The sequence below is a fragment of the Bifidobacterium thermacidophilum subsp. thermacidophilum DSM 15837 genome (assembly GCF_000426425.1).
Classification (GTDB): domain Bacteria; phylum Actinomycetota; class Actinomycetes; order Actinomycetales; family Bifidobacteriaceae; genus Bifidobacterium; species Bifidobacterium thermacidophilum.
Map to the genome: position 1 here is coordinate 227748 of NZ_AUFI01000008.1, position 115343 is coordinate 343090.

At 59.9% G+C, this 115343-nt stretch carries 87 protein-coding genes, 1 other RNA gene, 4 pseudogenes and 1 riboswitch (2 of these 93 cut by a window edge); of the genes and pseudogenes, 20 read left to right on the plus strand and 72 right to left on the minus strand.

Annotated features, from left to right (window positions below; translation table 11 throughout):
- Together K315_RS0105095 and K315_RS09975 are read right to left on the minus strand one after the other, a co-directional pair.
- Positions 1 to 622 carry the 5' end (the start) of an RNA polymerase sigma factor gene (locus K315_RS0105095; RefSeq protein ID WP_033520455.1) on the minus strand. Its footprint begins 914 nt before the window's first position, so only the first 622 of its 1536 coding nucleotides appear in the window; its start codon is at positions 620 to 622; its stop codon lies beyond the left edge, outside the window.
- A gap of 131 nt (positions 623 to 753) precedes the next feature.
- Positions 754 to 1578, minus strand: a complete 825-nt coding sequence (locus K315_RS09975) for a DUF4192 family protein (protein WP_029576481.1) — start codon at positions 1576 to 1578, stop codon at positions 754 to 756.
- Positions 1579 to 1885: 307 nt separating this feature from the next.
- Between K315_RS09975 and K315_RS0105105 the strand changes: the two genes are divergently transcribed.
- Together K315_RS0105105 and K315_RS0105110 are read left to right on the plus strand one after the other, a co-directional pair.
- Positions 1886 to 2962 (plus strand): polyprenyl synthetase family protein, encoded by a 1077-nt coding sequence (locus K315_RS0105105; RefSeq protein WP_029576482.1) that lies wholly within the window; start codon positions 1886 to 1888, stop codon positions 2960 to 2962.
- A gap of 92 nt (positions 2963 to 3054) precedes the next feature.
- Complete coding sequence (locus K315_RS0105110; RefSeq protein ID WP_029576483.1) at positions 3055 to 5337, plus strand: protein kinase domain-containing protein; 2283 nt, start codon at positions 3055 to 3057, stop codon at positions 5335 to 5337.
- Here the strand turns inward: K315_RS0105110 and K315_RS0105115 are convergent.
- Positions 5318 to 6037: a lysophospholipid acyltransferase family protein gene (locus K315_RS0105115; RefSeq protein WP_029576484.1), complete on the minus strand. Its 720-nt coding sequence runs from the start codon at positions 6035 to 6037 to the stop codon at positions 5318 to 5320. The two genes, K315_RS0105110 and K315_RS0105115, sit on opposite strands and share 20 nt — an antisense overlap.
- Positions 6038 to 6089: 52 nt before the next feature.
- Here K315_RS0105115 and K315_RS0105120 point away from each other — a divergent pair, with 52 nt between their 5' ends.
- On the plus strand, positions 6090 to 6662 hold the full coding sequence (locus K315_RS0105120; protein ID WP_029576485.1) for a hypothetical protein: 573 nt from the start codon (positions 6090 to 6092) through the stop codon (positions 6660 to 6662).
- Between the two features lie 327 nt (positions 6663 to 6989).
- On the opposite strand, the gene trpD is transcribed toward K315_RS0105120, so the two are convergent.
- The 4 genes and pseudogenes from trpD to hpf all read right to left on the minus strand — a co-directional run bounded on the left by trpD (position 6990) and on the right by hpf (position 12141).
- Positions 6990 to 8039 carry an anthranilate phosphoribosyltransferase gene (gene trpD, locus K315_RS0105125; protein WP_029576486.1) on the minus strand — a complete coding sequence of 350 codons (1050 nt, stop codon included), beginning with the start codon at positions 8037 to 8039 and terminating at the stop codon, positions 6990 to 6992.
- A gap of 324 nt (positions 8040 to 8363) precedes the next feature.
- Positions 8364 to 8552 (minus strand): annotated as a pseudogene (locus K315_RS10980) (SEC-C metal-binding domain-containing protein); the annotation flags it as partial.
- Positions 8553 to 8737: 185 nt separating this feature from the next.
- Positions 8738 to 11243 (minus strand): annotated as a pseudogene (gene secA / locus K315_RS0105130) (preprotein translocase subunit SecA); the annotation flags it as partial.
- Between the two features lie 223 nt (positions 11244 to 11466).
- Complete coding sequence (hpf, locus tag K315_RS0105135; protein WP_029576488.1) at positions 11467 to 12141, minus strand: ribosome hibernation-promoting factor, HPF/YfiA family; 675 nt, start codon at positions 12139 to 12141, stop codon at positions 11467 to 11469.
- 183 nt (positions 12142 to 12324) lie between these two features.
- Here hpf and rnpB point away from each other — a divergent pair.
- Positions 12325 to 12676, plus strand: an RNA gene (gene rnpB, locus K315_RS09990) — RNase P RNA component class A.
- Positions 12677 to 13394: 718 nt separating this feature from the next.
- Here rnpB and K315_RS10200 read toward each other — a convergent pair.
- The 9 genes from K315_RS10200 to miaB all read right to left on the minus strand — a co-directional run bounded on the left by K315_RS10200 (position 13395) and on the right by miaB (position 23510).
- Positions 13395 to 14123 carry a regulatory protein RecX gene (locus K315_RS10200; protein WP_029576489.1) on the minus strand — a complete coding sequence of 243 codons (729 nt, stop codon included), beginning with the start codon at positions 14121 to 14123 and terminating at the stop codon, positions 13395 to 13397.
- A 6-nt stretch (positions 14124 to 14129) separates the two neighbouring features.
- Positions 14130 to 15311: a recombinase RecA gene (gene recA / locus K315_RS0105145; RefSeq protein WP_029576490.1), complete on the minus strand. Its 1182-nt coding sequence runs from the start codon at positions 15309 to 15311 to the stop codon at positions 14130 to 14132.
- A 235-nt stretch (positions 15312 to 15546) separates the two neighbouring features.
- Positions 15547 to 15783, minus strand: a complete 237-nt coding sequence (locus tag K315_RS0105150) for a DUF3046 domain-containing protein (protein ID WP_015450250.1) — start codon at positions 15781 to 15783, stop codon at positions 15547 to 15549.
- A gap of 236 nt (positions 15784 to 16019) precedes the next feature.
- Positions 16020 to 16535 (minus strand): helix-turn-helix domain-containing protein, encoded by a 516-nt coding sequence (locus tag K315_RS0105155; RefSeq protein ID WP_029576491.1) that lies wholly within the window; start codon positions 16533 to 16535, stop codon positions 16020 to 16022.
- 66 nt (positions 16536 to 16601) lie between these two features.
- Entirely contained in the window at positions 16602 to 17150 is a 549-nt protein-coding gene (locus tag K315_RS0105160) for a CinA family protein (RefSeq protein ID WP_029576492.1), read from the minus strand.
- On the minus strand, positions 17151 to 17792 hold the full coding sequence (gene pgsA / locus K315_RS0105165) for a CDP-diacylglycerol--glycerol-3-phosphate 3-phosphatidyltransferase (protein ID WP_015450247.1): 642 nt from the start codon (positions 17790 to 17792) through the stop codon (positions 17151 to 17153).
- A 189-nt stretch (positions 17793 to 17981) separates the two neighbouring features.
- Positions 17982 to 20822 carry an FtsK/SpoIIIE family DNA translocase gene (locus tag K315_RS0105170; protein WP_029576493.1) on the minus strand — a complete coding sequence of 947 codons (2841 nt, stop codon included), beginning with the start codon at positions 20820 to 20822 and terminating at the stop codon, positions 17982 to 17984.
- Positions 20823 to 20881: 59 nt separating this feature from the next.
- Positions 20882 to 21967 carry a tRNA (adenosine(37)-N6)-dimethylallyltransferase MiaA gene (miaA, locus tag K315_RS0105175; protein WP_029576494.1) on the minus strand — a complete coding sequence of 362 codons (1086 nt, stop codon included), beginning with the start codon at positions 21965 to 21967 and terminating at the stop codon, positions 20882 to 20884.
- Positions 21968 to 22046: 79 nt separating this feature from the next.
- Positions 22047 to 23510, minus strand: a complete 1464-nt coding sequence (gene miaB / locus K315_RS0105180; RefSeq protein ID WP_029576495.1) for a tRNA (N6-isopentenyl adenosine(37)-C2)-methylthiotransferase MiaB — start codon at positions 23508 to 23510, stop codon at positions 22047 to 22049.
- Positions 23511 to 23657: 147 nt separating this feature from the next.
- On the opposite strand from miaB, the gene K315_RS0105185 reads away from it, so the two are divergent.
- Positions 23658 to 24341, plus strand: coding sequence for a GTP pyrophosphokinase (locus K315_RS0105185; RefSeq protein ID WP_044085814.1), 684 nt, complete (start codon positions 23658 to 23660; stop codon positions 24339 to 24341).
- Between the two features lie 149 nt (positions 24342 to 24490).
- On the opposite strand, the gene thiD is transcribed toward K315_RS0105185, so the two are convergent.
- Positions 24491 to 26128 (minus strand): bifunctional hydroxymethylpyrimidine kinase/phosphomethylpyrimidine kinase, encoded by a 1638-nt coding sequence (thiD, locus tag K315_RS10410; protein WP_029576497.1) that lies wholly within the window; start codon positions 26126 to 26128, stop codon positions 24491 to 24493.
- A riboswitch (TPP riboswitch) is annotated at positions 26120 to 26209 on the minus strand. (Overlaps the previous gene by 9 nt.)
- Positions 26210 to 26280: 71 nt before the next feature.
- On the opposite strand from thiD, the gene K315_RS0105195 reads away from it, so the two are divergent.
- Both K315_RS0105195 and K315_RS0105200 read left to right on the plus strand, forming a co-directional pair.
- Complete coding sequence (locus tag K315_RS0105195; protein WP_029576498.1) at positions 26281 to 27243, plus strand: DMT family transporter; 963 nt, start codon at positions 26281 to 26283, stop codon at positions 27241 to 27243.
- Positions 27244 to 27262: 19 nt separating this feature from the next.
- Positions 27263 to 28144, plus strand: a complete 882-nt coding sequence (locus K315_RS0105200) for a Bax inhibitor-1/YccA family protein (protein ID WP_029576499.1) — start codon at positions 27263 to 27265, stop codon at positions 28142 to 28144.
- A 111-nt stretch (positions 28145 to 28255) separates the two neighbouring features.
- On the opposite strand, the gene K315_RS0105205 is transcribed toward K315_RS0105200, so the two are convergent.
- The 12 genes from K315_RS0105205 to K315_RS0105260 all read right to left on the minus strand — a co-directional run bounded on the left by K315_RS0105205 (position 28256) and on the right by K315_RS0105260 (position 46329).
- Positions 28256 to 30328, minus strand: a complete 2073-nt coding sequence (locus tag K315_RS0105205; protein WP_029576500.1) for a hypothetical protein — start codon at positions 30326 to 30328, stop codon at positions 28256 to 28258.
- A 145-nt stretch (positions 30329 to 30473) separates the two neighbouring features.
- Positions 30474 to 32594, minus strand: a complete 2121-nt coding sequence (locus K315_RS0105210; RefSeq protein WP_029576501.1) for a GmrSD restriction endonuclease domain-containing protein — start codon at positions 32592 to 32594, stop codon at positions 30474 to 30476.
- A gap of 151 nt (positions 32595 to 32745) precedes the next feature.
- A complete protein-coding gene (gene acnA, locus K315_RS0105215; RefSeq protein WP_029576502.1) occupies positions 32746 to 35463 on the minus strand; it encodes an aconitate hydratase AcnA in 2718 nt (905 codons plus the stop codon).
- Positions 35464 to 35550: 87 nt separating this feature from the next.
- Positions 35551 to 38100, minus strand: coding sequence for an HAD-IC family P-type ATPase (locus tag K315_RS0105220; RefSeq protein WP_152571403.1), 2550 nt, complete (start codon positions 38098 to 38100; stop codon positions 35551 to 35553).
- Positions 38101 to 38196: 96 nt separating this feature from the next.
- Positions 38197 to 39057 carry a LysR family transcriptional regulator gene (locus K315_RS0105225; RefSeq protein WP_029576504.1) on the minus strand — a complete coding sequence of 287 codons (861 nt, stop codon included), beginning with the start codon at positions 39055 to 39057 and terminating at the stop codon, positions 38197 to 38199.
- 161 nt (positions 39058 to 39218) lie between these two features.
- Complete coding sequence (locus K315_RS0105230) at positions 39219 to 40997, minus strand: oleate hydratase (RefSeq protein WP_029576505.1); 1779 nt, start codon at positions 40995 to 40997, stop codon at positions 39219 to 39221.
- A 221-nt stretch (positions 40998 to 41218) separates the two neighbouring features.
- On the minus strand, positions 41219 to 42283 hold the full coding sequence (locus tag K315_RS0105235; protein WP_029576506.1) for a YeiH family protein: 1065 nt from the start codon (positions 42281 to 42283) through the stop codon (positions 41219 to 41221).
- Between the two features lie 146 nt (positions 42284 to 42429).
- Positions 42430 to 43032 (minus strand): hypothetical protein, encoded by a 603-nt coding sequence (locus tag K315_RS0105240; protein ID WP_029576507.1) that lies wholly within the window; start codon positions 43030 to 43032, stop codon positions 42430 to 42432.
- Positions 43033 to 43244: 212 nt separating this feature from the next.
- A complete protein-coding gene (locus K315_RS09475; RefSeq protein WP_244874294.1) occupies positions 43245 to 43553 on the minus strand; it encodes a VOC family protein in 309 nt (102 codons plus the stop codon).
- Between the two features lie 38 nt (positions 43554 to 43591).
- Positions 43592 to 44647, minus strand: coding sequence for an ACR3 family arsenite efflux transporter (gene arsB / locus K315_RS0105250; protein WP_029576508.1), 1056 nt, complete (start codon positions 44645 to 44647; stop codon positions 43592 to 43594).
- Positions 44648 to 44757: 110 nt separating this feature from the next.
- Positions 44758 to 45069: an ArsR/SmtB family transcription factor gene (locus K315_RS0105255; protein ID WP_029576509.1), complete on the minus strand. Its 312-nt coding sequence runs from the start codon at positions 45067 to 45069 to the stop codon at positions 44758 to 44760.
- Between the two features lie 87 nt (positions 45070 to 45156).
- Positions 45157 to 46329: an ADP-ribosylglycohydrolase family protein gene (locus K315_RS0105260; RefSeq protein ID WP_029576510.1), complete on the minus strand. Its 1173-nt coding sequence runs from the start codon at positions 46327 to 46329 to the stop codon at positions 45157 to 45159.
- Between the two features lie 1253 nt (positions 46330 to 47582).
- Between K315_RS0105260 and K315_RS10570 the strand changes: the two genes are divergently transcribed.
- Positions 47583 to 47900: a transposase gene (locus tag K315_RS10570; protein ID WP_202962321.1), complete on the plus strand. Its 318-nt coding sequence runs from the start codon at positions 47583 to 47585 to the stop codon at positions 47898 to 47900.
- 138 nt (positions 47901 to 48038) lie between these two features.
- On the opposite strand, the gene K315_RS0105275 is transcribed toward K315_RS10570, so the two are convergent.
- From K315_RS0105275 to K315_RS0105325, 11 genes are all read right to left on the minus strand, one after another.
- Positions 48039 to 49139, minus strand: a complete 1101-nt coding sequence (locus K315_RS0105275; RefSeq protein WP_029576512.1) for a hypothetical protein — start codon at positions 49137 to 49139, stop codon at positions 48039 to 48041.
- On the minus strand, positions 49136 to 50392 hold the full coding sequence (locus tag K315_RS09480; protein ID WP_202962322.1) for a hypothetical protein: 1257 nt from the start codon (positions 50390 to 50392) through the stop codon (positions 49136 to 49138). The genes K315_RS0105275 and K315_RS09480 overlap by 4 nt, the downstream gene beginning before the upstream one ends.
- Before the next feature lie 533 nt (positions 50393 to 50925).
- Complete coding sequence (locus K315_RS0105285; RefSeq protein WP_029576513.1) at positions 50926 to 52230, minus strand: class I SAM-dependent RNA methyltransferase; 1305 nt, start codon at positions 52228 to 52230, stop codon at positions 50926 to 50928.
- A gap of 259 nt (positions 52231 to 52489) precedes the next feature.
- On the minus strand, positions 52490 to 53221 hold the full coding sequence (locus K315_RS09485; protein ID WP_033520459.1) for a DUF3159 domain-containing protein: 732 nt from the start codon (positions 53219 to 53221) through the stop codon (positions 52490 to 52492).
- Positions 53222 to 53229: 8 nt separating this feature from the next.
- Complete coding sequence (locus K315_RS0105295) at positions 53230 to 54174, minus strand: DUF3710 domain-containing protein (protein ID WP_029576514.1); 945 nt, start codon at positions 54172 to 54174, stop codon at positions 53230 to 53232.
- Between the two features lie 130 nt (positions 54175 to 54304).
- Positions 54305 to 55165, minus strand: coding sequence for an exodeoxyribonuclease III (locus K315_RS0105300; protein WP_029576515.1), 861 nt, complete (start codon positions 55163 to 55165; stop codon positions 54305 to 54307).
- A gap of 337 nt (positions 55166 to 55502) precedes the next feature.
- A complete protein-coding gene (locus K315_RS0105305) occupies positions 55503 to 57536 on the minus strand; it encodes a dipeptide ABC transporter ATP-binding protein (protein WP_029576516.1) in 2034 nt (677 codons plus the stop codon).
- Positions 57537 to 57549: 13 nt separating this feature from the next.
- Complete coding sequence (locus K315_RS0105310) at positions 57550 to 58518, minus strand: ABC transporter permease (RefSeq protein WP_029576517.1); 969 nt, start codon at positions 58516 to 58518, stop codon at positions 57550 to 57552.
- A gap of 19 nt (positions 58519 to 58537) precedes the next feature.
- Positions 58538 to 59464: an ABC transporter permease gene (locus K315_RS0105315; protein ID WP_029576518.1), complete on the minus strand. Its 927-nt coding sequence runs from the start codon at positions 59462 to 59464 to the stop codon at positions 58538 to 58540.
- Positions 59465 to 59774: 310 nt separating this feature from the next.
- Positions 59775 to 61412, minus strand: coding sequence for a peptide ABC transporter substrate-binding protein (locus K315_RS0105320; protein WP_029576519.1), 1638 nt, complete (start codon positions 61410 to 61412; stop codon positions 59775 to 59777).
- A gap of 580 nt (positions 61413 to 61992) precedes the next feature.
- The gene (locus K315_RS0105325) at positions 61993 to 63033 is read right to left on the minus strand and encodes a tyrosine recombinase XerC (protein WP_029576520.1); all 1041 of its coding nucleotides are present in this window, start codon (positions 63031 to 63033) and stop codon (positions 61993 to 61995) included.
- Between the two features lie 410 nt (positions 63034 to 63443).
- On the opposite strand from K315_RS0105325, the gene K315_RS0105330 reads away from it, so the two are divergent.
- On the plus strand, positions 63444 to 63722 hold the full coding sequence (locus K315_RS0105330; protein WP_029576521.1) for a DUF6725 family protein: 279 nt from the start codon (positions 63444 to 63446) through the stop codon (positions 63720 to 63722).
- Between the two features lie 250 nt (positions 63723 to 63972).
- Here K315_RS0105330 and K315_RS0105335 read toward each other — a convergent pair whose 3' ends face one another.
- The 11 genes from K315_RS0105335 to infC all read right to left on the minus strand — a co-directional run bounded on the left by K315_RS0105335 (position 63973) and on the right by infC (position 74589).
- Positions 63973 to 65067, minus strand: a complete 1095-nt coding sequence (locus K315_RS0105335; RefSeq protein ID WP_081666410.1) for a prephenate dehydrogenase — start codon at positions 65065 to 65067, stop codon at positions 63973 to 63975.
- A 119-nt stretch (positions 65068 to 65186) separates the two neighbouring features.
- Positions 65187 to 66236, minus strand: coding sequence for a prephenate dehydratase (locus tag K315_RS0105340; RefSeq protein WP_029576523.1), 1050 nt, complete (start codon positions 66234 to 66236; stop codon positions 65187 to 65189).
- Positions 66233 to 66766, minus strand: coding sequence for a hypothetical protein (locus K315_RS0105345; RefSeq protein WP_029576524.1), 534 nt, complete (start codon positions 66764 to 66766; stop codon positions 66233 to 66235). Before K315_RS0105345 ends, K315_RS0105340 begins: the two co-directional genes overlap by 4 nt.
- Before the next feature lie 195 nt (positions 66767 to 66961).
- Positions 66962 to 68890 carry a translational GTPase TypA gene (typA, locus tag K315_RS0105350; RefSeq protein ID WP_015450206.1) on the minus strand — a complete coding sequence of 643 codons (1929 nt, stop codon included), beginning with the start codon at positions 68888 to 68890 and terminating at the stop codon, positions 66962 to 66964.
- 159 nt (positions 68891 to 69049) lie between these two features.
- The gene (gene scpB / locus K315_RS0105355) at positions 69050 to 69733 is read right to left on the minus strand and encodes an SMC-Scp complex subunit ScpB (RefSeq protein WP_033520462.1); all 684 of its coding nucleotides are present in this window, start codon (positions 69731 to 69733) and stop codon (positions 69050 to 69052) included.
- Positions 69730 to 70542 (minus strand): segregation and condensation protein A, encoded by an 813-nt coding sequence (locus tag K315_RS0105360; protein ID WP_033520516.1) that lies wholly within the window; start codon positions 70540 to 70542, stop codon positions 69730 to 69732. The genes scpB and K315_RS0105360 overlap by 4 nt, the downstream gene beginning before the upstream one ends.
- Before the next feature lie 98 nt (positions 70543 to 70640).
- Positions 70641 to 71480: a ParA family protein gene (locus K315_RS0105365; RefSeq protein ID WP_029576527.1), complete on the minus strand. Its 840-nt coding sequence runs from the start codon at positions 71478 to 71480 to the stop codon at positions 70641 to 70643.
- A 282-nt stretch (positions 71481 to 71762) separates the two neighbouring features.
- Positions 71763 to 72713: a site-specific tyrosine recombinase XerD gene (xerD, locus tag K315_RS0105370; RefSeq protein WP_029576528.1), complete on the minus strand. Its 951-nt coding sequence runs from the start codon at positions 72711 to 72713 to the stop codon at positions 71763 to 71765.
- A 462-nt stretch (positions 72714 to 73175) separates the two neighbouring features.
- Positions 73176 to 73559: a 50S ribosomal protein L20 gene (gene rplT, locus K315_RS0105375; protein WP_029576529.1), complete on the minus strand. Its 384-nt coding sequence runs from the start codon at positions 73557 to 73559 to the stop codon at positions 73176 to 73178.
- A 49-nt stretch (positions 73560 to 73608) separates the two neighbouring features.
- Positions 73609 to 73803, minus strand: a complete 195-nt coding sequence (gene rpmI / locus K315_RS0105380; protein ID WP_015450200.1) for a 50S ribosomal protein L35 — start codon at positions 73801 to 73803, stop codon at positions 73609 to 73611.
- A gap of 84 nt (positions 73804 to 73887) precedes the next feature.
- Complete coding sequence (gene infC, locus K315_RS0105385) at positions 73888 to 74589, minus strand: translation initiation factor IF-3 (protein WP_029576530.1); 702 nt, start codon at positions 74587 to 74589, stop codon at positions 73888 to 73890.
- A 351-nt stretch (positions 74590 to 74940) separates the two neighbouring features.
- On the opposite strand from infC, the gene K315_RS0105390 reads away from it, so the two are divergent.
- From K315_RS0105390 to ybaK, 3 genes are all read left to right on the plus strand, one after another.
- Positions 74941 to 75729: a thiamine diphosphokinase gene (locus tag K315_RS0105390; RefSeq protein ID WP_029576531.1), complete on the plus strand. Its 789-nt coding sequence runs from the start codon at positions 74941 to 74943 to the stop codon at positions 75727 to 75729.
- 289 nt (positions 75730 to 76018) lie between these two features.
- Positions 76019 to 77074 (plus strand): type I glyceraldehyde-3-phosphate dehydrogenase, encoded by a 1056-nt coding sequence (gap, locus tag K315_RS0105395; RefSeq protein ID WP_029576532.1) that lies wholly within the window; start codon positions 76019 to 76021, stop codon positions 77072 to 77074.
- Between the two features lie 97 nt (positions 77075 to 77171).
- Positions 77172 to 77681 (plus strand): Cys-tRNA(Pro) deacylase, encoded by a 510-nt coding sequence (gene ybaK, locus K315_RS0105400; RefSeq protein WP_029576533.1) that lies wholly within the window; start codon positions 77172 to 77174, stop codon positions 77679 to 77681.
- Between the two features lie 83 nt (positions 77682 to 77764).
- Here the strand turns inward: ybaK and K315_RS0105405 are convergent, their stop codons facing one another.
- Positions 77765 to 78745: a 4-hydroxy-3-methylbut-2-enyl diphosphate reductase gene (locus tag K315_RS0105405; RefSeq protein WP_033520520.1), complete on the minus strand. Its 981-nt coding sequence runs from the start codon at positions 78743 to 78745 to the stop codon at positions 77765 to 77767.
- A gap of 269 nt (positions 78746 to 79014) precedes the next feature.
- Here K315_RS0105405 and K315_RS0105410 point away from each other — a divergent pair, with 269 nt between their 5' ends.
- Together K315_RS0105410 and K315_RS10945 are read left to right on the plus strand one after the other, a co-directional pair.
- Complete coding sequence (locus tag K315_RS0105410; RefSeq protein WP_029576535.1) at positions 79015 to 79956, plus strand: aldose 1-epimerase family protein; 942 nt, start codon at positions 79015 to 79017, stop codon at positions 79954 to 79956.
- Positions 79957 to 80057: 101 nt separating this feature from the next.
- Complete coding sequence (locus tag K315_RS10945) at positions 80058 to 80132, plus strand: 50S ribosomal protein bL37 (protein WP_369803150.1); 75 nt, start codon at positions 80058 to 80060, stop codon at positions 80130 to 80132.
- Positions 80133 to 80888: 756 nt separating this feature from the next.
- Here the strand turns inward: K315_RS10945 and K315_RS09495 are convergent.
- Together K315_RS09495 and K315_RS0105420 are read right to left on the minus strand one after the other, a co-directional pair.
- A pseudogene (locus K315_RS09495) lies at positions 80889 to 81182 on the minus strand (hypothetical protein); the annotation flags it as partial.
- 48 nt (positions 81183 to 81230) lie between these two features.
- A complete protein-coding gene (locus K315_RS0105420; RefSeq protein ID WP_238556447.1) occupies positions 81231 to 81854 on the minus strand; it encodes a sigma-70 family RNA polymerase sigma factor in 624 nt (207 codons plus the stop codon).
- Between the two features lie 169 nt (positions 81855 to 82023).
- Between K315_RS0105420 and K315_RS0105425 the strand changes: the two genes are divergently transcribed.
- From K315_RS0105425 to K315_RS0105435, 3 genes are all read left to right on the plus strand, one after another.
- Positions 82024 to 82794 carry an exonuclease domain-containing protein gene (locus tag K315_RS0105425; RefSeq protein WP_029576538.1) on the plus strand — a complete coding sequence of 257 codons (771 nt, stop codon included), beginning with the start codon at positions 82024 to 82026 and terminating at the stop codon, positions 82792 to 82794.
- Between the two features lie 130 nt (positions 82795 to 82924).
- On the plus strand, positions 82925 to 84472 hold the full coding sequence (locus K315_RS0105430) for a UDP-N-acetylmuramoyl-L-alanyl-D-glutamate--2,6-diaminopimelate ligase (protein ID WP_029576539.1): 1548 nt from the start codon (positions 82925 to 82927) through the stop codon (positions 84470 to 84472).
- A 52-nt stretch (positions 84473 to 84524) separates the two neighbouring features.
- The gene (locus K315_RS0105435; RefSeq protein WP_029576540.1) at positions 84525 to 85769 is read left to right on the plus strand and encodes a carboxylate--amine ligase; all 1245 of its coding nucleotides are present in this window, start codon (positions 84525 to 84527) and stop codon (positions 85767 to 85769) included.
- Between the two features lie 64 nt (positions 85770 to 85833).
- On the opposite strand, the gene K315_RS09500 is transcribed toward K315_RS0105435, so the two are convergent.
- The 6 genes and pseudogenes from K315_RS09500 to K315_RS09505 all read right to left on the minus strand — a co-directional run bounded on the left by K315_RS09500 (position 85834) and on the right by K315_RS09505 (position 96722).
- Positions 85834 to 89535, minus strand: coding sequence for an AAA family ATPase (locus tag K315_RS09500; RefSeq protein WP_033520465.1), 3702 nt, complete (start codon positions 89533 to 89535; stop codon positions 85834 to 85836).
- Between the two features lie 23 nt (positions 89536 to 89558).
- Positions 89559 to 91181, minus strand: a complete 1623-nt coding sequence (locus K315_RS0105445; protein WP_029576541.1) for a bifunctional folylpolyglutamate synthase/dihydrofolate synthase — start codon at positions 91179 to 91181, stop codon at positions 89559 to 89561.
- Positions 91182 to 91342: 161 nt separating this feature from the next.
- Complete coding sequence (locus K315_RS0105450) at positions 91343 to 91855, minus strand: NUDIX hydrolase (RefSeq protein WP_029576542.1); 513 nt, start codon at positions 91853 to 91855, stop codon at positions 91343 to 91345.
- Positions 91856 to 92163: 308 nt separating this feature from the next.
- The gene (locus tag K315_RS0105455; RefSeq protein ID WP_029576543.1) at positions 92164 to 93762 is read right to left on the minus strand and encodes an aminopeptidase P family protein; all 1599 of its coding nucleotides are present in this window, start codon (positions 93760 to 93762) and stop codon (positions 92164 to 92166) included.
- Positions 93763 to 94575: 813 nt separating this feature from the next.
- Positions 94576 to 95187: a hypothetical protein gene (locus K315_RS0105460; RefSeq protein ID WP_044085820.1), complete on the minus strand. Its 612-nt coding sequence runs from the start codon at positions 95185 to 95187 to the stop codon at positions 94576 to 94578.
- A 392-nt stretch (positions 95188 to 95579) separates the two neighbouring features.
- Positions 95580 to 96722: pseudogene (locus tag K315_RS09505) on the minus strand (IS30 family transposase).
- A 1085-nt stretch (positions 96723 to 97807) separates the two neighbouring features.
- On the opposite strand from K315_RS09505, the gene K315_RS0105475 reads away from it, so the two are divergent.
- From K315_RS0105475 to K315_RS0105485, 3 genes are all read left to right on the plus strand, one after another.
- Complete coding sequence (locus tag K315_RS0105475) at positions 97808 to 99037, plus strand: ROK family transcriptional regulator (protein ID WP_029576546.1); 1230 nt, start codon at positions 97808 to 97810, stop codon at positions 99035 to 99037.
- A 136-nt stretch (positions 99038 to 99173) separates the two neighbouring features.
- Entirely contained in the window at positions 99174 to 100070 is an 897-nt protein-coding gene (locus K315_RS0105480; RefSeq protein WP_029576547.1) for a carbohydrate kinase family protein, read from the plus strand.
- A gap of 195 nt (positions 100071 to 100265) precedes the next feature.
- Positions 100266 to 101489 carry an MFS transporter gene (locus tag K315_RS0105485; protein ID WP_029576548.1) on the plus strand — a complete coding sequence of 408 codons (1224 nt, stop codon included), beginning with the start codon at positions 100266 to 100268 and terminating at the stop codon, positions 101487 to 101489.
- Positions 101490 to 102073: 584 nt separating this feature from the next.
- Here the strand turns inward: K315_RS0105485 and K315_RS0105490 are convergent.
- The 12 genes from K315_RS0105490 to K315_RS0105550 all read right to left on the minus strand — a co-directional run.
- On the minus strand, positions 102074 to 102367 hold the full coding sequence (locus K315_RS0105490; RefSeq protein WP_029576549.1) for a hypothetical protein: 294 nt from the start codon (positions 102365 to 102367) through the stop codon (positions 102074 to 102076).
- Positions 102368 to 102710: 343 nt separating this feature from the next.
- Positions 102711 to 104891 carry a cellulase family glycosylhydrolase gene (locus K315_RS09985; protein ID WP_081666401.1) on the minus strand — a complete coding sequence of 727 codons (2181 nt, stop codon included), beginning with the start codon at positions 104889 to 104891 and terminating at the stop codon, positions 102711 to 102713.
- Positions 104892 to 105137: 246 nt separating this feature from the next.
- The gene (locus tag K315_RS10415) at positions 105138 to 105317 is read right to left on the minus strand and encodes a hypothetical protein (RefSeq protein ID WP_152571406.1); all 180 of its coding nucleotides are present in this window, start codon (positions 105315 to 105317) and stop codon (positions 105138 to 105140) included.
- A gap of 34 nt (positions 105318 to 105351) precedes the next feature.
- A complete protein-coding gene (locus K315_RS0105510; RefSeq protein WP_152571407.1) occupies positions 105352 to 106245 on the minus strand; it encodes a class I SAM-dependent methyltransferase in 894 nt (297 codons plus the stop codon).
- Positions 106242 to 106790, minus strand: coding sequence for a cupin domain-containing protein (locus tag K315_RS09515; RefSeq protein ID WP_202962323.1), 549 nt, complete (start codon positions 106788 to 106790; stop codon positions 106242 to 106244). The genes K315_RS0105510 and K315_RS09515 overlap by 4 nt, the downstream gene beginning before the upstream one ends.
- Positions 106791 to 107579: 789 nt before the next feature.
- A complete protein-coding gene (gene cas2, locus K315_RS0105520) occupies positions 107580 to 107870 on the minus strand; it encodes a CRISPR-associated endonuclease Cas2 (protein WP_029576553.1) in 291 nt (96 codons plus the stop codon).
- Between the two features lie 126 nt (positions 107871 to 107996).
- Positions 107997 to 109028 carry a type I-C CRISPR-associated endonuclease Cas1c gene (cas1c, locus tag K315_RS0105525; protein ID WP_029576554.1) on the minus strand — a complete coding sequence of 344 codons (1032 nt, stop codon included), beginning with the start codon at positions 109026 to 109028 and terminating at the stop codon, positions 107997 to 107999.
- Positions 109029 to 109038: 10 nt separating this feature from the next.
- The gene (gene cas4, locus K315_RS0105530) at positions 109039 to 109707 is read right to left on the minus strand and encodes a CRISPR-associated protein Cas4 (protein ID WP_081666402.1); all 669 of its coding nucleotides are present in this window, start codon (positions 109705 to 109707) and stop codon (positions 109039 to 109041) included.
- Between the two features lie 167 nt (positions 109708 to 109874).
- Entirely contained in the window at positions 109875 to 110732 is an 858-nt protein-coding gene (cas7c, locus tag K315_RS0105535; protein WP_015450166.1) for a type I-C CRISPR-associated protein Cas7/Csd2, read from the minus strand.
- A 129-nt stretch (positions 110733 to 110861) separates the two neighbouring features.
- Positions 110862 to 112829 (minus strand): type I-C CRISPR-associated protein Cas8c/Csd1, encoded by a 1968-nt coding sequence (gene cas8c / locus K315_RS0105540; protein ID WP_029576556.1) that lies wholly within the window; start codon positions 112827 to 112829, stop codon positions 110862 to 110864.
- Complete coding sequence (gene cas5c, locus K315_RS0105545; protein ID WP_029576557.1) at positions 112826 to 113533, minus strand: type I-C CRISPR-associated protein Cas5c; 708 nt, start codon at positions 113531 to 113533, stop codon at positions 112826 to 112828. The genes cas8c and cas5c overlap by 4 nt, the downstream gene beginning before the upstream one ends.
- Before the next feature lie 80 nt (positions 113534 to 113613).
- On the minus strand, positions 113614 to 115343 hold the 3' portion of the coding sequence (locus K315_RS0105550; RefSeq protein WP_029576558.1) for a CRISPR-associated helicase/endonuclease Cas3. Its footprint extends 736 nt past the window's final position; 1730 of the gene's 2466 nt are visible here — the last part of the coding sequence; the start codon falls outside the window, past its right edge; its stop codon occupies positions 113614 to 113616.

Below are 115343 nucleotides of genomic sequence, written 5' to 3' on the forward strand. Positions count from 1 at the left end.
CCCCGGCCGCAATGACACGGCGCTTGGGATTGCCTGACGGGGTGAGGTTGTCGTCGTCATCGTCATCGCGCATGACGAACGCGCCCTTGGCCTTCGGCAGGACTTCGGGCTCGCGGTGCTTGGGTTTGTTCTCCTCGTCATCCTCGGAGTCGTCCTCGCCCTCATCGTCATCCTCGTCGCCAGAATCGATGTCGTCGTCAAGGTTGTCGGAATCGTCGCCTTCGTCGAGGTCGTCGAAGTTCTCGATGTCCTCGTCGTTGATGTCCTCGTCGTCATCGAGCTGCGTCTCGTCATGTTCGGCGGCGGCTGGCTCTGTGCGCTTGGCGGTACGCTTGCGCGGCGTCTTGGTAGCGGTTGCCGTGCGGGATGCCGTTTTCTTGGCCTTCGGCGCCACGCTCTCACCGCCCGACACCTTCGCCGCCTTCGATGTCTTCGCACTCTTCGCCGCCGCGGTCTTCTTGGCGGATGCCGACGTTGCGGACCTCTTGGTCGCCTTGGCCGGTGTCGCAGCCTTCTTCGCCGTGCTCTTGCGGGTGGATGTGGTCTTTTCGGTCTGATCAGCGTCCTTCTTGCTTGCCGTCGTTTCCTTGGCCAAACTTATCCTCCTGCGTGTTCCCGCCATACCGCAGCCAAACGAAGGGCGCAGTTATGGTAAGGGCAAATCGTCAACTATAGAAGTTAACCATCTTTCGTGGACGAATATTCCCGCGCGATTGCGACAGTGAGGCGAGATATCGCAGCCTGTACACGATGTCACAGGGAGCACCACTGCGGTTTCGTGCCGTTGTCCAGCGCGTCGATGACGATGCCGGCGAGCGTGCACGTGGGATCGAGACGCAGGGCGATTCGCGCGAAGATATCCGTTCGCTCATCGTCTCCCCACCACAACAGATAGGCCAGACACGCCGCGATATTCGACCGATAAGACACCGGTACGAGTTCAATCATGCGATCAAGCATCTTCGCGGAGGCGCGCAGACAACCAATACGCGGAACCGCCTTGGGCTCGTCGAACGCTTCGGTGAGCAGCCTGCCCATCGTCACTGCATTACTGGGACAGGACGGTTCCGCAGCGAACCGCAGCAGCGTCTCCTGATCAATCGGATCGATGCTGACCGACGAGACGATCAGAGCGTCACGAATGGCGATATTCTGCCGCATCCCCACCGCAAGCCTGATCAGAAGCTGGTCGTCGGCAGGCAGATGCGACCCTCCCTCACGCTGGTTGCGATGCCACATCTGCAATGCCTCGCCAACCCACAGCCGAGTGCCGATAACAACGCCTTCCTCATGACGCAATCGCCGGTATCGCGCATTTTGGAAGTCAACCCAGGCTTCAGGCAACAGCCCGGGTGATTTCCACGCCCTCCACGTCCCTTCCGGCTCGGGCAGCTCCTCCCACCGGCGCAACGGCAAGCGGCCCCCTTGCGAATACCAGTATCGGGGGAAAAGCCGCGAGGCATCCGCACCAGGCAGCGGCTCACCCTTTTCATATGTCCATTCCCAGTAGCGTGCCAACGCGTTGAATACCAACCGACTCATTTGTGGCTGTGTGCCGTCCTTGTTGTCGTCTTCCATGGTTCCCCCATCCCCCGGTCGATGCCGGGACTTCGTGCGGACACCCAGTGCATCCGCCCTTGTTCAGCTTGCAGTACGGCGATGGCGTCCGTCCAGCGTGGCAGGCGAATGTGGTCAAAGGATGCGAACCGCCCCAGGTATCGCTTCGCTGTCGCCTCGCCGCACCAGCCGCGTCCGCCTAAACATCCCGCTCGTCGGCGCTTGCCGCGTTCATTACCGACCGCAGGGTTGATTGCCGACCGTCCCCGTGCGACACGCCCCCTGTCACCCCCGGGAATGTCGCAACGCTGTGGATACCCTCGTAGATATGAGCATGCCGTCAGATCTGGAACGTATTGAACAACGCATCGATGACCTGGTCCGCGAACACCTCGCCGTGCCCGACGCCGAAATCGCCGCGTCGTGCCGAGATGTCCTTCACGAGGTCGCTACGCAAGCGGTCGTCTCAAGCCAAGGAGGCAAACGGCTCAGAGCCCGCTTAGCGCTCGCCGCGTTCGATGCCGCAGGCCTTCCGGTCACGTCGCAGGCACGGGATGCGATGACCGACCTCGCCTGTGCGATCGAGGTGTTCCAGACCGCCGCGCTTGTCCATGACGACATCATCGACGATTCGGACCTGCGCCGGGGCAAGCCGAGCGCCCATCGCGCGCTCGCACAGCAAACGCACAGCGAATCCATCGGCCGTGGCCTGGGGCTCATGCTCGGAGACATCCTCGCGACCGTAAGCATCTCGATCGCCAACGCCGCGGCATCGTCGCTGGGCAATCCCGACACGCTGCGTTCGGTGTTCCTGGGCATGCAACGCGATGTCAGCGTCGGCCAGGTGCTTGACCTCGCGGTCGAGCTCACCCCGTTGAGTGACCCGGCACGCCTCGCGGATGCCTCACTCAACGTTTTCCGTTGGAAAACCGCCAGTTATACGACTATGGCACCGCTGCAACTGGGATTGACGGCGGCGGGGACCGACCCGCAGGTCGCAGGGCCGCTCAGCGAACGCATCGGCAAGCCGCTCGGCGTCGCATTCCAGCTTGCAGACGACTTGCTTGATGTCATCGGGTATACGAAAAACACCGGAAAACCAGTCGGCGGCGATATTAAAGAAGGCAAACGCTCCGTGCTGCTCGCCGACGCACTCGCTTTGTCGAACGCCGATGACCGCAGCGAATTGACCGCCATGTACGAGGCCCCCTCACGCGACGCACGGCAAGTGCGCCGCGGCATCGAAATCTTCACCACGAGCGGGGCGGACGAACTCTCACGCGAACGGATCCGCAAGCTGTGGGCGCAAGCCGGCCAGGCCATTGCCGAAGCAGAACTGCCGCAGACCTCACGCGACATGCTCCTTGAGGCGTGCCGCACCTTCATCCCCGATTCCTGCCTGTGATCCGGCGGCAACGTTCGCAGGCCCCGGCAGCCGGCGAGTAGCCCGAGGCATGTAGACTAGTGTCATCACCATTGAGTAAAGGGCCTGCGAACATGACTGAAACTGCGAACGAAGGGCAGATCATCGACGACCGGTACCGTATCGTGCGCAAAATCGCCGACGGCGGCATGGCGACCGTGTATGAGGCGATTGATGTGCGTCTTGACCGGCATGTCGCCGTCAAAGTGATGCATGCACAGCTGGCGCAGGGGCCGCATCGCGAACAATTCGTGGAACGATTCCACCGTGAGGCTCGGTCCGCGGCGGCCATTGCGAACCCGCATATCGTCCAGGTCTACGACACCGGAGAGGTTGACGGCCGCAACTATCTGGTCATGGAATACGTCCATGGCGTCAATCTGCGCTATGAGATGAACCAGCAGGGGCCGTTCACCGTGCGCGAGACCCTGCGTATCGTCGCGGAGACGCTGGATGGGCTTGCGGCCGCGCATCACACAGGCGTCGTGCACCGGGACATCAAGCCGGAGAACATCTTGCTCAACGACCGCGGCCATGTCCAGATCACCGATTTCGGGCTGGCGAAGGCCGCGTCGCAGGCCACGCTGTCCACGACGGGTATGCTGTTGGGCACGGCAGCCTATCTGGCACCGGAGATGATCGAGAACAACCAGGCCACACCTCAGGGCGACCTGTATTCAGTGGGCATCATGGCCTGGGAGATGCTTGCCGGTGAGCCGCCATTCCAGTCGGATAACCCGGTGACGATGGTGTTCAAACATGTGCACGAGGACGTTCCCCCGGTGATTACCCGCTGCCCAGGCATCGAACCGTCCGTCTCCGAATTTATCGCGCAACTGACGGCACGTTCGGTTGAGGACAGGCCGGCGAACGCCATGGAAGCGCAACGACTCCTGCGCACAGTGATTTCCGGAATGCCGATGGAGGCTTGGCTGTACCGGCGGTCGGACGATCCTATGCGCGACGAATCCACTGGCGACGGCGAATCCCCCTTGGCGCCCAACGGCTTGGTCGCCTCGCGCGGCGAAGGCGGGCACGATGCCGCGGCACCAATAACGGCAGTGGCACAGTCGGATTACCCGCCGCAGCCGCCGGCACCGTCGTCACCGTCGTCATCCGCGGCGACGTCCGCGACGACGTCCGCGACGGCATCCGCCGACATGTCCCCCGACGCATCTGCCACAACGCCTTCGGACGGGCGTTCCGGCGCCGCTAACACGCCGGATACGCGTACCCGCATCCTTGCAGCCGACTCGAACGCCGCAAGGAAGCCGCGCAGCATCACCAGCCAGGACGCCTTCACCCAGGCAATCACCACAACCGACACATCGGATATCGAACCTTCCGGCGTCGCGGAGCATTCCCGTGGCGGGCGGCGGCGCAGCAAGGTTCCGATCATCGTCGCCGCCATCATGGCCGTCGTGCTCGCCGCCGGCGCAGGATGCGGCGCATGGTGGTATTATCTGGGCCCCGGCAGCTACTGGACCATGCCGAAACCCACTGACCTGACGTGCAAGACAGGCAAGACCTGCACCATCAAGAATGTCAGCTGGAGCTCGTTCCGCAGCACTCTCAACGTCGCCGGAATCCCCTATTCCGTCGCCCAGGAATACAGCGATACCGTCGAAGAGGGCAACATCATCTCAACCACGCCGTCCACGGTCGGTGCGCATATCAGCAAACGCAGCGCGGGCAATGTGAGAGTAACCGTGTCCAAAGGCGTGCGGCAGGCGACCATCCCCTCAGATATCACCGACCCATCGACCGACAACGGCAAGGACCCCCTGACCGCCCTCGAAAAGGCTGGCTTCACGAACATTTCGCATAATATCAACGATGACGAGTATTCGCTGACCGTTCCAAAGAACGCTCTGCTGAGCATCTCCCCCGACCCAGGCACCACGATGGAGCATAACGACAGCGTGGTGGTGAAACTCTCCTTGGGACCGATGCCGGTCAATATGCCGGATGTCGTCGGCAGAACCAAAGACGAGGCGCAGGCCTTGTTCGACAGCTTGCAGCTCAAGGCCACCTACAGCGAGGAATACAGCGATACCGTGCCAAACGGCAGCATCATCTCGGCATCACAGACGGTCGGCACCCAACTGCACTGGGGAGACACCGTCGACGTCGTGGTTTCCAAGGGCCCACAGATGGTGACGCTACCTGATGTAACCGGCAAAAGCACCAGCGATGCGACTGCGGCCTTGCAAGCGCTCGGTTTGGAGGTGAAGGTCAGCGCCCCGCTCGGCGATCTGACCCACACCGTGCGGTTGCAGTCGCCGTCCGCCGGTCAGCAAGTGCGTGTCCGGGACGCGAACGGCAACAAGACCGTGATCACACTGACTGTGGTGTGACCTCCGCGGATTGCGCCTCCCGTTCGGCCTGCATCCTTGCCTTGACGGTCTGCGCATACTCGTCGACATACTCCTGCCCGCTCATCTGCGCGATGGCGCGAACCACGCGATCAGTCAGCTCACGCAGCTCCTCATGCGTCACATCCTGCGGGTCCTTGCGCTCGACCGGAATCGGCGCACCATATATCACTTTCGATTCGCCTTTGTTTGGAATCACCTGACCGGGCTTTTGCAGGTCGCATGAGCCGATGATCGCCGTCGGAATAATCGGGCAACCGGTTTCGAACGCGAGACGAGCGGCACCAGTGTGCCCGCGATACAGCCTGCCATCGGGGCTGCGGGTGCCTTCGACATGGATGCCGAACAGGTGGCCGTCTTCAAGAATCTCCTTGGCGTGGTTCAACGCGCCCAAGGACTTCGACCCTCCCGAACGGTCCACCGGGAACACGCCCACGGACGTGAACCACCACTTCTTGAAGCGGCCCTTAATGCCTTTGCCTTCGAAGTATTCGGCCTTGCCCATGAAATGAATCATGCGCGGGCATGTCATCGGCAGCAGCGCGTCGTCAATGACCGCAAGATGGTTCGCCGCGATAATCGCCCCGCCCTTGCGCGGGATGTTTTCGAGCCCTTCGACAGTTGGATTGAACCGACGCCTTGCGATCGGACCCAAGGTCCGGACGAAAAACCAGTAGAGCACGAGGGCTCTCCCTCCCAGCGACTTGACTTGACGCTCGTTTACAGTGGTACCTATGACTGAGCACAACAATACCAATGCGTCAGGAGAGCGTCCAATACCCGGGCCCGGAGAAGGCTCACAAGGCGGCTCCTCCTCCGGCGAGCCGCTTGAAGAGGCATGGGAGGCGTTCGCTCACGATCACGCGCACGATCTCGAGGACGTGGAGCGGTCTCGAAATGCGAAACGATTCGAACGACACGCCCGCCGTGCTGAGAAGAAAGCGCTGCTTTCGATCGATGATCTCGATCAGGGCACCTTCACCGACGACGCCATCGGGGCCGGCCGCGGACCGCGAGACAATACGAGCTCAAGTTGGTTGGACACCGATGACGTGATGGACCGCTACGGCGACCGCTTCGTGCCGCCGACTTCCTTCGCGCCCACACCGCACAGCACCATCCTGTTCACCGCGTTGACAGTCATCGGTGTGTTGGGGATTATCGCCTCGGTGCTTGTGCCCAAATTCACGGGAATTATCGGGACGGTCTGCGCGATTTGCCTGCTGCTTGGCATTGCCGGATTGGCGGCGAGCCGACGGGGGCATGCCCATCACGACAATCCGTTCGATGATGGCGCCCGTGTCTGACTGAACGGGTGTAAGCAAGAACGCACGCACCCGGCTAGGGGAAACGCCTAGACTTGTGCGGAAATCCAGAGGGGCTGTCCGGAGGTTTCCCGGACAGCCCCTCTGATATGTATCCGAAGGTGATGTATTTTCGAAGATGATGTGCATCCGGAGGTCGGATACATACACGGACTAGCACTGCGGCTGTGCCAGCGTCAGGGTTGTCAACGAAAGGGTTGATGTCAATGCAACAGACCCATGCCGCCGTGGCAGGGGTGTGACGCTGGCTGTCGATTGTCTCGTTGCCGGCGCGTCACACGCCACGTCATAGCCGCACCACGGCGTGAATCATGCTCGCTTGGACTGCGCGAGCTTGACCCAACGCTCCAGCAGGTCCTTCGCCTTGCCGGAATCAACGGCTTCCTGAGCAAGTCCGTACGCCTGACGGAAGCGATCAGTAAGCGACCCATCGGCGATGAGATGACCATCTGCAACGATGGCGGAAGCGGCGTTAAGCAACGCGGTCGTCCGCGAAGCAACCGGCTTGCCATCAAGGAAGTCCCTGAAAATACTGGCATTGAGCTCAGGCTCGCCGCCGCGAAGTTGTTCAGGGGTCACCGGGTCAAGGCCAAGCTCGGTGACGGGATTGAATTCGGTGGCCGTGACCTTGCCATCTGCAATCAGCCACACGGAAACGGGGCCGGTCGGAGCCATCTCGTCAAGGCCTTCGCTCGAGGTATACACCATGCCGCTTTGGCCGCGGTTGGCGTACACTTGCGCCATCAGCGGGCTCAATGTGCGGTCTGCGCAACCGATGGCGACATGCTTCGGATTCGCCGGATTCGTCAGCGGCCCCAGCACGTTGAATACGCACGGGATTCCCAGTGCCGAGCGGACCGGGCCGACAAAGCGCATGGCTGGGTGGAAGGTCTTGGCGAAGGCGAAGGTGATGCCGATTTCATCGCCGATTTCCGCCACTGCTTCCGGAGCGAGATCAAGCGGAACACCCAAGGCTTCGATGACATCGCCTGAACCGCACTTCGACGATGCGGCACGATTGCCGTGCTTGACGATTTTGACTCCGGCCGCCGCGGCAACCACGGCGCCCATGGACGACAGGTTCACGGTTGCGGCTTTGTCGCCGCCCGTTCCGACGATATCGGTGGTTTCGCCCGAGACGTTGAGCGGCACGGCGTGAGAGACCATCGCCTTTGCTGCGCCTTCAATCTCGGTCGCGGTCAGGCCAAGCTGCTGCTGGGTTGCAAGGACGGCGCCGACGCATGCAGGATTGGCATTGCCGTTCATGAGATCGTTGACGAACCACCAGGACTCGTCCGCATTCAAATGATTGCCGTTGACGAGTTCTGCGAGAATCGATTTCCAAGTGATCTCGGTCATCATGCCCTCCTGTGCATCTGATGTTATGGTTTGTGGCTTATTGTATCGATTTCATGTGTTCTGCCACGTGAACGTCCACATTCTGAGGCTTCTACTGGAAATTCGTGCGATGTCAGGGCAATTGCGGCAGTCAAGCCGGGTTGACCGACACCGCTGACGCGGCGGATGATGTTCAAGGACGTGCAGATGTGCATCATTCGCATACATATCGTCCGAGTAAATACATATCGTCCGCATATGCAAACGAACGGCGGCGCCACCATGGGTTTCCATGATGACGCCACCGTCCGTGAATCAAATCACGCCGACCGCTATTCGAAGCAATCAGGCCTTCTCGTTATGGCCGTGGCACATCTTGTACTTGCGCCCCGAGCCGCACGGGCACGGCGCGTTCTTCGGCGTACCCGGGAAGGTGCGGCCGTCCGCCCACGGGCTCTTGAGCTCGTCGCTCTTGGGTCGCTTGCTGGCGGGCAGCTTGACATCCTCGTGGCTGATCGGTGCAGGGCCGACGACACCGGGCTCGCGATGCTCGGCCGCATCGTCCTCATCCGCCGTCTCGTTGGACTCGCTGGGATCTTCCGGAGCGGAGCTGACGGTCGTGGGCTCGTCCTCGGCGTCAGTCGAGGTGATACCGACCGCCGCTTCAGCCTTGTCCACAGCGACATCCTCATCATGCTCGCTCGAGATGTCCTCGTTCTGCGCGACTTCCTGAATGTCGACGTGGAAGAGCAGCTGAATGGTCTCTTCCTTGATCGCCTCGATCATCTGGTTGTACATCTGGTAGCCTTCGCGCTGATATTCGACCAGCGGGTCGCGCTGGCCCATACCGCGCAGGCCGATGCCGTCCTTGAGATAATCCATCTCGTAGAGGTGTTCGCGCCACTTGCGGTCGAGCACAGCGAGGACCACACGACGTTCCAGCTGGTGCAGTGCCTCTTCGCTAAGCTTCTCGCCCAGTTTCGCATAGGCTTCCTTGGCGGAATCGACGATGAGCTTGCGCAGAGCCTCGGAGGCCTTGTCGCCCTTGAGACCACTCACAGCCTTCTTGGCTTCGTCCTCATCGACCGTGATGGTCACGATCTGGGAGAGCGCCTTAAACAGGCCGTCCCAATCCCAATCCTCAGGCTTGGCGGAGCCGCGGTTTGCGCCGCGGATGTAGCTGGCGACGGTCTCGTCAATGAAGCGCAGGATGTCCTCGTGGATATCCTCGCCCTTGAGCACGGCCTGGCGCTCGGCGTAGATGACCTTGCGCTGCTTGTTCATCACGTCGTCATACTTGAGGACGTTCTTACGGATTTCGAAGTTGCGCGATTCGACGGCCTTCTGCGCGTTGCGCACGCCCTTGGACACGCTCTTCGATTCGATCGGCAGACCTTCCGGAAGACCGCGGGACATCACACGCGCAACAAGCTGGGTGTTGAACAGACGCATGAGGTCGTCCTCGAGGCTCAGGTAGAAACGGGATTCACCCGGATCGCCCTGACGACCGGAACGGCCGCGCAGCTGGTTGTCGATACGGCGAGACTCATGGCGTTCGGTGCCGAGCACGTACAGACCGCCCAGCTTGGCGACTTCGTCATGCTCGTCCTTGACCTGTGCCTTGACCTCGGCCAGCGTACCGGGCCAACGCTTCTCGTACTCCTCCGGGGTGTCCTCGGGCGAGTAGCCTTCCTTCTTGAGCTTGGCGTCGGCGAGGAACTCGACGTTGCCGCCGAGCATGATGTCGGTACCGCGGCCGGCCATGTTGGTGGCAACCGTGACTGCGCCCTTACGACCGGCGACCGCGACGACCGCGGCTTCCTTCGCGTGATGCTTCGCATTGAGCACCTGGTGAGGAATCTTCGCCACATCAAGCAATGAGGAGACGACTTCGGAGGATTCGACCGATGCAGTGCCCAGCAGAACCGGCTGACCCTTGGTATGGCGCTTGGCGACATCCTCGATAATCGCGTGCAGCTTTTCTTTCTTCGTGCGGAAGATCAGATCGTCCTGATCCTTGCGGATCATCGGCTTGTTGGTCGGAATCGGAATCACGCCAAGCTTATAGGTGCCCATGAATTCGGCGGCCTCGGTCTCGGCGGTACCGGTCATGCCGGCAAGCTTGTCATACATGCGGAAGTAGTTCTGCAAGGTGATGGTCGCGAAAGTCTGGTTCTCCGCCTTGACCTCGACGCCTTCCTTCGCCTCGATGGCCTGATGCAGGCCTTCGTTGTAGCGACGACCCGGCAGGATACGGCCGGTGTGCTCGTCGACGATGAGTACCTCGCCGTGGGTGACCACGTAGTCGCGGTCGCGAAGGAAAAGCTCCTTGGCCTTGATTGCGTTGTTCAGATAGCCGATCAACGCGGTATTGCTGGGCTCATAGAGATTGTCAATGCCGAGGTAATCCTCAACCTTGCTGATGCCCGGGTCAAGGATACCGACGGTCTTCTTCTTCTCGTCGACCTCGTAGTCCTCGTCTCGGGTGAGCTTGGGGACCAGACGCGCGAACTGGCGGTACCAACGGGTGACATCACCCTCGGCCGGGCCGGAGATAATCAACGGGGTACGGGCCTCATCGATCAGGATGGAGTCGACCTCATCGACGATGGCGTAATGGTGGCCGCGCTGCACAAGCTCGCTCTTGTCCCACGCCATGTTGTCGCGCAGATAATCGAAGCCGAACTCGTTGTTCGTGCCATACGTGATGTCGGCATTGTACTGTTTGCGGCGCTCCTGCGGCTTCTGGTCGGTGACGATGCAGCCGACACTCATACCGAGGAACCGGTAGACGCGGCCCATAAGCTCGCTCTGGTAGCTGGCGAGGTAGTCGTTGACGGTGACCACATGCACGCCCTTGCCTTCGAGCGCATTGAGGTAGCTCGGCAGGGTTGCGACCAAGGTCTTGCCTTCGCCGGTCTTCATTTCTGCGATATTGCCCCAATGCAATGCCGCACCGCCCATGAGCTGCACGTCAAAGTGACGCATGCCCAGTGTGCGCTTCGAAGCCTCACGTACGGTGGCGAACGCCTCCGGCATAATGTCGTCAAGGCTCTTGCCGTTGTCAAGCTCCTGCTTGAACTTGGCGGTCTGTCCTTTGAGTTCCTCGTCGGAGAGGGCCGATATCTCGTCCTCAAGCGCATTCACCGCTTTCGCGACGTTTTCCAGCTTCTTCAGCTGGTGGCCTTCACCCATGCGTAGGGCCTTGTCGACGATGTTTACCACGTTTCGCTCCCTAGTTCATTCAGCACGACGAGCGCGGCGGGCTACCCAGTCCGCACACAACTCATCCCATAGTACGCGACGGAGGGGATTTTACACTCCCCTGCTCCAATTGCGCCGACACGGGCGGGTCGTGCGCCCGGCCGGCATGACGGGAGCCCGCGTGCACTGCAACGCGGGCTCCCGTCGCTATATTTCTACGGAACCGCTATCGAGCGGCCGGTGTTCAGGCTTCCTTCTTGGCCTTGGCCACGTTTTCGGCGGTGTCGATCTCGAAGACGCCGTAGCTCCAACCGTGACGATGGTAGACCACCGACGGACGACCGGTTTCCTTGTTGACGAACAGGAAGAAGTCGTGGCCGATCAGCTCCATCTCATACAGGGCCTCGTCGATGCTCATCGGTTCAGCGATGTGCAGCTTGCGACGGATGACAATCGGCGTGTCGCCAACCTGGACCTCAACGGATTCACCCGGACCCAAATCGGATGCCACCGCAGCCTGCGGGCTGTTGTCCGGCTCCTCTTCCTTGGGCTCCTCCTCGTCCGGGGTCTCAACCGGTCCAAGATCGACCGGAACCGGGTTGACATAACCACGACGGTGATCCTTGCGGCGATCACGGGCACGACGCAGACGGAGCGTCAGCTTGTCCAGAGCCATGTCGAGAGCGCTATACTCATCGGAGCTCGACGCTTCGGCGCGGACTACGGTGCGTCCGGCCACCACGGTGATCTCAACGCGCTTGGCGGTATCTGCCTGACGCGGATTACCCTCGTGGGTCACGACAATCTGAGCGCGCTGGGCGTCCGGAGCGATTGCGGTCACACGATTCATCTTGCTTTCAACGACGTCACGGAATTTCTGACTGATCTGCGTGTGACGTCCGGTGATGACGATTTCCATGTGGACCTCCTAGCCTCAAGCGGTGTTACCCGCTGTGTGTGGGTTGTTCCGAACTGCGTCTTCGCCGTCCGGGTATGTCTTATTGTAGCCGAATACTTCGCAAAGTGAAGACAATTCGCTCTCGGGTGTCAGAATTTTCCTCGTCATCGTGCTGTATCGGGCGTGTGCTTATAATGGTGATTCTGAGACCCCATGATGGCCGCGGTCAATATGACTGAGGAACTTCCGGGCTCCACAGAGCACGATGGCGGATAACATCCGCCCAGGGTGACCTGAGAGATAGCGCAACAGAGAACAGACCGCCCGGCTTCGGCCGAGTAAGGGTGAAACGGCGGTGCAAGAGACCACCGGGCCACTGGTGACAGCGGCCGCATGGCAAGCCTCATCGGGAGCAAGGCCAAGCAGAAGACGTCAAGGGTTGCTCGCCCATGTCTTCGGGTAGGCTGCTAGAGCCTGGCGGCAACGTCAGGTCGAGATGGATGGCCATCCGTGTGGAGACACACGACAGAACCCGGGGTATGTGGGGTCTCGTTTACTTCCAGGACCCGCCACTTAGGCGGGTCTTGTTGTATCCGGCGGCAGTTTGCATGCCAGTGTATCAAGTATCGGTGTATCGGGCATCGGGGCGTATAGGCCAACACGCGTTCCGACGCCGGCGCTTTTGCAGCTCGCAAACCGTGTATCACACCTTCTGCCGACACCCACAAGCCACCCAGCGTCGGCACAACCTTCCACTGACACCCACGACTCCCTCAGCGTCGGCACAACCTTCTACCGACACCCATGACTCCCTCAGCGTCGGCACAACCTTCTACCGACACCCATGACTCCCTCAGCGTCGGCAGAAGCAGAGGGATTTCGGTGAGACGGCGCATGCTGACAATGCCGACCTGTATGCCCTCGATGCGGGTACAACTGGAGAATCGCGGCAGCCAGCGAAATCCGACAGTCCTCGCAAACCATCCTCGTGCGCGACCCACTTCGCATGCGACGGTCTTCGTACGCGACCGTCCTCGTGCGCAACCGTCCTCACACTCGACGGCCCTCACTCGCATGCATCCGTCATCAGTCGCAAATAGAAAGACGAGACGAGCACGCCGACAGCCGCGATGCACCCCGCCACGCGCACCAACTCGACCACGTCAAGAAACATGACGAGACGTGGTCGCCGAGAGCCGCGATGCCCGGACACGCCGTTAGCTGGCGCATCCGGGCATCGCGGTTGCGATTCCACAAGAATCAGGTATGCCTCATCAGGCATCCTTGTCGAACAGGCTGTGCGATATGTCCCGCAGGATGTCAGGACTATGACCTTTGCGCCCGCCGGCAGCCCAGAACCGCCTCCGCCTGACTTGCAAATCAAGCCCCGCTGTACGAGCAGCGACGCTACGCCCGAGCTCCCAAGCCGCATCGACGAATACGCCGGCTTCACGGGCTTCGCTGACCACCTGTTGAGACAGTGCTCGGTCAACGCGTTTGCGCGACAGCTCAAGCAGTGTACCGCGCTCCCCCAGCATGCGCCCGGCGCAATACCTGACCACTGATCTTGCGTATTCCTCGTCGTTGACGAGACCGACTTCACGCAATCTCGCTACGACAGCGTCGGCGACGGTTTCGTCGTACCCCTTGAGGACAAGACGCTCCAGCAGCGCCGCGCTCGAACGATCCGCACAGTCCAGCAGACGCAATGCCGCTTCCCGGCAAGCATCCTCATCACATGGGTCGCTCGGCCCTTCCTTAGATGCGGCAACGCCTTTGGCCCCGGCGCCCCGGGCCCACGACCTTCCGGCCCGTTTGGCTTTTCCGCGCGCCCAACTCCGCGCATGTGACCTAGCATCGTGTTGATTATGGTCTTCCGGATGCCCGTCGTTCGCATCTTCGAGGGCATCCGACCGAGGCGCGCCCATCGCCACGTCTGATACGGCATCATGCGCGGCGATGGGAGTACCGTGTTGCGCGATAAACGCTTCGGCGTCGATCATCGGATGTCAGGCTTTTTTCGATGCCGCCGCAGAATCGGCAGCAGCCGCTTTGCCAGCCTGGCCACTTGTCGGCGCGGCAGCCACTGCCGCCTCATCGCCGTCAGCGAATTGGTCAGTCGGCTCAATCAGGCCGAACGCCTCCTTGACCTTGGTCTCAATCTCGTCGGACAGCTCGGGATTGTCTTTGAGATATTTGCGCACGTTCTCACGGCCTTGACCCAACTGGTCGCCGTTGTAGGTGAACCAGGAGCCCGACTTCTTGATGACATTGCTCTGCAACGCCATATCGATGATCGAGCCTTCCTTGGAAATGCCTTCGCCGTAGAGCACGTCGAACTCGGCGGACTTGAACGGCGGCGCCATCTTGTTCTTGACGACCTTGACCCTGGTACGGCTGCCGACGGCTTCGTCCCCGTTCTTCAGGGTTTGAATACGTCGAATGTCAAGACGCACCGACGAATAGAACTTCAACGCCTTGCCGCCGGTGGTAGTTTCCGGATTGCCGAAGAACACACCGATCTTCTCGCGCAACTGATTGATGAAAATCGCCGTGGTGTTGGCTTGTGCAAGGGCGCCGGTCATCTTGCGCAACGCCTGGCTCATCAAACGCGCCTGAAGACCGACATGGCTGTCGCCCATATCGCCTTCGATCTCAGCCTTAGGCACCAGCGCGGCCACAGAATCGATGACGATCACGTCAAGCGCACCAGACCTGATGAGCATATCCGCGATTTCCAATGCCTGCTCGCCGTTGTCTGGCTGAGATACGATCAGTGAATCGGTATCCACCCCCAAATGGCGTGCATACACCGGATCCAATGCATGTTCGGCGTCGATGAACGCGGCGACACCGCCCGCCTTCTGCGCGTTGGCGACAACATGCAGTGCAAGCGTGGTCTTGCCGGAAGATTCCGGTCCGAAAATCTCCACGATACGGCCGCGCGGCAATCCGCCGATGCCGAGGGCCATGTCAAGCGCAAGTGAACCAGTGGGGATTACTTCAACATTCTGCTCCGGACGATCACCCAGACGCATTGCCGAGCCTTTTCCGAAGCTCTTCTCCACCTGCGCAAGCGCAGTGTCCAATGCGGCTTTACGCCGGGGATCGATCTCGTGAGCCCCGGATTCCTGGGCGGCCCCGCCAGCTTTGGCGCCCGCCGCTTTGGCCGATTTTGTCTGCTGTGCCATGTGTTCTCCTTATCTTCACGATTTCAGCGACGATTTCCACGCTACGTGAACCACGCCGATGGTTCCACCCCACACCGGCAATGTGGTCAAAGGTTGCATTGCCTTCTGCGCCAAGGCCTCAGGGCATCCCGTCACGGAATCGTGTCGTGCTGTTACCACTATACCGCATCATGCGAACAAATGTTCGAATACCACCCGCCGGGCAGCGCAAGCCGAATGTCCATCACCTGCCGTCTCACCGACCGGCGGGCAACGGCGGCGCGTTGTGGTCCTTCCCCCAACGCCTGGAATCGGGGATATCCATCTGGTCGCACAGCACATTCCACACGACGCGGGGCTCCTCCCCCGCGGCAAGTGCTTCGACCACCGTCATATCACCCAATTTGGGCAGCCGTTGATCCTTGGACAGGCTCCGACCATACACACGGCCGAACACCTCCTCCAACAGTTGCCAAAATTCACGTTCACGCACGCAGCAAGTCTCGCACAACCGGGCTACAAGCCCACCAACGACCGCCCGCTTTCTACTTGCCTGCCTCCAATTGCACACCTGCCACCACGCATCCGCCTGTGCCGGGGAACATCCGCGCCGCCGAAGCCGCACACACAAAACGGGCGCCTCCAGCCGTAATCGGTAGGAAGCGCCCGCGTTTTCCAACAAACCGTCAACCGGCGATTCTTCGCCGACGTCCGGCTAACGCCCATCAATCAGGCATGCACCGAATCGAGATAATCAGCCACCATACGCAACATCTGCGCGGTGCTCAAGCCGAGTGAAGCTGCAATCGAGCTGAGCAGCTCCGAGCTCGCTTCTTTCTGGCCACGCTCCACCTCGGAAAGATAGCCAAGGGAAACTCCCGCCTTCTCGCTGACCTCACGCAAAGTCTTATGGTCACGGGTGCGCAAATCGCGCAACACATGGCCAATGGCCTCACGCAGGGAGACATCCTTCAGTTGCGAGGCCTCCTCATGCCTGCGAATCGTGGCATGCGGCTTGGTGTGCTCGGCGTCTTCCTCTTGCCACATGCGAGACAGCGCCGACTGACGCTCGTCCTTCGCCTTCTTCGCAGCACGCGCACGCAACACCTGCTGCTGCGCGAACATCACAGCACGACGCTGGGCCGGCGTCAAATCACGCATACGCGCCGCCTGCCCCGCACGAATCTGGGAATTCTGAACTGCCTTGGTTTCCGTCATCTGATTGGTCTGGGTCATCGTTTCCATCTGCGCAACCCCTTTCGGCTTCGTGTCGTTTTTTCTACACCATGAACAACCGGGAGTGCGGCGAAATTATTCCTGTAGCCCAACTGTGAGCTGCCTCACATTGTTCAATACGTGCCATACCGTCTGTTCGCGCACCCGCCCGCGATCGCCGTGCAAATGCAGTTCCACCGCGGATTCGGTGCGCTCCCCACCCGTCAACACGGCCGGAAGGGAACAGCCGATATACACAAGACCAGCGGGCTTGTCCCCGTCAGGCCCGGGACCGGCGACCCCGGTTGTGGACAGGCCAATCACACGGCCTCCGTACTCCGGCTGATCATACAGGCGGGCGGTCGCGGCGGCCATCTGACGGGCGACCTCAGGATGCACCGCACCTTCACGCGCCAACAACGAGGCATCGACGCCGAGAATCTTCGCCTTCGCGCGGATGTCATAGGTGACGGCAGACCCGAGGAATACCTCGGACGCGCCCGGAATACGTACGAACGCGTCCGCAAGCAGGCCGCCCGTCAGCGATTCTGCGGCGGCGATTTTCACGCCGTGCCGCTTGCAATACTCCAGCACCTGCGTGGCGAGCCCGTCACGCTGCGCCAAACCATACCCCGTGACCGGCATTCAGCGCTCCGTGGCCTGCGCGGCACCCCGACGCGCCTTGACGACGCGGTACACGTACAGCGCCCCTGAATACAGGCACAGGAACAGGGCCACGTAGATCAGGAAGTTCGTGATGAAAGTGTAGACGTTCAGCGCGGTGGCATTCGTGATGAACGTGTACGCCGGAACCAGCAGCATGCCCAGGCCGATGCACTGGCACAACGTCTTGTACTTGCCGGCCTTGTCCGCCGCGATTACCTTGCCGCCGGTGTCGATGACGAAGAAGCGCATCACGGTGATACCGATCTCACGGATGAGGAACAGGATGGTCACCCACCAGAAGACCTCGCCGAATGCGGAGGCAACGATCAGTGTTGAGCAGGTGAGCAACTTGTCGGCGATCGGGTCCATGAGTTTGCCCAGCTCGGTGACCTGGTTGTATTTTCTGGCCATCCACCCGTCGAGTTTGTCGGTCGAAGCGGCGATGATGAACAGAATCGCGGCCGTCCACCGCAGGCCGTGACTATGCGAACCCCACGGGCCGGCGGCGATATCGATGCCAAGAAAGACCAGCACCAACACGATTCGCGTATAAGTGACGATGTTCGGAGGGCTGTTCCAGCCGTCCAGAAGCGATACCTTGTGTTCTTGTTCAGTCTGCATACCGTTCACCTTACCTCTACTGCACTACCGGACGATGACAACAAGCTTTGAATTCACTAGCGGCTTGGCGCGTCCGGCCAGGGTATCCGCGCGCGTGCCTGAAGTGTCTGCGCGATGTCGAAGACACCTCCATAGTGCCACCGACATCGCACAAATCCCGCCGCCGTGTCTTCAAATCCTCTCGGGCGATTACGCCTCGCCATCCGCCCCGCCATCGGAAGCTCCGCCCGAAACAATCGAATCGGTTTTGCCTTCAATGAACGCAAGCACCTGCGGCAAATCCTGCGGCTGGACCAACACTTCCCTGGCCTTGGACCCCTCGGACGGACCGACAACCCCACGCGATTCAAGCAAATCCATCAGACGCCCGGCCTTGGCGAAGCCGACACGCAGCTTGCGCTGGAGCATGGACGTCGAACCGAACTGGGTGGTGACCACCAGCTGGGCGGCTTGCAGAAGTACATCCATATCGTCACAGATGTCTTCGGTCGGGTCGACCGTATGCTTGTCCGCCTCCTTGGCCATCTGCTCGATGTCCTCGCGATAATGCGGTTTGCGTTGGGTGCGTACGAATTCGACCGCTTTGCGAATCTCGGATTCCCCGACCCACGAGCCTTGCACACGAATGGGACGCGCCTGTCCCATCGGCAGGAACAGCGCATCGCCCTGTCCGATCAGGGTCTCGGCGCCTGTGGTATCGAGGATCACGCGCGAATCCGTCGCCGACGAGGTCGCGAATGCCAAGCGAGACGGGATATTCGCCTTAATCAGGCCGGTAACCACATCGACCGACGGACGCTGGGTGGCGAGCACCAGATGTACGCCGGCGGCGCGAGCCAGCTGGGTGATGCGCTGGATCGAGCTTTCGACATCGTTCTTCGCGACCATCATGAGGTCAGCCATCTCGTCGACAACCACCAGCAGGTACGGGTATGGGGCAACCTTGCGTTTCGAGCCGGCCGGGGCATGCACTTTGCCTTCCATCACGGCCTTGTTGAAGTCCTTCATGTTGCGGAAGCCGAAGAACTGGAGGTCGTCGTAGCGGGCGTCCATCTCCTTGACCACCCATTCCAGCGCCTGAGCGGCATGCTTCGGATCCGTGATGATCGGCGTGAGCAAATGCGGGATGCCGGCGTACGCGGACAATTCAACGCGCTTGGGGTCGACGAGGATCAAGCGCACCTGCTCCGGCGTGGCGCGCATGATAATCGACATGAGCATCGAGTTGATAAAGCTGGACTTACCTGAACCGGTCGCGCCGGCGACCAGCAGATGCGGCATTTTCGTCAGATCGGCGGTGACGAAATGACCTTCGACATCCTTGCCGACACCGGCGAGCATCGGATTGGGGTCGTTGCGTGCCTTGTCCGAACGAAGCACGTCGCCCAAATGCACGATTTCGCGATCAATATTCGGAATCTCGATGCCGATTGCCGATTTGCCGGGAATCGGCGAGAGAATACGCACGTCGGAACTCGCCACCGCATAGGCGATATTGCGCTGGAGATTGGTGACCTTCTCGACCTTGACACCCGGTCCGAGCTCGACCTCGTACTGGGTGACGGACGGCCCGCGCAGGAAGCCAACGACTTTCGCGTCGACCTTGAATTGCTGGAACGTGTCGGTCAGCGTGCGGATGACATTGTCGTTCGCCGGGGTGCGCATCGCATGAGGCTTGCCTTTGACGAGCATGCCGAGATCTGGCAGCTGATAGGGCCGGCTCTCATCGGGCTCGGCGGGCGTCTGGCCGCCCGTCTGCCCGGCGCCCTCGTCAGTCTGTCCTTCGGACGTCCCGTATGCCCCGGTTCCTTCCGGATCGGTGGCACCAGCGGTTTGCGTGCCGTCGCCTTGTGCATCGCTCTGCGCGATAGCGGCCCACGGGTCGTTACCCACCGACACACGCGAGGTGGGCACGATGGCCGGAGCTACCGGCATATGGGCATGGTCGTCGACCGCTTGTGAGATGCCGGTGCCGTCCGGGGCCATCGAGGAGACGCCCGAAGACACCGTGCGCGGGGTGCCCAGACGGGTTTCAGCAGCTTCGCCATGCTGCTTGGCCGCATGGGAGAAGGCCTCGTCACCAGCGTATTCGTCAAGGCGATCGTCGCTGTCCTGCTTGGGTTTGCGACGAAACAGCCTGGCGAAGAATCCCGGCTTGCGCTCCGGCTGCGCCTCAGCGTCATCATCGGAACCGTCATGGGCGGGCACGCCTTCGGCCATCTGCATGACGCCATCGCCGACCCGAACTTCGTTCGGGAACTGCTCGTCATCGTCCTCATCCTGATCGTCGTCACGATCCGCACCGCCGCCAAGACGATCAGCCAACGCGTGGAAGTGTTCGGGAAGATCCTGAACGTGGGTGCGTGTAATCAACAGCAGCGAGAACAGGGCGACAATCACGAATACGATGACCGCGAACACCTTCGACAGCCCCCATGCGAGCGGCGACCCCAGCAGGAAGCCGAACACACCGCCTGCATTCTCTAGGACCGACAGATCGAAACCGTGGGTGTCGGACGCCACAACGGCATCGATGATCGAGCAAATCGACCACAGCAGCAACACCCAGCCCGTCACCACACGCGGATTGTCGGAATCCTTGCCGGCATTGCGCATCAGACGAAACGCCACAATCGCGAGGAACACCGGAAGCACAACGCTCATCACGCCGAATGTGCCGGCGGCGAGCGTATGCAGGAAACGTCCCAAGGCCCCGTTGACCCGGAACCATTCGGAAGCGCAGAACAGCACCGAAAGAATCACCATTACAAAGCACAGGCCGTCACGCCGGTACATCGGGTCATACTCGCCGACGCCGGTGAGCGCCCTGACCGCAGCGCCGAAACCGCGCGGAATGGCGAGCAGCAGCTTCTTCCACAGCGGCTCCTCGCCGACGAGACGCTCGTCGTCAGACAATACGCGGGTGCGTGCCGTATCTTCCGTACCGGTACGTTTCGATGACCCGCTCGACCTGCGGCGGGTTGATGTCTTGTGCTCTTGTGAAGAGGATGAGGACGTGGTTCGTGCCATAGCGACTCTGATTCTAGCGTCCGGCGGTCACATCGTTGAAACGGGACAGCTTCGGCCTCTTACGCCTGGATGTCACCGAGATGGTGCTGGACGTATTCGTCGGCATGCGCGTCAATCGCGTCATACTCCCCCGCGTCCGCGTGATCGATAATCGCCATCGCGTTATCCAGCAGCTGAGGATTCAGCGCCTCAAGCCAATGGATGCGCGGGTCGCGGCCGAACCATCCCATCTGTTTGCGGGCAAGCCTGCGGGTTTTCTGCGCGATATCGAAGAACGCGTCATCCTCATCCCAGATGCCGTCCAGATAGTCGATGATCTGCTGGTAGCCCAGCGCCCGCCCGGCGGTGAAGCCCAGATGCGGGCGCAAGCGGCGTACTTCGTCCACGAATCCATGTTCACGCATCGACTGGGTGCGTTGCATGATCCGGTCGTCAAGCTCGCGCCGCGGCAAATCAAGCCCGATCTGCACGCTGGGAATCACGTAACGATAGCGGGGCAAGCTCGCCGAATACGGGCGTCCGGTTACTTCGATGACTTCAAGCGCACGGACAGTCCGCCGCGGGTTATGCGGGTCCATACGAGCCGCGGCCTCGGGATCCTTGGCCTTGAGCTCTTCGAACAGCGCGGCGGCGCCTTCCTCGCGCTCCCGCTGTTCCAAACGCTTGCGCACCTCGGGATCGGTGCCGGGGAAGGAGATGTCGTCAATCGCAGCGCGTGCGTACAGGCCTGAACCGCCGACCAGAATCGGCCTGATGCCTTGCGATTGCAGATCGTTGATACACTCGCGGGCAAGCGTCTGGAACCGGGCGACACTCATCGTGTCATCCGGGTCGATGATGTCAAGCAAATGATGCGGGACCTCGGCTTGTTCCTCAGGGGTAGGTTTCGCCGTGCCGATATCCATGCCCCGGTACATCTGGTAGGCGTCCGCGTTCACGATTTCCGCGCGCTCGCCGCGTTCCGTGAGAGCTTTCGCTATGGCGATGCCCAATCCGGTCTTGCCTGACGCCGTCGGACCGACAATCGAAACGGCACGCGGGGCCGAAGCCCCTGCGGATACAGTTGGCGACTGCTCGCAGCGGTCCAACAATCCGGAATCCTTCAGTTCTCCCATCGGTTCACTCTCGCCGTCCGCCTGCAGCATATACGCCTCCATGTCTGTCGTTTCTCTCCACCACTGTACTCAACCCACCCAGACGCCGTGGGACGCCCGGCACCGGTGTTCAGCCGCGACGGACCCGATAGGTTTGTCCCGCCTGCGGATCGGGGTCGGCAATCAGATTATGCTCACCGGCGTGGGTGACGGTCGCCGTCACAAAATCACCGACCTGCGGCTGCGGGCAGCCTTCAGGCACGCCGATATGCACCAACGCCCCGGTCCGCTCACGGCCGGTGACCCGATGCGTCTCATCGTCCTTCTTGCCATGGGTTCCGGTGACCATGACCTCCACATCTCGCCCTTCGAACTTGTCAAGCTCCTCTTGCGTGATCCGTTGCTGAAGAGCGAGCAGACGGTCGAAACGCTCCTGGACAACCTGCTTGGGAATCTGTTCCATCGCGGCGGCCGGGGTGCCCGGACGAGGCGAATATTCGAAAGTGAAGGCGGTCGAGAACCGCGCCTGTTCGACCACGTCGAGCGTACGCTGGAAATCCTCCTCGGTCTCCCCGGGGAATCCGACGATGATGTCGGTGGAGATGCGGGCGTCAGGCATCGCCTCCCTTACTTTGGACAGGATGGTCAAGAACCGTTCCGTACGGTACGAACGCCGCATGGCGCGCAGTACACGATCGGAGCCCGATTGCAACGGCATGTGCAGCTGGTGCATGACGTTCGGCGTCTGGGCCATCGCGTCGATGACATCGTCGGTGAATGCGGCGGGGTGCGGCGAGGTGAACCGGACGCGCTCCAGCCCCTCGACCTGTCCGCAGGCACGCAACAGCTTGGAAAACGCATACCGGTCCCCCATCCCGTAGCCGTACGAGTTGACGTTCTGCCCCAACAGTGTCACCTCTTTGGCGCCGTTGGCCACGCACTCGCGCACCTCGGCGAGCACATCGCCCGGGCGCCGGTCATGCTCGCGGCCGCGGGTGGTCGGCACGATGCAGAAGGTGCACGTGTTGTTGCACCCCACCGAAATCGACACCCACGAGGAGATACGCGAGGAACGGGCAGCCGGCAACTGGCTTGGGAAATAAGTCAGGTCGTTGGCGACATCGATCTGCGGCTCGCCGGTCGCGCGCGCTTGGTCAAGCAGACGCGGAAGTGAGGCAATGCTTTTCGTACCGAACACCGCATCGACCCACGGGGTCCGTTTGGCGATGCGCTCGCGGTCCAGCTGGGCCATGCACCCGCCGATTGCGATCTGCACGCACGGATTCGCATGCTTGTAGCGCGCCCAGCGTCCGATGGTGCCGTACATGCGTTCGGCGGCGTTCTCCCGCACCGCGCAGGTGTTCATGACCACAAGATCGAAATCATGCTGTGCGATCTGACGTTCACTCGCCGGCACGTACCCGTCCTGCTCCAGCACGCCTGCGATACGCTCGGAATCGTGCACATTCATCTGACAGCCGAGCGTATGAATATAGAACACACCCTTGCCGCGGCCGTCCGGCCGAACATTCCCCGACTGCCCGGCAGCCGGTCTCGAGGCGCGCTCCGCCTCGGTCATCATCGCTTCATCCATAACCGCCGATTGTATCGTCCGGTCGGCACACCGCCGGCGTGCCCGAACACCCGGCATGTCGCCGTGGAATCCGACACGTCCGGGGACCTCACGCTATCATGGTCAATCGTGATACTTGACCGACATAACCGCATCAATATTGGAGAGATGAAAGCGCGGCTGGGCGATTTGAAACTCGGCGAACAGTTTCCCGCGGAGGAGATTACCGAATTCATCGACCTCATGCAGGTCTATGAAGGCGCGATGTACGAAATCAGCACCAAGCTGGAAATCCTTGACAGCGAATTCCAAGTGCGATTCGCCCACAATCCGATCCATCATATAGAACGGCGATTGAAATCGGTGGATTCCATCCTCGGCAAACTGCAACGCAAATCACTGCCAATCAATACCCGGTCAATCAAAGACAACCTGTTCGATGTCGCCGGTATCCGCGTGATTTGCAACTACCGCGATGACGTGTACTCGGTTTCGAACTACCTGTCGGCACAATCGGATATCCAGGTGCTGCGCGTCAAGGATTACATCAAGAACCCCAAGCAGAATGGCTATCGCAGTCTCCATGTGATTTACGCCGTGCCGGTATTCCTGTCCGCGGGGGCGCATTACACGCCGGTCGAAGTGCAGTTCCGCACCATCGCGATGGATTACTGGGCGAGCCTTGAACACCAGTTGCGTTATAAATCCGACCTGCCCGACGCCAAACTCGCCGAACATTCGCAAACCCTGCTCGATTGCGCGCGTAGTCTGCAGAACATCGAAGCGCAAATGCAGGGCATTCACCGCGATATCACCGGGGCCCCGCGTGTTGAGGAGGCTCCGCAGGCCTGACGTCTCGCGTCTTGCGCAGAATCCCGAAACATCTGGTGCGTCCCGCTTGCCGACAAGGCGCACCAGATGTTCTTCCCGGCGCAGAATGTCAATACCATCGTGGGGGCGCCGGACCCCTGGGTCTCAAGGCCTTGAGACCCCAAAATACCCTAGAATCCCAGCGCAGGTCTGGTCAGTCCTTGTTCAAAGAAGCGGAACTCATGCTCCGACGAAACGAGCGCCGCATGCATCATATGCTCATATTCGTCAATCGATGCTTCGGCGGCCAGCCGATCACAGATCTGCACCTCGCGCAGCGTGCTCTCGGTGAATTCCGGGTCGGAGTACATGCGGATCCACTCGCCGAAGGGATGTGTGTCGACATCAATATGCTTGTTGCGCACCTGCTCGCGCATTTCCTTGCCCATGGCGGCGTACATCCAGAAACACGGCATGACCACGGCGGCAAGCCGGGCATACGAGCCGGAATCGGCGACCCGATGCTCGTGGCCGATATAGGCCGCGGTCACCTCGGAGCGGGAAGTGCCAGACGGGTCGAATCCATGCTTGACGTACCAGTTGTGGTGGAACATTACCTCGGAATCCACACCTCCGGAAGCCGCCTGTGCGAAGAACACCCGCTCGTCCAGGCGGTCGGCACGCGAGGAGGCGAGCGCCAGCAGCGACGTGTAATCGGTCAGATAGATGTCGTCTTGATGCAGGTAGAACGCGAAATCCTCCAATGACAGCGTGGCATCCACCATGCTGGTGATGAAGCGCATGCCGTGAATCCGTTCGCGGATGGGCCGCACACGGTTCCAGTAGTCGGCGCTGAAGCGCAATCCGGTCGGCGCGTGCTGCCATGTGAAATCGACTGGCCCGTGCCCTTTGCCCACGTGCAAACGGTCGGCGACGGCGATCGCCCCGTTCATCCACGTTTTCGCACGGCGTGCGGCCTGCTCCCATGTGTCGCATTGCGGACGCAGCGCGGCGAGCGTGCTGGACAGGGTGTCCCCCGTACCGTGGACGTTGTGGGTGCGCACCGCACGGCCTTCGATACGCGTGGTGCGCACCTCGCCCTGCCCGTCGGACGGTTCGGCGAGGACGTCGGTGCTTGACGCGCCGCCGGCGAGCGCGAGCGCACCGCCTTTGGCGTATACGGCGACGCCATAGCGCTTGCATACCTCGCGTGCCATGGATTCCAGCGTGTCGATATCCGCGGCTGGCTGGTCGGCGTCGGCGAGTGCAGCGAGTTCCGGCACATTCGGCGTGATGATGTCAGCCATGGGGATGATGTTGCGCAGGGCCTGTTCGGCTTGCGTGGTGAGCAGGGCGTCACCGGATTTCGCGTACATGACCGGGTCGAGGACGACTACCGGTTTGGCGATGCCCTCGTCACGGTAATGCTGCTCCAATGCGGTCAGCCACCCTTTGACCGCTTCGACGAGTTCGGGGGTGCCGAGCATACCGATTTTCATCGAGTCGATGATTGCGTCGTCGCTGACCGCATTGAGTTGCGCGACAAGGAAGTCCGGCTCCATGTTGACGATGCTGGTCACGCCCTGGGTGTTCTGTGCGAGGACGCTGGTCATGGCCGCATACCCGAACACTCCTTGTGCAGTGAACGCTTTCATGTCCGCCATGGTGCCGGCGCCGCCGATCGGGTCTGAACCTTCGATGGACAGGACTCTCAGCCGGGATGGCGCGTCTGCCGCACGCTCCCCCGCGGCCTCCAATTGTGCGAGCGCCGCCATGGCGCCGGTGACGCTCGGGGTTTCATTTGATTGCTGGTATTGCGGCTCACTCATGCCGGACATCCCTTCGCTAGTGCTGACTAGATCAGGTTCAACGGGTGTGTTCTCAGCCTGTCGGCACCCCGTGTCACCGGCAATCCACCATAGCCGACCCCACGGTCAATGCCGCCCTGCACACGTCCGCTCGGTTCGGATATGCTGGAATCATGCGAGAGAATGAGAAACGACGCCGTATCGTCGGCAGTGCGTTGTTGCTGCTGACATCCCTGATCTGGGGATTCGCCTTCGTCAGCCAAGTGCAGGGCATGCAATCGGTTTCCCCGATGTTCTTCAATGCGATCCGATTCACCTTGGGCGCCGTGTCACTGATGCCCGTGCTTGTCGTGATGTCAAGGATTCAGGCGGGGCGCGCGGCAACGCGGCAGTCCCCGAAAGCCAGCCGCGGCACTGTGGCGGTATGGTCCGCGGTGTGCGGGCTGATTTTGTGGGCCGGCGCCACCTCGCAGCAATACGGGGTCCAATTGAGCATGTCCGCCGGGCATTCCGGATTCGTGACCGCCTTGTATATCGTGCTGGTTCCGGTGCTCGGTCTCCTGTTCCTGCATCGGCGGATCCACATGCTCACCGTACTGGCGATTATTGTGTCGATAGTCGGGTTCTATCTGCTGTGCGTCACCGACTCCATCCGCACCATCAGTGTGGGCGATCTGGTGCTGCTGGCGAGCGCGGTATTGTATGCCACGCATATTCTCGTCATTGATCGGGTGGGCGGCAGGCTCAATCCGATTGCATTGTCGCTTGGCCAGTATCTGGTGGTCTCGCTGCTCAGCTGGGTGTCGACATTGGTGTTACACCAGGTGGATTGGCAGGGTGCGTTGGCCTGTGCGGGCGCGCTCGCGTACGCGGGCATCATGTCGGTGGGCGTCGCATACACGCTGCAGGTGGTCGGGCAGCGGGTTGTTCCACCATCGCAGGCCTCGATGATTATGTCGTTGGAATCGTTCTTCTCAGCTGTCGGCGGAGCGCTGATCTTGCATGAGACGATGTCGGGACGCGGATATGTGGGCTGTGCCATGATTTTCCTCGGCACGATTCTCGCCCAAATCGATCCAGAACATCTCATCAGACGATTTTCTCCAGATGATTCCCAGCAAAAGACCATAGAATAATCGCAAGAAAGGAACAATCATGACCTACGATCAGCAGCCCCAGAATCCCTCACCTCAACACATCCAATACCAGGCCGACGGACAGGGACAGCCACAGTACGGCCAACCCCAGTATGGCCAGCCGACCGCGCAGCCACAGGCCGTTTACTATCAGTCCCCTGCCGGCGCCGGCACGAGCGCAGGATATGCAGCCCCAGCTTCGGCCATTCCCGCCCAGGTCGCGTCAGTCACCGAACATGCGGAACGGACCTCAATGATCCGCGCCTACGCCGAAATGACTGCCGGTCTCGCGGTAACAGCCGTAGTGGCGGTGCTCACCCAGACCTTCGGACTGCTCAACAGCTTCCTGGCGGCCACCGGCAGCCTAGGGTGGATTGGTCTGATGCTCGTGCAGATTGTCATGGCCATCGCCATCGGCAATCGTGCGATGAATCTCAAGGCGGGAGCCGCACGCGTCCTGTTCTACCTATATGCCGCGTTGATGGGCTTCACGTTGAGCTCGATTTTCATGATTTACGACCTTGGCTCAATCGGAACGGTTCTTGCGCTGTGCACCGGGTTCTTCTTCGTGCTGACCATGCTGTCGCTGACCATGCGTTCCAGTCTGTTGAAAGCCGGCCCCATTCTTCTGGCCGCGCTCATCACTTTGATTGTCGGCGAATTCGTCATCATGCTCGTCGCTCCGGGTTCGACCGGAATCATGGTGATCTCCGCGATCGGCGTGCTCATCTTCGCCGGGCTGACCATGTACGACGCGCAGAAAACCCGTGTCCTGTTCGCGCAGTACGCCGGACAGCCTGAAGCAATCAAGAGCCTGTCAATCGTATGCGCGTTGAATCTGTATCTTGATTTCGTGAATATGTTCCTGTATCTGCTGCGTCTGTTCGGCAGCCGCGACTAAGGATCACACGTGCTGCGCGGTGCATACGTCGCACAGCACGTGTGATGATCGCAATCGGGCCCGGTCCCCTCATCAGGGACCGGGCCCGAATCATAGTCACGTGTGCATGCATCAGCGCGTCGAAACGAAGGTCGGGAACACCTCGTCGATCACCGCCGACCCCTTCTCCTGAGCGGACTGCGCATAATCGAAACGCAACGTGAGAATCGACTGCTGGGTGACGATCTCCTTCACGTATGTGATGGTGCCGTTCTCCGCATAACTGCACACCATGATGTCGCCGGACAGCAGATGGTAGGACACACTGCGCCCGGAAGCGCAGGCGGAGTATTCGCTCGAAACCGTAGCACCAGTCGTATTCGATGCGCCGGAGACCTTGATGGTCATGCCGATTGAATCGTCGGTGAAGGTTCGTGTCGCGCCGTTATCGGTTTCCTCATGCCAGACGTAGCCGTCGGGGATGGACACCCGGTACCCCATCGCATCATTCGTGTACACACCCGCCGGAGACGGTGTGGCAGCTGCGGATGGTGACGACGAAGAAGCCGATGTCGATGCGTCAGCCGACGGAGATGCAGGCGCTGAGGCGCTGGCTGTGGCGTTCGCAGACGGTTGGGTCGCCGATGTGCCATGATGGCGTGTCAGTGCGAACACAATACCCGCGCACACCAACAGCGCGACAACAACCACGATGATAATCGTGGCGCGCACCGGGGTCGCGGTTTTGCCTGCTGCTGGCGATTCCTCCGGACGTGCGGCCTTGACGCGGCTGCTTGCCGCATTCCGGTTTGTCTGCGGTGCTTCGCCGTTGGGCCGGTAGGCGGGCTGATTCGCGTCGGCGGGGATGGCGACGGTCGCTTCATTGTCGCCGGTGGGCTCCTCGGCGACAGGAAGCTGCCCGGTGGTGTCGGCTTCGTCAGACGGCAACGGCTCTTCCGCGCGCGCCTCTCCCTCGCCGGATTGCTCGAATGCAAACGGGAACTCGTTCGTAGACTCGTAGATCGCCGCGGTGCGTTCCGTCATTTCAGCCGGCGGGATATTGTACGGCAACGGGCCGGTTTCCGTACCGATGGCATCGCGGTCGATGACCTGGGTCAGTTCGTCGCTGCCAGACTCCTGTGTGTCGGGCGCCTGCGTATCGGAGTATGGGACATCAGACGACGCGTCGAATGACGGTGCGTCGGATGGGGTTTCAATCCGCTCATCCGATGTCAGGGCATCATCCGGTTGCGCGGGTTGCGCTGCTGACACCTGTTCGATTGACGGGTATTGCGCCGAGACGGGCGAAGAGGATTCCTCATCGTCTGGCGTATGACCGCTGTCCGGGGAGATCTTCCGATTCTCCGCGGTTTGCGGGTTCGTGTCCGCACTGTCCTGTGCAGCCGGCTCCTCCTCGCCTTCCGTATCGTCATCGTTCAAGTCCTGAACGGTATTCGGAGTATCACCCGTGCCGGGTATGTCGTTGCTGCCGGAAGCATCGGCTTCATCGGTGTGATTGGTGTGCTCGGCATCTGATACATCGTCGGCCGCGTTGTCAGCCTCGTCTGGGAATTGCGCAACCGGCTGATGGTCGGATTGCTGTTGCGACGACGTTGCGGATTGCCCTTCGGCATTGTCGGTGTTCAGACTCCAGATTCCTTCCGGCAGCGACGGGATTCCCCACGTGTCCGACGCCCAATCGAGCGCGAAATGGTAGTCCTTCTTCGCGGTTTCGGTCTGTGCAGGCTCGGTGGCCGATGTACCGGTCTCCCCTGAGACGGACCGTCCCTGCCCTGTGCGGGCGGACGATTGGCCGCTTTCGTGTGCGCCTTCCTGAGTGTTCCCCGAAGCGACGTCCGAATGCACTCCATCAACCGTTCCGATTGCACTCTGTGCAGCACCCGGACGCGTTTTGGCGTGTGGAATGACCGAATGGGCGGACGCGGCGAGCGCGGCGAGATCAGCCGACCCGTTGATGGCTGCCATCTGCGCCTGCTGGATGTATTCGCGCCGAGATATCGGGCGCGTGGGCTGTTCCTGGGCATCATACGACGACGCAGGCTGCATGCGGCGCGGAATCGCCTGCGTCGGTGTGTCGGATCCATGAGGGTCCGGACCTTCGAGCGTACCACCGCAATTCATGCAGATATCCCCGTCGTAAAAGACCTCAGAACCGCAATGCGGGCAATATCGTATGACGCTCATCTGCTCAATGTCCCTCCGCAACCATCATCATCAATCGCTTCCAACCCTAGCCCATGCCGTGCCTTTGGACGCCACGGAATCTGAAGTCGGCACAGATTCGCCGAACACCGCCGCGGGCGACCTGGCGAAAACGGGATTCGGGGGCTCAGCCACGCATACGGTATTGCTTCCAGATATCGGCCAAGCTGGTGCCGTCACTACGTTTCCACACGTTGAGCCCTTGGCTGCCGCCGCCTACCGCGCGGGCGGCCGCGGTCGGCGTGGTGTACTCCTCGCCGTTTTCCAAACGCATTGTGCCTTGCGGAGTGATTTCCGCTTTCCACAGTTCGCCTTTGCGCGGCCGTTTCCATTCCAGCTGTTCGCCTGCGGTCAGCAGCCCGGCGCGCAATACCGCGGCGATGGTCACCCGGCGTGAAGTCCTCACTCGCGGTTCGTCAGGCTCATCGGCCACATGCTGATTGGGCTGTGTGGACGCCGGCAGGATTTCCTGATGGTCATACGGGATCCCCCAGTACTGGGCGATGAGCTCGACTGTCTCCTGCTGCCGACCGGCAAGCGTCTGCGGCGTGCAGGTGACGATGTCTTCCAGTTGGCGGGTCAGTGGGAAACGTTTGGACGCGCTCATGGTGAGCATCCGGTCGCGGCGTTCGCGGAAGGATGTCACATGTTCCAATTTCGTGTTGTTCGTTTGGCTCAGCGCCATATTGCCCAGACGGTCCGACCAGTACTCCAAGTCGGCTTGGGTCCATCCGTCCTCCAACCGGTCTTTGCCCGTCGGCTCGGGCATGATCCGCACGGCTTGCAGGCTGCGCGGGCGGACGATGGCGAAACCGTTACTCTGCTCGTTCGCACGGATAAGCAGCAGGCGCGGCAACGATGGGTCGTTGGGCATTTCGCCGCGCAAGCGGATCAACGCGCGGCGGGCAGAAGACTGGTCGATGGTCAGGCCGGGCACGGTGGTCGGCGCCATGCCTTTGTCCAGATCGCGGACGGTTGTCGCGGCACGGCGACGACGGTCGAGTGATGTGGCCCGATTGAGGCAGTCCACTCCCCAGGCGCGTTCGGTCGCCCGCAGTATCTGCAGCAGACGGTCCACGTCGTGCAGTTCGGGCGCGGTCTCGTTGTCGGCACCGCCACGAGGCTTCGCATGTGCTGACGATGGGCGGAACACGACGGCGTCGCTGTCGCCCAGATTGCGAATGGAATGAACCAATGCCCACATCGCGATTGGTTTCCAGTCATCATTCGGATAATCACGCAACGCGACAATCGCTGCAATGACATCTGCGGGCAGCAGCGTATCCGTCGGCCGTTCCAGCACACGCCATGCGCGCACGTACGGCGACAGGATGCCATCGATGAAACCGGGAACCGACGTGTTACCTTTGTCGCCGCCGTTGATGCATGGGTCAAGCACGTCTTGTAGGAACTGGTCGATCAGACGTGAGCATTCCACTTTCCGGGAGACAATCAGATGGAGATCCCTGAAGAAACTCTCGCAGGATACCGGGTCGTCTCCGAGCGGGTCCATAATGTCGTCCCAACGCGCGGCGTACAGATCGCGTCGTGGCTCGTCAATCGCGGCGACGGCCTTGGCTTTGAACACGTCGGACACCGTCAGCGGCATGCCGCGCATGTTCATCACGTCGAATACGCGATGGGCGCCTTGCAGATCATCCGTGGAGACGATGACCAGCGTCACCATGTTGACCATGTAGGAGGCCAGCGTACGCCGCTCTTCAGGTTTCATACCGGCTAACGCGTCATAGGCGGCTTGCGCATTGTCGTGGATGTTGCGCTGCGCGTTCGTTTCCATATCCATATCGCGCAGGTCGAACAGGGATTCGAGATTGCCTTCCTGCACGTAGGATGCGAAGAATGAGGCGTCCCGTTCGCGCAGTGTGAGTCTGGGGGCAGTGTCGATATGCCGTAGCCGGTCGCCCGGATCGATGATGAGATTCGTCAGATCACTCGAAAGAGCCGGGTCGTCTTCGAGTTCGCGCATGGCGGCGATGATGATGATCAGGGAGACCAGGCGCTGCTGGCCGTCGATTACCTCGTATGCGTTGCCCTCGTCGTGGACGAGGATGAGCGAACCAAGGAAGTATGGGGTGTTCGGGGTCTGGGATGCTGAACGGATATCGTCGAGCAGCTGAAGCACGTTGCCCGGGCGCCAGGAATATGCCCGTTGGAATGATGGGATGGACAGACGATAATCCGATGTGAATACTCTGCCCAGCGGCTCTTCCGACGCGCTGATTGCCATGGTGCCTCCCCCTTGCCGCGCTTGTGCGGCGTTGTCTCTTGTTGCGATTCTACGCCATCCCTCAGGTGGCGGAAAACCGGTGAAAGCGTGACGGGCCGCGGCCAGCCGCCATGAGGCGGCAAGGTCGCGGCCCGTCTGGAATCCGTGCGACTCAGGCCCGCTTGCCGGCCATGAGGTTACGCAACACGTATTGCAGGATGCCACCGTTGCGGTAGTAATCCGCCTCACCGGGGGTGTCGATGCGTACGGTCGCGTCGAACTCAATCTTGGTGCCGTCGCCCTTGGTGGCGGTCACGTGGACGGTGTGCGGGATTTCACCGGTGTTGAGCTGGTCGATGCCTTCGATGTCGAAGGTTTCTGTGCCGTTCAAGCCCAGTGATTCCGCGGATTCGCCTTCAGGGAACTGCAGCGGAAGCACACCCATGCCGATCAGGTTGGAGCGGTGGATGCGCTCGAAGCTGCGGGTGATGACCGCACGTACACCGAGCATGACCGTGCCCTTGGCAGCCCAGTCGCGGGACGAACCGGTGCCGTATTCCTTGCCGGCGAGCACGACGAGCGGCACGCCCGCCTTGCGGTAGTCGAGCGAGGCGTCGAAGATCGTGGACGGCTTGCCGGTCAGGAAATCATACGTGTATCCGCCGGGGGTGACCTCTTCGCCAACGGAGGCGAGCAGCTGGTTGCGCAGACGGATGTTACCGAAGGTGCCGCGCACCATGACCTCATGATTGCCGCGGCGGGAACCGTAGGAGTTGAAGTTCTTCGATTCGACGCCGTGCTCGACCAGGTATTTGCCTGCCGGGCTGGACGCCTTGAACGCACCTGCCGGGGAGATGTGGTCGGTGGTCACCGAATCGCCGAGCAACGCCAGCACGCGGGCGCCGTGGATATCCTCCACCGGGGCAGGCGTGGCGCCCATGCCGTCGAAGAAGGTCTGCCGACGCACATAGGTGGAATCAGGATCCCAGGAGAACAGTTCGCCCTTCGGCACGTCGAGACCCTGCCAGCGGGAATCGCCGTCGAAGACGCTCGCATAATCCTTGACGAACATCTCACGGGAGACGGTCTCGTCGACCACGCGCTGGACGTCCTCGTTGCTCGGCCAGATGTCGCGCAGGAACACGTCGTTGCCGTCCGCGTCCTGGCCCAGCGGCTGGGTTTCGAAGTCGAAGTCCATGGTGCCGGCGAGCGCGTAGGCAATTACCAGCGGCGGGGAGGCGAGGTAGTTCATCTTGACGTCCGGGCTGATGCGGCCTTCGAAGTTGCGGTTGCCGGACAGCACGGCGGTGACGGTCAGGTCGTTGTCGTTGATGGCCTTGGAGATTTCGGGCAGCAGAGGACCGGAGTTGCCGATGCAGGTGGCGCAACCGAAGCCGACGAGCTGGTAGCCCAGAGCGTCGAGGTCGTCCTGGAGGCCGGCTTTCTTGAGGTAGTCGGCCACGACTTGGGAGCCTGGGGCGAGGGAGGTCTTGACCCACGGCTTGGGCTTGAGGCCTTTGGCGTGGGCATTGCGTGCTATCAGGCCGGCGGCGATCATGACCGACGGGTTCGATGTGTTGGTGCAGCTGGTGATGGAGGCGATGGCGACATCGCCGTTCTTCACGTCGAAATCGCCACGGAAGTCGGTGCTCACCGGGATCGGTTGCTGCGCGGTCTTGTCGGTTTCGTACGCGGGCAGCGTGTCTTCGAAGGTCTTCTTCGCGGTGGCGAGGGTGATGCGGTCTTGCGGGCGCTTCGGGCCGGCGATGCTCGGCACAACGGAACCGAGGTCGAGTTCCATGTATTCCGAATACTGCGGTTCGACATACTGCGGGTCCTTGGTGTCGCCCCACAGGCGGTTCGCCTTCGCGTAGGCTTTGACGAGTTCGACCTGTTCCTCGCTGCGACCGGTCAGGCGCAGATAGTCGAGCGTCACGTCGTCAATCGGGAAGATACCGCAGGTGGAGCCGAATTCAGGGCTCATATTGCCGATGGTCGCACGGTTGGCGAGCGGAACGGAGGCGACGCCCTCACCGTAGAATTCAACGAACTTGCCGACCACGCCGTGCTTGCGGAGCATGTCGGTGATGGTGAGCACCACGTCGGTCGCGGTGACGCCTTCGGGGATGGAGCCGGTGAGCTTGAACCCGACCACGCGCGGCACGAGCATGGAGATGGGCTGGCCGAGCATCGCGGCTTCGGCTTCGATGCCGCCGACACCCCAGCCGAGCACGCCGAGGCCGTTGACGGTGGTGGTGTGCGAATCCGTGCCTACGCAGGAGTCGAGATAGGCGAGCTTGCGGCCGTCGCCAAGACCGGAATCCTTGCTCATGACGACTTTGGCGAGGTATTCGATGTTCACCTGGTGGATGATGCCGGTCCCCGGCGGCACCACGCGGAAGTTCCTGAACGCCTGCTGGCCCCAGCGCAGGAACTGGTAGCGTTCCCCGTTGCGCTGGTATTCGATATCCATGTTCTGCTGCAGCGCGTCGGCAACGCCGTACTTGTCAATCTGCACGGAGTGGTCGATGATCATGTCGGCGGGCACCTGCGGGTTGATGACCTCGGGGTCGCCGCCCAGCTCCTTGACCGCGTCACGCATGGTGGCCAGATCGACGATGCAGGGCACACCGGTGAAATCCTGCATGACGACACGCGACGGGGTGAACTGGATTTCATGGCTCGGCTCAGCCTGCGGATCCCAGTCGAGCAACGCCTTGACGTGCTCGTCGGTGATGTTCTTACCGTCGATGTTGCGCACGAGGTTCTCGACAAGCACCTTGAGCGAGTATGGCAGATGCTCGATACCGGGCAAATCCGCGATGTTGACGTAGTCGAATGTGGTGTCGCCCACGGTCAGCGTGGACAGTTGACTGTCTTTGAATGACATGCTACCTCCGAGCCGGCGAATGCCAGATGGTTGAATTCGGTATGGATGCCGATTGATGTTATTCCTGTATTGTATCGTGATGCTGTTTCAGCTCTGGCATGTCTGCCTATTATGTGAGACAATGCGCGCGAGCAGACGGCTTGCCAGCTGGCAGAGCACGAATATCGCAGCCGATGCGACCAGCGCGACGAGAAGCACAACCAGCGCGCTCCCCTGCGGCAGATGCAGCGCAAAGAAGTCGGCGACCGGCGGGATGCACAGGCCGATGACCCCTGCGGCCGCGAAGACCGCGACAAGAACCCCTCGCCAGGACGCCAGTGGCCTTGCCACAAGGGCGAGCACCAGCACTCCGAGCGTGAAGACGATCATCGCGCAGCAGGAACGTTGCAATGCGAGGTCCGCCGGTACAGACAGGTTCCATCCAAGCACGCCCGGCATCGCAGCTTCGGCAATCAGCACGGACAACCCCACCGCGATGCCGCCGGGCAACGCGAAACGCACGACACGCCCCAAAAATCCGGGGATGTAACGTCTCGTATTGGGGGCGAGCGCAAGGATGAACGCAGGCATGCCGATGGTCAGGGCGCCGATATAGGAGATGTGCCGCGGCAGGTACGGGAAAGGCATCGCCAGCAGGACGACGCCGAGGGAAATGAGCGCGGAGTAGACGGTTTTGGTCAGGAACAGGCTCGCGACCCGCTCCATATTGGCCATGACCTGGCGGCCACGTGCCACGACGTCAGGCAAATGGGAGAATTTCGAGTCGACCAGCACGAGTTCGGCGACCGCCTTCGTGGCGGGCGCGGCATTGCCCATCGCGACCCCGAGATCGGCTTCTTTGAGCGCCAACGTGTCGTTGACGCCGTCGCCGGTCATCGCGACCACATGCCGTGAGGCGTGCAGCGCCTTGACGATGGCCTGCTTTTGTTCAGGCAGCACGCGACCGACCACGTCAATGCCTTCCAGCGCGCGAGACAGTTCGTCGATATCTTGGGGCAGGTCGTGGGCGTCAACGGCTACCGGCTCACGCTCACCGGTCAGTTTCACCTTCGCGGCAATCGCACGCACGGTAGTCGGGTTGTCGCCGGAGATGACGCGGCAACGCACCCCTTGGTCGCGGAACCAGCGCAGGGTCGCCTCGGCGTCTTGTCTGATTCGTTCGCTGCACAGCAGCAGGGCGGCGGGCCGGGCATCAGACGGTAGAACTGGGTCGTCCACGAAAACGGATGGGGTCTGGCCTGGCACTTGACGGGCCCGGGCGATCAGGAGTACACGATAGCCTTGCGCCGCTTTGGATTGGACGCGTTGAAGCACCGGGGCGAACAATGCCTGCGTTGCTGACGCATCCCGCCCCACCTGCCGTGCGGCATCAACGAACCCGCGCGCGAGAACTTCCGGCGCACCCATAAGCCATACGCTGCCGTCGTCGCGCACGATAGCGCTCCACTTGCGGGCGGACGAGAAGGGTACGCGCGCGGCGACCGTCCCCTGGTGCACGCCTTGTGCGGCGAACAGCTCCATGGCCGCCCGGCCGGTGGCGTTCGGATTCTCCTCGTTGCACAGGTCGTAGGTGGCTTGCATGGCTTCGTCATGGCCCAGCCCTGCATGCCCCCAATCGTCGGATGTTGCGGGAATCAGTGCGTCAGCCTCGATGCCACCGTCGGTAATGGTCCCGGTCTTGTCCAGATTCAGGCAATCCACACGGGCAAGCGTTTCCACGGATTCGAGATCCTGTACGAGCGTGTTGTGCCGTGCCAGACGCATGGCTGCGATGGCGAAGTTGAGCGAAGTGAGCAATACCAAGCCTTCGGGAATCATGCCAACGACGCCGGCCACCGCCGAGACGACCGCCTGCCGCCATGCCCCGGTCGCGATCGCGTTGCCGAGCCCGCCGACCGTATGCAACTGGGACCAGATCAGCAGGATGCACAACGGCACCACCACGAAGGACATGACCCGCAGAATCGTATTGATACCGCGGCTCAGATCGGACAGATTGCGTTTGTAGACTTTCGCCTGCGCGGTGAGCCCCGCCGCATAGCTATGTTCCCCGACCGCCTCCACTTGGGCGAGCGCCATGCCGGAGACCGCGGTGGACCCGGAATAGATAGCATCGCCTTCTTTCTTGCGTACCGTCCGGGATTCGCCGGTGAGCATGGACTCGTCAAGCTCAAGCCCCCACGTGTGCAGAATCTTGGCATCGGCTGGCACCTGCTCCCCCGCGCGAATCCACACCAAGTCCCCCAGCACAATATCCACGGGAGCGACCTCGATATCCTTGCCGCCGCGGCGCACCAGCACCGGCGAGGCGACCAGGATCGACAGGCGGTCGAGCGTCACCTTCGCCCGCAATTCGGTGACGATGCCGATGCCGGTGTTGATGATAATGACCAGCCCGAACACCGCGTCCTTCCACGACCCGGTGAGCAGCACGACCACCATCGCGGTGAGGATAATCGCGTTGAACAGGGTGAACACGTTCGCGCGGATGATCGAGCCCACCGAGCGGGACGTACTCTCGTCCGTACGGTTGGTCTGGCCTTGTTCCACACGGGTCTGCACGGCGTCATCGTCAAGACCGTGCTCGTCCACATGCGGCATGCCCGCGCCGGCTATCTTCCCCTGGGTCACCGCCATACCGGCCTCCTTCGTTTCCGCCGGGCGCGCATCCCACGCCTCGGAACCACCGCGTTCATCCCACGATAGCAGCGCGACACGCCGCACATCACCAGTTCAGCTTCCGGAATGGGGCTCCACCGCAAACAGCGAGGCGATCACCTTGCACATCCCCCGCTGCGCACCGGTCAGCCCGGAACGCGGCGTCACACCCGAGAATCGTCTGGAAAAATCCATGCCGAGCTCCGCAGTCGGCACGCCAGCCGGCACCACGCCTTGCGAAACCAGCGACGTGCCGACCCCTGCGGCAAGACACGCGCAAATCGACGCATTACCGACGATCTCGACACGATGCGCCGGCTGGATTGCACGCTGAGAAAAGAACAAATCCGTGTAGTAACGCACACCCGACCTATGCTCACGCAGCAACCACACCGTCGCCGGGTTCTCAGGATCATGCGCATGCTCCCCCGCCAACACCAGCCGGTCATCACACAACGCGGCACGGATAATCCCTTCCGCAGACACCGGCTTCTCCACAATCCCCATCTGCGCCCGATGCAATTCCACCGCTTCGACAATCTCGTCGGAATTCGCGGTCATCACACGCATATCCACACGTTCCAGCGTGCCCTGCGCTCGCAACTCTTCGAGGATCCTCGGCAGCAGCGCCACCGCCGCGGTGTTCGACATCATGAGCAGGAACGGATCGCGCGCCTGCCCCGCCCGGCCGACATCCTCCTGCGTCTGCCGCCATTGCGCAAGAAGCTCCACAGCAGAACGGTAGAGCGTCTCCCCCGCGCGTGTCGCGGTCACATCGGCACGCGCATGCCGCTCGAACAGCGATGTCCCCAACCGTTGCTCCAGCTGCGCAATCCGCGCCGACACCGTCGACTGCGAGACACGCAGCTCATCAGCCGCAATCGAGAACTGCCCGGTCTCATACACCGCCACAAACGTCTCAAGCAAAGGGAACACACAGGTATTATCCCACTGAGCGCTACCCCATTGAATACTATCCCGTTGGATAAAGGAGCCGCATCCCGGAAAATCCGGAACACGGCTCCATCTCAATCAATGACGTCAATCAATGACGTCTAATTCGCACCATCGGCAGGCAAACACATCCTGCCGATGGATCACAACGCCCCGCACGCCTTGAGCAGCTTCTCGACCTCGGTGCCATGCACCTTCTTGAGCAGTTCACGCAGGGCGAGACGGTCCTTGAGCGGCAGGTCCATTTCGGTGAGTTTCTTGCCGTCGGCGAGTTTGACCGTCGCGGTCAGCAGGTCGCGCACGTCGAAGACGCTGCCCCATACTTCCGGCACGCCACGGTCGACATTGCACAGCGTGTACACCGCTTCCATGCCGGTGCGGATCGAATACTCCGTGGTGAACACGGTGTCGCGCGGCGTTTCGGCGTACTGGCCGACGAAAGCGAGATTCACGGAGCCGTCGGGCACGACCTTCGGCCGGTCCCCGTCGCGGCGCGGTTCGAAGAAGCTCGTCACATACGGCATCATCGCGGCGGTCGTATTGCATGCCTCGCTCGCCAACTGCTTGATTCTGTCCTGCGGGATGCCGATATGGTACAGCCATTCCTCACACAGCTCCTCGCCGGTGCATTGCGCCATCGGCTTCTTGACGAAATCGCCGTTGTCATGCCAGCAGTTGAGGCCGTACACCCAGATCAGGCAGTGGTCGGACGGCTGGTCGGGGAACTGGCCTTGCCGGTTGATGGTCCACGACAGCAGCCAGCTCGAATCCCTGGCGGTCACGATACCACCGGTCACGATCTTGCCGGACAGCGGGTCGCGGTGGCAGATCGCCTCGATTGCGTCGAGCACCTCCTTGTTGGACGTGTCGACCGTCCACGACTCCCAGCTGGTTTCCTCGATGTCCTTGAAGAACTTCTCAGGGTGCCCGAAATCCGGGGATTGGGCGGCGATCCTCTTCCACAGTTCGACCGACGGCCCTTCGCCGTTCTTGATGGACACGACCGGCGCATGCGTCTGGTCGCCGTACGCAGTGCAATCGCCCTGCGAGCCGTTGGTGACGAACACGAGGTCGTTGTCGGTCAGGTCGATGCTCTTGGCCTCGCCGCCCTGCGTGTATTCGATGCGGCGGGCCGCTTTGCGGCTGCGCGTCACCTCGCACACCACGTTGGTCACATTCGTGTCGTACAGCACCTTCGCCCCGGCATCCGTGATGTACTTGACCATCGGGCGGATCATGGAATCATACTGGTTGTAGCGGGTGAAACGCAGTGCGGACAAATCGGGCAATCCGTCGATGTGATGGATGTAACGCTGCATATAGCGCTTCATCTCGATGGCGCTGTGCCATTTCTCGAACGCGAACATCGTCTGCCAGTACACCCAGAAATTCGTCTTGTAGAAATCGTCGTCGAACACGTCATCGATGGTCTTGTCGGCGAGCTCTTCGTCCGTGGCCATGAACAGGTGCAGCAGCTCCTGCGTCGCCTTCGGGTTCATCCCGTACTTCTTGTCGGTGTGCGCGTCCTGACCTTGCTTCTCGGTGACGCGGCACAGGGAGAAGTTCGGGTCGTGCTTGTTGAGCTTGTAGTATTCGGAGAAAATCGTCTCTCCGGGGTTCTGGATGGACGGAATGGAACGGAACAGGTCCCACATGACCTCGAAATGGTTGTCCATCTCACGGCCGCCGCGCATGATGTAGCCGCGTGTCGCATCGTAGATGCCGTCACAGGAGCCACCGGCCACCGGCAGGGATTCGAAGACCGTGATATGGTCGCCGGGCATCTGGGCGTCGCGGATCAGGTAGCATGCCGCCGACAGACCGGCAAGACCGGACCCGACGATATACGCGTACTTGTCGTCGATGCCTTCAGGCTTCTCCGGGGTCGCGAAGGCTTCATAGTTTCCAGCCGAGTAGTACATGATGACTCCTTTGCCGTTATTTCGTCCGCCGGTCTCACAGCAGGCTTGGAGCCTTTGCAAAACCGGGCCTCAACGTCGAGGCGAACACCATTATAGGATCGGTTCGAGGGAAAAACCATCGACAATCGGCGGAAACATGTCCAATTGCATGGCCCCTTAGGACAGCACGTCACATAGGAATCGCGCGGGAATGCGTGTGCCACACATCCCGCGCTTCTCAATCAGAACAGCAGCTTCGCCGCAAAGAACGCGCCACCCGTCAGCAGAATCGAGGCGAGGAAGCTGGCGAGCACCGCCATACGGCCGCGGCTCGCAATCGCCTTGAAATCGACATTCATACCGAGGGCCGCCATCGCCATGCCAAGCACCAGATAGGCGGCTTTAACCAACACATCCGTGAACTGCGCGACAAACGGCAGGTGCGTGCCGGCGACCGATGCGATGAGGAAGCCGAGCATGAACCACGGAATCGGCACCTTGCGCGGGCCGTCACCAGGCTGGGCATGCCTGCGGGCCCACCATGCGCCGATGATCAGGGCCGCCGGGGCGAGCATTAGCACCCGGGAGAGTTTCATGATGATTGCCGCGTTCATGCCGGTGTCGCCCGCCGAACCGCCGACCGCGACCGCGTGTGCAATCTCATGGAGCGATGCGCCGCCCATCGTGCCGAATTGCGCGTCGGTCAACCCGAGGACCGGACGCAACGCGATTTCCATAAGCGCGAACACCGTGCCCATGATGGCGACGGTCGCCACCGCCATGACCTCGTCATCCCGTCCGCGCTGCTCCTCGCCCTTCGGCATGGTGATGGATCCGGACAGGCCCATGACCGCAGCGGCACCGCAAATGCCGGTCCCGCCTGCTGTGAGGATCGCGAGATGCTCGTCGACACCGAGTTTTCTGGCGATAACATACGTGACGGTGATGGTGAGCGTGACAATAATCGCCGCGATGACGATGGTTTTGACGCCGGTTGCGAACAGCACGTCGAGATTGAGTTTGAAGCCGAGCAGGATGATGCCCAGCCGCAGCAGCTTGTTGGCGATGAGCCCCGCTGCGCCGCCGATGCCTTGCGCATGCCGGGCGCCGGCCCCAGCGAACCATGCGCGCATCGGGATTTGCAGAAGCATGCCGATGATCAGTGCGATGATGAGTGCACCGAACAGGCTGAACGCCGGCAGACCGGCCAGCAAGGACCCGACGACGGATGCCGCGCAGGTCACGAGCGCGACAAGCAGCATATCGGTAGTGCAGATGGCTTTGAGGAATGTCTTGATTCTTGTCATGAAGCTATCTTGTCTGACAGCGACGTATCAATCAAATGCGTGTCTTCAATGTCTGGTATCGGATTTTCCGATACTATTGTGCGAGCCACACACCTCGCGACACTCAGACAGCGCTCCCCGCGCCCGCACCGTGCCACCGGTGCGAATCAGCTGATACGCATGGCGACGGGATGAGGATTGTCATTGATGATCAGCGACAGCGCGGCATCCAGCTTATACGTCGACAGACCGACATTGCGGTCACTATCTGCCGGATCAGTGCCCATACGCAGCACCGCCGCGTACAACGTGGTGTCCTGTGGCGGATTCTCTGGGTCAAGCAGGGCGACGGGCACTCCGGCATCGCGCGCAGAGCCCAAGGCATCAACCCAGGATTGCGAGGTCGCATCCGTCACATCGAGCGCATTGATGACAATCGCCGAAACCCGCTGCGACGCCCAATCCCGGACCGCCTGCTGCGCCGCCTGTGTCGCGTCGGCATTATCGGTCGTGGAAGCGAAGAACGCGCGTAATCCCGCCTTGTCAAGATTGTTCATGACCGTGGCATCGGACACCGGCGGATTGCCCAATGCACCGACCACACCGACCGTGACATCCTGCCGATCAATGCTGTCGTGCGCCACATTCTGCGTGTCGTCATGCGACGCTCCCACGGCGACGCCTTTCGGTGTGCAGCCTGCGAGCGCGACGCCCATCGCCATCGCGCAGATAGCGGCCATGCACGCCGCAGCGACCCTGTTCTTAGCCATACGGCCCATCCTAGCCGTTAGCCAGCAACGGAGGGGCGCAATTTATCGTTCTCGTTGATTTCACGCAGCACACAGATTCCGCCCGATATCCGCCGCACGGTCGTCAGCGCACGCTCCGACGCGACTCGCCCGATGTCACAGGCGGTCCCGGTAGCTGCACAGCTCGACCAGATTGCCATCTGGATCGCGCAGATACACACTCTCCATGTCACCTAGCGCGCCGTGACGAACAACAGGTCCCTCCTCGATGGGATACCTTTCCCTTCGATTTCGCGTTTCACGGAGCCGATATCACCGTCGACCACAAGGCACAATTCGAGGCTCCCGTAAGTCGGATGAGCAGCGACCGGCAGGAACTCCGCCTTCTTTGTATGGATGTTGAATTTCTGGTTCCCAAAACGTACGGCATACCTGCCGTTGCTCCGATCGCATGCCATACCAAGGATATCGACATAGAAATGAAGGCAGGAATCAAGGTTCCGCGTCGTAATGACCAGATGGTCAAGATTCTTGATGTGCATGGCTGACAACCTCCGAGCTTTGATATATCACATCGGTCTCACGCCAGGTGTTCATCGGCGAACCACCCACGTGTCCTGTTTGCGATCCTCACCAACGTGAGCATCACCGGAACCTCGGTCAGCACTCCCACCGTCGTCGCCAAAGCGGCCGGGCTGGTCGTCCCGAACAGCGCAACGGCAACCGCGACAGCGAGTTCGAAGAAGTTGGACGCGCCAATCATCCCGGCAGGCGCCGCCACATCGAACGGCAACTGGATGAGCTTGCCCTCCCCATAGGCGACGAAGAAAATCACGAATGTCTGGATGATCAACGGCACGGCAATCAGCACGATATGCAGCGGATTGCTCATGATGACCTTCGCCTGCGAGCTGAAGATAATCACCAGCGTCAGCAGCAGGCCAATCGTCGTGGCGTTGTCGAACTTATGGACGAACACCTGTTCCAGGTATTCCTTGCCGTTCTTTTTAGTGACCACGATACGGGTGATCACCCCCGCGGCGAGAGGAATCACCACGAACAGGAACACGCTGACGAACAGCGTGCTGTACGGAACGGACACGCTGGAGACGCCCAGCAGGAACTTCACAATCGGCACGAAGGCGAGCAGAATGATCAGATCATTCGTCGCCACCTGTACCACGGTATATGCGGGATTGCCGTTGACCAGCTTGCTCCAGACAAACACCATCGCCGTGCAAGGCGCCGCACCCAGAAGCACTGCCCCGGCGAGGTACTGCGTGGCGAGATCAGGCGCGATAATCCGGCGGAAAACCACGAACAGGAAGAACCACGCGAAGCCGTACATCGTGAACGGCTTGATCAGCCAGTTGACGATCCACGTGAGAAACAGACCCTTGGGGTTCTTTCCGACTTCCTTCACGCTTTGGAAATCCACTTTGATCATCATCGGATAGATCATGATCCAAATCAGAATCGCGATCGGGATGGAGATGCCGGAGATCTCCAACTTGCCAAGCGCATGCGGAACCGTCGGGATGAACGTGCCGATCAGGATGCCCGCAACCATGCACAGCAGCACCCAAATCGTCAAATACCGTTGGAAGAAGCTAATGTCGGTTTTCTTCTCTGCCATTGTCTTTCCTTTCCGAAGTCCCACTTCCCGTGAAACAGTTTCCAATGAAGCTGCCCGAAACACGGTGCCCGGCGGCTCACAGCCGAATACCCGGTTCCGGCAGACCGCGGTTATCGGCAGCCGCACGCTGCGCCGTCGCATCGATGGTCGCCGCCACAATCCAATGATTCGATGAAATCAGTAAACGCTTCGAGGGTCCTGCGATTGAGCGAGTAATAGCTCCACTTCCCATCTTTGCGGACACTGACCAGCCCGCAATCGCACAGGATTTTCATATGATGCGACAGGGTGGGCTGGGTGATGTTGAATTTTTCGAGCATCACGCAAGCGCATTGCTCACGGCCAGACAGCATCTGTACGATTTTCAGACGATTGGGTTCCCCTAGGGCTTTGCACAGCGAAGAAATCTGATCCGCGTCCATACCCGCCACCTAACATTGATGTTCATCTATATATGAGAGTACCACTCACATAGATAGGTGTCAATATGTCGTTTCCCCAGCTGGATATCACTGACGGAACTGCGGATGCAACGTATTGCCGAAATACTTCGTTTCCCACCAGACGGCTTGCTTATCGGTCATCGGTTCGTATTGCGACTTGACCAATGCTTCCGGGCAGTCGTGGTACAGGTCATCCGCCACCGTGAGAATCACCTGTCTCAGCTCCAAATCATCGACAAATGTGCGAGGAATTCCAGAAAAACCCACGGACGCCCCGACGATACTTCCCGTGACAGCACCGGTCGCATTGCTGTTTCCACTGTGGTTGACCGCCGCGTGAACGGCTTTCTGGAAATCATCCGGGTACCGCAGCGCACAATACACTGCAATGGCGAGCGTCTCCTCCGCGACCCAGCCTGAACCTAGCGTATGAATAGCGGCAAGGTCGTCTTCGTCTGCGTGATGCGCTGCCGCCAACGCCACTGCCCGCGACATGATTGCCCGAAACTCCCCCATATGCCGGCACTCCGGGAACAACTCCGGAATCGCCGTTATGGCATCGTCGACCGCCTGACCGATCCCCATTCCTTCATGCGTGATCTTGTCAATGATATGAACGAATGCCGCGGCAGGTATGCAACCCAGTTCATGCCCATGGGTCAATTCCGCGGTCTTCGCGCCAATCGTGTCAAGCAGGACATCACTGCGTAAGGATGCCTCCCGATACAGGCCTATCGGCGCTATCGGCAGCATTCCGCCACACCCCTTGCTGGTATTAATTGCGGGCTGCAAGGACCCAGGCTGCGAATCAATCAGTGCGCAAACGCATGTCTTTCCGGGCGATCTGACATTGAACATCTCCGGGACATCGATGAGCCACGAATAGTGGTACTGCCCATCCTGCAGCTGTGCAAAGGCAAGAATCTGAGTCTTCAGCCAATCCTGATAGCAACAGCGGGTATAGCCCTCATACGCTCCTTGGATTCCACAGATGATCCCGCGGGTGGCGCCATTCAGCAAACCTGTCGCAGTAAAGAGCATCATCTGCGTGCTGGCGGAAATTTGTGCAACCCCGCCCTTGAAATGGTACCGGGTGATTCCATGCGCCCCGTACACACGCGAAATCTGCGCTTCGGTCATGGTCTCAACGGGATATCCAAGGGCATCACCGGCAGCAAAGCCAATAAGACACCCGCGGTATTGGTTGATGTCCTTGAGAAAATCCCTGTTTGTTGCCATTTTCGCCATCACCCATCTCACCAGATTTCCGGAATGAAGCCTCTCTCACACCATACCCGGAATCGACTCGACCGTCGACTTGACTCGCGCCCAAAACGCTTGTCTCCATTGATAAGCGACTGGGACATTCATTCCGGTCAAGGGGACGACCGTGTTGATATGTATGGCGTTTTCACCTTTTACGAACAGTCACGGCGTTCAAATCTGAATGGTTTGAGCGGCGGATCCGCGGGACGGTTAGGGCAGGAGGATGGGATGTTTACGGACGACCGGTCCTCACCACACCGACTCGGGGAACGCCATACGGAATAGGAATCAGTTCTTGACAACAACGGGCATCAACGGGCCGAGCCGGGCTGCCGTCCATGGCAACATTGCAAAACCGTGGAATTCCAAGGATTCCCACTTCCTCGAAAGCCAGCGCCCCGCACCTCGAAGACCTGACATCGGCGCACCGACCACTCATCCGCTCAGATTCACGGACTGAACCGGAAATCACGCAACGAAATCACAACCAGTCCACGCCCGCACCCGCCGACGCCGAACCGTCAGCCGCGGAATCACCTCGAACCCCCGGAATTTCAATGGTCAAGGCACATCATCGCAATCCGCTGCCGTCAGACCTGTGGCTCCGGACACCAGAATCACGGCCCAAATCGGAAGACGAAACCCGAAAACCGATCCAGTCCGCATCAACACCGGTCGTGGTGCATCCCGCAACTCCAATCACACAACAAACCCGCGGAATACCAACAATCCGCCAACGCCTCGAAGGCTGGTCACCGACACACCAGCCACTCATCCGCTCAGATCCACCGACTGAGCTGGAAACCGCACAACGAAACCGGAATCAGTCCACCTCTACTTAGCAGCGCACACATGGAGTTCGAATCCGTCATGACGATCGACGTCGCCACGGGCGGGCGTTCCCTGCAGACCTCCCGTCCGTGCCATCGCCAAACTGGAACTTATCGACCCGGCTTCAACAACGAGTTCATACTCATTCGCACAGACCTTGATTATTCAAGTCCACACCTCGCATGGCGTATTCACACGGCACCCCGAAATCCCGAATGACTGGGAAACGCCCTGAAGTCAAGGGCATTCACCGTACGGATCTCACTCCCGCGTGAACAACACCTCCGTTTCCACATGGCTCGATTTCTTCTGATTGATGTCGGATTGGAGTGATACCATAAAAATACAGGGGGCAAACACACAAAAAGTGTCAGAGAAGGACAGGATGGTGTGTTATGCGGAAATATGATAAGGAATTCAAAGAAGAAGCGGTCAAGCTCACAGATGAAGTTGGAATCAAGCAGGCAGCCGCACAACTTGGTGTAGTCTATTATACGTTGTCAGAATGGCGTCAGAAACGCAAGGCGTACGGCGATCACACTTTTGTCGCCGACGAGATTTACCGCCTGCGCGAGGAAAAGCAAAAAGCACAGCTTGATAACGTCGGGCGGGATGAACTGAAAAAAACGCATCACCGATATGGGCGACTTCCTGCAGAAACAGCCAACTGCCATTACGGAATACGACGAGCTGCTTGTCCGGCGGCTGATTGAAAAAGTCACCATCTACGAGGATAAATTCATTGTGGAATTCAAATCCGATGTGACGGTTGATGTTAAAGAATAAGTAAAAAATAAAGCAAGGTACTCTACGAAAATTCAACGTAGGGTGCCTTGCTTGTTCTAATCATATCAACCTTTCTCTGAACGATACTTATGCTTAAGAGCATCAGTTACCGTTTCAATAATTGAAAATTCGAAATCTTTCTTTGACATTCCAATCGAAGACAAGAACTTCTTGTTTCCTTTGAAAGACTTCCATAATAGTGTCTTATCTTTTTCATCAAGATCTATCTTATACAAGAGATTGGAGAGAGAAACCATCAAAGATTTCTGCTTATCATCAATCTTCTTTTTACTGAAAGCTATGTATTCCTTCAGATCATCTTTGTCATATTTTGGCTGCAATCCAGTTATCGGATTAACCAGCAATTGAGTAGATGAATTCATCAGATTCACATAAGAACCCAATTCATATTGCTGTGCCTCCGGCATTAAGTTGTAGTCCAAGCCAAATGCTCTTGTTTTTTCGGTTGCACAATTGAGTTTTTGGCTTTCATCTTGAATGCGGTTTATACGTTCATTTATTTCTACAATAGCAAGTTCGTATGATTTAACATCACGCTTGCTGATGAGGGTAAAAATATCCTCAAGACGGTTCTGATCGCTTTTCCCTTTCCATAGCAGAAGACCGCTGCCCACAAGTGCAACTCCTGCAATCGCCCAACCGACAGGTCCGGCAAGAGCCAGCAATGCATTTCCGGTAGCCATTCCTCCACCACCGGCCGCAAGCGCACCTCCGCCCAACCAAGCTAATGCCGCATTGGTAGCTGCCGCGCCACTCAATGTAGATATAGCCGTTCCCGTTGAAGCAACACCGAACGTTGTCGCAATTCCCATTGCGGCAGTAGGGCCAAGGGCCGCAACTGCGACTCCGGCGCCTACACCAGCAGCACCTTTCCCAGCTTTTATTGCGGCGGCATTTTTGTAATCTGATTCGATCTTTTCTGCCTGCTGCTTCCAGTTCAGACGGATTTTTTTCAGTTTTTCATACTCTAATTGCTTCTCGCTTGGAACATTCCTAATATCGTCAAAGAGTTCTTGTATGGTGTTCAGTTCATCACAAAGCTGGCTTGAGTATGTACCCAACTCGCCAATTTTTTCATTCGTTTTCTTGATAGACGATTCTGTCTGCTCTTGGGCAAGTTTTAACCTCGATTTTTTCTTGCTCATTGTCTGTTGCCTCCAAAATATGAATCTATATCGGATTTTGTCCTAAGTATATTATTATCAGGGACCTTTCTGAGCTCTGCCAACCGGGCAGATTTCTGGAACGCCTGAACATACATATCACTGTTCTTAAAGTCATCAACAAAATCTACAAGATCCTTATCATTGTATAACTCAGATAATAATGAGAGTCCGCTCAGATAGTTTTCTACGATGGTCATTTCTCTTCTTGCAAACTGAGCTTCGGACTCAGCTTTTCGTATTACAATGGCCCGCTTTGCTTCGCCATACAATGAAATCGTGAAACGTCCCACTCCCACTATGTTAAGCTGAAGGAAAAATTCAGTCGCATTGAAGGTACCGCCTCCGGTTATGAACGCCCGTATGGTTGCATCGCCGAGATCCATCATGCAGAAGGTACCGTGCGCTACTGTAAGCATTCTTTTTACTGTGTGATTTGAGAACGGCTCACAAGCTTTCCACATAGCGGATGCCGAACGTTCTTCTTTCTCTGTTGTTACGAAATATTTTACCAATCGCCTTATCGCATATACCAACCTGACAATGATTTCATTGATAAAGACTGGAATGACCTGGGTCGTTTGAAAGCGGATGTCGTATCCTTCTTTGTATATGCTCAGAGCCAGCTCATTGATTGTGTTGTCAAACTGTGAAACGGGAATGTTCAGTTTTCTCTTTATTGCAATAATATCGTTCGTCCATGCCCAAAACGGAGAAGGTATTCCCATACCTCGACCTTTACTGCCGGATGATCCGGACATATCGGAAATCAAATGTCCAAACCAGTTGACGAACCCACAAAACAATTTTGCTGGAACACTATTGCCGCGAAGTTCAAATTTTCCATCAGCATCCTGTAAAGATATCAATTCTCCGCCGGAAACAAAGTGCGATTGATTTGTAAACTGATCTAATATCGAAAAGAACAAACCAAGCAAAGTAGGATTATGTCCAAGTGATTTGAAATGATGATTTGTAGGATTCAAGTCAAATATGCTACTGGCAGCATCACCGGCTCCGCGCTGATCATATGGGATTTTAAATTTCTTCTCAAGAAATCCAATTGCTGATGACAGTGGATCATCCCCTTTGCCATCCCATCCACACAGTTTAGCGAAATCAGTTGTCCGATTTGCAAACCACTTATCAGTAACATCGCCAAGCGGTGACTCTCCGGGTTTTCCAACCAGAAAAATATCGATGATACCACACAGAACTCCTGAACTTGCGGCCAACGCATAATCCAACTTATCGCAGTTCGGTCTGAGACTCTCAACTGACTTGATTGTCTCTTCCAGGCTCTGTATTTCAGTTCCCGCAGATATTAATGCAGTTTCGATGGAAGATGTAAGCTGAACCCATCGTCAGCAACACTCATTCCAAGAACGAATCGGTCTGTTCCTTCTGCGTGATTCATGCTGTTATACTCCCTCCTTTTCTTTTAGTTTGCGTTATATCCGAATGTCTGGTTGAACCTTATTTTTAGGTTATCAATCTCCTTGAGGGTAAAGCTGAGGAGGTCAATGGACCCGGCTTCTATCCTGTTCACACAACCCTATCAAATCCGAAAAACATCTAAATCGACCGCACACGAACCACTGACATCTAAACTGACCACACGCCAAACTATGACATCTAAATCGCTCTGTCGCGTTCAAAATCATGCCTTTGGACTTATTTCCACGGAGCAATAGTTTTGCGTTTTTCACGCATCACATTTTTGCTATCAAACCTCGAAAATCCCTTATATCAAGCCTTTTCCGTACACTCAGTCTTTTACCCTCGACATCAATACCACTGTCTCCACATGGTGGGTCATCGGGTAGATGTCGTAGGCGTGGATATCGGCGAGACGATAGCCGAGTTCGCCCACCATCGTCGCGGTATCACGGGCGAGGCTTGTCGGGTCGCACGCGATGTAGATAACCGATTTCGCGCCGCTTTCGGCGATTTGACGGCACACCGCGGCTCTTGCCCCCGCACGCGGCGGGTCCAGCACGACCACATCCGGCTGAGCCAGGTCACTGGGGACGTGCTGCAGCGTGCGGCGGACATCGCCCACCCGGGCGTCCACGGAACTGATTTGGCAGTGCCTCAAGTTGTATTGGGCGTTACGCACAGCGGTACGCCCGCCCTCAACGCTGAGCATGCGCGTACGCTCCGCGGCAAGCATGCTCAACGGCAGCGTGAACAGGCCCGAGCCTGAGTACAAGTCCCATAACACGGCCTGCTTGCGGCCGTCAAGCGCCTTGCGGACCAAATCCATCACATGGTTGGCAAGCATCACCGGAGCCATGCGGTGTACCTGCCAGAAACCGTTGGCATCCACGCGATAGTCGAAGGTTCCGCCGGCAACGCTTACGGATTCGCGCAGATGCTTGGAACCGGAACGCAACTCGCCATTAACCAGTACCGCGTAATTGTTGCCGACCGCCTTGAGCAACGCCTGCGAATCGGCATGCGTGGTATCTATGCCACGCGGTTCGGGCACTGACAGTCTGATTTGCGAACCAGGTTCAAAACCGCCGTCCCACACGTGTTCCTCGTTCGCGACCGCGAGCAATGCCCGCGAAGCGAGCGGCATGGTATCAATCGGAACCCGCACGTGCGAGCCACGCCGACGCATGGACGGCATGCCAACCTCGTCTGCGATCATCTCGATGCGCGTGCGCCAGTGCAACCCGCCAAGTTCCGCATCATCGTCGGCGCGCTCGACCGGCACCGGATCGCACTCCACATGGCCCATCCGGTGCATCTGGTCGGTGATGACCGCGGACTTCCACGCGAGCTGGCCGGGCAGACTCACATGCACCAAATCCGCTCCCCCGACACCACCGCCCTGCGCCAGCGGCCCGGCCAATGGCCACACGGGTTCGACACGGTCCGGGCTGGCCTCAATCACCTCCACGACCTCGCCCGTCCAGAACCGGTCGTCACGGTCGTACGGCTCGTCAAGCTCGATGCGCACGAGCTCACCGGGGAGCGCAAACCTGACGAAGACCACACGACCATCAATATGGCCGACGCAGCGTCCCTGATCGGCATACCGTTCGATGCGCACTTGTACCTGCATATTCCGTCACTTTCCTGCCTGCCAACGACCGGATGCTCACGCTCGCCGGCCCGTCAAGCGGCCCGGGCATCTGCATGCCGGCCGCAACTCACTGGTGCAACAAGGTAGCACAACCCGTTGCCCGGACAACGACAATGGCGGATGATGCGCACTGTCTGCACACCATCCGCCATGCGGAGTGTCTGTCCGGCAAGTCTTGCCCGGCGATACCGTCCATACGATGCGGGCACCGGCGTCATCAGCAATCAGCCACGTCCTTCTACCGGGAACCCCCATCTGCGGTATCCTGTTGCGCCGCACGTTCCAGCTCGCGATGCCGGTGCATCGGTGTGGCGACAATCAAATACGAGACCCAAATCGCCAACGCCCAAAACGGGATGCCCATGAGCAGACGGGCGGTACCAAGCCACGCCACCTGGTCGGACAGATACAGCGGAACCTGCACGAGCAGACGGAGCGCGAACACACCCACCCACAGTGCGGTTATCGTCATATACGCGCGTTTGAGCAGTCTGTCGTCCATCCAACCGCGGAACCAATCATGGAAATGTTCGGTCGGCAACGACCGGATGAATTCGACCACGAGCCCGAGTCCCGGCACCCGTGCAATCAACGAGATGCCCAACAGCACGATATACACGGCATTCGTGATGAAGCCGAACATATAGTAATTGCGCGCCTCATGACTGTGCCACGCCCACACCAAGCAGATTGCGACCGACACCAATCCGCTCAACGCCCCCATGACCGACTGGCGTTGGACAAGCCTGGCCAGCACTTGCACCACGGCGAGCATCGCGGATACCATCACCGTCAGGCGCAAATCGGACGTGACAACGAACATCACGACGAAAACGAAGCCTGGCAGCATCGATTCCACGACGCCACGCGGGCCGCCAATCGCCTCGATGACGGAGAAATCGCCGTCCCCCGCTTGAGTGAGGGCGGCGACACCGGTACGCGGTTTGCGGTTCTGGGCCGAATCCGGCATCGCGCCACTCAACGCACTTCGGAGAACATCGGGCCACGGGACAAGGTGGTCTTCTGCTCTACTTGCTGATCGGAGTCGAACGGACCCTTCGGACGCTGCGGAATCTCGGCGTTCGTCTGCTGCGCTTGCTCTGCCGCGGCCTTACGCTCGCCCGGAGTGACCGGCGCATGCATCGGGATCAGGTCGCGCGGAGCGAGCGGCTCTTCTCCACGTTCCACAACGATTTGCGAGAAGAAGCGGTTCAGCGCCTGTGTTTCCTCGTCATCCGGATCGGTCGCGGCCTTGCCGGAGAAAATGCCACGCAACATCCAACGCGGGCCGTCCACACCCACGATGCGGGTGGTCGCCATCTTGCCTTCCTTGATCGGGACCGGCAGAATGAGCTCCATGCCAAATACGCCCGGCACTTCCTTGGCGACATCACTCTTGGAATCCAGCAGGTCGGCGCGCACGTCGTCCCACAATCCCAGCGTCTTCGGCGCGGCAAACGCCTCGACTTCCAGGCTAGACGTGCCGTACGTAATGGTGGCGCCCAGAACCGCCTTATTCGCGCGGGCGGCTTTGATGCGCAGCTCGATGCCCTTCATGAACGGGATGTAGTAGGCACCAAGGTCGAGGTACTCATCATAGTCGGGGACGTATTCGTCGCGCACATCCCACGGACCCCAGTCCTCACCGCGGCCTTCATACTCTTCGCTCGCCTCGGTGGGATAGTCCGCTTGCTCCTCGGCAGCCTCAGGCTGATCGGGTGCTGTAGTCGCCTCGTCACCCTGGGATACGTTCTGTTCCTTGGCTTGCGCGGCTACTTCCGACTGTTTCGCTTCGTTGTCGTCAGCCGCGGCTGCCTTGCTGTCGTTGGCATCAACCGCGTTCTGGCGTGCCTTCTTCGCGTCCTTGTCGCGCGCGGCATCATCGTCATGATGCTTCTTCTTGCCGAATCCGAACAATCCCATAGCTCCTCGTTTCTACGGATATGACAGTCCCAAGAATAACACCGCAGATGAAAGCCAGCTGTGAACGCGATGTCGTGCGTTCGCGCGGCTGAAGCCGGTATCGGCGGGTCTCAGGGACGACAACTGCTGTTCACACGTCGTACGTGATGCTCAGCGGCGCGTGGTCGGACCAACGGGCGTCGTAAGTGGGCGCCTTGTCGATGGTGAATCCGCGTGCGGTCTGCGCGAGCTCTGGCGTGGCGAACTGGTAGTCCAGGCGCCAACCGGTGTTATTGTCGAACGCCCTGCCGCGCTGGCTCCACCACGTGTACGGCCCTTGGATATCACCGGCAAGCTCGCGCATCACATCGACGAACTCGTACTCGCCGAGCCATTTGTCGATATACGCGCGCTCCTCGGGCAAGAAGCCGGAGTGGGTCACATTCGCCTTCGCGTTCTTGATGTCGAGCGGGGTGTGCGCGATGTTGAAATCGCCGCACAGCACCGCCTGCTTGCCGCCGTGCGCCGCCTCGTCGCGCAGCTGCCCCATGCGGGTGAGCATGGTGTCAAGGAAACGGAATTTCTGGTGCATCTTATTCGGATCGTCAACATCGCCGGAATGCACGTACACGCATACGACCGTAATCTCGTAGCCTTGCGGGGAGCGGACATCCGCCTCAATCCAGCGTCCGGAATCCACGTCTTCCTCAAGCCCGGGTAACCCATACCGGGTGGCGACCACCGGCAGCGTCGACAGCAGCCCGACGCCGGCGCGACCTTTGATACGGCAGACTTCGTCCATGGTGTGAAAATCGGCAGGATTGGCGACTTTTCCGGAGTCCACGTAGGTATCGGCAATCTTGTTGAAAATCGGGTCGATTTCCTTCTGGGGTGCGCGGACCTCCTGCATGCACCAGACGTCAGGCGTATGCTCTTGCACCCAATGCATGATGCCCTTGCGGTTCGCCGCACGTAGGCCGTTGACATTCGATGTCGTGATCACAATGCTCATGGCTCCGAGCCTAGCAGCGCTCCCCTACGAGCCGTCACGCGCTCTTGAGCGTCCGTTACCTTCGTTTCTGCACCGGTTATGCCTTCATCCGCGTGTCCACCTGTACCGCCCATCCGTACAAACTGGCTACGCTTACGGCCATCCCAGCGTAACCAGTTTGTGAGAAAGATCAGCCGCAAGAGAGGCAGACTCTGAGACGGAAGCCCCACAACCCTCTACCGACACTCAGCACGGTCCCAGCGTCGGCAGAAATACAAAACCGTCTACCGATGTTGAGGGGGTTCCTAGCGTCGGTAGACGGTTATGGGATGGCTCTACTAAGGCAACAGACTGCGAATCAGTCGAGACCGAGCTTGAGCTTGCCTCCCGGAATCGCGTCGAGCAGGTCGCGCGTGTACTGCTGCTGCGGGTGGTCGAATACCTCGTCGGTTGTCGCATGTTCGACCAGCTTGCCGTGCTGCATCACTACCACCTCATCGGCGATCTGACGGACCACCGCGAGATCATGCGTGATGAACAGGTAGCTCAGCCCGCGTTCCGCCTGCAAATCATTGAGCAGATGAAGCACCTGGTCCTGCACCAGCACGTCGAGCGCGGATACCGCCTCGTCGCAGATGATGACATCCGGATCGAGCGCCATGGCACGTGCGATCGCGATGCGCTGACGCTGACCGCCGGACAGCTCGTTCGGATACCGGGTCATCACGGATTCAGGCAGTTCGACCATGTCAAGCAGCTCGCGCACACGCTTCGCACGGCTCTTCTTGTCTCCGATATGGTGGATACGCAACGGCTCCTCGATGGACCGGTAGATCGAGTACATCGGGTCGAGCGAACCATACGGGTTCTGGAAGACCGGCTGGACATGCCGACGGAAGTCCAGCAGCTCGGCCTTGCCGAAGTCCGAAATGTTCTTGCCTTCGTAGAAAACCTTGCCCGACGTGGGCTCAAGCAGCCGCAACACCATGTTCGCGACGGTCGACTTGCCAGAGCCGGATTCTCCCACGATGGCGAGCGTCGTACCGCGCTTGACGGAGAAGGACACGTCATCCACCGCCTTGAACATCTCTTTCTTGCGCGGAAGCTTGAATTCCTTCGTCAGATGCTCGACAGTGATAATGTGCTCGCTCTTCTCCAGCGTCTGCTCGCCCTTGACCTGGTGCTCGAGCAACGCATCCGCATTCTGACCGCGTTCTTTCGCGGAGATGATGCGCTGCGAGGCGAGCGACGGAGCCGCCGCGACCAGCCGCTTGGTGTACGGGTGCATCGGGTGCTGCAACACTTCGAGCGATGGGCCGGATTCGACAACCTGTCCCTTGTACATCACGACAATATGCTGCGCGCGTTCCGCCGCCAGACCCAGATCATGCGTGATGAACAGCACTGCAGTGCCCAGCGAATCGGTGAGCGTCTGCAAATGGTCAAGGATGCGCTTCTGGACGGTCACGTCGAGCGCGGACGTCGGTTCGTCGGCAATCAACAGGTCAGGACGGCATGCCAGACCGATGGCGATCAGCGCGCGTTGGCGCATACCGCCGGAGAACTCGTGCGGATACTGACGCGCACGCGTCGCAGCGTCCGGCAGGCCGGCTTCGTCAAGCAGGCCGGCGATGCGGTCGTTCATATTCGAACCGGTGACATGCTCCTTGGCGATCTGCCAGGCCTTGTCATCGTTCACACCGGCCTTGATGAGGTCGTCGGCCACGCGCCAACGGGTCTCGGAGCCAGGCGTCCATTCTTCAGTGAAGAACTCCATCGCATTGTCAAGCTTCTTACCGCTCATGCCGATCTCGGTGAGCGCCTGCTTAGCGGCGTCAAGCAACGCGGGAAGCTCAGCCGAGCCGATGAAGGTCTCGTCGTCTTCACTTTTTACGTTGACTTCATCGCCTGCAAGCGCTTTCGCAAGCTTGGACCGCTTCTCATGCGAGATGTCCATATGGTTGGCGACAAGCGCTTCCTTGACCTGGGTGCCGATACGCCACACCGGGTTGAGGTTGCTCATCGGGTCCTGCGGGACCAGGCCCATCTTGCTGCCGCGCAGCTGGTCATACTCCTTGCCCTTGAGACCGGAAATCTCCTGACCTTCGAGCTTGATGGAGCCACCGACCACGTGTCCGGTGCCCGGAAGCAGGCCCAAGACCGCCATAGCGGACGTTGATTTGCCGGAACCGGATTCACCCACAATCGCCACCCACTGTCCGGGATAGACGTTGAACGAGGCGTCGCGCACGGCATGGACGTCATGCCCGTTGTCGTCAGTGAAATCGACCTTCAGATGCTGTACTTCCAGCAGCGGGCCCTGCTCGCGCTGCATCGCCTCGAGCCGCTGTGCGGCCTCGTCCTTCGCATTGGTATTGGTGTTCTCAGTCATCACATACTCCTTGTCAGGCCGTACGGCTCTTCGGATCGAGCGCGTCCTTGACGGCGTCACCCATCATGATGAAGGCCAGCACGGTAATTGCCAGCGCGGCCGACGGATAGAACAGGACGGAGGGGTTGGTCCGCAGCACGGATTGCGCGCTGGAGATGTCGCCGCCCCAGCTGACCGTGGTGGTCGGCAGGCCGACACCGAGGAAGCTCAACGTCGCCTCAAGCACAATGTAGGAGCCGAGGGACGTGGTGCCGATGACGATGATCGGGGCCAGCGAATTGGGGATGATATGCCGAATCAGATTGCGCCATGGCGTCGAACCCAAGGCAGTGGAGGCGGTGTTGAATTCGAGGTTCTTCGCTTCCATGACCGCGCCTCGGGCGATACGCGCAGTGGACACCCAGCCGAAGAGCGTGATGACGAGCACCAGCTTCCAGATCGAGGTGCTGGTCTTGAACATCTGCAGCACGACGATGGCGCCGAGCAGAATCGGCAGCGCGAGGAAGATATCAGTCAGACGGCTGAGCACCGCGTCAACCCAGCCTCCGAAGAAACCGGCGAGCGCGCCGATGAACGCACCAATCACCACCACGAAGATCGTGGACAACAGACCGACGCTCAGCGAGGTGCGGGTCCCGTAGATGGTGCGGGTATACACGTCGCAGCCTTGCAGGTCGAAGCCGAAGGGATGGCCTGCTTTGGCAGGCTCGAGGGAGTTGTCGAGGTTGCAGTAGTTCGGGTTCTGCTTGGTGAGCGTGCCCGGGAAGAGGGCGACGAACACGACGAAGATGATGAGAATCGCGGAAATGATGAACATCGGGTTGCGACGCAGCGTACGCCACCCGTCAGCCCACATGCTGGCCGCCGGCGCGGATTCGTCGATTGAGTCGACCGCCTGGAGCGGGGTTTCGTCGATCGGTGCGACGAATCGTTCCTGTCCGGGCAATACGCGGGCGGTGTCATTGCGTGATGGTTCTGCCATGATTATCTCTTCCTTCCTCTCACGCGTACCGGATGCGCGGGTCAAGCGCCGCGTACAGCAGGTCGACGATGAGGTTGGCGACGACGAAGATCAGGGTCAGCAGAGTGACGATGGAAACGACCATATTGCTTTCGCCCTTGAGGATGCTCTGATAGGTGAGGTATCCGATGCCGTGCACGTTGAAGATGGTTTCGGAGATCATCGCGCCGCCCATGAGCGCTCCGAGATCCTGGCCGAGATAGGTGACCACGGGGATCAGCGAGTTGCGCAGGACGTGGCGCATGAACACCTGGCGGCGACCCATGCCCTTGGCACGGGCGGTACGCACGTAGTCCTCGTTCATGTTGGATGAGATCTCACCGCGGGTGAGCCTGATGATATAAGCCATGGACACCGAGCCGAGCACGATGGCCGGCATGATCAGGTCGACGAAGCCCGGATCGTTGCCGGCGGTGACAGGCAGCAGCCTCCACTTGACGCCGACGAGATACTGCATGATGAAGCCGGTGACGAAGGTCGGCACGGAGATGAGCAGCAGGGAGATGATCAGAATCACCGTGTCACCCCAACGTCCCTTGTTGAGGCCGGAGATGATACCGAAGATGATGCCGAAAACCGCTTCAAACACGAAGGCCATCAACGCGAGCCTGATGGTCACGGGGAAGGCGCGGCCGATTTCGTCGATGACCGGCTGGCCGGCGAAGGTGTTGCCGAAATCAAGGGTCAGCGCGTTCTTGAGGAACAGCAGGTACTGAATGATGAACGGCTTGTCAAGGTTGTATTCGGCGCGGATCTGGGCCGCGACCGCCTGGTTGACCGGCTTGTCCCCGAACATGGCTTTCACCGGGTCGCCCGGCAGCGCGAAGACAAGAGCATAAACCAGGAGAGTCGTGCCAAGGACCACGGGAATCATCTGCAGAATGCGTCGCAGAAGATATTTGCCCATTGGGTTGCTCCTTATTGCTCTTCGGCCGTTCGCACCGGGCCCTGTCGGGCATGGCGGCACTGCGGCCATAAAATACTTACGATAGTCTACCCCACCTCTGCCCCTGCGTCACCTGTACAAGGCCTGAAACCGCGCTCGCCCTGTGTTGTAGGGCATTCGGGGCGTCATGGTGACTGTTTCCGTATACCGGACGTTAACAGCGTAGAAACATTGCTTTTTCGGATAATGATGGGTTTGACACGACGAGGGCGCATGACATGAATGCATGTCATGCGCCCTCGTGGAATATCAGACGCCTATCGGCGTGCCGTCACTTGGACAGCTCCGAATAGACCGGCTGGTTCTGCCAGTTCATCGTGAAGTTCTTCACGCCCTTGGCAGCCACGCCGTACGCGTTGCCGTAGTACAGCGGGATGGCCGGCAGATCGTTGAGCAGGATTTCCTGGGCCTGCTGGTAGATCTTGTTCGCGGCTTCGGTGCTGGTCGCGGCGTACGCCTGGTCCATGAGCTTGTCGAAGGCCGGGTTCTTGTAGTCGCCGTCGTTGGAGCCCTGGTTGTCGGCCGCAGCGGAGTCGTACAGCTGGTACAGGTAGTTCTCCGGGGACGGGTAATCAGGCTGCCAGCCGGTACGGAACGCGCCCTTGATGGTGCGGTTGGACACGTCGGTGCGGAACTCCTGGAAGGTCGGGACCGGGTTGGTGGCGGCCTTGATGCCCAGGTTGTTCTTCAGCTGGTTGACCACAGCGTCGTAGATCGGCTTGGCGCCGCCGTCGGCGTTGTAGGAGAAGGTGAGGGTGCCGTCATACTTGGAGATGGCATCGGCCTTGGCCCACAGTTCCTTGGCCTTCTTCGGGTTGTACTCCAGGTTGCTTTCGCCCTTGAGGGAGTCCGAATAGCCCGGGGTCATCGGGGAGGTGAATTCCTTGGCCGGGGTGCCGACGCCGCCGAGCACCTTGTCGACGATGGTCTTGCGGTTGATGGCCATGGAGATAGCCTGGCGACGCAGGACGCCTTCCTCGGTGTTGGACTTGAAGTGATCGAGATCGGACGGGATGGTGAAAGTCTGGCTCGCGGAACCGGCCTTGTTGTAAGCCTCGACGTTGGGATCGGACTGGAAGGTCTTGGTCGCGGTCGCCGGGACGGAATCCATGACGTCGAGGTTGCCGGACTGCACGTCGGCGTAGGCGGAATCGGTGGAGGTGTAGATCTTGAAGGTCACGCCGTCATTGTTGACCTTGACGTTGCCCTTGTAGTCGGGGTTCTTGACCAGCACGATCTGCTTGTTGTGATCCCAGCTGGAGAACTTGTACGGGCCGTTGCCGACCGGCTTCTCGCCGAAGGCCTTCGGGTCCTTGTAGAAGGATTCCGGCAGCGGGGAGAAGCCCTCGTAACCGACCTTGACCGGGAAGGTGGCGTCAGGCTGGTTCATAGTGACGGTGAAGGTATAGTCGTCGACGACCTTGAGGCCGGAGAGCTGCTCATCGCCCTTCAGGCCGTCCTTCTGCAGGTCGTCATAGCCCTTGATGGTGGAGAAGAAGGACGCGCACTTCTGGGCGTTCTTCGCGTTCGCGGTGTAGCTCCAGGCCTTGGTGAAGGATTCGGCGGTCACCGGGGTGCCGTCCGTGAACTTCCAGCCCTTCTTGAGGGTGATGGTGTATTCGCTGGAGTCGGCATTCGGCTTGATGGACTGGGCGACCTCGTTCTTCGCGTTGCCCTTGTTGTCAAAGCTCACCAGGCGGGCGAACATCAGTTCGACCGGGCGGCCGCCGCCAGTTTCGGTGGTGTTGCCCGGGACGAGCGGGTTCTGCGGCTCGGAGCCGAAGGCGGTGATGATGACCTTGCCGCCGTTGGACGAACCGGAAGTCGAAGATGACGACGAGCCGCAGCCGCCGAGCGCCATCGCGAGCGAGCACGCCGCCGCGATCAGCGCAATAGCTTTCTTCTTCATATTGTTTTTCTCCTGTGTGTGTTTGATTTTGGGACGAATCCCAAAAAAACAACGAGGCTCGGGCTCCCGCCCCAACCTCGTTGCTGAACATCGTCAATTCTTACCCCTCTGTGGGACAAGATGCAAGATGCATGTTTTCGCTGCCATCCGCAACGCCTCGCGCATCAGGCGTTCAATCGCGACGTCGTCCAAGGCCTTGCATGACAAAAATTCCCAAGTGTTCCAAGCAATTGCCGGATACTTGCCACTCGACGTGGCCCGCCGATGTTTTCGCAACCATTGTTACGAGTCGGTAAATTTTCTTCTCGTTCCGCGCACAACGCGCGACAAGCCTGCGGGCGCGCAGGGACATGCGGATTAGATGTTCCGCGTGTGGTTTGTTGTTTGCCGATATAGATTTGACGGAGGAAAAACAGCGTTCGCTCGTCGTTGCAATATGCTCCCGGACCGGTCGCACCGGGTCGCAACTGGGATGACGGCGAGCGCTCTTGCGAACCGAATCGGTTGTCGGCATGCGTTCTCCGGTTCGGTAGCGGATTATCCAGCCGAGGCATGTCGGGCCGCCGCAGCAACGCCGTGTTCAGGCGCGTGGGAAAGCCTGCCGGTAGCGTTGCTTGAGCTGCTCCATCGAAACGTGGGTGTACCGCTGGGTGGTGCGCAGCGAGGCGTGCCCAAGCATCTCCTGCACTTCACGCAGATCGGCGCCGCCGTCGAGCATATGGGTCGCGGCACTGTGCCGCAAGGCGTGCGGACTGATGTCCGGAACACCCGCCTTGCGAGCTTCGCCATGTACGACCTGCCGGACAATCCGCTGGTCGACCCGGCCGCCCCGGCGACCAAGGAACAACGCCTCCCCAGAGCGATCGCCTGCAAGCGCGGGGCGCCCGGCTTGCAGCCACTGGTCCAACGCACACGCCGCCGGCGCTCCGAACGGAACGACACGCTGCTTATCCCCTTTGCCGGTGACGCGGACGGTGCGCTGGGCGAAATCGATGTCGGCAATGTCGATGCCGACAAGTTCCCCGACGCGGATGCCCGTCGCATAGAGCAGCTCCATCATTGCGGCGTCGCGGACGGCGATTGCATGGTCCGCAGGCGAACCGCCGATCTGGTGCCGTTGGCATTCCGGTTGTTGCCCACCGCGCTCCGATCGACGCTGTCCTTGCTGAGGTCCTTGCTGGTGTCCCCCTCGCGCCGTCCCTGCACTCCCCCGCGCTGTGTACGCATCCGCATCATCCATCAGGGTTTTCGCCTGTGCTTCGGTCAATACCGCCGGAAGCACGGAAGGGATTTTCGGGGTCATGAGCAGGGCAGCGGGGTCGCTGTCAATCAGCCCTTGATCCTGCGCCCAACGGAAGAAGCCACGGACCGCCACGGTCCTGCGCGCCATGCTGGAACGCGCGTATCCGCGGGCGCTTTCACTGGACATCCACGCCCGCAAATCGTCCACATTGACCCGATCGAGCGCTTCGAGGCCATCGATATTCATGGTGACGAGGCAGTCCAGCACATCGATGCGATACGCTTTCAGCGTATTGTCGCTGGCGGCGCGATTGACGCGAAGATCATGGAGGAACTCGTCGATAACCGCCTCGATTTGGGCGCCGACGAGCTGCTCCATCTGTGACGAGGATTCCTTCTTGTCACAAGCCCGTCCGTCCGCTGCGCCACCTGACCGGCGAGCGCCCGGTTTGCGTCGTTCCCGTTCCATCTGTGTATACCTTCCGTCTGCCCGTATCTACTCGTTCGCACTCGTCCGCTTATCCTTGTTCGCCCATGATAGTTGCCATAGTACGCAGCCGCGGTCTACGCCGATGCACGAACGGCCATAAGATGGGCACGGCGGCATATCCGCATATCCGCATATCCGTGGCGATTGGCCGCATGCCCGTCTGCAGCGGAACCCCAGCAAGCGAGGAGACCATGTTCATTGTTCCACAACCAGAACCGCACAACACCGCGGGGAACACCGACGTCCCGCCCGCGAAGCGAGAGCCGCGCGACTTGTCCGACGCCATCGGCGGGAGCGGGGTGCCGAGGCTTCCACGCGAGATTCCATCTGGTGCTCGCATCGTCGTCCGCACGAAGGCAGGTGCGGACCCGAACACCGGCAGAATGACGTATCGGGATTTTGTCGGGCATGTGCAGCAGTGGAACGGAACCACCCTGAAGATGATCCGCGACGCCGCCGCCAACGGGTCTCGCCCCGAACAGCAGGTCAGCATTGAGGCCGATAGCATCGTGCGGCTCAAGCCGGTTCCGGAACGCCCCGGCACAGCGGCACGTCGAAAGGCATCCGACAAGGCTTAGGAACGACCGCGCGCAAATCGGGAATTCAGATGCGAATCGCGCAATCAGACGACTTCTCCCAATATCCAACACCCGGTGTGGGCGTGTCCGGCCAACTCAACCATCGAGGCGGTCGAAACCGGGACACGAAACCGATGACGTGAAACTACAGGCAACCGGAACCAAAAACACGAAACCGGACACACACAACAACACGCCACTGAAACCGCAGACCGTCCCGCAGATGTTCGCATATTCAGGCAGGCAGATGTCACGCGCGCACTAGCGCAGCGGACACCACCGCCGGGCGGCGCTCGACCACCGCGACGGCATCCGAACGCCACCCCGTCACCTGCTCGCCGCGACGTGCCGATTCCAACAGTTGGTCACGCCACGTGGCGGGATTGAGCGGCATGTCCATCGTCACCGGCGTTTCCGCCTGAGTATTCGCGCGCACGCACGCCGCCTTGTAGTCGCGGAATGGTTGGCCGTGGGCGAAGAACTCTCCGATCTGCCGGTCGTCCCCGTCGTGCAACGCGTCAGCGACTGCGACAAGACGATCGGCCATATGTCGCAACAGCGTTTCGACATTCTCGGCATCCTCATCGACCATGGCACGGGTTCGCTGCGGATCAGTCAGCGCCACTCGGGTCATGTCACGCCACGACCCTGCGGCGAGGGCTGCGGCGATATTGCGGTCGGGATTGTCCGTCAGCTCATTGATCAACGCCGTGGCGACCACATGCGGCATGTGGGAGATCAGCGCCGCCGCACGATCATGCGTGCCGTCGTCGATGACGATGCACCGGTTGGCGCACCCCTCGGTGATCATGCGCGCTACCACAAGGAAACGCCGGTAATCTGTCGATTCGTCCACGGTGATCGCCCACAAGGCATGGTCGAACAGGCTTGGATCGGAAGCCTCGAAGCCGGAACGCTCGGTTCCAGTCATCGGATGGGCGCCCACATAGCAGTCCCCCAGACCCGCGGCGACGACCTGCTGCCGCACCAAGGCTTTCACACTGCCGACATCGGTCAGGGTGGTCGCTGTGCGGTCGATGACCGGGGCAAGCCGGGAGAGCATCTGCGGCATGGCTTTCAGCGGATTGCACAATACGATGAGATCGGGGCGTGCACCGGGATGCCCCGCGAGCTCCTCGAGCGAGTCCACGCATACGATGCCGTCCCGTCTGGCCTGTTCATACGGGTGCGGGCGGTGGTTCCACGCAATCACCCGATACCCGTTGGCCGCCAGATGGCGTGCCAGGGAGCCACCGATCAGGCCCAATCCGACAATGCCGATTGTTATGCCTGTCTTGTCTGCCATCGTATCCGTCTCCCTTCCTCGTTCTGCCGTGTGCACCATACTTGTCGAGTCTGTCGCGTTCGTCGAGCCTGCAGTATTCGCCGTATCGGTCGCGGCGATCGCCGAGCCTGTAACGCCACCTGCATGGCCGCATGCGAACCGTCGCCCGGAATCATCACTCACCACAGCAACTCCCTTGCAGCGTCGACACTGCTATCCCACGCCTCTGGGATGGATTGGGGTTCGAAGCATACTCCCCCTTGCGGCAACATCCACTCGTTGACCGGCGGATTCGGCCGCTCCCTGCGCGGGTAGACCGCCAGAGTCTTCACCCAGTCGCCATGTTCTACGACCTCAGTCAGCACACTGCGGAAATGCGGTTGCCATGGGGCTGCATCCACGGCAGCGACGAAACTGTAAGTCCCCGCATGCCCCTTGATCGGGCAGGAGATGAAGCTGGTCATATTCAGTCCGGCGTCGCGTAACACGTCCAGGAGATTCGCCAGTACGCCGGGCCCTGTGCTCAACGGGATGAACGCGATGATTGTTTCGAACTCGCTGTTGCCGTCCGCCTTGGCTTGCGCCATCAGCGAGGGCACATCATCCCGGCGGGCGAGAACAAGGAACTCGGTTCGAGCGCCGTGATAATCCTGCACATGGTGTTCAAGCGTGTCCAAATGGTATAATTCGCCGCAAATCGATGGGCCGAGCGCCACTTGGCCGTCACGCACGTCCCGGCAGGCGGCCGCGTTCGACGTGGCAGGCATGAGCGTGAGATGATGCCGGGCGATAAACCGCTGGCATTGTGCCAATCCGTGCGGGTGTGCAGTCGCTTCGCGGAGCGCGACGCCCCGTTTCGCGCTCCCCTGTGGCACAAACGCGTCGAACACGACATCGACGCCGACATGGGCAAAGCCGACAACGTCATCCGCGTCGATCATCATATCGAGGTTCGGGACCACATACCCTTCGACATTGTTTTCCCACGCGATGACACCCCATCCCTCGCCGTCGCGCACATGCGCCATGACCTTGGGAATGGTGCTTTCCGGCATCGGGGTGATGTCCTCCGATAGCGGTGCGAGCATCCGGCTTGCGCACACCGCCGCCTGATGAGTGAAAGAGCCTTGCGGGCCCAGATAATACAACGGGAGCGACTGGCGTCGACTTGCAGCCTCAAATGCGCGATTGCCATCGCAAACAGTGTTGTCGGTGATGTCTTGGCTCATTGGACTTCCTTGTCTTGCGCGGTGTTGTCGGTGTCTGTGCCATCGGCGGTGTCGCTTGCAGTCGCCGCGTGTGCCGCCGGCCGGATGTCGTCATCCGCGGTGATACGGAACCATCGTTTCGGCAGGAACAGCAGGATGACTTGCACCACAATCATGCCGTACAGCCATATCATGCCGACATGCTCGCTCCAGAACGGTACCGCCGAGGGGTCCCCGAATCCCACCGGCGCCAATGCGCCCGAACCGCGGGGAGCCACCGCAAGCCCCCACGCGATAATCGAGGACGCCGCCACATGGACTCCCAGCCCCAGCGCGCCGGCGCGTGACCGCGCGCACCACGCCGACAGCGCGATAACAAGCAATGCGAGGACCAGGCCGTACGGAATATTCGCGGACGCGCCCAGCCGATGCGCAAGCGTGCCGATCATGCCGACCGCGGCGCCGGCGAGCAGCGAAATGGTCATCCGTGTCGGATACGACTGGCGATGCGACCACGGCAGGTCGCGCCCCGAAGCTGGTGAAGAAGTCATATGTCCAGTATGCCTTCCCGCCGCGAAAAACGCCCCGCTTCTTCCACACCGGCGAATCCCTCGCGCTTGTACCGACACCGCGAAACAACATCGCGAAAACGACGACGCCGTCTGTACCCAGACCATGCCGAGTGCAGACGGCGTCAGACCGTCAATCGTCTTCGCGCATCAGGAGCGCGATGACGGTGTCATGCCTTACTTGGCTGCCGCGTTGTTCTGGCGACGCTGCTTGGCGCGCCACTTGTACCATTCGTCGCGGCTGAGGATGATCTTACGCACGCGGATGGCTTCCGGCGTCACCTCGACGCATTCGTCCTCGTTCGCGAAATCAAGCGATTCCTCGAGGCTCATCTTGATTGGCGGGGTGAGCGTTTCAAGCACGTCGGCGGTGGAGGAACGCATATTGGTCATATGCTTGGCCAGCGTAATGTTGACATCGAGCTCGTCAGGCTTGTTGTTGATGCCGACGACCTGGCCTTCGTAGACCGGGGACTGCGGCTCGACGAAGAACTGGCCGCGGGCCTGCAGACGCTGCATGGCGTACGGGGTGGCGACACCGGCGCGATCGGAGACCATGGAGCCGTTCTGGCGGGTCACGATCTCACCTGCCCACGGGGCGTAGCCAGCGGAGATGGAGCTCGCGATGCCGGTGCCGCGCGTGGCGGACAACAGTGCGGTGCGGAAGCCGATCAGACCACGGGACGGCACGGTGAATTCCAGGCGCACCCAGCCGGAACCGTGGTTGGTCATCGAATCCATACGGCCCTTGCGATCGGCCAGCAGCTGCGTGACCGTACCCATGTACTCCTCGGGCACGTCGATGGTGGTGTTCTCCATCGGCTCGTTGATCTTGCCGTCGATCATCTTGGTGACCACCTGCGGGCGGCCGACAGTCAGCTCGTAACCTTCGCGGCGCATCTCCTCAGCGAGGACAGCCAGCGCGAGTTCGCCACGGCCCTGGACCTCCCACGCGTCAGGACGGTCAGTCGGCAGCACCTTGATGGACACGTTGCCGATGAGCTCGCGGTCGAGACGATCCTTGATCATACGGGCGGTAAGCTTGTGATCCTTGCCTTCACGGCCAGCCAGCGGGGAATCGTTGACACCGAAAGTCATGGAGATCGCCGGGTCGTCGACATGGATAAGCGGCAGCGGACGCGGGTCGTTCGGGTCGACGATGGTTTCGCCGATCATGATGTCGCTCACACCGGCGACGGCGACGATGTCGCCGGGGCCTGCGGATTCCACCGGGATGCGGTCCAGACCCTGCGTGCGCAGCAGTTCGGAGACGCGGAAGTTCTCAATCGAGCCGTCCACACGGGACAGGCCGTAGGTCTTGCCCTTCTCGAGCAAGCCGTTGTACACGCGCACGAGGCCGAGACGTCCAAGGAAGTCGGAGGAGTCGATATTTGCGACATGGGCCTGTAGCGGTGCGCCCTCCTCGTACTGCGGGGCGGGGATGTTGGCGATAATCGATTCGAACAGCGGTTCGAGGTTGTCGTTGTCCGGCAGTGCGCCGTCGGCGGGCTGGTCGGCGGAAGCGTAGCCGACCTTCGCGGCGCAGTAGATGACCGGCAGGTCGAGCAGGGAGTCGAGATCAAGGTCGACACCCTCTTCCATGACGTCCTGAGCCAGGCCGAGCAGCAGATCAGTGGATTCGCTGACGACTTCGGAGATGCGGGCGTCCGGGCGGTCGGTCTTGTTAATGCACAGGATAACCGGCAGCTTCGCCTCGAGCGCCTTGCGCAGCACGAAACGGGTCTGCGGCAGCGGGCCTTCGGACGCGTCGACGAGCAGCACCACGCCGTCGACCATGGAAATACCGCGCTCGACCTCGCCGCCGAAATCGGCGTGGCCGGGGGTATCGATCACGTTGATGGTGATGCCGTCGGGCTCACCGTACTTCGCGGCAAGCGGGCCGGTGTACTTGACCGCCGTGTTCTTGGCGAGGATGGTGATGCCCTTCTCGCGTTCCAGATCGTTGGAATCCATGACGCGGTCCGGGACTTCCTCACGTTCGTTGAAGACGTGGGACTGCTGGAGCATGGCGTTGACCAAGGTGGTCTTGCCGTGATCGACGTGCGCTACGATTGCCACATTACGGATATCACCGCGAACTGCCATCAATTACCTCTCTTAATTGCATGATTTGTCTACGTATCACTCTCGGATGCGGGAATCACCCACCTACCGCTTACACATAAACCGTCACAAGATTACCGGCGGACCACGACAGGTTGAATCGGCTGTCCGCGAAGCGCACAGGCCGGCCGCGGCGACGGTCTACAACGCGCCAAGCTGCTCCCCCGCCGCCTCGCGGACCACTTGTCCTGCGTCGGTCGGAAGGAACGGGGCCAACGACGGCAAGTCATCCAATGAATCGAGGCCCATGTATTCGAGGAACAACCCAGTCGTTTCCAGCAACGCGGCGTGCGTCTGGGGGTCCGCGCCATGTTCCTGCACCAGTCCGCGCACGGTCAGCGATCGGATCACACCGTCGGAATTGACCCCTCTGATCGAAGCGACCTGGGCGCGAGTCATCGGCTGCTTGTACGCGATGATGGCGAGCGCCTCGAGCGCCGCCTGCGACAGGCGCGAAGTTTGCCCGTCAGTAACGAACGCTCCGACAACCGGTTCAAACTCGCTGCGGCTGACATATTGCCATCCGCGAGCACTGCTGCGCAAGGCGAAACCTCGCGGGACGATACCGTGTTCGAGATCCCCGTCGTATTCGCGTTGGAGCGATTCGAGCGCGTCGCGGACATCCTTGGGATCGCAATGCAACGCGCGCGCCAGGTCCCGCTCCTGTTGGGGCCCGTCCGCGACCATCAGCACCGCTTCCAGGCACGCCGGCAAGCCGCCGGGAAAATCATCCACTTGCCATGCCTGCTGTAGCTTGTCCAAGCCACCCGGAGCCGCCGTTCCGTCCGGAGAGGCCATCTCACGCTTCGTATCGTCTTCGATCATGACATATCCTTCTCGCCAACCAATTCGGCGCTCTGACGGCCCGGCATCCACCTGACGAACAACGGTTCGAACGGCCCAGACTGGCGGTATTGCACGGCTCCCTGTTTGAAAAACACGAGAATGGCGAAGAACCGCGCGACCACCTCAAGCGTGCCATGCGCATCCTCGCAGAGCTTGGAGAACGCCATGCCCTCTCCGGCGGGCAAGGCGCGCAGACGATCGCGGACCAACGCGGATTGCTCCCGCAAATCAACCAACGGCACATGCAATTGATGAGTCGCAACATGTTCCAGCGGCGCGTTCGTCAATGCCGCCGCGGCGATTCCCGCAAGTTCCTGCGGGGTGAGCGTCCACACCAGTTGCGGCAGCATCGCGGCGAAAGCAGGGTCAGCGCTGCCAGGGTGGGCGTGGCGTGCGTTGTCGTCCATCCGAACACGGAAATCGGACGCCGCCTGTTTGAACGCATGATATTGCAGCAGTCTAGCGAACAGGAGATCACGTTCCCGTAACGCCTCCAAGCTGCGTTCGTCCTGGGTGCCGTCTTCGTCATGCGGCAACAAGGCAGCGCTTTTCGCTTCGATGAGCACGGATGCCACATCGAGGAACGCACTCGCCTCATCCATATTGCGCTCAGTGTCGAGCGTGCGCACGTATGCAAGAAATTCTTCCGTGATGGCGGACAGGGACACTTCAGTCAGTTCGAGGCGTCTGTTGGCGATCATGCCCAACAGCATGTCGAACGGGCCAGCGTAGTTGTCCAGATTGACGGAGAAACCGTCCGCAGCCGGCATGTCCGCCATTGCCGTCATGGCCAGCGTACCGGTTTCATCACTTTGGACACCGTCCGACGCCTGCACCGACCCCTGCACGGATGGCGACTGCCCACTCACGGCGTATCCGCCAACGTTCAGGCGACGACTCCGCGCGCGACCATTTCGCGGGCGACTTCACGATATTCCTGTGCGGTTTTGTGGTTCGGCGCGTATATCGTAATCGGCGCGGCGGCGACTGTCGCATCGGGCAGTTTGATGGATCGGGAGATCACCGTATGGAACACCTTGTCGCCGAACGCCTCATAGATGCGCTGCAGCACTTCCTCGGAATGCAGGGTGCGTGTGTACATGGTGACCAGCACCCCGTCGATTTCAAGGGAAGGGTTGATGCGCGACTGGACTTTCTCGATGGATTGCATGAGCAGCGCCACGCCACGCAACGCGAAGAACTCAGCGGCAACCGGAATCATCACGCCGTCCGCCGCAGTCAGCGCGTTGACGGTGAGCAGGCCGAGGGACGGCTGGCAGTCGATGATGATGAGATCGTATTCATCACGTACTTTGCGCAGTACGCTAGCGAGAATCTGCTCGCGACCCACTTCGGTGACCAATTGGACTTCCGCCGCAGACAAATCGATATTCGCGGGCATGACGTCAAGGTTCTTGAAATCCGTATGTTGGATGATGTCGTGCGGGTCGACGGACGGGTCGAACAGGGCGGTGTACACGGTGTTGTCCACTGTGTTCGCGTTGATGCCGAGGCCGACCGTAGCCGCGCCCTGCGGATCGAAATCGACAATCAGCACACGACGGCCGTACTGGCTGAGCGCGCCGGCGATATTGATGGAGCTGGTGGTCTTGCCGACGCCGCCTTTCTGATTGCACATCGCGATGACGCGCGCAGGCCCGTGCTCGTGGCGCGGCTGTGGCGCAGGAAACGTCTCATATTCTCGTCCCAGTAAATCCGTTGGCATACCGTTCACTGTACCAAGCGGCGTGTCCACGTCCGGCTGCGCCTCGCCCTCGGCATCCAACTCATCATCATCGGATGCATGAATTGATTGCGTTGCACCGGTATTCGTGCCCATGATCGACAATAATCCCTGACGGGTGTCGCGCATCGGGGTCATCGTGTCATCCACGCCTGCTCCTTCCCGCGTATCCGCCGCGGATACGCCTGACGTGCGACCGCGTCGCCGCACACCGAACACCATCGTATCGCCCGCACGTCCCAGCGGCTGTATTATGCCGGACGGTCATCTCGCCCGTGGATGAGCGGTCATATACGTTTCCATCAATGTTTCCGGTGCGATATGCGTGTAGATTTGCGTGGTCGTGACCGACGCATGTCCCAGCAGTTCCTGCACGGTGCGCACATCGGCGCCACCTTGGATCAAATGCGTGGCGAAGGAATGGCGCAAGGTATGTGGGTGCAACGGACGGGCCAGATGCGCCCGCTCCCCCGCAATGCGTACGGCGTCCCAAGCGCTTTGCCGTGACAGTCGCTGGCCGCGGCGGTTGAGGAACACCGCCCGCAGCTCGGGTTGCTTGGCTTTGTTCGCAAGCGCAGGCCGGCCAATGCTTCGATACCGTTCCAACGCGTCACATGCGTAGCTGCCGACCGGCACCAGCCGCTGCTTTGACCCCTTGCCGGTGAGCCTGACCAGTCGGTCATCGAAGTCAATATCAGCGAAATCCACGCCCACGGCCTCGGAAATACGGGCGCCGGTGGCGTACAGGAATTCGAGCAACGCCTTGTCCCGTAAAACCACGGGGTCTTGGCTGCCGTGCATCGCCGCGGCGTCCAATAATGTCGAGACCTCGTCGATTGTCAAAACATCCGGCAGATGGGATCCGCCTTTGGGGGCGCGTACTTTCGCGGAGGCATCGTCGCTGACAGCACCACGAGATAATGCGAATCGGTGAAATTCGTGGATACTGGCGAGATGGCGCCGGCGGCTTGCCACGCTCTGGCCTTGCCCGGCAAGCGATTGCGCATAGGCTTGCACATCCTGCTGCCGAATTCCGTCCAGTGAATGAATGCCGCGATCTTCCATCCAGGTGATATAGCGATCGAGATCCGACCGGTAGGCGTCGACGGTCGCGTCCGCGAGGCCGCGTTCCACGGCGATATGCCCGATGAACGCCGACAGCTGGTCGTGCAGCGATGACGACAGTGTCGTCGACGGATTCAATCGCTCAGCCATCGTCCCATCATCTCCCGTGCCGGTGTTGTGCCGGTGTACCTACATGTTCTGTGCTGTTGCATATGGTACAGGCACGGCAACACGACGACGGTTGTCCGTTCCTACGTTCACCGAGCAAGTTCCCCTGATCGAGCACCACGCCTCGGTTCCTAATGGGCGTCGGATACAACGTGCCGCCAATACAACGGGCGGCTGACACTGCGGGTTGCTAATACAACGCATTACTGATACAAACTGTCTACACTGAGACCGGTCTTGGCGTAGACAGTTTGTGTAGGTGGGCGACGGCACCCGATTCGTGACAGGACACCATCGCATCCGTCTCCGTCGGGCACACGTGCCGACCAACGGGCAGGATATACGACAATGCCCCGGCTCCTTAGAGAAGTCGGGGCATTGCGAGACATTACAACGGTCAGCGGGGTTCAGACCTCCGCATGGCCGCTATGCTCACGGATGTGCTCAGGCAGCGACCGGGGCGTTCACATCAGCCGGCAGCGCAGCCTTGGCGGCGCCGACGATGGTCTTGAACGTGTCCGGATCGGAGACAGCGAGCTCAGCAAGAGCACGACGATCGAGTTCGATGCCGGCGAGACGCAGACCCTGCATGAAGCGGTTGTAGGTGATGCCTTCAGCGCGGACGGCGGCGTTGATGCGCTGGATCCACAGCTTGCGGAAGTCACCCTTACGCGCCTTACGGTCACGGTAGTTGTAGGTGAAGGAGTGCAGCAGCTGCTCCTTGGCCTTACGATACAGACGGGAGCGCTGACCGCGATAGCCGGAAGCCCTCTCGAGAACGACGCGACGCTTCTTGTGGGCGTTGACTGCGCGCTTGACTCGTGCCATAGTTATTTCCTCAGCTTTCTATTCGTCTAGTAACTCAACGGGCTTCGGCTCAGCGACCGAGCAGACCGCGCATCTTCTTCGCCTGCGACGTGGCCAGCACCTCGTCAGCGGACAGGTGACGGCGCTTCTTGGCCGACTTGTGCTCGAGGTTGTGGCGCATACCGGTGCCGGCGTGCATGAGCTTGCCCGAGCCGGTGACGCGGACGCGCTTGGAAGCGGCGGAATTGGTTTTCATCTTCGGCATTGCTGCCCTCCTTGTGATTATCTATCACATCGTGTTGGATAGCGTGGGCGAATGGGCTCGGCCCATCCGACACATTCATTTGGCCTACTTGGAAGGCTTGTCTTCCTTCTGTTCGACGGAGGCGACAGCCTCTTTGGGAGCCTGAGCCGCATTGGCCTTCGACTCCTGCTTGGCTGCGAGGCGAGCCGCCTGGCGTGCCTGGCGCTCCGCACGCGATTCAGCGCCGCGACGGCGCTGCTCGGACTGCGTGTGCACCTTCTTGCCCTTGGGCGCAAGCGTCATGATGATGTTGCGGCCCTCCTGCTTCGGCGCGGATTCAACCGTGCCGTAGTCCTGCACCTCGTCGGCGAGCTTCTCGAGAAGCTCCACGCCGCCGATCGGACGGGACTGCTCGCGGCCGCGCAGCATGATGGTGACCTTGACCTTGTCGCCGCCTTCAAGGAAGCGGATGACATGGCCCTTCTTCACCTCGAAGTCGTGGGCATCAATCTTGAGACGGAAACGGATCTCCTTGATTTCGGCTGTGCTCTGATTTCGGCGCGCTTCACGAGCTTTGATCTTCTCGTTGTACTTGTACTTGCCGTAATCAATGAGCTTGGCCACCGGAGGCTTCGCGTTCGGTGCCACCTCGACGAGATCGAGGTTCGCTTCCTTCGCCAAGTTCAGCGCAACCGTGGTCGCGATGACGCCGACCTGCTCGCCGTTCGGGCCAATCAGGCGCACTTGGGAGACGCGAATCTCGTCGTTAATGCGTGGTTCGTCGCTAATGATGACTCCAATCCTCATATTTCCTGAAGCGGATTCCCCTCAGAACCGTTCGCGGTGAGTTCATGGAAGACACTGACGCAATCTCGTCATACGAACCTGTACAACCAAATCGTCATTCAACAATGCGTTGACACGCATCAAGGTCTAGCCTTGAACCCGAAACCACGACAGGCTTCCAGGTGGGGTTAACACCCGCTTTCTTGATTTCTCAAGCCGGTGCAATAGCTTAGCACATGGCCGGACCAAATGCAGCCGCGTGTCGCGACCTCGTTGCGAGCGATGTCCAGGCAACGCAACTCCCCGGCGGGCTCAAGTCCCGCGATCTGACCGGACGACATTATACTGGTCGCATATCAGGAAGGGAGCCCTATGGAACAGGAACGCCAGCGACGCCAGCAACCGCGTGACACCGACAGTGCGGCTACGACATGCGTCGTTTTCGCGGCAGGCACGTATTTCGGCGGGCGTCCTTCGGTCCCGCCGAACGCATTCGTCATCGCCGCCGATGGCGGTCTCGACCACGCACATGCCCTGGGTATCCGTGCGGATGCGGTCATCGGCGACTTCGATTCCATCAGCGGGCCGGTCCCAGAACAATCCGGCACCATCCGCCTGCCTGAAGAGAAAGACGATCCTGATTTGTTGTCCGCCTTGAAAGTCGGCTGGGCCAAGGGCGCCCGGACTTTCCATATATATGGGGCGCTTGGCGGGCGTGTCGATCATTCCATCGCCAATATACAAATCCTGGCGCGTCTGGCAGCCCACGGCGGCATCGGCTACCTGTTCGGCGACGGCACCATCGTCACTGCGATATCGGACGGTTCGCTCTCCTTTTCCGCAGATGCCGCGACACGCGGCGCAGGACGTATGGTATCGGTGTTCTCGCACAGTGACCAATCGACCGACGTCACCGAACGCGGTCTCAAGTATCGTCTCGACCACGCCACTATGCTCAACGACACGGTCCAAGGCGTCAGCAACGAGTTCCTGACCGCCACCCCCGCGGTCGTCAGCGTCGGCTCCGGCACGCTCGTCGTCACGTTCCCCATCGAAGCGGGATTGCCCCACGTCGAACGTCTGCACGCATTCAGCGGCGACCTGGGCGCGTTGAGCACCGCGGTTTCCACGGCACTGGCGACACCACGTCAATCGGCGTGACGATGACCACGATTGCAGGGAATCACCCGGGTTCTTCGCGCCAAGGAAACCCTTCGCCGCAGTCTGCAAGCATCATACGAAAACAGACGTTTGCAATGTGCGACGACGTTCAGCAACGTTGCACAGGACACTCATGGAAATCATATAACAGTTGCGCCTTCAGCATGACCGTTGCCGCGACATTCGTACACCGTGAGCATTACAGTGGGTAGCGTTGGTAAACAATGGCTGAGGCGCGTGCCCGCTTACGCCCGCGCACGCCGAAGCCTGATCCCTAAGGGAGATATACATGACAGTAAAGATTGGTATCAACGGCTTCGGCCGTATCGGTCGTCTTGCGTTCCGCCGCATCTTCGAGCTGCAGGCTCGTGGTGGTCAGGCCGGTGACATCGAGGTCGCAGCCATCAACGATCTGACGACCCCGTCCATGCTGGCTTACCTGCTGAAGTACGACAGCACCCACGGCACCTTCCGTCATGACGATGGCACCCCGGTTGAGGTCACCTCCACCGATCACTCCATCATCGTGGACGGCAAGGAATACACCGTGTACGCCGAGAAGGACGCCAACAACATCCCGTGGGTCAAGAACGACGGTGTTGAGTACGTGCTCGAGTGCACCGGCTTCTACACCTCCGCCGAGAAGTCCCAGGCGCACATCAACGCTGGTGCCAAGAAGGTCCTGATTTCCGCTCCGGCCAAGGACGAGACCACCCCGACCGTTGTGTACGGCGTGAACCACAAGATCCTGAAGCCGACCGACACCATTGTGTCCGCTGGTTCCTGCACCACCAACTCCATGGCCGCCATGGTCAAGCTGCTGAACGACAAGTTCGGCATCAAGGCTGGCTTCATGACCACCATCCACGCCTACACCGGCACCCAGATGCTGCTCGACGGCCCGCGCTTCCCGAAGGCCCGCAACAACCGCGCCGCTGCGATCAACACGATTCCGCATTCCACCGGCGCCGCGAAGGCCATCGGCAAGGTCGTCCCGGAGGTCAACGGCAAGCTTCAGGGCCATGCCCAGCGCATCCAGGTCCCGGATGGCTCCGTCACCGAGCTGACCACCGTTCTCGAGAAGGCCGCAACCGTTGACGAGATCAACGAAGCCTTCAAGGAAGCCTTCTCCGACACCGATTACTACGGTTACAACGCTGACGGCATCGTGTCCTCCGACATCATCGGCGACACCCACGGTGGCGTGTTCGATCCGACGCAGACCGACGTCAACACCGTTGACGGCCTGACGCTGGCTCGTACCGTCTCCTGGTACGACAACGAGTACGGCTTCACATCCAACATGATCCGTACCCTGCTGTACTTCGCTGAGCTCAACAAGTGAGCCTAGCTTAGCGTTCCAGCGCTGAACAACCCCTCGGAAGCGATTCTGAGGGGTTTTCTTATGCCGCCCGTCAACCGGTGGTGCAAGCATGTGGGGCATGGGCAAGAAGAAACACAACGACAAGGGCATGGGCTCGACTCCGGCGACTCTGCAACTGGAACGTGCCGGCGTGGAGTTCAAACTGTACGAGTACGACCACTCGAACGATCACATGGATGAGGGGTATGGCGTCGAGGCGGCGGAAAAACTCGGTCTCAATCCCAAGCAGGTGTTCAAAACCCTGATGGCGGATACCGGCAAGGAGCGCGTAATCGGTGTCGTCCCGGTCAGCGGCCATATGGATTTGAAGGCCCTGGCGGCAGCGGTCGGTGCGAAGAAAGCGACGATGGCTGACCCGAAAGTCGCGATGCGTGAAAGCGGCTATGTGGTCGGCGGCATCTCCCCACTCGGCCAGCGCACCCGGCACAAAACCGTGCTGGACGACAGCGCCCTGCAATTCGATGAAATCCTTGTGTCCGGCGGCAAGCGCGGCCTGAGCGTCGGCGTCAATCCGCACGATCTGGTCGCCGTGCTCAGCGCGACGACCGCGCCGATCGGCACGTGGTGACGGCTACGCCGACGCACCCCGCCGCAGCCTAGCGCGCGGCTATGCTCCCCATGCGTTGGTGCTTTCCTCGCGCTTGCGCTTCCCTATCGCTTGCGCAATGCTGCGGGGAGCACGAAATGCATGTTCTCCTTGACAGTCTCGACATAGGAGACATCGGTGAATCCAAGCGGCCGAAGCGCCTCGACCACGCCGTCGACCAGCGAATCAGGCACCGAGGCGCCCGAGGAGACACCGACCGTGTCAACGCCCTCGAACCAAGACGGATTCATTTCCGCAGCATCATCGACACGGTGAGCGCGCCCCCGCTCCCCCAGCGCTTCCTGGGCGACTTCCATCAGCCGCACCGAATTCGACGAGTTCGCCGACCCGACAACCACCACGCATTGCGCCCGTTCAGCAACCGTTTTCACCGCGGTCTGCCGGTTCTGCGTCGCATAGCAGATGTCTGAGCTCGGCGGCTCCTCAATCCAATCAAACCGCTTCTTGAGCGCTGCCACCACGCCGGCGGTCTCATCCACGCTCAACGTGGTCTGAGTGAGCAGCACCAGCTTCTGACCGGGCCGGAAATCAAGATCAGCGACATCATCCTCATGCTCGATCAGATGGACATGCTCCGGCGACTCCCCCACCACGCCGACGGCCTCATCATGCCCGCGATGCCCGATATACACGATCTCATAGCCCTCACGGACGAACCGCAGCACCTCACGATGGACTTTGCTCACCAACGGGCAGGTCGCGTCAACGATGAACATTCCGCGCCGCTTGGCTTCCGCCTGCACTTGCGGCGAAACGCCATGCGCGGAGAACACCACCGGCACACCCGCGGCGACCGCATCATCGGGGATTTCGGACAGTTCCTCGACAAACACCGCGCCTTGGGCAGCGAGATCGTCGACCACATGGCGATTGTGCACAATCTGGCGGCGCACATACACCGGTGGCAGGCCGCTGTGCGGGTGCGCGGTTTTCACGATGGTCTGTACGGTGGCGATTGCGCGGTCCACACCGGCGCAGAATCCCCTCGGATCAGCCAGAATAATATGCTTGCCGTCGCCGCTCATACCGCTTGTCGCTCCCATCTGTGTCTCAACGCGTTTGCGCACCCCGTTCGAGGCACCATTCATCGTAATGCCTGCCACCATCGCCAACACGGTTTCGGCGAGCCTCACGCAGTTCGTGCACAACACGCCGCACATGCCCGCACCGCGCACCGCGCAAAACCACCGCATACGCGCCTAGGCGCACATCGCGATAGCATGGAATCCAGCGACCCGCGCCGAAGCGGTGGCATCCGCAGCGGCGCATATGTTTAGCGGACAGGAGTCAGGGCATGTTCCCACCAAGGACAGGACAGCAGTATCATCTCGTATTCGGCAGGTATTCGGCGACCGTCACCGAGCAGGGCGCGGCATTGCGCAGCCTCGCCCTCGACGGCAAGGACATCATCGTGCCGTTCGATGAAGACGATATCCCCAATTGCTGCCGCGGACAGCTGCTCATCCCCTTCCCCAACCGTATCGAAGACGGCGAATACGAGTTCGAAGGAACACAGTATGTGCTGCCGATTGACGAACATGAACGCCATAACGCGATTCACGGGTACGGCTATCGCGCGTATTGGACGCGGCTTGCGCGCACGGACAACAGCGTCAGTCTGCAATGGCGTGCGCCCGCATTGGAAGGCTACCCGTTCGACGTGGTCGTCACCGCGGATTACCGACTAGACGAGTACGGCCTGTCCCTGACGCTCAGCGCGCTGAACAACGGCTCGACCGACGCGCCGTGGGCCGCTGCGATGCACCCTTGGCTGGCCAACGGACGGCACAGCACCGGAGACGCAATCGAGCAGGACAATGCCGAATGCCATCTGCGCGTGCAAGCAGACACGCACGTCGTTGCCGATGACAGGCTCCTGCCACGAGGAACGGAGCCCGTGGACGGCACCATCTACGATCTGCGCGACAACCCGACCTTGGAAGGGCGGCCTTTCGACGACGCCTGGACCGACCTGCATCATGATGAAGATGGCAATGCATCCGCCGTGTTCACTCGCCCGGACGGCATGACCATCACCGTCAGCGGCGGCACGACCATCACGTCGTTCCAAGTGTGCACAGGAACCGGCTTCCCCGAGGCAATCCGCCCGCAAGGTGTCGCCGTAGAACCCCAGACCGCATACGCGAACGCCTTCCGCAGCGGCAAGGATCTCATCGTCATCAAGCCGGGCGATACAAGTGTCACGAGCATCCGCATCTCTGCGGAACAACGCTGAATCCTGGTCGGACAACGCTGAAGCGGCCCGTCGATTTGTAAACGTCCCGCCGATGTGCGATAATCCCGTAGGCTTACCAATCTTTAGCAAAGGAGTCCATTATGGGTATGCGTGGACGCAAGCGCAAGGCACGTCGCAAAAAAGCCGCTAATCACGGCAAAAGGCCAAATGCCTGAGTTGCGCTGACGGATGTCGCGACACGCCGGTCTACGGTGGCGGCATACGCGACATCGCATCGCAGCACAAGCTGCATGAACCCTGTGGGTGATGACATGAATATCGCCCGCAGGGTTTTTCTTTGCCGCAAATCGTTGGGGTTCGTGATTATCGGCTGTCCGTGGCGAACAGGGGTATTGCGGGAAGTGTGATCGGTGGCGCCAATGGAAGCCGATCAACGGTTCTGGCCAGTGTGTTTCGCGCACATTCTGCATGCCATGGCATACGTGACTTGTCGAACCCCACCGGGACGCAGCGCGTCGGGCCCGTATTCGGCGGGTTGCGTATGCCGGGACGTACACGGTCTGGTGTAATGACCCCCAGACAGGGCAGGACAACTTCCATCCGACACGAAACGTATGCCGGGACATACGCAACCCAACATTTCAGCAACAGGTATCAGCCGACAACCCAGACGACAAACCAGCCAACACGTCGAATCACCGCGCGACGGTGGTTCAATGCGCGTCGGGGTATGTGGGGAAGGTCCAGCCTTCGGGGACAGACAAATCGGTGACCGTCACAATCTCCGTGCCGGGCACCCGCACACGGCGTACCACCACCGTGCCGCCAGTCGGGCGCGGGGCATCAGCGTGGCGTACGACATCATCGGGCTGCAGATCTGTGACATGCCCATCAACGCCGTCGGCGACATGGAGGTCACAGGCGTCGCGAACATCACGCGCATCACGGACATCATCATGCCCGCATTCCTCTTCACGGCAGCATGCATCCAAGGTGCGATGCAACCGCTCGATCAGACATTCCGGCGCCGCCTGCGGACGTAGATAGGCGCGCATCATCGCGATGAGCGCCCGCTCCTGCGCATCGCAACAGGATTCGGGATCGAAACACTCATGCCCACCGTCACGCGCGGCTTCAACGCCTTCGGGATCGCCGTCCTCGCCTGAGAACGAACCAATCTGCACGATATGCACATCGGTGCGCGTCACGCCTTCGCGGGTATGGCGGGTGATGGAGATATGGCTATGATGCTCATACTGATTCATGCCGACTCCTTCCTGCGATGCCCGCGGCATGCTGGCTTACATGTGTCGCTATTCATTATGGCCCGCCGTGACTGACTTGGTATGGCCGCGACGTGGTGAATTCGCGACCGGCGAAGAGGAATCAGCTTCGCCTGCACGAGTGCGCCCGACACCATATCCGCGTTCTTTCGCATACGTAGCGAGTTCCTGCTTGAGTTGGGTACGTGCACGGTTGAGCCGGCTCATCACCGTACCGATTTTCACACCTTGCTCATCCGCCACCTGCTGGTAGGACTTGCCGTCAATCGCAGCGTCGATAAACACCTGCCGGCGCTCAGGGCTGAGTTTGTTAAGCGCCGCCATGATTTCCTCGGGCGCATACGTGTCGAGATACTGTTGTTCAGCCGACTCCAAGCCTTGCGAAGCATGTTCGGAGGCGGAGTAGATATCCCAGTCATCGTATTCCCCGGTCGAATCGTTCGCGCGCTGCGGGCGCCGCTTCGCTTTGGCGTACTGGTTGAAATACGAGTTGCGCTCGATTGTGGTCATCCACGCTTCGAAATTGCTGCCCGGTTTGAAGCTGTCAAACGCCTTGAATCCCCGTTCGAAGGTGTCCTGGACCAGATCCTGCGCGTCATCGGGATTATTGGTCAGTTTCATTGCCTGACGGTACAACGTGTTCACCGCGGGCATGGCGAGCTTTTCGAAGCGCTTGCGCTTCTCTTCTGTTGATTCGTTCAGCTCGTTGCTCACCCCACTATTCTATGACGCGCCGCACTCGGCGTTTCGTATTCGGCGATGACGGCGAGCCGCAGTAGCGTCCTGCCGGTGATTGTCTGTTTCGCATCGCACAATGTTCCTTATGACCATGACTTATGACGCACTGATTGCGGCGTTGGAGGAAGCGCCGCAACAAAGCGATGACACGCAGCTTGGCTCTTCGTGGCTGCTTGGCTTCGACACCGAAACCACGGGTGTTGCGGCGGGACGTGACGCCATCGTGTCCGCGACCCTCGTATTGCGCGATCCGCAGCGCGGCCATGAAGGCGACGCCGAGACCGAGTGGGTGATCAACCCGCATCGGCGGATGAATCCAAGGGCGAGCGCCGTCAACGGCTTCACCGACGACTATCTCGCCGAACACGGCATGGAGCCGACGGACGCAATCGACCAGATTGCGCGGGCTATCGCGGCGGCGCAGGAAAAAAACATCCCGCTTCTGGCCTACAATGCACCCTTTGACGTCCATATGCTCGAAGGCGACCTGAATCGCTGGAAGCTGCCCCAAGTCAGCGAACGGACGAATCAGGCACCGGCGGCATCGAGCCTGCTGGTGGTCGACCCGCTGGTCATCGACCGCGCGGTATCCAAGCGCCACGGCAAGCGTACCCTGACCTTGACCACGGAATATTACGGTGTCGTCCCCACCGGCGATTTCCACAACGCCACGGCGGACACGGTCGCCGCGGTGGACCTCATCAAGCCGATGAGCACCTTGTACCCCCAGGTCGGGCATCTGACCTTGGGTGAGCTGATGGATTGGCAGCGGCAAGCGCATGATGCTTGGCAGACATCGTTCAATCAGTGGCTGGAAAGCCGCGGCCGTACCCCGCTGCACGATCAGTGGCTGTGACCGCATCGGCAGATATCAGGCGAAAATCAGACGGCACCGCCGGACTCCCCGCACGCGCCTGCACGGAACCGACACAGCGCACCGTCTACAATGAGGGCGGCAGACGGGGAACGACAAGAAAGGTTCGATCATGGCTTTGACTCTGGTTTCGGCCGCACAGCTGCTGCAACAGCATCATCTGTTGCACGAAATCGTCAGGGCTGACCGCTGGACGCTGGGCGCCGGCGAATTCGAGGGTTCGGACGCCCCGTTCTCTTCGGTCACCTATGACACGCGTAAGGTGGAAGCCGGTACGCTGCTGTTCTGCAAGGGCGCGTTCCGCCCGGAATATCTTGACGGGATCGATGCGCGCGGGCTGGCGGCATACGTGTCCGAAACCGAGTTCCACGAGCGCACCGCCGCCCCGGGGCTGATCGTGTCCGACGTGCGCAAGGCGATGAGCCTGCTATCTGCGGAATTCTACGGTCGTCCGCAGGAGAAGCTGACCGTGGTCGGCATCACCGGCACCAAAGGCAAGACCACGACCGCCTACTTCACCCACGCCGTGCTCAGCGCCCTCAGCGGCGGCAAGGCGGCGCTGTTCTCGTCGGTCGACAACTGCGTAGACGGCCGCACGTACGTGGAATCCGATCTGACCACGCCGGAATCGCTCGATGCCTTCCGCATGATGGGCGAGGCCGTGAGTCACGGCATGCGCTATCTGGTCATGGAGGTCTCTTCGCAGGCGTACAAGGTCAATCGCGTGTACGGCCTGACCTTCGACGTGGGCGTGTTCCTGAACATCTCCCCCGACCATATCAGTCCTATCGAGCACCCGACATTCGAGGACTACCTGTGGTGCAAGCGGCAGATCGTCGACAACTGCCACACGCTCGTGCTCGGCGCCGACGCGGATCATGCCGATCTGATCAGGCAGCAGGCGCAGCGCGACCGGCGGAGCATCGTCACCTTCGCGCTGCATGACGAGGCGAAACTCACCACGCCCGCCGATGTTGTGGCAAGCCCCGCAGACCCCGCCCACACGCAGTACCGGATCGAGGCCGATGGCGTCGATTTCGGCTTGTTCTCGCTCGCAATTGACGGTGATTTCAACTATGCGAACGCCGCCGCCGCGCTGGCGATCGTCCACGCTTTGGGGCTTGACGCGTCGCCGGAAGCCCTGCATGCGATGGAGCACGTGAAGATTGCTGGCCGCATGGAACGCTTCGAAGACCCGTCCACGAATACCGTCGCCATCGTCGACTACGCGCATAACGGGATTTCCATGACGGCGTTGCTTGATTATGTCAACGAACGCTTCGGCACACGTCACCCGAATATCACCGTGATTACAGGTTCCGCGGGTAACAAGGCGTACGACCGCCGCAAGGAGATCGTTGAAGCGGCCCAGCATCGAATCGGCCGGTTCATCTTCACCGAGGAGGACACCAATACGGAACCCACGGAAGATATCTGCAAGAAGATGGCAGGCTACGTCACCGACTCGCAAGTCAAGTCCGACATCATCCTCAATCGCGCACAGGCCATCGAAAACGCCGCAGCAGTCGCGAAAAGTCACCCGGAGCGTCTCGACGTCATCCTCGCCATCGGAAAGGGGAACGAACGCTGGATCAAGCGACTGAACCGGCATACACCGTATGAGGGCGATGACGCGATTTTTGCACGCTTGCTGGGTTGACGCGGCATACAGAGCGAACGCATTCGACATTCATGACAGGTAAGGAATAATTATGGATTTTGAGCCAATCGTCCTTGGCGGAGACACTCTCGGATATTCATACGCGCGAGAGCTTCACCGGTGTTATTCCAGCAAGACGACCATGCTGGCGGGCGCTGACATCAAGTACTCTTCAGCCAGTAGATTCACCGATTACCGCACTATCGAAGATATCGACAAAGAACAGCGACTGATGGAGTGGCTCCACGCCCATGCGGGTCATTTCGACGCGCAGCCCGTGGTCATCGCAGGGGCAAGCGACTGGCATGTGCGCAACCTGTCGAAGCACAAGCAGGAGCTGGAAGAACTGGGATATGTGATTCCGTATATCGATTTCGATCTGCTCGACGACATTACGCAAAAGGACCGCTTCTACGCCCGCTGCGACCGACTGGGCATGCCGTATCCGAAGACCATCGTCGTGCCGTTCTCCGATTCGTATGACGATTCTGTGCTTGCCGGCACGTCGATGCGTGTCGTGCGCGAGAAGCGGGAACTGTCTGGACTGAGCTATCCGCTCATCGCCAAGCCTTCGAACTCCGCCGACTGGCATTATGCCGATATCCCCGGGAAAAACAAAGTCTATATCGTCTCTTCCGAACAGGAGCTGTTCTCTATCTACGATGCCGTCGCCGCATCAAGCTATTCGCATGCTTTGCTCATTCAGGAGCGTCTGTCCGCTAGCGACGAGTCGCTGCATACGCTGACCACGTTCTCAGATGCCAACGGCACCGCCATCGTGGCAGTCAGCGGCGATGTGCTTGTGCAGGACCGCAGCGCCACCGGCATCGGCAATCCTCTGGTTATCATGTCCACGGGCAAGCATCATGATTTGCTCGAGGCGGCCGGGCGATTCCTTGCGGATACCGGTTACGAGGGCTATGCCAATTTCGATGTTATGGATGACGCGGACGGCAACCCCCATTTCCTAGAAGTCAACACGCGTCCCGGCAGGAACACCTACTATGTCAGTCTGGCCGGATGCCCGTTCGTCAAGCCGTTGATCGAGCATTTCGTCATGCATCATGATTTGCATGATGCTCTGTCCGCCAAGGAACTTGCCGCCGACGACGATTTCCTGTTCACGATGGTTCCGCGCAGCGTCATCGACCATGAGACACATGGGGCCAAGCATGATGACGCCATGCGTATGTTCGACTCGGGCCATTGGAGCAGCCCGCTGCTGTGCCGTGAGGATACCTTGAGGCAGCGGTTCTGGGGCCGGGTCAACTTCGAGCATATGCGCTTGAAGTTCTGACCGGTTGGCATCATCAGCCGGCATGGCGGCGGCAGCTGGCGGAACCGCCGTCAGCCGTCAACCGTCAGCGGCGACGTTCCAACCGCTGGCTGATGGCGGCGCTCACGCCGTCGGCGCGCATGGTGATGCCGTAGAGCGCGTCGGCGATGGCCATCGTACGCTGCTGGTGCGTGATGATGATGAGCTGGGCATGCTCGCGCAGATCATCCAGCGCGTCCAGCAGCCTCGTCAGGTTCACGTCGTCGAGCGCGGCTTCCACCTCGTCCATCACGTAGAAGGGGCTGGGGCGGGCCGTGAAAATCGCGAACAACAAGGCCAGCGCGGTCAGCGAACGTTCGCCGCCCGACAACAGGCTCAGCTGCTTGATGCGCTTGCCGGCGGGGCTTGCCTCGACAATCACGCCCGTGCCCAGCATGTCGTCCGGGTCTTCAAGCCTGAGCCGGCCGGTACCACCCGGGAACAGGGTGGCGAACACATGCTGGAATGCGGCGGCCGTGTCTTCGAACGCGCTGGAGAACACACTGACCATGGTCTGGTCCAAATCCTGCACGAGTTTGAGCAGGTCCTGACGGCTTTTCGCAACATCGTCACGCTGGTCGTGCAGATACTGGTTGCGCGCGTTGAGCGCCTCATATTCCTCGGCGGCGAGCGGGTTGACCTTGCCCAAGGCCTTGAGGTCGCGCTGGGCGCGTTCCAGACGTTTGATCTGCTCCTGCCGCACGTACGGGACGGTCGCCGGGGCTGCCTGATCCTCGTTCTGTGCTTCCGACTGGTGTTCCCCCGGAGCAGTGGCATGCTCCGGCGATAACACCGGCACCGGGTGATCAGGGGAATACTGCTCGACCAGCTCGTCCATATCCATACCGAGCGTGTCCGCGACCTTCTGCGTGAGTTGTCCCCAAGCGGCAGCCTGCCGTTCTCGCTCCACATCAAGCTCATGCTCGTCGCGCTGCAGACGCTGCACCTGGGGTTCCAACCGGTCGCGCTCCGCCCGCAATGCTTTCAGTTCCTCATCATGGGTGGACAGTTCCGCTTGCAAACGATCGCGGCGCTGTGCGGCGCGGACGACGCTTGCATGGGCGAGCCGTGCACAGGCGGCGGCATCATTCGAGACCTGGTCCGCCGCATCCGCCCGCCGGCGACGGGTGTCGTTCTGTTCTTGGATTCGTGCCTGACGTTGCCTCGCCTGTTCGGCGTTGTCGCGTAACAAGCCGATTTGCCGTTGCAAGGACTGGGCTTGCCGGTCGGCTTCCTTCCATGCGAGTTTCGCGGACACCTCCTGTTCGCGCGTCTGCCCGAGTTGCTGCTCGAGTTGATGTTCGCGGGCGGCGAGGTCGTCAAGGTCGGCGTTCGTATCCTGCGATTCCTGCGCGGTCGCCAACGCCTTGCGCACATCCTCAAGCTTGCCTTGATGGTCGTCCCGCCCTTGTGATGCGCTGCGTAACGTCTCCTCGACGCGTGCGAGCTGCCGTGCGGCGGTCTCGACCCGTTCCCGCGCCGCCTTCAGCGTTCGTTGCGTCTGTTGCGCCTTGACTCGTGCCTCGGTACGCAACTGCGCCTGACGGTCAACGTCGAGCCGGGCCTGGTCGCGTTTCTCAGTCAGCTCTGCCACAGACGCATCGATGTCGGCAAGCCGGGAGCGCAATCCCTGCATGTCGGCAAGCGCCTTGTCTCGCTTTGCGGCTAGCGACAGATCGCTTTGCGACAGGGATGATCCGCCTTGCGCCCCCACCGCGGTAAGCACCTCTCCCTGACGGGTTACCGCTCGTTTCCACGGGCCCTGATTGACGGCCTTGAGGGCATCGTCACGGGCCTCCTTCGCGGCGGTGTCGGCGAGTAGTGCACGCACCGCAGCTGTGACACGACGGGCGGACTCAGGGTCTTGAGCATGCGGGTTTGCGTCGACCAGCGCGGCGGCGGATTCGTGCGGTTTTGGTCGGCTTGTGGCAGTATCAGCGGTGGCAGCGGTGCTGACGGCGGCAGCGTTGACGCCAGCGTCATCAGCGTCATCAGCATTATCAGCATCAACGTTATCAGTGCCGACAGCAGCATCGTCCGTTTGCCCGCCGAGCGGATGCAGCAGCACCGCCTTGCCGAGCGCATGGTCCTGCGCACGTTCCAGAGCGGCGAGCATCTGCTCCTGCCCAGGGACGACAATCGCGCTCGCATAGTCGCCGAGGGCGTGTGCGACGGCTTCCTCCCATCCGTCTTCGATACGGATGAAATCCGCAAGCCGCCCCATCACGGCGATATCCCGGTCGGTTTCAAGCTCCCCGGCGGCATTGCGGCTGTCCAAAGTATCGGCGAGCGCATCCGCCTTGGCTTGCAGGGAGATGATTTTTCCGTTGAGCTCCCGCTGCCGGGCAAGCGTCTCATCAAGCGCCTCCTGACTGTGCTGGAGGGCTGTTCTGGCTGCGTCGAGTGCCGCTCCCCCGTCGTCATCAGCGTCTTGGCGTTCCTGTTCCAGTTCAGCGACGCGCGTGCGCGCCTGCTCCGCTTGCGTCCGCATATCGGACAGTTGTGTGGACAGGTCGGCGATTCTGGTGTCCGCAGCATGCACCGCCGATTCCTCGCGAGCGACCAGTTCCCGCAGATTGGCGATATGCGCGTCACGCTGTTTCGCGGTTTTGCGCAGTTCGGTCAGGGTCTGGCGAATCGAGGCGAGCCGCCGTTCATGGTCGGCGCGTGTTTCGGTCGCCTGATCATAGGCGAGCCGCGCGTCATCGACTGCACTCCGCTGCTTGGCTACCTGCCGCTCAAGTTCGTCGGCGCGTTTGGTGAGCATGTCGGGGTTTTCGCCGGTATCGGCCACAATCTGCGAGCGGATGGAAGCGGCGCGTTCGGCGGCCACAGAAGCAAGAGAGCCGAATCGTTCCTCAAGGCGCGACAAATCGTGCCACACTTGATTCGCTTGGGCGAGCTGCGGGTTAGATCCCGAGGTGATGGCCTCCACCTGTTCGATGCGCACTTTGGCTTTCGCCAAGCCCTGTTGCAACGCAGCGAGCTGGCGGCGGGTGTCGGCGAGATCGCCGCGCAGATGGTCACGCTTATCTCGCAACTGGCACGCGTCATCGGCGAACAGCCGGGCTTGGGCGTCCCTGATGGTCATCTGGATGGTGTCTGCACGCCGAGAAACACGCGCTTGACGCCCCAGAGGGCCGAGCTGGCGGTGGATTTCGCGCAGCAAATCGTCAAGCCGGGCGAGATTGTCTTCGGTGTTCGCCAGCTTGCGCAACGCCCGTTCTTTGCGTTTGCGGTGCTTGAGAATGCCGGCAGCCTCCTCGATGAACGCGCGGTGTCCGCTCGGGTCAGCGCGCAGAATGGCGTCAAGCCTGCCCTGCCCGACGATTACATGCATCTGCTGGCCGAGGCCGGAATCCGACAGGAGTTCCTGGATGTCCAGCAGCCGGCACGCCGACCCGTTGATTGCGTATTCCGACCCGCCGTTGCGGTACAGCGTACGACTGATGGTCACTTCCGTGTAGTCGATGTCGAGCGCGTGATCGGTGTTGTCGATGGTCAGAGAGACCTGCGCGCGCCCCGCAGGCGGCCGGGTGGAGGTGCCCGCGAAAATCACGTCCTCCATCGACGTGCCACGAAGGTTTTTGGCGCCTTGTTCGCCCATCACCCAAGTCAGGGCGTCAACGATGTTGGATTTGCCTGACCCGTTCGGGCCGACGACGGCTGTGACGCCCGGCTCGAAGCGCAGCGTCGTCGGGTTCGCGAAGGATTTGAATCCGCGAAGGGTGAGTTCCTTGAGATACATGGGCGTGGTGGGGTTCTGGCCGGTCAGGCGTTACTGGTTCCGGATGTGTTACCGGCGGACTTGTCCGTATTGCCTGACGTGCGTGCGTCGATGGTGAACTTCAGTCCTTCCTCGCCGGCGTTGAGGATCTCGTTGATCACATCGTCGGTTTCCGGCTTGCCGTCGGTGTCAGCAGTGTCGGCACTCTTGCCGGCATCGTCCGCGTCCTCAGGCGAGACAACGGGCGGATTGACGCGTTCGGCCTTCGGCTTGGCCAGATCGGAGGCCATATGTTCGGTCAGCAATGTCCTCGCGTCGCCCGCAGTGACGAAGCTGCCGCAAATCAGCACGCCATGCCCATAGCCGACGCCCAGGTCATCTTCAGCATCGACCTTGTCGACAGCGGCCTGGATGGCGTCCGGAAGATCCTTGATGACGGTCACACGGTCCGGGCCGAACACGCGCACCGCGATCTTCTCCAGCTCTTCGACTGGCATGACGCGGTCACGCCACGAGTTCTCGGTGACGATGATCTCGCTCAGAATCGGCTCAAGCACGCCAAGATATTCCTCGACCTGCTTGTCACCCATCATGGCGACCACGCCGACCAGCTGCTGGAAGCTGTAATTCTCCTCGATTGCGGCGCGCAAAGACTGGGCGGCGTTCACGTTGTGCCCGCCATCGACAATGATCGTCGGGGATGTGCGGACCTGTTCGATGCGGCCGGGTACCTTCACACTGCCGAGCGCCTCATCGACCAGATCTTGGTCAAGCTGGCCGTTGACCGGAATCACGGTTTCCGCGGCGGCAAGGGCTGCCAAGGCGTTATGCGCCTGATGTTCGCCGAATTTCGCGATCGGCACGTCACGGTATTCGCCTTCCGGCGTGCGCAGCGTCGCCATCTGACCGCCGACTGCAGGGACGCGGGAGACGACTTCCATCTCCTCGCCGTCGCGAACCAGCGTGGCGTTGTTGCGTTTCGCTGCGGCTTCAAGAATCGGCATGACCTGCTCGGCGTGCGGCTGACGGCCGATAATCGCCGTGCAGCCGAGCTTGATGATGCCTGACTTCTCGGTAGCGATTTTCTCGACCGTATCGCCCAGCCACTGCATGTGATCCATGTCCACCGGGCCGATGATCGCGGCATCCGCATCCATCACGTTCGTCGCATCCCAGGCGCCGCCCATGCCGACTTCGAAAATCGCGACATCGACCGGGGCGTCGGCGAACTTCCAGATCGCCATCGAGGTGAGCACCTCGAAGAAGCTCATCGGCGGCTTGTTCTCCTGCTCCATCTTGCGGTCCACCAGCGCAACCAGATCCTTGATCTGGTCCCACGAATCAATGAAATCATCATCGGACAGCTGCTGGCCGTCAATGGCGATCCGCTCGTTGATCTTCTCCAGATGCGGGGACGTGTACAGGCCGGTACGCATGCCATACGAACGGCAGATCGCCTCCGCCATGCGCGCGGTGGACCCCTTGCCGTTCGTGCCAGTGATGTGGATGACGCGGAAGCTATCCTGCGGGTTGCCGAGCAAATCGACCATCATGTTCATGCGGTCGAGGTCGAGATTCGTCTTGTTGTGTTCCGGTGGGCGCTTCATGATTTCACGCTCAACGTCACGGATGTTCTCACCGCTGCGATTCGGATGTTCAAACGACATACCCGCTGGTCTCTTTCCTATGCCTATTGCTGTGCTGTGGGGACATGCGGCCGGCGCTGGCAGACCGCATTCGCGCGCCCGGATTGCCGTCTGGAGGCCAATGCGGGCACTTTGTTCCTATTCTATGCGAATTGTATGCGAAATCCATGGGGAATCCGCAATCAGCGCCCACCGCGAAAAACCGCGGCACGGTCGCCATGCTCGCGGCGCTCAAGGTAATCACGGAACACGGCCATGCGCTCGACGGTGCTCGCCGCGAGCGGACTGGGCAGGTCGTCCACAGCGAACCAGCCGACCTGGAGGCTTTCCTCATCGCCCACGAAAGGCCTCGCGTTGCCGCCGGGGCGTAGTGAGCACAGGAAGGAATGATCCATGTACTGCGCCTGGTCGCCGTTGCCGTAGGTGATGATGCGGTCGCTGCTGGTGACCGCCACCAGATCGGTGACGACCGCGTCCACGCCGGTTTCCTCCTTGATTTCGCGCACCGCGGTATCCGCCGGCTCCTCCCCCGGCTCGACGATTCCGTAGACGAGCGCCCACTGCCCGGTGTCCGAACGCCGGCCGAGCAGCACGCGCCCGGCATCGTCGCGCACATAGGCGGTGACGCCGGTCAACCATAGAAGGCTGTGACCGATGGATTTACGCAATTCGATGATGAAATCAGGTGTCGGCATTGATGCTCCATGCTTGTTGTCGGTGGTGTTGAGGGGCGGGGGTATGGGAAGGTTGAGTGTACGGAAGGATTGGGCGTGGAGGCGGGATGTGGAAATCGGGGTTGGGTACGTGTCGGAAAGTGCGGAATGTGCGGGACGTACCGAAGCGTGTGGAACGCATCCGAACGTGTCGAAACGTGCGGAACGTACCGTCAGTACTGGAACGTGTCGAAACGTGCCCGAAAGTACCGGAAGATACGTCAATCCGTTGCGATGACTTGCTCCGGCATGGCCATCGCAACGGATTGATGCCTCAGGGACGCAGGATCTCAGTCCCCACGCGCCGCGGCACGCTCGGCAAGCCAAGCCTCGACCTCGTCGATCTGCTTGGGGATGCCGGCCGAAATCCATTCGGGGCCGTGCTCGGTCATGAGCACATCATCCTCGATACGAATGCCGATGCCACGCAGCTCAGGCGGCAGCAGCAAATCGTTCGCCGCGAAATACAGGCCAGGCTCAATCGTGAAAATCATGCCCGGCGTGATTTTCGCGCCCTGATACGACTCGTAGCGGGCCTGCGCGCAATCATGTACGTCAAGCCCCAGATGGTGCGCGACACCGCAAGCAAGCCAACGACGATGCTGCTGTCCTTGCGGGGACAGGGATTCCTCAACGGGGACCTTCAGAATGCCCCACTCGTGCAGGCGCTCGGCGATTACGCGCATGCACGCATGATGGATATCCGAATACGTGGCACCCGGCTGCGCGGCTTCGAAACCGGCCTGCTGGGAGTCCAGCACCGCCTGATACAGCTTGCGCTGCAACGGTGTGAACTTGCCATTGACCGGGAAAGTGCGCGTGATGTCAGCCGTGTACAGGCTATCGACCTCGACACCAGCATCGACGAGCAGCAGTTCGCCGTCGCCGACCACGCCGGTGTTGCGCATCCAGTGCAGAATCGGCGCATGCTTGCCCGAGGCGATAATCGTGTCATAGCCGACGGCGTTGCCCTCCTCGCGTGCCACCGAATTGAACGCGCCCTCCAGCATGCGCTCGGAACGCGGGCGGCCGATCACGCGCGGCAAGTGGGTGAGCATACGGTCGAAACCGTGCTTCGTGGCCTCGACAGCCTTGCGGATCTCGCCAATTTCATACTGGTCCTTGACCATGCGCTGCTCAGAACCGAACTCCGCCAACGCTTCATCGGCCTTCGTGTTCGCATCCGGGTCGCCGAAACCGTTCGCCTCGCGCACCCGTTCGACCATCTGCGTAATCGACGGATCGGTGGTGCGCACCACGCGCAGCTGCACGGCACCCGCCTCGGCGCCGACATCCTTGCTGATCGCGTCCTCAAGCGTGGCGATGTCATGGGTCTCGATGCCCGTCATCGCCTTGAGCTCACGCAGGCCGGCACGCGGGCCGACCCAGTACTCGCCGTAATGGGTGTCACGGTAGTAATCAGCCGTGCTGTTATCGGCACGAGGGGCGACGAACAGTTCCGGTGCATGGGTTTTGCCGGCCTTCGCCTCTGCGCTGTTCGGATCGAGCGGGTTGAGCACGAGCACGGCACCCGCCTCGTAATCGCAGCCCAAGCCGGTATAGTACGCGAACGCGGTATCCGGACGGAAGGCGTAATCGCAATCATTGTTGCGCACTTTCGGCTGACCCGCGGGAATGACAATGCGCTCGCCCGGGAACCGCTTGCCCAGCGCCTCAAGACGCTTGCCGATGTACTTGCTCGATTCCAACGGCTCGACCGCCGGCTCGGCGTTGTCCCAGCCGGTGGTCATGAACTGGCGAAACGTCTCGCTGTTCGGGCGCAACGAACGGTTGTTCACCCGGTCTGCCATCGGCTGGTCCGGGCCCGGGGCGTTCTTACGTTCTTCGGCCTCGTACGCCTTGTCTGCTTCGGTGATCACCGAATCCATGATGCCTCCAGACTCGTCCCATTCCCTGCGCGAACGGTTGTAGGTGATGGCACGCTCACGCACGTTGCGCGATGGCCCGGCCAGTCACGCGTGTCGGCGCACCGCTGCACAAGGGAATTTCCTACCTTTCAATCACTGCCACTGTAGTCATACCCGCATACCCACTGATCGGGATGGTCACAATCGCCAAGGCAGGAAGGTTCTGGCGCGGGTATGCTGCTCTCTGCCATACGAGCGGCAGAACTGAACATCGAACGGTCGCGCGTGTATGCGAAAACATGCGCAAGCATCCGGTTTCGTCCACGCATCGTTTTGAAGCCAAGGGCATTGTGCGGCGGCCGTATGCCTCGACATACACAACGCGCCTAATCGCTTTTTCCTAGTACGATTTTCGGGCCACCCCTCCAGCCGCGCATGCGTCGACATACGTAACATGCCCGATCCCCATCTTGGCTGTACCATCATCGAGTCGTCCCACCCGCTCCGCATGTCTCGACATACGCAACTTACCTGACCGCTATTCTTCCCACACAATTTGCGCCCCATCCCGTCAGCTCCGCATGTCCCGCCATACATGTCTCGACATATCACCGCCATCACCATGACATTGCCGTCTTGGTGACAAGTTGCGTATATCCCGGCACACGCAACTTAACAGAAATACCCCCATTCCCCCGCCTTCCTCTTACTAAAGACACGCCACGTATGTCCGGACATACGAATGCAGACATAGGCCACCGGGAAACGTCTTCGCAGCAGATATCCATCGGCTGGCGCATGCCGACAGATACGTAATCCGACACCCTGTGCGGTTCAATGGGCAAGAGCACGACGCGGATCAGACAACTGGCGAAGCGTCAACGTCTTTCCCACCCGCACCCGGCGACCCAACTGGCGTTCCAACCGGTCAGCAACGCTTGCCACCAACGCCGCGCGCGACTGCTCACTGCACAAGTCAGCGTTGGTCGCTGCAACGTGTACCCAATGCGCGTCGCCAATCATCTTCAGCCGACGCTGATCACGATCCCACTGCCAAGCATGCTGGCGCCCGTCATACTCAATTGCCACACGGGCTTGCGGGTACGCCAAATCCAGAAACAACCGTTCGCCGCGACCACCGGTTCCGCCAGGAAGTTCCAGACAATAGTTGACCTGCGGACATGGCAATCCACGCTGCATGAGCGCTAGCCGCAGAAGAGTTTCAGGAAAGGAGTCGGTGTTCTCGCGTATCAGCTTCAGCCCTCGCGTACATGTTTGGAATCGATTGCGGCCCCGGAAGCTAGCAATCCGAAGAAAATCCGTGACAGCCGATTCCAGCTGCCCGATGGAACAGCACTTCTGCTCAGCATCACGGCGGATGAGCGCATCACCGAGCATGACCATCTCCCGCAACCCTACCTTGCCGGCATACATGATCCATGTCATGCCCGGCGTCACACACGTTATACCGTCGACAGTCAACGTCGGCAATTCGTATGGCCAGACGATTGACCGGACACCATGAAGCTGTGGTCTGCTGGGACAATCAGGAGCGACCGCGGTCAAGCGGTCATCGTCAATCTCCGTGGGGACTTCCACACACATCAGTTTCAGTGCAGTCTCCAAGCCGAATATCAGACGTTTACGACTTCGCGACTGGGCTTCACGGCAGCGTTGCAGCGTAACAGCACGGACGCGTATCAGTCTGGCACGCGTGGATTCAAAGAATTCCCCTGTACCAAGATTGCGGGAACGTTCAACGAGTTTCGGGCATTGCAATATCTCTGTCATGATTCGACCATATCCAAACAGATGCCGCCGTGCATCATGCCCGTTTTCTAGTTTGAAGTGCAACATTGCCTTGTGTTGTGGGTTGGGGTTGATTGTACGGGGTGCCCGGGGACGGGTGTGTCTTGGGCGGCGAGTCGTTCCATTTGCTCGTCCCATGCCTCGGCCGGTGTGAGCCAGCCGAGGACCTTCAGGGGGCGTGCCGTTGATCCGCCGGGCGGTCTCGTCGAGCTCGTCCTGGGCCATGTCGTCCAGGCTCGTGCCCTTGGGCAGGTAGCGGCGGATCATGCCGTTGCGGTTCTCGTTGCTGCCCCGCTGGTATGAGCTGTACGGGTCCGCGTAATAGGCGGGCATGCCCGTCGACTCGTCGACCAACAGGTGGAGCGCGGACTCGCTGCCGTTGTCCCATGTGCGGCCGGTCCTAGCCGCGGGCGGCAGCGCGCCGAACACGCGCGCCTCGACGGCCGCGGTCGCGGCCGCCTCCTTCGAATCGACCAGTGTGGCGACCAGGAAGCGGGTCTTGCGTTCGACCTGCGTGTCGGTGCACCGGCGCGTGACCCCGCCGCCGATCACGGTGTCCGATTCCCAGTGCCCGAACTCGCGGCGTGATTGCACCGCGGCGGGCCGTTCGTGGATTGACACGCGCGCCGGGATGGGGATGCGCCGCCCGCGCCGCCCCTTGCGCGCCCGCCGCCGGCGATGGCCGCGCGGCAGGTAGGCGCGCAGGTCGCGCGTCCCGTCGGCCGCCTGCCGGTACACCCACGAGTACAGCGTCTCATGGCCGGCCGCATCAGCGGGTCGTCGGGGTACTCCAGGCGCAGCCTGCCGGCCATCGTGGCGGGCGACCAGCCGCGCCGCAGCGCGTCCATGACCCACGCGACCAGCCGGTCGTATGACATGCGCCGCCGGCGCACGCACCGTTCGCGCCGCTTGACGGCCAGGCGCTGCGCGGCCGACGCGCAATAGTACGGCCCGCCGGTCCACGCCCCGGTCTTCAGGCGCGCGGGACGGTACGGACGGTACGACTCGTTCTCGTTGGACGGGTTCCACAGGTTGCGTCTCAACTCGCGGCTGACGGTGGACGGGCTGCGTCCGATCATGTCCGCGATCTGGCGGATCGACCGGTGCCCGCGGAAACGGAGCCTGTCGATCAGGACCCGCTCGCTTGCCGTCAGGTGGCTGTAGGATGACATCGGTGCAACACCTTTCTAGGGCTTGTTATTTTTTCTTTCAACCCACAACCCTAGCTGAGGTGTTGCACTTGCACTTTGAAAACGGGATGAACCAAGACATGTGGATAGAAGTTGGAAGAAGCATTCTGTTGTGCACAGGTCGGTACGCCCAACATCACGGAATCCGCCAAGAGAGTCTACAATCAGGCGGCGGCGCGGGGAGCCGCGAGGAAACGCGAGCCCCTGAAGACCAACTGAGGCAGTACGTATGCGACGACATGCATGATTCGCGAACAGCCAGACCTGCGCACAATAATTTCCAACAACCAATCAGATGCGTATCCCGAGGTTGCGTACCGCAACAGATGCCCGCGCTCGCCCATGCAACCACAGCACAACCACAACATCACGCGTGTCCCCGCATACGTGACGTACCAGACACCATCATCTCCCCACGACTATCGCGATATCCAGCAGTCGGCGCATACCCGGACATGCATAGCGCAGCAAACGACCCAATCGACTCGGCCCGGCACGGCAACAATCAGCCATCGCGCATGTCCCGACATACGCAAGACAGCAGGTTGCCTGTCCTTCTGGATAATCGCAGCGCACCCCGACCTATTGTGCATATCAAGGCATACGCAACACGACAGAACCATCACGATTTATAGGCACCATCACGATATATAGCATCCAACGCATGCCGGTGCACACATGACACAGCACATACCCCCCTCCGCCACGAACAATCACAGTGTCAATAGGCCTCACGCATGTCATGGCATACACAACACAGCCAACGCTCCACACCAGCTCTGGCGATCACAGACAACGCAGGATTACACATGCCATCGCACACGGGAAGCGGCAGATGCCGCGGTGCCTAGTCGAAGTCGTCGCCAGGGTCATCTTTCAATGCGCACCCTGGCGGCCGACATGCGAAGCGAGGCGTGAGGTAAGCAGTTCGGAAACCAGCACACGACACGCCGACAACCCTGCTTGCCGTTTTGTGTTAACCGAGTTAAACTTTTAATCAAGTTCAGATTCAAAGACGAACCGTCCGCTTGCAAGCGGAGCAGGCAGAACGCGTGCAAGGAGGTGCCATGAACGCAGAATCGACCGGCAAGACCAGCCAAACCACCCCGACCACCCAGTCAACGGTTTCAGAAACCAACCGATCCCGCGTACTGCATTACCTGTACACGCACGGCATCAGCTCACGCGCCAGCATCGCCCACGCACTCGGCCTATCCGCGGCGGCAATCACGAAAATCACCGCACGTCTGATCGACGCCGGCATCATCCACGAAGTGGGCGGCATCGAAGGTCGCAAGAACCGCCGGTCCATCGGCCTGGAACTCGACCCCAAACAGTTCCATTTCATCGGAGTGAAATTCGCCCGCAGCCTCGTCGAAATCGGCGTATTCGACCTCAAGGGCGCGACATCAAGCCTCACAGACCTGCCGACCGTCAAGAACGACACGATTCCCGAGACAATCCACAGCATTCACGAGACCATCAGCACCCTGCTTGACAGTAACCCTTCCATCGTCGCCATCGGCATGGCGGTCCCAGGCCCCTACCTGCGCCACGAAGGCAGAACCGCCGTCGTCTCCTCAATGCAGGGTTGGCGCACATTCAATTTCCTCGATGAGTTCTCCGATGCGTTCCGCGTACCGGTGTTCGTCGAGCAGGACGCCCGCGCCGGCGTGCTCGCGCAATATCTGTTCGATCCGGCAAGCAACAACTGCGACAATCTCGCCTATTATCTGCTGGGCGAAGGCGTCGGCCTCGGTGTCATCGACGATGGCAGGCTCGTCAACGGAGCCCAGGGTGCCGCGGCCGAAATCGGCCATGTCAGCATCGACGTCAATGGCCTGCCCTGCGATTGCGGCAACCGCGGATGCCTCGAACGCTACTGCTCCGCGGTCGCCATCCACGAGCGGCTCGCCGGAACCGGCATCGTCCCCGACATGGGCGGCATGACCCACAAGCAGGCATGCCACGCACTGTTCGAGCAGGCCGCCCACGGCAACCACGCGGCACAAGAGCTCGTCCATGACATCGGCCGGTACGTCGGCTACGGTTGCGTGACCATCTTCAACACGTTCAACCCCGAGCGCATCGTACTGGGCGACATCGTCGCCGAAGGCGGTCAACCCCTGCTCGAAGCCGCGCGCGAAGTGGTCGATGAACGTGTCATTCCCGAACTCAACAAGGCAACCACCATCTGCCTGTCCAAACTTCCCGCGGATGCCGCCGTCATCGGCGCCGCCGCGGTCGCGGTGACCCAGTTCCTAGACCACCCGTCAAGGTTCTTCGCTATCACATAACCAACACCGTGCGATAGCCATCACCGGCCGCCGCACAGCCGCCGCAGCGCAACAGCACGGCCGCCCGCCCCAAGATTTCCCAATCGGAAAACAGAACAAACCAACCACAACAACCAACATATCGAAAGGAACCATCATGGCACAGCCAATCGTTCTCTCACTCGGCGAACTTCTGTGGGATATGCTCCCCGGAGGCAAGCGCGCAGGCGGCGCCCCGGTCAACTTCATCTACCACGCCATGCACAACGGCGCGGACGGCTACGCGATCAGCGCGGTCGGCGAAGACGATCTCGGCGACGAACTGGTCAAAGTCACCAAGGACGCCGGCATCAACGCAATCATCCAGCGCAACGCCTGGCCGACCGGCACCGTGGATGTCGCCCTCAAGAACGGCATCCCGGAGTACACGATTGTCCGCGGCGTGGCATGGGACCACATCCTGTACACCCACGAACTGATCGATCAGGTCGAGAAAGCCGACTGCGTGTGCTTCGGCACGCTCGGCCTGCGCTCCCCCGAATCGCATGACACCATCGTCGAGCTGCTCAAGCACACGAAGCCCGGCGCCATGAAGTTCTTCGACATCAACATCCGCGGCGACCACTACTCCAAGGAGCTGATCGAGGAGCTGCTCGGCTACGCGACCGTGTTCAAGCTCAACGATGCGGAACTCCTGCTGCTGCGCGACATGTTCGGCATCCGCGGCACTTCCGACGACGAGGCCTGCCGCTGGTTCCTCACCCAGTACGGCCTAGATTACATCATCCTGACCGGCGGCGCGACCTTCAGCACAATCATTTCCAAGACCGGCGACAGCTCCACGCTGTCCACCCCGCATGTCGAGGTCGCGGACACGGTCGGCGCTGGCGACTCCTTCTCCGGCACTTTCGCAGCGAAGATCCTCACCGGCGCGAGCCTCGAGGAAGCCCACCGCGCCGCCGTGAACACCGCCGCCTTCGTGTGCACGAACGATGGCGCATGGCCTGAGTATCCGGAGCACATTCCTGATTATCTCGCCGAAGCCGGCCTGTGAACCCAGACGCACCACAACTGATTCCCTGACCGCACAATAGCGTGCGGCTCCCCACGCCCCAACCGTTATCCGGCCTATCACCAGTGACGGCTGGGGTGTGTCCACTCCGTACGCTTGCGCAACAACGCACTGTCGGAAGCCCACACATCAACTGCATCAACCGTCACCAATCGCGTTGCATCAAAAGGGGAAATTATGGGCAACACCACAGCGACGGCGAAGAACACCACAGTCAGGGCGCTTGTCCCAGTGATGGCCGCGTTCTTCGTCATGGGCTTTGTCGACCTTGTCGGCACCGCCACGAATTATGTCAAGCCGGAATTCAACCTGTCCGACTCCCAAGCGAACCTGTTCACCTCCATGGTGTTTTTCTGGTTCCTGATCTTCTCCGTACCCACCGGCGTACTGATGAACAAAATCGGACGCCGCAGAACGGTTCTTATCTCGCTGATTGTCACCGCCGTGGCCATGCTGCTGCCGGTTGTCGCCTACACGGGCGCCGCCGGCACGCCGCGACTGGTGCTGATGATCGTCTCGTTCTCGCTGCTGGGCATCGGCAACACCCTCATGCAGGTGCCGCTCAACCCACTACTCACCGTGTTCGTGAACGGCGACAAACTCGCCTCCACCCTCACCACCGGCCAGTTCGTCAAGGCATTCGCCTCGTTCTTCGCGCCGCTCATCGCCGGATGGGGTGCATCCAAGCTCGGTGCATGGTGGGTGCTGTACGTCATCTACCTGATTATCGGCGTAATCGTCGGCGTGGCCTTGGCGCCTGACAAAATCGACGAACCTGCACCCGACGCCGGACAGACCAGCATCGTCAGCTGCTTCAAACTACTCGGCAACCCGATTGTGCTGCTGTGCTTCCTCGGCATCATCGCGCACGTGGGCATCGATGTCGGCATCAACGCGCAGGCGCCGCGCATCCTGATGGAGCACACCGCCGTCCCGCTCGCCACCGCGGCGGGAGCGACCTCCGTCTACTTCGCGTTCCGTACCATCGGCACGGGATTGGGCGGCATCGTGTTGCAGAAGATGGACAACAAGACCGCGTTGCGCATCTGCGGCGCGATCATGGTGCTGTCCGTCGCGTGCTTCGCCGTGTTCACCACCATCGCCTCGAACCCGCCGCAGTGGCTGTTCTATCTGGCGGTCGCGCTGATCGGCTTCGGTAACGCGAACGTGTTCTCGCTGTGCCTGTCGCACGCGCTGAACACCCTGCCGTCCCGCCAGAACGAGGTGTCTGGCCTGATGATGATGGGCCTGATCGGAGGCGCTGTCTTCCCGCCGATCATGGGTGCCGCCGCTGACGCGATGGGGCAAGCCGGTTCGATTATCGTCGTGGCGGTGGGCGCGATTTACGTGCTCGCGATTGCGCTGGCGTATGACAAGGCGATGGAGCCGGCGAAGAAGTGAGTGATGACCACGAGTGATGACCGGACTGGAACCGCTTGAGGCCGGACAGGGTGATTCACTCGGTTAGCTCTGTTGGCTCCGTTGGCGAATGTTCCGCCCGGTCAGTGACTCAGCTGAGTCCGGAAATTTACCGCGGTCCGAAGGCCCGCTGTGTGAGGATTGACTCGCACAGCGGGCCTTTTTGCATATGGACTGGCTGGATGACTGCCGGGCGGCTGAGGGCTGGGACGGGAGTATGTCATCGTGCGAGCCAATCCTCACAAAGTGACGCTTCCCGGCATAGAATCAATAGTCCTGACGCTCTCAGACTGTCACTGTGTGAGCCAATCCTCACGCGATGACACCGCAAGAACGAGGTAGGACCAACCACGCAGGTATCGACATACGCAACCCGCCAAATCGGCGACAGAGCAAGCCCGAGCGACATCCATTCGTCACGATATGCACGCGACAACATACGCAGCCCGCGTCCATTAACGTCACCGTTCAAGCCGGAACGACAGCATCCACACAGACCACGACGACCATCGGCGCTCCCCCGCAGCCAGACCGGTCAGAATGTCCAGTCTGAATCACCATCGCATTCAACGGCCGATCAGCCCGCTGAGCATCCGGGAGAACTCGAGCGCATCGTCGGCACGTCGAAAGATGAACAACGAGGACCGCCATCCGGACAGCGACAGCGTGACCTGCTTGCGCTGTACCTGCACACCGAGCACGTCTTTGAGGAATATCACATCCGTGCGTTTGTATCTGCGGAGCCAGTAAGTGGGGATGTCAGCCTCCACGCGGTTGTCATACAAGCGCAATTCGAGCTGCCACTGCAGCTTGTCGCATCTGAACAGCCACCCCGGTGTCGGGTCAGGTTTCCTTGCCATGATTCGCCTTTCTTGTTGCTTCCCCTCTGCCCACTCTTCTCTAGCCTATGCTCAACGATCAGCTTGTTCGACCAGACCGGTCAGAGTGTCCGGTCTCGCGACGACGTAAGCGACATGGGCGGAGAAGACCGTCCACGACGGTCGCGCCGAAAAGTCAGCCCGGGGAACGCCCCATCAAGAAGCGTTACCCCGGGCTGTCAGCATTCCCAGGCAGACTTCACCGCGATTACGGGAATTCAGGGACGTCCCGGCATTCGATGACTTTTCCCGGCACCGCCACCGCAATCGCCACCATCATTGCTGCCGTCATCGCACCAATGGTTCCGTCAGGCCAGGAAATCGCCTATCGCACGGTCACGTTCGTCGGTTCAGCACTAGCGAACAGCGACTTTGACATCGTGAACCCGAATGTCGCGTTTTGTTTAGCCGCGATGGTGCCGTTCCACGAAGCGTTGGTAATGACGTAGTGATTACCTTTGTGGCTCGCGATGGTGCCGTTCCACAGGTTGGTGATGTCGCCGTCGAGATCGAATTCGATGGTCCAACCGCCTTCGTGTACGGCATCGGTCTTGTTGTTGACCACGACCTGGACCGTCGCGCCGACAGCCCAGTTGCTGTTAACTTTGGCTTCAGCGGTCAGGGCGGAGGCGGCAGGCTTCGCGTCGGAAGACTGTCCATCGGATGGTTGCCCGTCGGACGGCTTGGTATCCGCAGGCTTGGTATCCGAGGAATCGGTCTTCTGATCATCGGAGGTCTTCTGATCGTTCGAATCCTTCGACGAATCCTTGGACGAATCCGCTGACGAATCAGTCGATCCCGACACCTTCGAGGAATCACCCGCAGCACCCGCGGCAACACCGTTCACCGTCAGATTCGTCGGCAGCGCGCTGCTCGTCGGCGTCTTCGACACACCGAATCCGAAGGAAGTGCTCTGCTTCGGGGCGATCGAGGCGTTCCACGAGGCATCGGAGACAACGTAATGATTGCCGGTATGGCTCACGACTTTGCCACACCACAGGTTGGTGATGGTGCCTGCCAGGTCGAACTCGACCTTCCAGCCGCCCTTGTACGTGGCGTCGGACGGGTTGCTGACGGTCACGTTGACGTTCGCGCCCATCCCCCAGTCGCTGCCGACTTTCGCTTCGACGGTCAGGCCGGTGGTTGTGGTCTGCGGATCGCTCGGTTCGGTGGGGTCGGTCGGGGTGGTTGAGTCAGTCGGTTCGCTCGGCGTGGGGTCAGGCGTCGGGTCAGGCGTGGGGTCAGGCGTCGGGTCAGGCGTCGGATCGGTTGGCGTCTCACCAGTGCCGCTGCCGCCTGAGTGACTCACGCCATCGACCATGGCTTGGATGCGACGGCTGGTGTTGACCAGCCAGATGCCACTGGTTGACAGTTCGCTGCCGGTCCACTTGCTGGTCTTGCTCGTGGATTCCTTGAGGAAGGATGCGCCTTCGCCCTTGTTGCACAGCGACCAGGCGGCGTAGCTGATGTTGTTGCGCGTCAGCAGCGTCATCCAATCGTTCGCGTTGGCGATATCAATCCCGCCCCAGCCGGACGCGTCGGTGATGCCGAATTCGGAGACGAACACCGGTGTGCCGGCGGCCAAGGCCGTACGCAGCTTGTTCTTGATGTTGTCGTAATGCGTGCCCGCGTAGAAGTGCAGTGTGTACGCCACGTTGGTGATGCCGTCGGCGGACAGCGGCCTGGCTGCGACCGCGTCCACGTCCTGCGACCACGTGTTGGTTCCGCAGATGACCACGGACTGGTTGCCGGTGGCGCGAATCGCCTTGGTGATGCGCTTGCTGTACGTGTACAAGTCGTTGCCGGAGCCGTCATACCAGGAGGTGGATGTCGGTTCGTTGTCGATTTCGTAGAGGACGTTCTTCAGGTTCTTGTACTTGGTTGCATACTTGATGAAGAACTCTTCGGCTTTGTCGGCGTCCCCGTTGGGATTGTAGTTGAGCACGTGCCAGTCAAGGATGACGTACATGCCCAGTTCGTTGGCCGCGTTGACGGCTTCCTCGATTTTCGCGTCCATCTTGGCCTGCGAACCCTGCAGGTAGCCGCCCTCGCGCGGGTAGAGCGCCAGACGCACCATGTTGATGCCCCACTCGTCGCGCAACGACTGGAACGCCTCCCGGTTGATGTACTGCGGGAACCATTGCGCGCCGTGGGTGCTCGCGCCGCGCAGCTGGAACGGCTGACCATGCTCGTCAAGCACGGTCGGCGCGCTGAATCCCGCCGCCTTGCCAATGGACAGCTTGCCGTGCCGGCCTACCGGAGTGTCTTGGTAAGCCACGTCTTTCAACTCGCCGTTGACCGCGTAGGCGAGCTGATCGCCGCTGGCGTCCGCGGTGAAAGACTTCATCGCCTGCGTGTAGTCCACACTGCTCGCAGCAGCTGGCTGGGCTGCGACGGCGGACTGCGCGGACACGGCTGCAACGCCTGTCGCGCACCCGGTTGCCAGCATTGCACTAGCTGCGATCGCCGCGAGTATCCGCGACAATGGCTGACTGGTTGATGTCACATCAATCTCCTTCGATAACTGACTTTCCTTGGGATACTTCCTTGAACTCCTTGATGAATTCCACAGGGACTCCTGAAACTTCCTGGAATGGATTCCGCGGAAGCTTGGGAAGGCCTGACGGAAATTCCTCGGATGATTTCTCAGAACGACCGGTCAACGACTGCCCGGCCGTGATTCACAGCATCCATGCACCGAACGGCACGCAATCAACAAGTCGATTGTGACCTCCGTCACATTTCACGTGAATCAAGCATCAAGAATAATCCATGCGCTGTCCAGCGGACAACCAATGGCCATCAAACGGACCATGACAATAGGCAAAGCGATTGTCACCGGCCAGACCACGATCGCCGCAATCAAGCACATGTCAGCTGAAGAGAGATATGCGGCCGGCATCACCCGGCAAATCATCACCCGGCAAATCATCACCCGACCATCAGCGAATTACCGCCCTCCCGTCTTACGCTCTCTTCACGGCGACAATCGCGTACGCGCACAGGTTCGCATCGTACTGGCGAAACACCTTGCGCATAGCAAGAACCCGCTTTCTACCCGCCGAATTGCGTATCATATTGCCGGCGAACCGCATCGCGCCGCCGAATCCCTCGTCACTGACGATGCGGGCGGGCTCCAGTAGGCGCATCGGGCGTTCCAGCGTGGCGGTAACGTCGAATCCTTCGTCGTCGAGCATGTCCACCCATTCTGGGAGCGTCAACGGCCTGGCCCCGACATGAATCGCCCACGAGATTCCGCGCTCCAGGTCATTGCGCAATTGCCGGTCGGCATCTTCCGGTTTCAATCCCATCTCATGGATTGCATAGCGGCACCCGGGCTTGAGGATTCTCGCGGCTTCACGCACTACGGCATGCTTGCGTTCAAGTGGGAGCATGGTCAGCATGGCCTCACCGATGACAAGGCTCGCAGATGCGTTCGGCAGACCGGTACGCGCGGCATCCGCCTTGACCATTCTCGCTTGACGGTGTTCGCCGACGATCTCGCCCATTGCCGTTTCACCCTCCGGATTCGGGTCGACACCCGTATAGCTGCGGGGATTCGTGGCGAGCAGTAACGCTGCGGTCTTGCCCACTCCGGGGCCGAATTCAACAATGTCATCTTCAGCGTTCACGCCAACGGCATCAAGCATGGCACGAGTCAGCTCGATGCCACCGGGGCGCAGCACGCGTTTGCCCATCTTGGCGAGCAACCAGTGCCCTTGCAGGCGCTGCTCCTCGGGGCCGGAGCGCTGGCCGTGGACACTTTGCACAATCTGGGCATTCCGCGAGCCGATGACGCTCTGCTTATTTGAAGGAGTGCCCGAAGCATGAGGATTGTTGGACATGTCCGAAGTGGTCACCGATCACCATCCTGCTGTTCGAGTCGTGAATCTCCTTGTTCTTGAAGATGTTCACCGTGATGGCCCTCATGCCCATGGCATCCGCAGCTTCCATGGTGGCCCCGGTGAGACGGGTCACACGAATCCAGTTGCGTATCACGAGCATCGCCATCTTGCGTCTGACGCATCGATTCCACGTCAATCAGCGTTAACGACATACGGCTCGGCTCCAATGCGGTCAACGCATGCCTCTCCCCCGGCGCCAGATAAATCACGTCGCCCGCAGTGACGATATTCTTTGTCCCGCCGACCGTAAAATCAAACTTGCCTTCAAGAATATTGACGATCACCGCGCGCGCTGACGCGTGATCTGTGAGCACCTGCCCTTCACCGAACGTAAAGAACACGTGTCGCAACAACGGGTTGTTCACCACTACGCGGGAGGTGGTCGTGTCATCAAGAATGGGAAGATTCTCGTTGATTCCGGTACTCACGACAGATTCGGAAACAGTCGTCTTGGCCATGATGCCTCTCTTTCTGTATTCGGTATGAGACAAATCCTGCACGCGTCGCGTCCCCGGCAATACGCAGAAACGCTGAATGCAGGTTCATTATCACAATGACAGCGCAACACTTCAAGACTTTTCAACAGGAAATTGGAGCCAGCAGTGTAGGGTGTATCACACCGGCCAACGGTTCCACCCGTCTGTCCCGCAGGCAACAACTCCAGACATACGCTGTTGCGATAATCGTTTACCCAGGCCCTGCCGAGACGACTGGACATGGCAGGCAACCGTGCCAGGACGCGGCGGACGCGACTCACAGTGGGACACCGGCGTTGCGACCTTACCGCCGCGAGCATACCAAGATGCATTCAGTGACGCGGCTGACAGTGAGAACTGGCGCTGCGACACCGGAACACTGTACGCCGATTTGCGTGTATCTGCGGTATCTGTAGTACCTGCCGGAGGCTATCTCGCTTATCAGGGTTCGCCGACCGGCGATACCGCGAGTATAGTCGTTGATATTCCGCGGGCCATACTCGCGGTATCGGGCACGCATTAACACAGATAGTGGAGATACGGTTCGTGAGGTACTACAGATAGGCGAGATACAACCCCGCCACAGACAACCGAGATTCCGATATTTCGGAGTCTGTGTGGGTTGCGGATGATGACGGCGAGCGCCCCCTGACCTCGGCATGGATATCTGTCGACATTGAGAATATCCGAATAGAGTTACTTCCCGCTGAGCGACTGAAACGTAGGGATGGCACAGTACTGTTATGTCGCATGTTCTGACACACTCATCATCTGGGAAGTTGCCCAGTGGCGCAAAGCATACCTAGTTCTCAATCACAATATCATTACCCCATCAATGTCAGTATGATTATCTACGCCAAAGCTCTCGATATGCGAAGAATATTTCGAACCCATATGGTACATGCGCAAACTGTCATGATCCTCATCGATAATCTCCAATAACTCTTTTTTCAGCGTTAGGTAATCAGACATCGATACGACACACTCGAACACGCTATTCTGCACACGCTGGCCATAGCGCGTGCAAGATTTAGCCACGCGTCTCAATCTGCGCTTACCGGCTGTCGTCTCGACATTGACATCATATGTCACAAGAATCATCATTGGCATATTCGACTCCTCTCTCTAATCCGGTAACGCACCGAAGCACTTTGAAGCCGATGTCCGCGGCATCGTTGTCAGCCGATGTCATACTCCATATTTTCACGATTCATCAATAGAAATTAAGTATTATTTCCACATAAATGGCGGATATGCATCAAGGTCGCCTCGAATCGTGCGAGCAAGCAGTAGCGCTTGCACATATGGAACCAGCCCCCACGGAATTTTCTCTTTCAGGAACGGATGAGTAAGCACCTCATCTTTACGTTTCTTCCAAGCAGCAAGCACTGTCCGACGTCCCTTGTCATTCAAGAATACGCCACCATTTTCACGTTCTTCGAAATCAGAACTCTTTATTGCTCCTGTGTTCACCAGCGAAAGTGCGAACCTGTCACAGAGAACAGAGCGAAGCTCCTCCATCAGGTCAAGCGCGAGCGATTCGCGTCCCGGAAGATCACGGTGAAGAAAACCTACATACGGATCGAGCCCCACACCGTGCAGTGCCGCCGCGCAATCCCCTGCCAGCAATACATACACGAAAGAAAGCAATGCATTCATCCGATCCATCGGAGGCCGCCTGCTCCGGGATTCGAAGAAGAAGTCATCCTTATCCCGCAAAATGAGATCATCAAATGTGTAGAAATAATCCTGGGCTGCACGCCCTTCAACGCCACGCAACGCATCAATAGATGTCTGCGCGCGAACCGAGACAATGGCATCAGCCAGAAGATGGCTTTGTCCAGCCACACGCTCCATGTTGATGCTCATGGCATGGTCGCGACGGGCACGTTCGAGGACCCAGCGCGCATTGTAGACCTTTCCGATAACGAAGGACTTGGCGATGGGCAACGCACGCGACTCATCATCGGCAATACGATATTGCTCGCGTCTGAGAAGCACATTCCGAGAATTCTCACCGAAAATCGAGCAGTAATACTTTCCCCAAGGGGAATAGAACGACAGCGAAACACCAAGCTCGGCGCAACGCCCCATAAGAGCCGGCGAGGCTCCTTTGTAGCTGAAGCACAGAATATGCTCGATCGATCGCAAGGGAACGGAGCCGACGCGTTCCTTGCCGCGTTCAACGTAGACATTGTCGTCTTTGCAAGACAAATACACGTCCTCGCTTAGCACGAACAATGAATTCAATAGCGTACGCATCGCTCACACCTCATTCTGCGGTTTTCTGATTCAACCCGCCAGCAACTTCTTCAATCCGGTCATTGATATACGATGATGCAGACTCCGAAGAACCCAGTTCCGGAAGGCACAGATCCACAAGGGAACATGACCGGCATCTTTTCTTGGAGCGCTTGACACGTGGAGTGTAGCCTCGCTCAAACAACGCATGCATCGACGCCAGGTCGTCACGCACGCGCTGCCTCAGCTCCTCATCGAATTCAACAACCTCGCGGCGGCGATTCTTGTTGTAATACATCGCGCCTGCAGGTATCGTGCAGGACAGCATTTCCTCAAGGCACATCGCCTCGCAGCACAATTGGTAGTGCCCCGCACGATTGTATGGTTGTGCACCTCCGTGCTTGTATTCGACAGGATAGGGCTGCCATCGTCCATCACGACCTCTCAGTGTCGCGCCGCTGTCGGAACGTCGAAATTCAACAACGTCACACGCACCGGTCACACCAAGCGTAGCGGAGAACACACGGAGGTTCCGCAGTATCAAGAGATCACCACGCGTCTCGGACTGGGCGTAGTCATCAGCGCGTTCATGAACGATGGTGCCGGCGGTAGTCAGCCCGTTGTCTTTCCATAGTTGCTCGATGTGAATAAGCGCCCATTGACGTTGGCAATATTCAAAATGCTCTATGCCTGAAAGCATGAGCCATTGATCCTCAGGATATTCGGTAACACGTCGAAACGACGCAGACATGGAAATCACTTCCCGCTACAGAAATCCGCGCCGCCATCGACCGGCGCAGGGTAAGGAATGACAGAAACCGGAGGGCGTCAACGCAAGGATGCGCCCACGCCCTCCGGCGGGATTACTCAGCGGCCTTCGATAACTTCGTATGAAAGCCCAGGAACAGATGCCTCGTCAACGCTCACCTTGACATTGTCGAGATCCGATGCATCGATTTTCACGGAACGATGGACTTTAGCAGACGAGTACTGTCCAAGCTTGGAATTGTGCTGGAACCACACCACATCAATCACTTCCATGGATCCGGAAGGACGTGCAGCGCTGGAATCGCCTTCGAACAGCGTGACCATAGCCTGCTTGATTTTTTCCGCATCGTCCGCGGAAAACCCGGTCTTTTCGGCCAGCTGGGGGCTGATGCTGCCATACGTCGCATAGATCGCCTTGCCAGAGACACGGTATTTCATGCCCATGGTGTCAGACGAACGTCCGCCGTCATCAGTCGGCTCGCTGTTCACCGACTTGGTGATCTGGACATCATCGATGGCAACCGGATCGATGGAGAAAGCAGACTGGATGGAGACCGGCCCACGGATGCCGATGGAGACCTCGTCGACATCATCGCGCTTCTTGAAGGCGAAAAGCTGACCGAAGGAGCGAACGTCAATCCACTTGCTGCATGCAGCGGCGGCGAGGGCGTTACGGTCCTTCGCCTCGGTGCCATCAAGGGTCTTCACGAACATGCGATAGCGATCGGAGAGGGACTTGGCGCCATCATCGGTACGGTCGCTCGACTCGACGAAGATGCTCTCCCCCGCGTCCTGGAGACGATTACGCAGCTTGCGCTTGAGTGCAACATCCGAAACCTCGCCGTAGCCATCCGCGGTCATGCGCGGACGATTGCCATTAAGGGGATCACCGTTGGGATTCGCGTTCTTCACTGCGAACACGATGGCGAAATCAACCTTGTTTTCAATTGCGGTCATGATTATTGTCCTTACTTCGTTGTCGGTTACCGGTTCATCACGGGGTGCGAAACGGAAATTGCATAATTGCGATTGTGGGTTCTGCCCGCTTCCCTTCCATATGGCGAGTGAAGCGAGGCATTGAGCTTGTCAGTTGGCGGTTTCCTGCGACATGGCTGTTTCCTTTGCCTTTCGGGCATTCGTCAGCAGCTCTCTGCGCTGATGGGAATATCCCAGCAAATACAGGGGTCCGAGCGGAGTCTTCTTCTCATAATCGCCCGGCTGGAAAAGCGCCATCACATCATCCACGTTCTGCTGGAACCATGGGGCACCGTTCTGGCTCTGGATGTATGGCGTAAGCCTGCGCCAGATTTCCTCCCAGGTAGTTGCCGGCTTCGACGCGAAATTGCCCATGAGGTTCACGGCGTTCGTCGCCCTATCCGCTTTGCCGCCATTCTGCTTGCGGAGCACATACCCTTCGAAATTATCAGCAAGGGCGAGAAGCCGTCCAAACAGATAATCGCGATCGGTGCGGTCCTTATCGAGTTCCATTCCAATCTCCTTTCCAGTGCGGTGAAACCTCTTCGGTTCATCGTTTGTGCTTTTCTTCAACAGGCTGCAGCAGATTTCCAGATCCCTGTGCCACTTCCTCAAGTCGTCATATGCCATGGGCTTCTCGACCTTGTGACACATGGCCATGAGAATGTTCCGCGGAACCGCAGTGCCGTTGAAAATTGTTTCGATGAGCTGGCGCTCCACCAGTTTGCGATGGAGCTTGTAACCATCACTCGATCGGTCAGGTGAGTCCGTCGATGCATTGACGATGTCGATGAATGACGGAGCACCGACATAGTCGACGGGCTTTCGCTTATCCGACCCCGGTATGGCGACGAAGGTCGTGAGCGGCCAAGCCACGCCACGATGCCATCGCACGATTCGGTCAAGATACTCCCCTTCCGGAAGTTCCTGGTAATAGGTCACACCGAGTCGACCAGGGACCGCCGAATCAAATACGGCAACGACGATGGTGCGCTTTTGCCGTTCGAGAAACGACGGGTCTCCATATCCGTGAAGCAATGCCCGGAATTGTGCGGCGTACGAGGTGCCAGCCGCCATCCTTGCATCTGCGACCACAGCATCCGGACTTGTTTCTCCAACTTCATCATTTTCCGCGGGAAACGCATCCAGCGTGTCAGCCATGGGATCGACGACACGGAATGAGGGCCTGCCATCGACGGCCCAGACGAGAATCGCCTGCTTGCCGACAATCGTCGCATTATTCGCGAGAAGCCACGTCAACGTCGTATGAATTTTCTGCGACGCATCAGTATCAACAACAAGTGCCTGGTCAGGAGACGTAAAACGCCCTCGATAGACGTAATTCGTGGAATCATTCGACGAGATGAGCTTGGCATTGCCGGCGGCGGGCAGAAGCTTCTTGGGAAAGGTTTTAGCCTGTCCATAAAGCTTCTCCCCAAACATATCGTGTCCCTTAGCAGACCTGCCGGCCGCCAAATATTCCTGCCATCTGGCACGGATTGCTGGATCGCGATCCAGATCGACAAGTTCACCATCTGGTGAGATGACGGTGAACCACACGCCATCCGCCGCATCGCCCTTCGATTCCTTGCCGTTCGCGTCCCTGGTCTTCGGTTTGAGCTCTATGCCGAATCCAAGCGCATCCTCGCTGATGCTATGGCTCGACAAATAGCCATACAGGAGGTTGAGCTCTGTATTGTCGCCTTTCCACTCGGCAAGCTGCGTCAGGTATTTCTCAGTGCGCATACCGTCTATCTGTTTGTCAACATATTGAAGTTGATCACACAGCGGGTGCGCGCAAGGAGCAACCGTGCGACTCATCGATTTTTCCGTGCAGGGAATGATGATGGTATGCGCCTTGCCTTCTTTTTCAATGGAAACCACGTTTCCCTCGCTGTCGAGGGTGACATGAATCTGCACCTTCAGCGTCGTGTGATTCATCGGCATGAGGGTGCTTCGAACCGCGGCATCGCGATCCTTGTCGGTTGGTTCGCCGCCTTGAGAAGCTTGTGCCACGGTTATTCCAGCAGCATTTTGAACGCAATCATATGTCTTCAGCAATGACGAGACAAGAGTCATGACTCCTCCTCCACGGATTTCTGATTGCGCCCCAACGTGAATCGAGGCGTCGTCTTCTTGTCGGAGACGAGGAATTCATCAAGGTTCTCATCATCCGGACGTGGGAATGTGATGACTCCGTCACGCATCTTGACACGCCAGAATTTGCGCGTGAATCTGTCGTCTCCACGATTATCCGGATATCTGAAGCAGAAAAACATATAACCGAGGTCCAGTTCGCCGTAATCGTCGTAGAATCCCTCGCCATCGCCGAACACGCATGGCTCGACATAACCCTGACACTCGCGTGTACCTAGGAAGATATCACGCCGTCCTCCGCGCGCGAGCGCTCGTTTTGCGATGTCCAGGTGCTTTGCCGGATTGCGATCCTGTGCAAGATCCCCGCGATTATCGTTCCATTCAAAATGCGCCTTGACCTGATATCTCACATCCTTGAGATATGTGTAGTACGAGAGGTCATTGCCTCCGCTCATCTTGATAGGGCGAATTCCTTTGCCTTCGGTTTGGATGCGGTTCACAACCCGAACCTCGTCAATGTACCATTCGATGGTCGGCTTCCAGTAGATACTTTCAGTGATTCCACGCAACGCCTGGTACGTAGGCACCTGATAGCTGCTCTTTTCGCCGCCAATGCGCGTTGCCACTTCCGAGAAAAGTGCATACTTGCCTGTGACTTCGTATTCGATTGTTGTATTCATCGGCATCCTTGCCTCCTTTCTTCATCATGCGGCGTAAACCGCGATTCATTCATTCCTAATTTCTTCCTTCCTTCTGGGGGAATCCGTCAGAAAAAGAGATCCTTCTGCTCAGCATCCGGGACAACACCGAAATTCATGTCGTAGCAGTCATCGGATTCGAGAACATAGAGTTCGAAATCGTCATCGGCGAGCGTTATCAACCCCCTTTCCGTGAGTTTCTTGAAATCTGCATCGAAAAGCTGCACGGTGAAGTCCTGCAGCCTTCTGATGATGCGGACTTTTTCACGAGGATCGTATTCATCGCGAAGCTGCTCGAGCAGCTCGCGGGAATCGGTGCCAGCGCTGGAGCGGTATCGCACAACCACGCTTTTGGTGAGATTGGGAATGACCTGGTACCGTCGGCCGACAGTTCGGAATGATTGGGCGAGGCAATGTACGTATGCGCTCGGACCGTCAGGATGCGTCACAGTGTTGTATTCATAACGAGCAGCCTTGTTGAATCCCAACAGATCATATGCGTTCGTCCCATCGGGCAGCGGATACTTCAGCTCGTTCCCTTCCACCTTGTCCTTGTAAAACGCAGTGTTATACATATCAAGCGCTTCTTTTCCCAGAAGATCGAAATCCGGGTTTTTCGACGCAAGCGGCACGAGAGAATGTATCATGATCTCCTTGCCGCGCTTGATGTCTCTGACAGCGCTCAACCCTTTCTCGTCGTCATCGGAAACAGGAACGACATAAACATTCCGCGGCTTCACGGATTCGCCATTTCGATTGCAACGTCCTGCCGCCTGCACTATGCTTCCCAAACCGGCAGCAGCCCTGACAACTGTGCCGAAGGATACATCGACGCCTGCTTCGATAAGCTGGGTGCTCACACAGATAATCGGTTCGCCGGACGCTGTGGCTGCGCGAACCTCGGCAAGTGCGTCGTTCCTATGGGCGCCGCACATCGAGGTGCTCAGATGGATGAGTGTGAAGCCTTGCGATTGCGCGCCAAGAGATCGAAGCTCCTGCGTCAGTTTCCGAGCCTCGCTCTTGAGGTTTACGACGGCCAGGCAGCTTCCATTCTCCCTTGCTTTGTCAAGCACGAATTGTGCGAGTCCGCCATCACCTGCGATCGGAAGGGGTTGCTGCTGCGTCACGATGTTGACACGGCGAAAAACGCGGCGCTGTTCCTTTGAAAGAGTGACAAGCTCCGGGTTGTCGGCAAGATCGAGTCTGACGGTTTTATCGATGTTCTCAAGCGCAGGCTGTGTTGCGGTGCACAAAACAATAGTTGCTCCAAGAACCTCTGCAAGAAAATTCACAATCTCTTTGAACAGGTCCAACGAATGGGAAGGCAACGATTGAATCTCATCGAAGATGATGACACTATCTGCCATGTTATGGAATTTGCGGAGTTTCGTTCCTCTCGAGGCCATACATGTCTCCAGGAATTGGACCATGGTCGTCACGATGAGCGGCTGCGACCACCGCTCTTGTGACAGTCGACGTCGCGCCTCCTGCTCATCTGCAATCTCGGTGTCATGCGTGGTCTCGCCACGACCGGCATCGGAATAATGTTCAAGAAGCACGGAATCGTCGTCACCGAGCCCCAGCACTTCACGAAATGTCGCGGCTGTTTGACTGGTGATGGAAAGAAACGGAATCACATAGATGATGCGCTTCTTATTCCATTGACGGGCATGATGCAGAGCGAACCGTAACGAGCTCAGGGTCTTCCCACCGCCGGTAGGCACGCTCAGTCTGTAAATCCCCGTGGGACGCGTGGCAGAATCCATGCACTGTCGTGAAATATCAGCCCGAACCGCGT

Coding starts and splice junctions, on each gene's coding strand:
- K315_RS0105345 (WP_029576524.1), bottom strand. CDS start 66,766: ATGACTTCTTCACCAGCTTCGGGGCGCGACCTGCCGTGGTCGCATCGC.
- K315_RS0105490 (WP_029576549.1), bottom strand. CDS start 102,367: ATGGCAAGGAAACCTGACCCGACACCGGGGTGGCTGTTCAGATGCGAC.
- K315_RS0105435 (WP_029576540.1), top strand. CDS start 84,525: ATGGATTTTGAGCCAATCGTCCTTGGCGGAGACACTCTCGGATATTCA.
- K315_RS0105260 (WP_029576510.1), bottom strand. CDS start 46,329: ATGGCAACAAACAGGGATTTTCTCAAGGACATCAACCAATACCGCGGG.
- K315_RS0105155 (WP_029576491.1), bottom strand. CDS start 16,535: ATGGAAACGATGACCCAGACCAATCAGATGACGGAAACCAAGGCAGTT.
- cas1c (WP_029576554.1), bottom strand. CDS start 109,028: ATGCGTACGCTATTGAATTCATTGTTCGTGCTAAGCGAGGACGTGTAT.
- K315_RS0105310 (WP_029576517.1), bottom strand. CDS start 58,518: ATGGCAGAACCATCACGCAATGACACCGCCCGCGTATTGCCCGGACAG.
- K315_RS0105480 (WP_029576547.1), top strand. CDS start 99,174: ATGGCACAGCCAATCGTTCTCTCACTCGGCGAACTTCTGTGGGATATG.
- K315_RS10415 (WP_152571406.1), bottom strand. CDS start 105,317: ATGATTTGCCGGGTGATGATTTGCCGGGTGATGCCGGCCGCATATCTC.
- infC (WP_029576530.1), bottom strand. CDS start 74,589: ATGAGGATTGGAGTCATCATTAGCGACGAACCACGCATTAACGACGAG.
- hpf (WP_029576488.1), bottom strand. CDS start 12,141: ATGGAAATCGTCATCACCGGACGTCACACGCAGATCAGTCAGAAATTC.
- pgsA (WP_015450247.1), bottom strand. CDS start 17,792: ATGCAGACTGAACAAGAACACAAGGTATCGCTTCTGGACGGCTGGAAC.
- K315_RS0105445 (WP_029576541.1), bottom strand. CDS start 91,181: ATGTCGTTTGAACATCCGAATCGCAGCGGTGAGAACATCCGTGACGTT.
- K315_RS09485 (WP_033520459.1), bottom strand. CDS start 53,221: ATGCCGGATTCGGCCCAGAACCGCAAACCGCGTACCGGTGTCGCCGCC.
- ybaK (WP_029576533.1), top strand. CDS start 77,172: ATGGGCAAGAAGAAACACAACGACAAGGGCATGGGCTCGACTCCGGCG.
- K315_RS0105335 (WP_081666410.1), bottom strand. CDS start 65,067: ATGGTGCACACGGCAGAACGAGGAAGGGAGACGGATACGATGGCAGAC.
- K315_RS0105420 (WP_238556447.1), bottom strand. CDS start 81,854: ATGCCCGCGGTGAACACGTTGTACCGTCAGGCAATGAAACTGACCAAT.
- K315_RS0105460 (WP_044085820.1), bottom strand. CDS start 95,187: ATGACATGGATCATGTATGCCGGCAAGGTAGGGTTGCGGGAGATGGTC.
- K315_RS0105365 (WP_029576527.1), bottom strand. CDS start 71,480: ATGCCAACGGATTTACTGGGACGAGAATATGAGACGTTTCCTGCGCCA.
- gap (WP_029576532.1), top strand. CDS start 76,019: ATGACAGTAAAGATTGGTATCAACGGCTTCGGCCGTATCGGTCGTCTT.
- K315_RS0105405 (WP_033520520.1), bottom strand. CDS start 78,745: ATGAGCGGCGACGGCAAGCATATTATTCTGGCTGATCCGAGGGGATTC.
- trpD (WP_029576486.1), bottom strand. CDS start 8,039: ATGACCGAGATCACTTGGAAATCGATTCTCGCAGAACTCGTCAACGGC.
- K315_RS0105305 (WP_029576516.1), bottom strand. CDS start 57,536: ATGACTGAGAACACCAATACCAATGCGAAGGACGAGGCCGCACAGCGG.
- K315_RS0105170 (WP_029576493.1), bottom strand. CDS start 20,822: ATGGCACGAACCACGTCCTCATCCTCTTCACAAGAGCACAAGACATCA.
- K315_RS0105160 (WP_029576492.1), bottom strand. CDS start 17,150: ATGCCGGTCACGGGGTATGGTTTGGCGCAGCGTGACGGGCTCGCCACG.
- K315_RS10570 (WP_202962321.1), top strand. CDS start 47,583: ATGCGGAAATATGATAAGGAATTCAAAGAAGAAGCGGTCAAGCTCACA.
- rplT (WP_029576529.1), bottom strand. CDS start 73,559: ATGGCACGAGTCAAGCGCGCAGTCAACGCCCACAAGAAGCGTCGCGTC.
- scpB (WP_033520462.1), bottom strand. CDS start 69,733: ATGATCGAAGACGATACGAAGCGTGAGATGGCCTCTCCGGACGGAACG.
- K315_RS0105485 (WP_029576548.1), top strand. CDS start 100,266: ATGGGCAACACCACAGCGACGGCGAAGAACACCACAGTCAGGGCGCTT.
- K315_RS0105325 (WP_029576520.1), bottom strand. CDS start 63,033: ATGGAGCAGCTCGTCGGCGCCCAAATCGAGGCGGTTATCGACGAGTTC.
- K315_RS0105475 (WP_029576546.1), top strand. CDS start 97,808: ATGAACGCAGAATCGACCGGCAAGACCAGCCAAACCACCCCGACCACC.
- K315_RS0105320 (WP_029576519.1), bottom strand. CDS start 61,412: ATGAAGAAGAAAGCTATTGCGCTGATCGCGGCGGCGTGCTCGCTCGCG.
- K315_RS0105295 (WP_029576514.1), bottom strand. CDS start 54,174: ATGGGATTGTTCGGATTCGGCAAGAAGAAGCATCATGACGATGATGCC.
- K315_RS0105455 (WP_029576543.1), bottom strand. CDS start 93,762: ATGGATTCGGTGATCACCGAAGCAGACAAGGCGTACGAGGCCGAAGAA.
- K315_RS0105450 (WP_029576542.1), bottom strand. CDS start 91,855: ATGCCGACACCTGATTTCATCATCGAATTGCGTAAATCCATCGGTCAC.
- K315_RS0105195 (WP_029576498.1), top strand. CDS start 26,281: ATGCGAGAGAATGAGAAACGACGCCGTATCGTCGGCAGTGCGTTGTTG.
- miaB (WP_029576495.1), bottom strand. CDS start 23,510: ATGGATGAAGCGATGATGACCGAGGCGGAGCGCGCCTCGAGACCGGCT.
- K315_RS09975 (WP_029576481.1), bottom strand. CDS start 1,578: ATGGAAGACGACAACAAGGACGGCACACAGCCACAAATGAGTCGGTTG.
- typA (WP_015450206.1), bottom strand. CDS start 68,890: ATGGCAGTTCGCGGTGATATCCGTAATGTGGCAATCGTAGCGCACGTC.
- K315_RS0105390 (WP_029576531.1), top strand. CDS start 74,941: ATGGAACAGGAACGCCAGCGACGCCAGCAACCGCGTGACACCGACAGT.
- K315_RS0105340 (WP_029576523.1), bottom strand. CDS start 66,236: ATGAGCCAAGACATCACCGACAACACTGTTTGCGATGGCAATCGCGCA.
- K315_RS0105185 (WP_044085814.1), top strand. CDS start 23,658: ATGAAAGCGCGGCTGGGCGATTTGAAACTCGGCGAACAGTTTCCCGCG.
- miaA (WP_029576494.1), bottom strand. CDS start 21,967: ATGCTGCAGGCGGACGGCGAGAGTGAACCGATGGGAGAACTGAAGGAT.
- K315_RS0105430 (WP_029576539.1), top strand. CDS start 82,925: ATGGCTTTGACTCTGGTTTCGGCCGCACAGCTGCTGCAACAGCATCAT.
- K315_RS0105200 (WP_029576499.1), top strand. CDS start 27,263: ATGACCTACGATCAGCAGCCCCAGAATCCCTCACCTCAACACATCCAA.
- cas7c (WP_015450166.1), bottom strand. CDS start 110,732: ATGACCGCAATTGAAAACAAGGTTGATTTCGCCATCGTGTTCGCAGTG.
- K315_RS0105285 (WP_029576513.1), bottom strand. CDS start 52,230: ATGCAGGTACAAGTGCGCATCGAACGGTATGCCGATCAGGGACGCTGC.
- K315_RS0105300 (WP_029576515.1), bottom strand. CDS start 55,165: ATGAGCATTGTGATCACGACATCGAATGTCAACGGCCTACGTGCGGCG.
- arsB (WP_029576508.1), bottom strand. CDS start 44,647: ATGGCAGAGAAGAAAACCGACATTAGCTTCTTCCAACGGTATTTGACG.
- K315_RS0105235 (WP_029576506.1), bottom strand. CDS start 42,283: ATGACAAGAATCAAGACATTCCTCAAAGCCATCTGCACTACCGATATG.
- cas2 (WP_029576553.1), bottom strand. CDS start 107,870: ATGATGATTCTTGTGACATATGATGTCAATGTCGAGACGACAGCCGGT.
- K315_RS0105410 (WP_029576535.1), top strand. CDS start 79,015: ATGTTCCCACCAAGGACAGGACAGCAGTATCATCTCGTATTCGGCAGG.
- K315_RS0105205 (WP_029576500.1), bottom strand. CDS start 30,328: ATGAGCGTCATACGATATTGCCCGCATTGCGGTTCTGAGGTCTTTTAC.
- K315_RS0105110 (WP_029576483.1), top strand. CDS start 3,055: ATGACTGAAACTGCGAACGAAGGGCAGATCATCGACGACCGGTACCGT.
- K315_RS0105360 (WP_033520516.1), bottom strand. CDS start 70,542: ATGACGGCAATGGCGGACATGCCGGCTGCGGACGGTTTCTCCGTCAAT.
- acnA (WP_029576502.1), bottom strand. CDS start 35,463: ATGTCATTCAAAGACAGTCAACTGTCCACGCTGACCGTGGGCGACACC.
- K315_RS0105240 (WP_029576507.1), bottom strand. CDS start 43,032: ATGGCTAAGAACAGGGTCGCTGCGGCGTGCATGGCCGCTATCTGCGCG.
- xerD (WP_029576528.1), bottom strand. CDS start 72,713: ATGGCTGAGCGATTGAATCCGTCGACGACACTGTCGTCATCGCTGCAC.
- K315_RS09475 (WP_244874294.1), bottom strand. CDS start 43,553: ATGCACATCAAGAATCTTGACCATCTGGTCATTACGACGCGGAACCTT.
- cas4 (WP_081666402.1), bottom strand. CDS start 109,707: ATGCTTTCAGGCATAGAGCATTTTGAATATTGCCAACGTCAATGGGCG.
- K315_RS0105425 (WP_029576538.1), top strand. CDS start 82,024: ATGACCATGACTTATGACGCACTGATTGCGGCGTTGGAGGAAGCGCCG.
- K315_RS0105275 (WP_029576512.1), bottom strand. CDS start 49,139: ATGAGCAAGAAAAAATCGAGGTTAAAACTTGCCCAAGAGCAGACAGAA.
- K315_RS09500 (WP_033520465.1), bottom strand. CDS start 89,535: ATGTATCTCAAGGAACTCACCCTTCGCGGATTCAAATCCTTCGCGAAC.
- K315_RS10200 (WP_029576489.1), bottom strand. CDS start 14,123: ATGATCGACGCCGAAGCGTTTATCGCGCAACACGGTACTCCCATCGCC.
- rpmI (WP_015450200.1), bottom strand. CDS start 73,803: ATGCCGAAGATGAAAACCAATTCCGCCGCTTCCAAGCGCGTCCGCGTC.
- K315_RS0105105 (WP_029576482.1), top strand. CDS start 1,886: ATGAGCATGCCGTCAGATCTGGAACGTATTGAACAACGCATCGATGAC.
- K315_RS0105315 (WP_029576518.1), bottom strand. CDS start 59,464: ATGGGCAAATATCTTCTGCGACGCATTCTGCAGATGATTCCCGTGGTC.
- K315_RS0105210 (WP_029576501.1), bottom strand. CDS start 32,594: ATGGCAATCAGCGCGTCGGAAGAGCCGCTGGGCAGAGTATTCACATCG.
- K315_RS0105255 (WP_029576509.1), bottom strand. CDS start 45,069: ATGGACGCGGATCAGATTTCTTCGCTGTGCAAAGCCCTAGGGGAACCC.
- cas5c (WP_029576557.1), bottom strand. CDS start 113,533: ATGCCGATGAATACAACAATCGAATACGAAGTCACAGGCAAGTATGCA.
- recA (WP_029576490.1), bottom strand. CDS start 15,311: ATGGCACAGCAGACAAAATCGGCCAAAGCGGCGGGCGCCAAAGCTGGC.
- thiD (WP_029576497.1), bottom strand. CDS start 26,128: ATGAGTGAGCCGCAATACCAGCAATCAAATGAAACCCCGAGCGTCACC.
- cas8c (WP_029576556.1), bottom strand. CDS start 112,829: ATGACTCTTGTCTCGTCATTGCTGAAGACATATGATTGCGTTCAAAAT.
- K315_RS0105220 (WP_152571403.1), bottom strand. CDS start 38,100: ATGGCGGTGACCCAGGGGAAGATAGCCGGCGCGGGCATGCCGCATGTG.
- K315_RS0105230 (WP_029576505.1), bottom strand. CDS start 40,997: ATGTACTACTCGGCTGGAAACTATGAAGCCTTCGCGACCCCGGAGAAG.
- K315_RS0105120 (WP_029576485.1), top strand. CDS start 6,090: ATGACTGAGCACAACAATACCAATGCGTCAGGAGAGCGTCCAATACCC.